This window comes from Mycobacterium shottsii (assembly GCF_010728525.1).
GTDB classification, from domain to species: Bacteria; Actinomycetota; Actinomycetes; order Mycobacteriales; family Mycobacteriaceae; genus Mycobacterium; species Mycobacterium marinum.
The window spans coordinates 4,382,417-4,497,759 of record NZ_AP022572.1 but is presented as its reverse complement, the minus strand read 5'-3'; the positions used below and the strand labels follow the sequence as shown (position 1 = coordinate 4,497,759).

Genomic DNA, 115,343 nt, shown 5'->3' with positions numbered 1-115,343 from the left:
GACAAGACGACGCAGACGATTTACATCGACGCGGAGCCGGGTGAGGTGATGAAAGCGATCGCTGACATCGAGGCCTACCCTGAATGGATCTCCGAGTACAAGGAAGTCGAAATCCTCGAGGCCGATGACGACGGCTATCCGATGTTGGCCCGGATGTTGATGGACGCCACCATCTTCAAGGACACCCTGATCATGGCCTATGAGTGGCCGGCCGACCGTCAATCGCTTAGCTGGACCCTGCAGTCCAGCTCGCTGCTGAAGGCCCTTGAAGGTTCGTATCACTTGGCGCCCAAAGGCTCTGGTACTGACGTTACCTACGAGTTGTCGGTTGATCTGGCCATTCCGATGATCGGAATGCTCAAGCGCAAGGCTGAGCGCAGGCTGATCGACGGAGCCCTAAAAGATCTGAAGAAACGAGTTGAGGGCTGAGTGATCCTGTTGCGCCCACCCCGGCTCGGATCAGTCTCTTCGTAGGCAAAGGCGGGGTAGGAAAATCCACTTTGGCGGCCGCCACCGCGGTTTGTGACGCCACTGCTGGTCAGCGGGTGTTGGTGGTATCCACCGATCAGGCGCACTCGCTGGGTGATGTGCTGGGCATTGCGGTTGCGCCGACGGGCTCCGGCGAGCCGGTTCGTGTTTTTGCCGATCTCGAGACCGGTCAGGTCGACACCGGCGGGGGGTTCTTGGATGCCCTAGCGCTGGACACCCTGGCGTTGCTCGAAGACCGCTGGCGAGACGTTGTCGATGCCCTCAACGGGCGATTTCCGGATTCGGAGCTGGGCAGCATTGCTCCCGAGGAGCTCTCCGCGCTGCCCGGAGTCCAGGAGGTGCTCGGTCTGCACGCGGTCGGTGAGCTCGCGGCCAGTGGACGTTGGGACCGCATCGTGGTCGACTGCGCCTCGACCGCGGACGCCCTGCGGATGTTGACCCTCCCCGCCACCTTCTCCCTGTACGTCGAGCGCGCGTGGCCGCGGCATCGCCGGCTCAGCCTCGCGATCGAAGATGCCCGCTCGGCAGCGCTGGTGGAGCTGCTGGAGCGAACCAGCGCCAGCGTCGATCGACTCAGTACTTTGCTGACGGATGGTTCTCTGGTCGGCGCGCATCTGGTGCTGACTCCTGAGCGGGTGGTCGCAGCGGAGGCGACGCGCACGCTGGGATCGTTGGCCCTGATGGGCGTCCGCGTCGAGGAATTACTCGTCAATCAGGTTCTGGTGCGGGACGAGGCATACGAGTACCGCAGTCTGCCCGACCACCCCGCCTTCTACTGGTATGCCGAACGCATCTCCGAGCAGCGTGCCGTTCTCGAGGAACTCGACGCCACCATTGGCGATGTGGCGCTGGTGCTGGTTGCGCATGCGGCCGGCGAGCCGATCGGACCCAAGGCCCTCGGTGGGCTGCTTGATGGCGCCCGCCGGCGCGGCGGAAGCGCGCCGCCGGGGCCGCTGCGTCCTATTGTTGACCTCGAGTCCGGGTCCGGCCTTGGGTCGGTATATCGTCTGCGGCTAGCGTTGCCCCAGCTCGATCCCGGTTCGTTGACACTGGGCCGAGCTGATGACGACCTGATCATCAGTGCCGGCGGCATGCGGCGCAGGGTGCGGTTGGCCTCCGTATTGCGGAGGTGCATCGTGCTGGACGCGCGCCTGTCTGGCGGTGAGCTGACCATTCGATTTCGACCAGATCCGGAGGTGTGGCCGACGTGACTGGGCCCCATACCGAAGTTGGTCCTGAACTGCGCAAACTCGCCCAGGCGATCCTTGATGGCGTGGATCCTGCACTGCGCGCCGCGGCCGCCATGGCATCGGGCGGAGCGACCGGCAAGTGCCAACAGGTGTGGTGCCCGCTGTGTGCACTCGCTGCGCTGGTCAATGGTGAGCAGCACCCGTTGACGACGGTTATCGCCGAACACAGTGTGGCGTTGCTCAACGTGATTCGCGCCATAGTCGACGACATCGACCGATCGGCGAAACCGCCGCCGGATGGTCCGCCCGGCGGGGGCCTCAGCAGTGAGAGCGCCCCCGAAAACGGGTCGGCGAACGCCGATGCGAAGACGCGCTACCAGGCGATCCCGATTACTCTGCAAGAGTAAGCGACCAACCTACGGAGGTGGTCGTACCTATCGCCGATGGGTACAGTTGGCGCAGAGATCATTCCGATGCGGGTGAGACGGAGGGCCATGTGGTACTACCTATTCAAGTACATCTTCATGGGCTGGCTCTTTACCCTGCTGGGGCGGCCGAAAGTCGAAGGGCTGGAACACATCCCGAGCTCCGGGCCGGCTATTCTCGCCAGTAATCACCTCGCTGTGGCCGACAGTTTCTACCTGCCGTTGGTCGTGCGTCGTCGGATCACCTTCCTGGCGAAGGCCGAATACTTCACCGGTACCGGCGTGAAAGGCTGGATCAACCGCTGGTTCTACAGCGTCTCCGGGCAGGTGCCGATCGACCGCACCAATTCCGACGCGGCACAGGCCGCACTGGAAACCGCCGCGGGACTGCTGCGCCAGGGCAAGCTGCTGGGCATGTACCCAGAAGGCACCCGCTCGCCCGACGGTCGCCTCTACAAAGGCAAGACGGGCCTGGCTCGGCTGGCGCTGCACACCGGAGTTCCGGTCATCCCGGTGGCGATGATCGGCACCAATGTCGTCAACCCGCCGGGACGCAAGATGTTGCGCTTCGGCCGCGTCATCGTTCGTTTAGGTAAGCCGATGGATTTCTCGCGGTTCGAGGGTCTGGCCGGCAACCGCTTCATCGAGCGGGCCGTCACCGACGAGGTGATGTACGAGCTGATGGGGCTCTCGGGCCAGGAGTACGTCGACATCTACGCCGCCAGCATCAAGAACGGCGGCAAGGGGGATGACGACGGGTCCGGCGACGCGGTTCGGATTCCCGAAACCGCCGCCGGATAATCAGCGCGCGGCCGGGGCCGGGGCCGGGGCCGGGGTTCGGTCCGGCTCCGCCGGACGCTGCATCGTCATCCGGGTGGTGACCGTCAGTCCGGCCACGACGATCACGGCCAACGCCCACCACACGTAGGACATGCCGGCCAGCTGACGCCACCAGGCCGCGGTGGCCTCGCGGTGTTTGGGCAGCAAATCGATCGGTGACCAGCGCATCAGCGCCAATCCGGCAATGGTGACCACCGCCAGCGCGACGTTGCACCGCCGCCAGGCCAGCACCCCGGTCACGACCACCGCCGGCAACATCCAAACCCAGTGATGCGACCACGAGACTGGGGAAACCACCAGGCCGAACAAGGCGACACAGATCACCGCAAGGCTCGGCTCTTCGGCCCGCAGGACGCGCCGCATCGCCCAGACGGTCACCGCGAGTACCGCTAAAGACAGCAGCACCCACAGCAGGTGGCTCGCATGCTCGCCGATCGGTAGGCGGGCGAGTGCGCCCGCAATGTTCTGGTCGGTGTTGAGCGCCGCGGAACCGATCCGGTCGGTGTGCAGCAAGGTGTCGGTCCAGTACTCCCATGAGTCGTGCCAGGCCAGCGCGAAACCGGCCAGCGTGGCGACCACGAAAGACGCCACCGCCGTCAGCGCCGCCCGGTTGTCGCGGCGCAGCAGGTAGTAGAGCAGGAACACGGCCGGAGTCAGCTTCAGGGCGATCCCCAAGCCGAGTAACAGCCCCCGGGGCCACGGTGTGCGACGCGGGAAGCAGTCGAGTATCACCAAGGTCATCAGCACGGCATTGATCTGGCCAAAAGCGAAGTTGGAACTGATCGGCTCCAGCCAGAGCGAGGCCGGGGCCACGATGATGACCGCCAACCACAACCGGCGCAGCCACGCGGGTCCGGGCAGCTGCTCGGAGTCGGGCCACACATCCAGAGCGGTAAGTACCACCACCGTCGACGCGATCAGCACCACCAACGTCAAGAATGTGATCGCCACACTGGCCGCCGGCATGTGTAACCAGGCAAACGGGCTGAACACCACCGCCGACAGCGGAGGGTAGGTGAACGGCAGGTCCAGTCCGATTGGTGTGTGGAACTTCACGTCGCCGCTGTAGAGCGGGCGCCCGTCCAACCAGGCCTGACCGCCCATCTGATAGATGTCGATGTCGATGCGGTACGGGATGTGCCCGAACAACCGCCAGACCACGTATCCCAGTGCCGCGGCCGCTACCAGCCAGAGCAGGCACCAAACCGAGACCCGCCCGAGTCGACTGCCCACGTCGGGCGACCTCCATGTACTCATTTCCCCGACAGCCTAATCGTTACCGGACGGCCGGACACCGCTGCAGCGAGGCTGCCGACCTGCATTCGTCGGTGGGCGTACCTTTTTTGAGGTGTTCTATTGGCTGCAGCATGACATTGTCGACCGCGGCCGATTGCCGCTTTTGTGCTGCCTGGTTGCCTTCATCCTGACGTTTTTTGTGACCCGCACCTTCGTGCGCGTCATCCGCGGGCGCCCAGACGATGGTCCGCCGCCCAGGTGGTGGCAGCCCCGCAATGTGCACCTCGGGTCGGTGCATGTCCACCATGTGACGTTCGGGGTGGTGCTGGTGATGATCTCCGGGCTGACCTTGGTGACGCTGGCTTTCAACGGACACGAGCCCGAACTCACGGTGGCGGCAACTTTTTTTGGGATCGGCGCGGCACTGGTGCTCGACGAGTATGCGTTGATCCTGCATCTGTCCGATGTCTATTGGGAGGAAGACGGCCGTACCTCGGTGGACGCGGTTTTTGCGGCGGTAGCGGTGGCGGGCCTGCTGACCCTGGGTTTGCATCCCCTGATGTTCTTCCCGACGATCTGGTCCGGTAGCGATTCGGTGCTCCCGCGTGCGGTGGTGGTCGGCGGATTGGTGCTCACGCTGCCGCTGGCAACGGTGGTGCTGATCAAGGGCAAGGTGTGGACCGGGTTGCTCGGCATGTTCATCGTGGTGTTGCTGGTCATCGGTGCAATCCGGCTGTCGCGGCCGCATGCCCCTTGGCCCGGTGGCGCTATACCGCGAAACCGGACAAGATGCGGCGAGCGTTGCAGCGCGAGCGCACCTTGCGCCGCCCGGTGGTGCGGGTCAAGCTCTGGTTGCAGTGCGCGATCGCCGGCACCCCTCGGCTGCCCGACGAGCGCGCCGTCGAGGCGCAGTTGGATCGCGACGTTCACCCCGCGCCGCCACCCGAGGGCACCGAGCCGTTATTGACTTCCGTATAGGCTGCGGCGATGCGGTACTTCTATGACACCGAGTTCATCGAGGATGGCCGCACCATCGAACTGGTCTCGATCGGCGTGGTCGCCGAGGACGGCCGTGAGTACTACGCCGTTTCCACAGAATTCGATCCGGAACGGGCTGGAAGTTGGGTTCGTGCCCATGTGCTGACCAAACTGCCGTCACCCGCCTCGCAGGTGTGGCGTTCGCGCCGCCAGATCCGCCTGGACCTGGAGGAGTTCCTCGGTGTGGACAGCGGCGAGCGGATCGAACTATGGGCCTGGTTCGGGGCCTACGATCACGTCGCGCTGTGTCAGTTGTGGGGTCCGATGCCGGGCCTGCCGAAGGCGATACCGCGTTTCACCCGGGAATTGCGGCAGCTGTGGGAGGATCGCGGCAGCCCGCGGCTACCCCCGCGGTCCCGAGATGCCCACGACGCGCTGGTCGATGCCCGTGATCAATTGCGAAGGTTTTTGATCATCACCGACCGCTAGCAACTTTCGGCCCATCAGCCCGCAACAATGCCCAGTTACCATGTACCGATGAACTGGACCGTCGATATTCCGATTGACCAGCTGCCGTCGTTGCCGCCGTTGTCTGATGAGTTGCGGGCGCGGTTGGATGCTGCGTTGGCTAAGCCGGCTGCTCAGCAGCCCAGCTGGCCGGTCGATCAGGCGACGGCGATGCGTAAGGTGCTCGAGAGTGTGCCGCCGGTGACGGTGCCTTCGGAGATCATCCGGTTGCAGGAGCAGCTGGCGCAGGTCGCTCGTGGTGAGGCGTTTTTGCTGCAGGGTGGGGATTGCGCGGAGACGTTTACCGATAACACCGAGCCGCATATCAGGGGCAATGTGCGCACGCTGTTGCAGATGGCGGTGGTGCTGACCTATGGCTCGAGCATGCCGGTGGTCAAGGTTGCTCGGATTGCGGGGCAGTACGCCAAGCCGCGCTCGGCCGATACTGATGCGTTGGGGTTGAAGTCCTACCGCGGTGACATGATCAATGGTTTTCCGCCCGATGCTGCTGCGCGCGAGCATGATCCGTCGCGGCTGGTGCGTGCCTACGCCAATGCCAGTGCGGCGATGAACTTGGTGCGGGCGTTGACGTCGTCGGGGTTGGCGTCGCTGCATTTGGTTCATGATTGGAACCGCGAGTTTGTGCGGACCTCGCCGGCGGGGGCGCGCTATGAGGCGCTGGCCAACGAGATCGATCGGGGCCTGCGGTTTATGAGTGCCTGTGGGGTGGCCGACCGTAATCTGCAGACCGCTGAGATCTACGCCAGTCATGAGGCTTTGGTGCTCGATTATGAGCGGGCGATGTTGCGGTTGGGTGAGGGGGGAAACGGTGAGCCGCAGTTGTATGACTTGTCCGCCCATACCGTGTGGATCGGTGAGCGGACCCGTCAACTCGATGGTGCCCACGTTGCTTTTGCGGAGGTGATCGCCAATCCGATCGGGGTCAAGATCGGCCCGACGATGACTCCGGAGCTGGCTGTCGAGTATGTCGAGCGGCTGGATCCGCATAACAAGGCGGGCCGGCTGACGCTGGTGAGTCGGTTGGGGAACAACAAGGTCCGTGATCTGCTGCCGCCGATCGTGGAGAAGGTCCAGGCCGCCGGTCACCAGGTGATCTGGCAGTGCGATCCGATGCACGGCAACACCCACGAGTCATCCACCGGCTACAAAACCCGCCACTTTGACCGCATCGTCGATGAGGTACAGGGATTCTTCGAGGTCCATCGCGGCCTGGGAACCCACCCGGGTGGTATCCACGTCGAGATCACCGGCGAGAACGTCACCGAATGCCTGGGCGGCGCGCAAGACATCTCCGACTCCGACCTATCCGGGCGCTACGAGACCGCCTGCGACCCACGACTGAACACCCAACAATCACTGGAACTGGCCTTCCTGGTCGCCGAAATGCTGCGCGACTAACCGCCGTTGGCGGTGGGCTTTCCGATGGGATGACCGCTGCTGACCGTCCGAATTTCGGACGGTCAGCCCGCGGCGCTGGGCTCGGCTACCCGGGTGCGGCGCGCGCCTGTTCGTGACCAGGCGTGCGCAGGATCGCGACGCTCCCGGATCGTCACCCCGGTCGGGGGCGGTCCGGTGGCGCAGCGCGCGCTACTTGTGAGCGCCCACATCACCCGCGCTGCCCGACACCGCGGCCAGCAGCGTGATACCGGCGGCCATCCCCCCTCCGAAACCGATGCACAGGATATTGCCGTGCAGCTCGGGGTAGGCGTGGTGCAGGGTGATGGGGATCGATGCCGAACCGGTGTTGCCGAATCGGTCGATGGTTTGGTGGCATGTGGCGTTACGCAGGTCCAGTAGCGAGTAGATCTCATCGAGCATGCGGCCATTGGCTTGGTGCATCACCAGGTGGTCGATGTCCTCGACAGCGAGGTGATGTCGCGCCAAGAATTTGCGGACTTGCTCCGGGACCGTGGTGGTGACGAAGTCGCGGACGCCTCGACCGTCCATGTGGAAGTAGTGCTGTCCCGCGTCGAGAGTAGCAGTGGTCAGGGGCTGGCGGCTGCCGCCGCCGGGCACCCCGATCAGGTTGATGTGCTGGGTGAATGTGTGCAGTTCGGTGTCGACGATGCGCAGGTGCCTCGAGCTGGCTGTGGTGGGTCCGACCACCACAGCACCGGCGCCGTCACCGAACAGGCAGACCGTTTTTCGATCGGTGGGGTCAAGGATGCGTGAGTAGACGTCTGCTCCGATGACCAGCACGTGGATGCTGTCACGTTGGGCCAGCGCGTGTGCGGTGTTGATGGCGAACAGGAACCCGCTACACACCGCATTGGTGTCGAAGGCGTATGCGCTGTTGGCGTGCAGCGCATTTTGGACAAAGGCGGCCGTGGGTGGCTGGGGTTGGTCGGGTGTGGAGGTCGAGACGATGACCGCTCCGAGCTGCCCGGCGTTGATTGCGGCGTTGGCGAGGGCCTGTTCGGCGGCCTGGACGGCCAGATCCGAGGTGGCCTGCTGCGGGTCGGCCCAGCGTCGGGTCCGGATCGCAGTTCGGGCGAATATCCAGGCATCGTCGATGCCGGCGCTGGCACCTGCCTGCTTGTTGGTGACGACGCGCGGCGGTACGAATGCGACGGTGCCTAGTATGCCCACTGTTGGCGGTAAGGGCACAGATTCCTCTGGGGGAGCAGGCATTTGTGCGAGCGCGCAACCACAGCAGCATTCGGGACGGTGCTCCATGATCTCCTCCAGGAAATTGTTGTGGAAGTTATTGCGAGATCAGTGTCGAATGGGTGACCGTTGACAGCGTGTGGATGGCGCTGGCCCGGTCACCGTGGATGCAGTTGTGGTCGAGTTGATTTGGGGTCTTGGATTTTGGTGTTGTCCTGCGGACGACCGCGGCCAAGACGCCGGCCGTGAACTACCCGGCTGAACCAACAGTCGCCAGTTTCTTTTCGCTCACGGCCGCGCCTTTTCGTGTGCTGATGTTCGCCGCAGCCCCTGGGAGTTAATGCGAGTCCTAGGTTCGCAAGTCCCCGAACACTTCCTTTTCGCGCTCCATGTCGATGGCGCGCGATGCGTAGCGTGCGGTCTCCAATGACCACGCCACGTTGCCGGTTATCCAGTTGCTGCAGGTATCCAGCATGGAGATCACGCCTTGTTGATCTTCGGTTGGCAGGCGTGGGATGAGGTGGGTGTGGATGAGCTGTTTGGTTTGATCGAAGCGCGCGATCTCCTCGTGCAGGTACTGACTGACCCGGTCGGCTGCTTGCGCAGTCGTGAGATCACCCTGAGACTGCAGGACGGCGACGTAGTTGCACAGGTCGCCCAGACTGAGCTCTTTGGGCGCGGAGTAGAGGTCGTTGCTCCAGGACACGATGTTGTTGGCGGCTTCGCGAGCGGCCCGTATGTATGGGTGCACCAACAGCGACTCCGATAGGGCACGTCTAGCGGCGGCTTCGCCGAGGTCGAGCGTGATGAATACTGCGCTGGAGATCAGCCGGTGGGCTCGATATGACTGTTCGTCGAGCGCAATGCGTGATGCGTTGATCAGGGCATGGCTTCGGTAGGAGTTGACGTAATCGACCATGTCGTTGGCCAGTCGTCTGCACCAGTACGCCGGCATGCCCTGGGTGGTCCGCTCCCAAAGATCCTCCAACGCCACCACATAGGGCCTGACTACTGGGCTCGGGGGTGCTGAGGGCAGCCCGGTGTAGACGGTGTTGGTGGCCGCCGCCGTCGCAATGGCAAAGTCCTGATCGCAGCCGTCTATCGATTCATCGAAAACGTCGTCGAAGGCAAAGAGCCAACCGATCCAGTCCGCCATCAGATCAAGCTCCGCACCGGTTGCCGCCGGATAGGTCCATGCCGCCAGGCGATGCTGCGCGAGTGCATCGAAGGCGTCACCGTTGGGGCCGTCGAGTGTCCGTGGCCATGAAAAAGTAGCCACTGGTGGCCAAGTCGAGGTATCCAGTTTTGGCCAGATAAAAGTATCCACCCCGTGTTCGTCGTGTCGATCAGGAACTGTGGGCCCCGATGGTGACGGTGAAGGCGCCAACCAATGGCCATCACCACCGGGGAGTTCCATTGAAGTCTGTGAAGGACCGCATGGACATCATTTCTGCCGATCAACAGCTCGGGTCGTACCGGGCCGCCGCCGACGCGTGCGGCACCACGCATCGCACCGTCAAGAAGATCATCGACAAATTCGAGGCCGACCAGGCCGGCATACCGCCGGCACGGCGGGCCGAACGAGGGCACAACTACGATTCGGTGGCCGAGCTGGTCGCCGAACGTGTCGAGAAATCTGGAGGCCGGATCTCGGCCAAGCGGCTGCTGCCGATCGCCCGCACCGCAGGCTACCAAGGCTCGGATCGCAACTTCCGGCGTCTTGTTGCCGAGGCGAAGACGTTGTGGCGCAGCGCCAATCACTGCGGGCGCCGTCCAGCGGTATGGTCACCAGGGCAGTACCTGGTGATCGACTGGGCCCAAGCGGCACCGGGATTGTTCCTGTTCTGCGCGGTGCTGGCATTCTCCCGGTGGCGATTCGTGCGTTTCGCCGCCGACCAGAAGGCCTCGACCACGCTGGCGTTGATCGCCGAAACCCTGTCGGCGATCGGCGGGGTCCCGGCGTGGGTGCTGGCTGATCGGATGGCCTGCCTCAAAGGCGGGTAGTCGCCAATGTGGTCGTCCCGACCCCGGATTACATCCGACTGGCCACCCATTACGGGTTCGCCCCGGACTTCTGTCACGCCAACGACCCACAATCCAAGGGCATCGTGGAGAACCTGTGCGGCTATGCCCAACGCGACCTGGCGGTGCCGCTGCTGACCCAGTCCGCTGTCGACGGCGTGCCGATCGACATCCGGGCCGCCAACGCCGCTGCGGCGGCGTGGTGCGACGAGGTCAATGCCCTGGCGCACTCGGAGATTCAGGCGATTCCCGACGAACGGTTGGTCTCCGAACGCCAAGTACTGCAACCACTTCCATCGTTGCGCTTACAGATCGGGCGCCCACGGTGCTGCGCAAGGTCGACCGACTCTCCTGTGTGCGCTACGGCTCGGCCCGCTACTCGGTACCCACCCGGCTGATCGGCACCACCGTGGCGGTGGTGGTCGATCACGGCGCGGTCTGCCTGGTCGAACCGGCTACCGGGATGATCGTGGCCGAACACGAACTGGTCGCCCCAGGCTCAGCGTCGATCCTCGATGAGCACTACGACGGGCCAAGGCTGGCACCGAGTCGGGGCCCGCGGCCCAAGACCAGCGTGGAGAAGCAGTTCTGCGCCCTCGGCGCGGACGCCGAGGCATTCCTCGTCGGCGCCGCGGCGATCGACAACACCCGACTAGGTCCTGTCTGCTAATTGCGGACGCGGTGGTAGGTGATGATGGCGGCCAGGGTGACACCGCCGAGGTAGGTCAGGGCGTATTTGTCGTAGCAGGTGGCGACCGCGCGCCAGTGTTTGAGCCGGTTGAAGCTTCGCTCGACGGTGTTGCGGTGCTTGTAGATTCGGCCTGAGAACCCCGGAGGCCGTCCTCTGTTGCGGCCTTTGGCTTTGCGGCGGGTGATCTGGTCGCTGCGCTCGGGGATGGTATGGGCGATCTTGAGCCGGCGCAGCTGTGCCCGCGTCGAGTCATGGGAGTTCGCCTTGTCCGCCAGCAGGCGATACGGGGCGTATGAGTTGCTGCACCGGGCGGCCAGCAGTGGCCAAAGCATCGGATTATCACTGGCTTGACCGGCCGACAGTGCCAGGGTGACCGGACTGCACAGCTGGTCGGTCAAGGCGTGGATCTTGGTAGTCAGCCCGCCGCGGGAATGCCCAATGGCGTGGTCATCGGGCTCATCGAGATATTTCTTGTAATTCGACAGATCCCCCTGTGCGGCGCCCGGGGCGCGCTCCGGCTGCGTGTCGGTGGGCGCGCACACTGGTCGAATCGACCGACAACAGTGCGCCCAGGTCGGCGTCCTCGGCGTCGAGGTCAGAGGCGATCGCCGCGAAGATCCGCGCGTAGATGCCATCGACCGACCAGCGTAGATGCCTCTCGGCCACCGATTGCCAGGGACCGAAGTGCTCGGGCAGGTCACACCACGGAGATCCCGTACGGTAACGCCAGATAATGCCCTCCAGAGTACGTCGATGATCGTTCCACGGCCGGCCACGCCGCCGCCCCGCAGGCAACACCGCCACGATCAGCGACCACAAATCATCAGAAATCGCATGCGTCCGCATCACCCAAACAGCATCAGCCAAAACACCATTCACATTAAGCAGACACGCCCTAGCCGCAGAGCTGGAGATCCTGCTCGCCCTGGGGGCCGCCCACGGCACCGACGCGCTGATCGCGGCGCTGCACCGGGCGGTGGCGTTTCGCCGGTTCCGGGCCGCCGACGTGCGCTCCATCCTGGCCGCGGGCACCGGAACCCCACAACCCCGCCCTGCCGGGGATGCGCTGATTCTGGACCTACCGGTCGCCCCGATGCGTTCCCTGGACGCCTACAAGATCGGACCCGTCGGAGCCGATGACGAGGTGATCTCATGACCACGACATCACCAACGACTGCCGTCGAACCCGTGGCGCCGCCGTCGTTGCCGCCGCTGGCCGCTGATCTGGATGCCGGGCTGCGGCGGTTGAAGTTGGCCGCGGTGCGGCGCAGCGCACCGAGGTCTTGCTGACCGCCAAGACCCAACGCTGGACTCCTGAGGAAGTGCTGCGCACGCTCGTCGAGACCGAACTGGCCGCCCGGGATGCCTCCAACATCGTCAACCGGCTCAAGGCCGCCGCGTTCCCCGTCTCGAAAACGTTGGAGTCCTTCGACGTGGCCGCCTCGTCGATCCCGCCGAAGGTTTTCGACTACCTGTCAAGTCTGGAATGGATACGGGCCCAACAGAACCTGGCGATCATCGGCCCGGCCGGCACCGGCAAATCCCACACCCTGATCGGGTTGGGGACCGCGGCGATCCACGCCGGGCTCAGGGTCCGCTACTTCACCGCCGCTGATCTCGTCGAGACCCTCTACCGCGGCCTGGCCGACAACACCGTCGGCAAGATCATCGAATCGCTGCTGCGGGTCGACCTGATCATCTTGGACGAACTCGGCTTCGCCCCACTCGATGACACCGGTACCCAACTGCTGTTCCGCTTGGTCGCCGGCGCCTACGAACGCCGCAGCCTGGCCATCGGGTCACACTGGCCCTTCGAACAATGGGGCCGGTTCCTGCCCGAGCAGACCACCGCAGTCAGCATCCTCAACCGCCTGCTACACCACGCCAGCCTCGTCATCACCGACGGCGACTCCTACCGCATGAAGGACGCCCAGCACCGGAAGGAGCAACCCACACCAACCTAGGAACTACCGCCCGGGGTGGATACTTCTATCTGGCCACCAGCGGATACTTCAACTTGGCCATTGACATCGAGGACGATGCCTGTGGCACGAGACCATGTCTTCAGGTGTTCCCCTGCGTTGTCGACATCGGGGCTGATTGTCGCCTCGGTACCCAAGTCGACCTGGGGGATGTCAATAACGTTCACTTGGAGTCCATTTCCGTTGCGCTACTGGGAAGTTCCGCCGCTGATTGAACAGGCCCGTCCTCAATGGATTCTCAACGGATCTTGAACCGTGGCGGAGTGTCTCGCCGCGAAAGGAGTGTGATCAAGCTGGGCAGCTTGATGTTTCGGCGTCGCAAGGTGTGATGTGAATGGCGAGCCCTTCGGGCGTGTGTGATCGAGGCCGGGCGAGCGGCTGAGCGGAGTTAAATCCCTGCAAGAGCGACATCTTCACGAAGTCTCGCACTCTCATCGCCGCCGGCGTCGCATCCTGAATATGGGTACCAAAACGCACCTGCCTGCGGGTTCCGCCCCGCGGCCGCGATGGCCGCATCTGGGGCGGCTGGCATGCGTCCCGGGGGGGGCGAGCGGCGCTGGGCGTCGGTCCCAATCGACTCACCCAGACATCTATTACGTACATGTTAAATCCAGATCGCACTTGGGTATTCGGCTGATCCCTACCGGATCGACATGCTTCTGCGGTCCAACGAGCGCCGCAGGTCAGCTCATTGAGAAGTTGTTGAGACCGGTACCGGACACTGCTCGTCACCGCTTGTGGTTCGCGGACAGGTTTCTTCTGATGTGAGGAGTTGGTCGATGTCGTTGGGCATGGTCAATGTTGCCAATGCGACCCCGAAAGCAGCTCGGGCGCTGCTGAAAAATGCTCGGCAAGAGTGCGATCCGGTCTTGCGGACAGCAGTGGGGTGGTTGAGTGAGCCGTTGGCCAAGATGGCCGGATATCACCTCGGCTGGTGGGACGTCAATGGGGTGCCGGTAGATGGTTCGTCTGGCAAGTCGATTCGGGCGGCGTTGGCGTTTGGGGCGGCGTCGGCGTGTGGTGATGCGCGTGCCGCAGCTCCTGTGGCGGCGGCGGTGGAGTTGATGCACAACTTCTCGTTGGTTCATGACGACGTGATGGATCGCGATGCCACTCGCCGGGGTAGGGCGACGGTATGGGCGGCGTGGGGTGAGACCAATGCGATTGTCCTCGGAGATGCGTTGCACGCGTTGGCTGGCCGTGTGTTGGTTGAGATGTTGGAGCCTGAGGTTGCGGCGAACGCCGTTATGAGGTTGGAATCCTCGTGTGTGACTTTGTGCGATGGCCAGTTCGAAGATTGTGACTTTGAGACACGCGAGTCGGTGAGCGTTGATGGCTATCTGGAAATGGCGGCCGGCAAGACGGCGGGATTGATGGGTTGTTCCTGTGCGTTAGGGGCGTTGGCCGCGAATGCGGATCCTGCCACGGTGACGGCGATGCATCAGTTCGGTTTCCAACTGGGCTTGGCGTTCCAGATCGTCGATGATGTGATGGGTCTCTGGGGAGATCCGAATGTCACCGGTAAGCCGGTCGGTAGTGATCTGGCCCGCCGCAAGAAGACTTTTCCGGTGGTCGCGGCCTTGGGCTCTGGTACGGAGGCGGCGGCTAGCTTGGCGCAGCTTTATGGGGCTGAAGAGCCGATGTCAGCCGATGAAGTGCGGCAGGCGATCGACTTGGTGGAGACCGCGGGGGGCCGCAAAGCCGCCGAGCGGCAGGCCGATGAATGCATCGGTGCCGCGCTGGCGGCACTACCTGACTCGGCGCGATCAGAAGATCTGATTGCGTTGACGCAATTGGTCATTGCCCGCGACCGGTGACTTCTTACACCGAGCCGAAATGAAATCAGAACGGCCCGAGAGGCCCCCTTGCTGCACTTCTTGGTTGTCGGGTAAGCGGCCAGCAGTTCAGTAGCGGTTGACGATTTGGTAGGCCGCGACGATGCGGCGATGGGGAACTGCTTCCGGGGATTTGCCGGACCACGCTGAAACGACTGCTTGAAATGCCGGAGATCATGTTGGAGTTGGTTGATGCCGGTGGCGTCACGCAGGGTGTGGCTGAGAAGATCGCTGCGCATGAAGCGCCGGGGCTGCTGCATCGCGCGTTCTCGGTGTTTCTATTTGATGAGTCCGGGCGAATGGCACTGCAGCGCCGTGCCGCGGGCAAGTATCACTGGCCAGGAGTCCTGTCGAACGCGTGTTGCGGACACCCGTTTCCTGGGGAGAGCCCGCGGGTGGCCGTGCAGCGCCGGGTGCGCGAAGAGCTCGGGCTCGACGTCGAACTCGTACCGGCAGGGACGGTGACGTATCGCCACGCCGATGCGCAGACAGGTCTGGTCGAGCATGAGTTCAACCACCTGTACGTGGGGCGAATCTCGGGTCCGCCACAACCGGACCCCGACGAGGTCTCGGAAGTGCGCATGGTGACCGCGGCCGAACTGGCCCAGCTGCTCGAAGCGGATGGTTTCTCCGGTTGGTTCCTCACCGTATTAGGCGCCGCCCGAGTCGCTTTCGCCCAGTTCACGCAAGAGATCTACTAGCGATAGGGCAACAAGTGAGTCATCCCGCGATGAAGGCACGTTCGAGATCGGGTGTGGGAACGGCGACCGGGAAAGCGATCGTCCTAGGCGAGCACCTGGTGGTGCATGGGGCGGCCGCACTGGCCATTCCGATTCCAATATTGGTCGAGACGGCGACCGCACACCGGGGCCCGGCACCAACCCCGGTCCGGCAGCCAACGGTGGGGTCGATGGGCCTAGACATGGCGTCGCTGTTCTCAGACTTCGCTGAACGGTTCGACGTGCCAGCCGCAGTCGCGTCAGGCGTGGTTGTCGAGGTGTCGCACGTCGTGCCATGCGGGCGTGGGTTGGGGTCGAGCGCGGCGGTGGTGCGAGCGGTGGTGCTGGCGCTTGCCGACCTTTTCGAGCGCAAGCTGACCGCCATGCAGATCTATGAGCTGGTTCAGTCCAGGGAGCGAACCGCGCACGGAACACCCAGTGGGGTGGATGCGGCCGCTACCGGCGCTGACGGGCCCATTGTGTTCCACCGGGGGGCTGTCCGGCCGGTGAGCCCGGCGCCGGTAGGGGTGTTTGTGGTGGCTGACAGCGGCGAGATCAGCGCGACCAAAGACTCCGTCGCTGAGGTCGCGGCAATCTTGACTGCCGACAGAGACGGCTTGGCTCGTCGGGACTGGCTCGTCGAGCAACTCGATGCTCTGGTCGGTCGCGCGGCCATCGACCTGCAGCAAGGCGATCTCACCGCACTCGGGGCAGCGATGGCTCGCAACCACGACCTGCTCCGCGGGCTGAACCTGTCCACGCCGCGGCTGGAGGGTCTCCATCGAGGCGGCCAACACCAGTGGCGCAATGGGCGCCAAACTCACTGGCAGCGGTCGCGGCGGATGCGCGCTCGCACTTGCCCGCGATTGGGTCCACGCGCAAGTCATCGGTGAGGCAATGCTCAAGGCCGGCGCGGTGGCTACCTGGGCTGTCGCGCTCGACTCCTTCGCCGGACGGCTCACCGCGAGCGCATCGGGTCGCGAGGTTGCGCCGTGAGCGCAGCAGCGGCGACCGCGGTCGCTCATCCCAACATCGCGCTGATCAAGTACTGGGGCAAGCGCGACGAAGAGTTCATGCTTCCGATGACCTCGAGCCTGTCGATGACCCTGGACATCTTCCCGACTACGACCACCGTCGAGGTCGGGCCCACCGGCGGTGGAGTTGGTCCGGATATCGTGATGATGGCCGGGAAGCCGGCGCCGGAGGCTTTTTCGACCCGAGTTACCGAATTCTTGGATCTGCTGCGAGTGCGGGTGAAGTCGCGGGCCCCGGCGATCGTTGATACCCACAATGCGGGGCCCACCGGAGCTGGGTTGGCCTCATCGGCGAGTGGCTTCGCCGCGCTGGCCGCCGCTGCGTGTGCGGCCTACGGGTTGGACACCGATGTCCGGGAACTGTCCCGGCTGGCGCGTCGTGGTTCAGGCTCGGCGAGTCGTTCGGTGTTCGGCGGGTTCTCGGTGTGGCACGCCGGTGCCGCGATTGGAGCCGACGGTGATGCCCAATCCTATGCCGAGCCAATCGATGTCGCGCTTGATCTAGCGTTGGTGGCCGTTGTGGTCGAGGCCGGGGACAAGCAGATCTCGAGCCGGGCGGCAATGAGCCAGACCGTCAAGACTTCTCCGCTGTATCGAGCCTGGGCTGACGCCAGCGGTGATGACCTGCACGCGATGCAGGCCGCGCTTGCCGCCGGCGACTTGCACGGCGCCGGTGCGATCGGCGAGGCCAACGCGATGGGCATGCACGCCACCATGCTGGCCGCCCGGCCCGCTGTTCGATACATCAGTGCGGCCTCGCTACAGGTAATCGACCGGGTCGTCGCGATGGGCGGCGACGGCATCGCGGCCTACCTGACGATGGACGCCGGTCCCAACGTGAAGGTGCTCTGCTCGCGCGATGATGCGCCACTCATCGCGGCCTCGCTGAAGGAGCTGAGTCAGGTCCAGACGGTGGTGGTGGCCCATCCGGGGCCCGGGGTGGCTCTTGTAGAGAAGGCCACGCGGTGAACAGCATCCGAAAAGCACCGGGCAAACTGGTCATTCTGGGCGAGTTCGCGGTCGTCGAGCCTGGCTGTGGCGCGCTGGTCGCTGCGATGGACCGCTATGTCACTGTCCAGGCCGCGGATCTGGGCATCGGTGGCGGGGTCGCCGTCAGTAGCGAGCTGATAGCTGGCACTGTGGATTTGGATTCTGACCGATCCGTCGCAGCCCGGCAGCTGCCGCATATCGCATCCGCGGTGGCCATCGCGCGCCAGTGGCTGGACTGCCCGGACCGCGGCGTCGGACTGACGATCACCTCGCAGCTGCATGAGCGTGGCGTGAAGCTGGGCCTAGGTTCCAGTGGGGCTGTCACCGTGGCGGTGATTGATGCGGTTACCGCCGCATGGGGCGCCCCGGTAGACCGGACGACCTTATTCCGGCTTGCGTTGATCGCGACCGCGCGCCTGACGACCTCTGGCTCCGGTGTTGACGTGGCTGCGGCGGTGTTCGGAGGCTGGCTGTCCTACCGCTCCCCGGATCGCCAAGCCATCGTCGAACTCGCCGCCGCGGGCCTGCATTCGGCGGTTCACGCCGAATGGCCGGGCCACGTCATCGCCGCGGTCGCGCCGCCGCCTGAACGTCTGCTCGTCGGGTGGACGGGCGCTCCCGCGGCCACCACGGCCCGGATCGGCAGGCTGGCATCCGGCGACCGAACCCGCGACGAGATTGTGCGCCGGTTCCGCGAGTCTTCCGAAGAATGTGTCGACGCCGCCATTGGCCTGCTGACACCTGCGACGGCCTCCTGCTGCGGGTCTGCGCCCGCTGGCGCGGGACTCGGCGAGCATGTGCGTCAGTTCCGGAATCTGCTGTGCGAGTTGGACCGCGCTACTGCAATGGGCATCTTTACTGAGCGGCTCAACGCGCTGTGCGCCGCAGCAGAAACCAGCGGCGCAGCCGCTAAACCCTCCGGTGCTGGAGGTGGCGACTGCGGGATTGCATTGGCAGGAAGTTCCGTCGATGTGGCCGGGCTTGGCCGTGGCTGGCTGCACGCGGGCATCCGCCCCCTCGACGTCGACATAGCCCCACCAACGGTGAACGCCGCCGATATTGCTCTTCCAACAACAACATCCTTCTAACAGCCCGAAAGAGGTAACCACAAATGACCACACAACAGGAGCAGCTCTCGGTGCATGTCCCCCTACGCTGGGTGGGGCCCATCAAGATCTCGGGCAGCGAAGGGCAATTCAGCGCCCATGCACCGTTGGCCACCTATGAATCACCGGTATGGCCGTCCGTTGGCCGCGGGGCCAAACTGTCCCGTCTGACCGAAAACGGCATTGTCACAACCCTGATCGACGAGAAGATGACCAGGTCGATCCTGCTGATCGCCCCCGATGCCGCCGTCGCAAAAAACACCGCGCGCCAACTGCAGACCGAATTCGCAGAGCTAGCAGCGGTTGTCGGACAAACAAGCCGCTTCGCCGAGTTGATCGGAATGCACCCGCAGATCACCGCGAACCTACTGTTCATTCGATTCGAGTTCCGCACCGGCGACGCCAGCGGCCACAACATGGCCACACTAGCGGCCGACCACCTGATCGCACATATCCTGACCCGCTATCCCCAGATGGAATACGGATCGATCTCGGGCAATATGTGCTGCGACAAAAAGCCGACCGCGATCAACGGCATCCTAGGCCGCGGAAAAAACGTGGTCACCGAGATCGTGATTCCCCGCGACCTCGTCGAACAGCACCTGCACACCAGCGCGGCAGCGATCACCGCGCTCAACATCCGCAAGAACCTCATCGGCACCCTGCAAGCCGGTACCATCCGATCGGCCAACGCGCACTACGCCAACATGCTGCTGGCCTTCTACCTCGCCACCGGCCAAGACGCCGCCAACATCACCGCAGGCTCCCAAGGCGTAACACACGCCGAGGACCGCGACGGCGATCTGTACTTCTCCTGCACCATTCCCAACCTGATCGTCGGCACCGTAGGCAACGGTAAAGACCTGGACTTCGTCACCGACAACCTCGCCCAGCTGGGATGCCGCGAACAACGGCCCCCCGGCGCCAACGCACGCCGGCTCGCCGTAATCTGCGCGGCCACCGTGCTGTGCGGCGAACTGTCACTCATGGCCGCCCAAACCAACCCAGGCGAACTCATGCGCGCGCACACCACATACGAACGCAAACCATCGACGGCCTAACAGCAGACAACCCCAAAACCGCAACACCGGAAAGGAACATCCATCATGGTCTCGATCGGAATTCACGACCTATCAATAGCCACCGCGCATTACGTACTCGACCACGCAACCCTGGTCGAACACCACGGCGTGGACGTGAACAAATACCTCGTCGGTCTGGGCCAACAGCAGATGAGCATCGTCGCACCAGATGAGGACATCGTCACTTTGGCCGCCGCGGCCGCCGACCCGATCATCAAACGGCATGGCAGCCAAAAGATCCGGACAATAGTCATCGGTACCGAGACCGGCGTCGATCAGTCCAAATCGGCGGGAATCTGGGTGAGCTCCCTGCTCGGCCTACCCTCGAGCGCCCGCGTACTCGAAGTCAAGCAAGCCTGCTACGGGGCGACAGGTGCTCTGCAACTCGCGCTGGCACTCGTACACCGCGACCCGACCCAGCAGGTATTGGTCATCGCAGCCGATGTGGCCCGCTACGACCTCGACAGCCGGGGCGAGCCCACCCAAGGTGCAGCGGCCGCGGCGATGCTGGTTTCGGCAGACCCCGCGCTGCTGCGGCTGGAGGAGCCCACCGGAATCTATACCGCCGACATCATGGACTTCTGGAGACCGAACTATCGCAGCACCGCGTTGGTCGACGGAAAGGCTTCGGTCACCGCATATATGGAGGCGGCATCGGGCGCGTGGAAAGACTACACCGAAAGCGGCGGTAGAGCCTTCGGCGAATTCGCGGCTTTCTGCTACCACCAACCGTTCACGAAAATGGCGTACAAGGCACACAAACAACTGGCCGCAGAAGCCGGTGAAGATGCCAGCGACGCCGCGGTCCAGGCGGCGGTCGGCAACACCGTCGAGTACAACCGGCGGATCGGCAACAGCTACACCGCATCGTTGTATCTGGCCCTCGCGGCGCTGCTGGATCAAGCGGACGACCTCTCAGATCAGCCGATAGCGATGCTGAGCTACGGATCAGGTTGTGTAGCCGAACTATTCGCCGGAACCGTCACTCCCGGATACCAACAACATCTACGCACCGATCAGCACCGCGCAGCGCTGGAAACGCGAATCCCGCTGAGCTATGAGCACTATCGCAGACTGCACAACCTCACGCTGCCCACCAACGGCAACCACCACAGCCTGCCGGTGGAAACCTCCCGCCCGTTCCGGCTGACAGCGATCTCCGAGCACAAACGGATGTACGGCGCAGTCTGATGTGAGGAGGTGGTCGATGTCGCTCGGCATGGCCGATGTTCCAGATGCGCCACCGGATGCGGGTCGGATACTGCTGTCGCGGGCTCGGCGCGAGTGCGATCCGGTAATGCGGGTAGCCGTGGGCTGGTTGGCTGAGCCGTTGGCAACCATGGCCGGGTATCACTTGGGCTGGTGGGATGTCAACGGATCCGGGACGGGTGGTTGGTCAGGGCGGGCGACGCGGGCCGCTTTGGTGGTCTGGGCAGCCGCCGCTTGCGGTGACGCGAGTGCGGCGGCTCCGGTGGCGGCGGCGGTGGAGTTGATGCACAATTTCTCGCTGGTTCACGACGACGTGATGGATCGCGATGTCACTCGCCGCGGCAGGGCGACGGTATGGACGGTCTGGGGAGAAACCAGCGCGATCATGCTCGGAGATGCGCTACACGTCTTGTGTAGTCGCGTATTGGCCGAGATGTTGGCGCCCGAGGTTGCCATGGCCGCGATCGCGACGTTGGAGTCGTCGTTTCTGGGTTTGCGTGTCGGCCAGGTCGATGATGGTGACTTCGAGACGCCCAAGCGGGTAACGGTCGACGGGTACTTGCGGATGGCAGCCGGGAAGACCGCGGGATTGATGGGGTGTGCCTGTGAGCCTGGGGGCGCTGACCGCGGGTGCGGATCCGTTGACGGTATCGGCGATGCGGGAGTTCGGCTACCACCTGGGGCTGGCCTTTCAGATCCTCGACGACATCGTCGGCATTTGGGGAGATCCATCTGTCACCGGCAAGCCGGTCGGCAGCGATCTGGCCCGCCGCAAGAAAACTCTGCCGGTGATTGCGGCGTTGGAGTGCGGCTCCTCGGCGGCGCTCAAACTGGCTGAGCTGTATCGGTCTACGGAGCCGATGACGGCCAATGATGTGGCGTGGGCGAGCGAACTGATCGAAGCCGCAGGGGGGCGCAAGGCAGCCTGGCGGCATGCCGATGAACTCATGGATGCCGCCCTTGCCGCGTTGCCTGACCAGCTAGGCTCGGCTGATCTGATCTGATCTGATCTGATCGGCGCAACTGGTGATCGGTCGCGATAGGTGATCAGGCGGTGTTGGGTGGTCAGCGGATCGCCGGCGTAGGAAACTCGCTCAGTGGTGTTGCGCGACTACAGCAGTCCGCTCAAGTTGCTGCCGATCGTCCACGCCGCGGCTGCAACCATCCCGGTGATTGCCAGCACCACCGCTACCCAGATCAGCACGGTGCGACGGGCATGCTGTCGTGCCCAGGCAAATTCGTTCATGGAGATTCCGGCGAACTGCCCTGACACAGGCTCGTATTCATACTCGTCGGATTCGTCATCGAAGTCGGAGCCGGGGGGCTCGTTGTGATTCTCGGGTTCTCGGGGGAGCTCGCGCGTCGGCTGGCGGCCGTGCGGAGAGGCCGAGACTTGCGCGGAGGCCTCGAAGGGCCGGTGTTGGTTGACTCGGCTGTGCTGCAGCGCCGCCGACCGGTGCTGTGCCGAGTTGCGCGGTGCCGGCACCCGGAATTCGGGCAGCGCCAGCTCCTCCACGATTGCGTCCAGATCGGCCGCCATCTCGATCGCGTCGGCGTACCGTTCACTCGGGTCACGGGCGGTAGCGCACGCCACAAATTCATCGAACTGTGTTGGAACGCCCGTGATCACAGCGCTGGCGGGCGGCACGTCATGATCGAGTCGTTGATACGCGATGGACAACGCCGTGTCACCGGTGAACGGCGTAGCGCCGGTGAGCAGTTCGTAGGTGAGGATGCCGGCGGAGTAGACGTCACTACGGGGGCCGGCGTTGCCGTCGCGGACCTGCTCCGGGGACAGATAGGCTGCGGTGCCCAAAATGACGCTGGTGGAGGTGATCCCAGCCGCTGCGACGGCACGGACCAGCCCGAAGTCCGCGATTTTCACGTCACCGTCATCGGAGATCAGGATGTTCTCCGGCTTGACGTCGCGGTGGACCAAGCCGGCTCGGTGCGCGGTCGCCAGTCCACCAAGCACCGGGCGCAGCACCGCCGCGACGGCATGGGGCGGCATCGGGCCACGTTCGCTCAGCAGCTCCCGCAGGGTGCCGCCTTCGATGAGCTCCATCACCAGAAATGGATGCCGCGCATCTAAGCCCTGGTCGTAGACGGCGACCAAGCCGGGGTTCTTCAGCCGGGCGACCGTGCGGGCCTCGAGCTGAAAGCGGGTGAGGAATTGCTGATCGCCCGCATAGCGGGAGTCCATCACCTTCAGCGCGACCGGGCGATCGAGGCGAACGTCCAGGCCGCGGTAGACCGTCGAGGTTCCGCCGCTGGCGATCCTGGCCCCGACCAGGTAACGGCCATCCAACAGCGCGCCGTCCAATTGGTCCCCAATCCCTGCTTCAATTCGGCCCCGATGCGGGCCGACACGGTCTGCGAAGGGGCCGGGGAATTCAGCTCGAGCCACTGAGCCATCCTAGGTTGCGCCGCGAATCGCAGGGCGCAACGTAGCCGCAACGCGCACACCCGCCAGCTTGCCAGGTTCTACACTGGCGCGGTGGGCAGTATTCCGGCCGGCGACGACGTCCTGGACCCCGACGAACCAACCTATGACCTGTCTCGGGTCGCCGAACTTCTCGGCGTTCCGGTCAGCAAGGTGCATCAGCAGTTGCGCGAAGGTCACCTTGTTGCGGTGCGGCGCGAGGGGGGTGTGGTCGTGCCGCAGGTCTTTTTCACCAGCTCAGGTCAGGTGGTCAAGAGCTTGCCAGGGTTGTTGACGATCCTGCATGACGGCGGATACCACGACACCGAGATCATCCGGTGGTTGTTTACGCCGGACCCGTCGTTGACCGTCACACGCGACGGCTCACGCGACGCGGTGAGCAACGCGCGCCCCGTCGACGCGCTCCATGCTCACCAGGCTCGTGAAGTCGTCCGCCGCGCGCAGGCCATGGCCTACTAAGAAGGCTCGATCCAGGCCTCCTGAGGCTCGCTGAGCCCTACTGAGGGTCCTTGGTGCCCATATCGAGGGGCGCCGCGGGCTCGTCGGCCGGTGTCTCGCCAGGCCGGGTGCGCAGGTCGGGCGCGTGGTAGAGCGCGTACCAGGCGGCAAGTGCGCAGCTTGTGGCGATCCAGAAGTGCAGCCAGGAGTACATCCCGTGTGATCCGTCGGGCTTAAAGATCACCATGATCCAGGTCGAAATCCCGGCGATGGCCGCCATCGATCGCCGGGACTGCGCCAGCGGCGCCGCGACGGCCAGCGGCCAGGAGTAATACCAAGGCAGGGCGGCTGGTACGAACAGCACCACGATGAGCATCGACCACGCGATGCCGGTTAATGCGGCCCGGTCGTCGCGCCGGAACCGCCACCACAGCAGCGGGAGCGATACGGCGATGATCGCGATTCCGATGAGTCGGGTGACGTGCAGCAAGGTGTAGAAGTCGAGCTTGAAGAAGTTCCTGCCCAGGGCATGGATCAGGTTGGCCGCCCCGGTCGGCAGGGTCAGCCAGTTGATGATCTTGACCGAACCGGCCAGCGCAGTGAGCCACCCGAGCCCCACCCGGGCCACCGCGGACAACACGGAGAACACGGCAAGAAAAACCAGTAGCGAGGCGGCGGCGGCCACCAGGAAAGCATGAGCCGGCCGATAACCCCGGCGCTCGTGTAGGTGGCGCATCCATACCCAGAACAGGAAGGGCAGTGCCAGCCCGGCCGTCGCCTTGACCGCGACGGCGACCGTGATCAGCGCGATACCCGCAACGTGGTGGCGCTGCAGGGTTAATGCGATACCGGCGGCCATCAGGCCCACCATCAGCATCTCGTTGTGCACCCCGCCCATCAGATGAATCAGGACCAATGGGTTGAGAACACAGATCCACATTGCGGTTGGGCTGTCGGCCCCGAGATGTTGAGCCAGGCGCGGGGTCGCCCAGATCAGTAGGGCCAACCCGGGCAGCATGCACAAACGCAGCAGCATGGTTCCTGCGACAACGTTGTTGCCGACGATCATGGTGACGACCTTTGCCACCAGGATGAATGCCGGACCGTACGGTGCGGTCGTGATCGTCCAGATCGGACTTACGTCGTTGAGCAGCGAATTCGCGTTGGCAACCGGGCCGACGGCGTAGGGGTCCAGGCCGTCGCGGAGCAGTGCCCCCTGGGCGAGGTAGGAGTAGGTGTCCCGGCTGAAGATGGGCACCGAAAGCAACAGGGGCGCCAACCAGAACGCCGTGGTGGCCCGCATGGTGAACTCGCTGGCTTGGCCGGCGAGGACCCCTCGCCCCAATCGCAGCCAGGCGATCAGCATGAGACCAACGCCCAGCCACAAAACGATCGATGACAGCACCAGCCCATGACCGAAGCGCAGCCAGGACATGTGGATGGATTCCAGCAGTGGATCGTGCTGGCGGATGCTGCCCGCTCCCAGCCCGCCGACGGTGATCAGCACCGCACCCAGCAGCCCCAGCCGCGCAGGCCCGGCCTGGGGGGAGGACGCAAACTCTCGAATCCGCGAAAGGCTTTGCCTAACAGACATTTTTGTCACAGAGAGGGCTTCCGGAGTGGGTGTTGGACTGGTCATTGGTTCAGGCCGACCGGTCCGTGGCCGTCCGGGCCAGCGCGGACAAGCCGGCTTTGGCGCTGGCATTGATGGGTATGGACTCGAGTGTGGCAAGTGCGCGCCGGGTGAGCCCGGCGATCCGGTTCTCGGCGGCCGCAAGGGCCCCGACCCGCACGATCACCTCGCGCAGCTCGCCCACCTGCGAGTCGGTGAGCTCACTGCCGACCGCGGACCGCAACAAGTTGGCGGCCTTCGGGTCCGACCTGTCCGCCAGCGCGGCCGCCTCGGCGATCAACACCGTGCGCTTTCCCGACCTCAGGTCGTCGCCGGATGGCTTTCCCGTCACTGCCGGGTCGCCGAACACCCCCAGCACGTCGTCGCGCAGCTGAAACGCGACTCCGAGATCGGTTCCGAACTGGTGGAACGCCTCCTGGACATCGGGCCGGTCGGCGGCTGCGGCCGCCCCCAGCTGTAACGGCCTCGAGACCGTGTAGCAGGCGGTTTTGAAGGTCGCGACAGTCATTGCCGACGTAATGGAATCGGCCGCGCTGGCTTCGGCCACGATGTCAAGGTATTGCCCGCCCAGCACCTCGGTGCGGATATCCGACCAGACGCGCTGGACCCGCCGTTGCGCGTCGGGTGACAGGCTTGACTGGGAAACCCGCGAAATGATGTCGTCGGCCCAGGCCTGTGCCACATCGCCGATCAGGATCGCTGCCGAGATCCCGAATTGCTGTGCTGGGCCGAGCCAGTTCCGGTCCCGGTGCAGCGCCGCGAAGTGCATGTGGGCCGTTGGCCGGCCGCGCCGCGTTGACGAGGTGTCGATGACGTCGTCATGTATCAACGCCCAGGCATGTAGCAGCTCCAGCGCAGAAAACAACAACAGTAGATCCGGGTCGGGATCCTCGGTTGTCACGGCCTGCCAGCCCCGATAAGCGAAAATCGGCCTTAGCCGCTTGCCCCCGGAGAGCACGAACTCTTCCAGCCATGCCGTCAAGGCGCCGTAGTCGTCACCGATGTAGGCCGCCTGGCTGCGACGATCACGCAAGTACAGTCGCAGTTGGTCGGTGATGGCGCCGCCCAGCTCTTCGGTTGCCGATGCGTCGACGCTCAGCGCGGCGCCCCTTTCTGCTCGGCTTGTCTCTGGCCCGACAGTGTATTAGGCCACAGCGCAGGCGGCGGGTGTTGGTCTTTTAGGGTTGCGGCGCGGGTTGACCCCACAAGTTGCTTCGCCTAACTGACTAACCCACACCTATGCTGTTGGAAGTGACCTGGGTTTTGCGGCTCCGCGCGACCCGGATCCCCTGTGCGCGGTGTGGCGCCGCCTGGCAACGGGCAGAGAATAATCGTCAAAACAAAGGGGAGCTGTGTGACCCTACGCACGATCGCGCTCGAGCTGGTGCCGCCCAATGTCGATGGCGGCAAGGAACGGGCATTGGAAGATGCGCGCAAAGTGGTGCAGTACTCGGCGGACTTCGGGCTGGACGGCCGTCTGCGGCACGTGATGATCCCCGGGATGATCGCCGAAGACGACGATCGGCCGTTGCCGATGCAGCAGAAGCTCGACGTGCTCGACTTCTGGCAGATCATCAAACCCGAAATGCCGGGGATCAACGGCTTGTGTACGCAAGTAACCGCGTTTACCGACGAAGCGGCCCTGCGTCGCCGGCTGGTGGATTTGTCTGACGCCGGTATGGAGGGCGTGGTCTTTGTCGGCGTGCCGCGCACCATGAACGACGGGGAAGGCTCCGGGGTTGCACCCACCGACGCGTTGTCGATTTATCGTGACTTGCTGCCCAACCGCGGTGTGATCGTGATTCCCACCCGCGACGGCGAACAAGGCCGGCTCAATTTCAAGTGCAACCAGGGCGCCACCTACGGCATGACCCAGCTGCTGTATTCGGACGCCATCGTCAAGTTCCTCACCGAATTTGCCGACAGCACCGACCACCGGCCCGAGCTGCTGCTCTCGTTTGGCTTCATCCCGAAAGTCGAAAGCCGCGTCGGCCTGATCAACTGGCTGATCCAGGATCCCGGCAACCCTGCGGTGGCCGCGGAACAGGAGTTCGTCAAGCGCCTGGCCGCGAGCGAACCTGCTCAGAAGCGCCAGCTCATGGTCGACCTGTACAAGCGGATAATGGACGGCGTCGTCGGTCTGGGCTTCCCGCTCAGCATCCATTTCGAGGCGACCTACGGGGTGTCTCCGGCAGCTTTCCAGACCTTCGCGGAAATGCTCGCCTACTGGGCGCCCGACACACACGGCTAGCCCGTTCTGCGGCACCGGGCCCCGGCGGCGTCGAGTCGAGCGCGCTTAGCTTGGCGGCTGATCGCCGGGGGCTGTGAAGCGCGGGGAGCGGTCCCGGCTGACCCAAGCCAGCGCCGCCACCACCCCGGCGGCGGCGAACGACGCGATGGCGAGCCAGATGCCTGCAGCGGTGAAGGACCGGGTGTTGGGATCGGTGTAGCGCGCCTGAGCGTTCATGGTGCTGACCACACCCGGCTTGAGTTTCCACTGCACCACTTCGGGCTCGATGCGATCGCCGTTGGTGGACGTCACGGTGCCAGGGAACGCAACGGTCAGCTCGACCTCGGCATCGGCATCGGTCACCGACGTCAGATCGACGCGGCCCTCGAGAATCACCATGTTGCCGTTGCGGCGCAGCGACAGGTTCACTCCGGCGGCGTCGGGATTCATGTTGGCCAGCTGAGGCAGTTCGGCGAAGGTGAGATCGGAGAACACCGCCTGCGATCCCACGTAGCCGTCGCTGTCGTAGTTGGAAACCGCGACCTTCTGGCTGAACGCGACGTTGTCGCTGTCCAGCTGGGGCCCGGTGTCCTTGTTGTTCTTCGGTTTTGCCGCCGCGATGATCTCCCCGGACACCAGGTCCTCGGGCGAGATGGTGATCGACGCTCGGACCCGCAGGCACCCGGTGGCAATTGGCACCAGCATCAACAGCATTGCGATTGCCAGCAACCGCCGTCGTCGGGCGCGCAACGCTGGGGCTGCTGGGGCTGAAAGTGGGGGAGAGCTGGCACGCACCTGGTCATCGTGCCAGACCCGGTGGGTTGGTACGGCAACCTGTCCGCCGGTTCGGGTGCCGCCGGGGCCTACAGGGGAAGCGCGCGGCCCAGGATCGCGAATGCGCGCGGATCGCCGGCGAAGTAATAGCCGCGGAGGATATCGGTGAATCCCAGCCGCCGATACAGCCGCCACGCTCGATTGTCCTCGCCATTGCTTTCCGGAGTGGAGAGCAAGACGCTCTCCTCGCCGCGGCCGGCCAGAAGCCGACGGGTGAGCGCCTCTCCGATGCCCCGGCCTTGGGCGTTCGGATGGATATGCAACTCCGTTAGCTCGAAGTAGCTGCTCATCACCCGAGCGATCGCGTGCATCGGAAAACCGCGGCGCTGCAGGCCCAAAACGACCTGCTGTTGCCACCATTGACCGGGTGCTCCGGGATAGCCGTAGGCCACCCCGACCATCGGAGCGTTGGCCAGATCTGCGGCAAGCAACTCGTGGTTGGGATCGGCGCCAATGATGTCGGGGAGCTGCGTTGATGGCTGTGTTTGCGGTACGTCAACCGCGGCCACCGCCTTCCAGCCGCTGCGTCGGACGTGTTCCAGCCACATGGCAGCGCGCTGGTTTTCGGTGCCTCTGGGGTAGCGCATCGCGTCGACGTAGACCGTCAAGGCCTCCCTGAGGCGGCGCTCCATCTCGTCCGGCGGCAGATCAATGACGAAGATCGTCAACGCGGGCTGCCCTCCTCGTGGTTATTTGGTGCGATGCTTCAGCACCAGTATCTGACCACGCGCCAGTAGCTCAGCGAGCGGTTGGATGGTGATCGACCCGGAGTCGACGGGGCAATTGTGATGGGTTGCATCGCAGCGGTACTCCCACCGATTCGTGCGCATTGATGACGCCAGGATAGAATCGCCGGCGAACCAGTGGTACCGCACGGATTCAGTTCGTATCATCTGAGTTAGTTGCCCGCACAACGGGCATCCGCGTTGCTATCGGTAGTTACGTGACGGCTGTCGGCAAGGAGGGACGAATGCCACTCTCCGATCATGAGCAGCGGATGCTCGAGCAGATCGAGAGCGCTCTCTACGCCGAAGACCCCAAATTCGCCTCGAGCGTCCGTGGCGGGGGTTTCCGTGCACCGACAGCGCGCCGGCGGTTACAGGGCGCGGCGTTGTTCGTCATCGGTCTGGCGATGCTGGTCTCCGGTGTGGCGTTCAAGGCCACGATGATCGGAAGCTTCCCGATTTTGAGTGTGTTCGGCTTCGTCGTCATGTTTGGCGGCGTGGTGTTCGCCATTTCTGGCCCGCGGTTGTCGGGTCGGGTGGATCACTCCCGGCCGGCGTCTGGCACATCGCGTCAGCGCCGCGGCAAGGGGTCGGGCGGCTCGTTCACCAGTCGTATGGAGGATCGGTTCCGCCGCCGTTTCGACGAGTAGGCGAAGATCTGAACAAGACGGGGCGGCCCACGGCCGCCCCCTTTTTTTGTGCCGCGGTGCGCTGGGCTGCCCGGTGCCGGTTTACCCATTGCCGCGTGCGCACCCACGAACTGGGCAATTACGGCGGGTAGTCCGTACCGATCCCCACCTGTGACCGATCGGCGTGTCGCATATGCCCCACTTGGCCCCACTTGGTGCCAATTTTGGCCTGCATGCCTCTGAAATGCGGCTTTGCCGCTCCGTAGACCCTCTGTATGGGGGGTGGTGGCGGTAGGACTTCATCCCGAAGTGGCAGATCAGTGGAAAAACATGGGTGCGACACCCTGGCAATGGGGCGAAGTGGGGGATTGTGGGGTATGGTGGCTGAAGTGTTCGGGTGAGCCGAGTGACTCTGGCTGGAGGTGGCCTAGTGTTTCTCGGCACCTACACGCCCAAACTCGATGACAAAGGGCGGCTAACGCTGCCGGCCAAGTTTCGCGACGCGTTGGCAGGGGGGTTGATGGTCACCAAGAGCCAAGATCACAGCCTTGCTGTCTATCCCCGGTCGGAGTTCGAGCAATTGGCTCGCCGGGCCAGCAAGGCGCCGCGCAGTAATCCCGAAGCGCGAGCATTCCTGCGTAATCTCGCCGCCGGCACCGATGAACAGCATCCCGACAGTCAGGGCCGCATCACGTTGTCGGCCGACCACCGCCGCTATGCGGGCCTCACCAAGGACTGCGTGGTGATCGGAGCGGTTGACTATCTCGAAATCTGGGATGCGCAAGCCTGGCACGACTACCAGCAACTCCATGAAGAGAACTTCTCCGCGGCCAGCGATGAAGCACTCGGCGACATTTTCTGAGGTGCATGTCCGTGCACCGTGGTCTCTGCCCGAACCGACCCTGGCGTACTTCCCCAACGCCAGGTTCGTGCCTTCGGACAGGGACCTCGGTGCAGGGGCATTGCGCCTGGTAGGCGAGGATTGCCCGGCCCCAACCAGGGGAGGTGTCGCGGTGGCTGATGGCCCGACGGAACCCGGCTTGAATGACTTTCACCATGTTCCCGTCCTGGCGCAACGCTGCGTCGAGCTGCTCAGGCCCGCGCTGACTCGCCACCACGCGGACGGGTCGGAGGCGGTTTTGGTCGACGCCACAATCGGCGCGGGTGGGCACGCGGAGCGGTTCTTGACGGAGCTGCCGGGTTTGCGACTGATCGGGCTCGACCGTGATCCCAGTGCCCTCGAGATCGTCCGGACTCGATTGGCGCGCTTTGCCGACCGGGTCACGCTGGTGCACACGCGCTACGACGGTCTGGCCTCGGCGTTGACCGAACTGGGTTATGGCGCAGCGCAATCGATCGGCGGCGCGCTATTCGACCTGGGCGTCTCGTCGATGCAGCTCGACCAGGCCGAGCGAGGCTTCGCCTATGCCAAGGACGCCCCGCTGGACATGCGAATGAATCCGCAGTCAGCGCTGTCGGCGGCCGACATCATCAATACCTACGACGAGGCGGCACTGGTCGATATCGTGCACCGCTACGGCGAGGAGCGGTTCGCGCGCCGCATCGCGGCCCGCATCATCCGCAGGCGCGCCGACAAGCCGTTCACCACCACCGCGGAACTCGTTGCTCTTCTCTACGAGGCGATTCCGGCTGCGGCGCGGCGTACCGGCGGACATCCGGCCAAGCGCACTTTCCAGGCGCTGCGAATTGCGGTCAACGACGAGCTGGGCTCCTTGCGTAGTGCCGTCCCCGCCGCAATGGACGCGCTTGCCGTTGGCGGGCGGATTGTCGTCATGGCCTATCAATCTCTGGAGGACCGGATCGTCAAGCGGGTGTTCGCCGACGCGGTCGCCTCGCGCACACCGATGGACCTTCCGGTTGAACTTCCCGGCCATGGGCCGCGATTCCGCTCGTTGACCCACGGCGCCGAACGCGCGGATGCGGCCGAGGTGGAACGCAACCCGCGCAGCGCGCCCGTGCGATTGCGGGCGTTGGAACGGCTTGAGCTCGAGGCACTACCGCGACAAGGAACCGGGAAGGGCGAGTCATGAAGGCGAAGCGCGAGGCTCGGGTGCCTGGAAAACGCCAGAGCGGTGATCGTGGCGGCGGACGCGACTGTTCGGTCGCCCGTACCACCAGGCGCACACCGGCTGACGCGTCGCGCCGTGGTCGGGCCGGAAAGAAGAAAGCGCCCAACCGGGAGGCCCGGATCCCGATGTCGGGACCGCAGACCACACCCATGCCGCGGCCCGCGGAGCGCCCGGCGCGGCCGAAGAACACCGGGCAAGCCAAAGCGCGGGCCAAGGCTCGGAAAGCCAAGACACCCAAGGTCGTCCGGCCCAAGCTGACGGAGCGAATGGCGGTCCGGCTGGCCTCGATGGACCTGCGTCCCCACGCACTGCTCAGCAGGGTTCCGTTTGTGGTGTTGGTGATCGGCTCGCTCGGGGTGGGGCTGGGGCTCACCTTGTGGCTGTCCACCGACGCGGCCGAGCGTTCGTATCAGCTCAGCCATGCTCGGGAGCGGACCCGGATGCTGCAGCAGCAGAAGGAATCGCTGGAACGCGATGTACGCGAAGCGGAATCCGCGCCCGCGTTGGCCGAAGCGGCCCGCAAACAGGGCATGATCCCCACCCGGGATACCGCCCATCTGGTTCAGGCTCCGGACGGAAACTGGGTGGTAGTGGGTACCCCGAAGCCGGCTGATGGTGTACCCCCGCCACCGCTGAACAGCAAGCTGCCCGAAGAAGGTCCTCCGGCGCCCCCGAAGCCGGCCGCGTTGCCGCCCGAGGTTCCGGTGCGGGTAATGCCGGGTCCCGACGATCCGGCGTTGCTCCCCAGAACGGGACCGCAACTGTTGCCGCGCACTCCAGACGGTTCGTCGACCCTTGGCGCCGGCACCAACCACCTACCGGGCCAGCCCCCGATCGAGATACCGGGTCAGGTACCCGGGGCGCCGGGGCCGGTGCCGCTTCCCGGCCAGTTGCCTGGCGTTGCGGGTCCGGTCACCGGGCCGGGCCAGTTGCCAGGACCACCGGCCGGGGCGGTCCAAGTTCCCCCGGCTCCGGTCGTGCTGCCCGCACCAGTGCCCGCTCAGGTGCCCGCTGAGGTGCCGGTACCGGTGCCAGCGGTCACGGCGCCGCCCGTCGCGGTCGTCCCCGTGGCCCCGCAGGCCTCACTGGCTGCGCCGGTGCCGGGGACGGCCGGGCTTCCGGTGGCTCCTCAGGCGGGGGTACCGGCGCCGGTGCCAGCGCTTCCGGCTCCGGCTAGCGGTGTACAGCCCGGTCCAGCCGCTGCTGCGGCGCCAGGGGTGTCACGGTGAGCCGCGGCGAATCGCGGCAGGCTCGTCCGTCGCAGTCCTCGCGGTCACGGCGGGTCTCGGGCAAGGCGCACAGCGCCCACGAACCGCGCCAGCCCAGGTCGTCCGGTAAGACGCGGGCCGACCGCTCGCCCAAGCAGGCTCGTGAACCGAAGCGACTGCCCCAAGCCAAACAGGCCAAGAAGACCCGTCCGGCGGCGCGCACTGAGGTCGCCCCGCCCGGCAGGTCGGCACGGGAGCGGCGCACCCGTCAGGCGGTGGAAGTCGCCAGCCGCGGCGCTTCATTCGTGTTTCGGCACCGAGCCGGAAACGCGGTGATCTTGGTGCTGATGCTGGTGGCGGCGACCCAGCTGTTCGTTCTGCAGGTATCAAATGCCGAGGACCTGCGCGCGCAGGCGGCTGGTCAGCTGAAGGTCACCGACGTCGAAGCCGCGTTGCGCGGCTCCATCGTCGACCGGCACAACGATCGGCTCGCCTTCACCATCGAGGCACGTGCGCTGACATTCCAGCCGAAGCGGATTCGCAAGCAGCTGGAGGAGGCCAAGCTGAAGTCTCCGGCCGCGCCCGACCCCCAGCAGCGGCTGAAGGACATCGCGAAGGACGTTGCGGGCAAGCTGAACAACAAGCCCGATGCACCCACCCTGCTCAAGAAGCTGCAGAGCAACGAGTCGTTCGTGTATTTGGCACGCGCCGTCGATCCGGTTATCGCCAGCGCGATCACCGACAAGTATCCCGAAGTCGGTTCGGAGCGCCAGGATCTGCGCCAATACCCGGGTGGATCGTTGGCGGCCAATATCGTCGGCGGCATCGACTGGGACGGCCATGGTCTGCTCGGCCTGGAGGACTCGCTTGACGCGGTGCTGGCCGGCACCGACGGGTCGGTGACCTACGACCGGGGATCGGACGGCGTCGTCATCCCCGGCAGCTATCGCAACCGGCACAAAGCGGTGCACGGGTCCACCGTCCAGCTGACCCTGGACAACGACATCCAGTTCTACGTGCAGCAACAGGTGCAGCAGGCGAAGAACTTGTCCGGAGCCCGCAACGCCTCGGCGGTGGTCCTGGACGCCCAGACCGGCGAAGTCCTTGCCATGGCCAACGACAACACCTTCGACCCGTCTCAAGACATCGGCCGCCAGGGCGACCGCCAACTCGGCAATCTGGTGGTGTCATCGCCTTTTGAGCCGGGTTCGGTAAACAAGATCATCGCGGCGGCCTCGGTCATCGAGTACGGGCTGAGCACCCCCGACGAAGTGCTACAGGTGCCCGGCACGATCCAAATGGGCGGCGTTACCGTGCACGACGCCTGGGGTCACGGTGTCATGCCCTACACCACGACCGGGGTGTTCGGGAAGTCTTCGAACGTGGGCACCTTGATGCTCGCGCAGCGGGTCGGCCCGGAACGTTTTTACGACATGGTCGGCAAGTTCGGTCTGGGCCAGCGCACCGGTGTCGGATTGCCCGGCGAAAGCGCCGGCCTGGTGCCGCCGCTCGACCAGTGGTCGGGCAGCACGTTCGCGAACCTGCCGATCGGCCAAGGGCTTTCGATGACACTGCTGCAAATGGCCGGCATGTACCAGGCGATTGCCAACGACGGGGTGCGGATACCGCCGCGGATCATCAAGGCGACCATCGCCGCCGACGGAACGCGTACCGAAGAGCCACGGCCCGAGGGCATCAGGGTGGTGTCGGCGCAGACCGCTCAAACCGTGCGCGAGATGCTGCGCGCGGTCGTCCAGCGCGACCCGATGGGCTATCAGCAGGGCACCGGAACCGCCGCCGCGGTGCCGGGCTACCAGATGGCGGGCAAGACCGGAACCGCGCAGCAGATCAACCCGGCATGTGGCTGCTATTTCGACAACGTGTACTGGATCACCTTCGCGGGACTGGCCACCGTCGACAATCCTCGCTACGTCATCGGCCTGATGCTGGACAACCCGGAACGCAACTCCGATGGAACCGCCGGTCACTCGTCGGCGCCGCTGTTCCACAACATCGCTGCGTGGCTGATGCAGCGCGAGAATGTGCCGCTGTCCGCGGACCCGGGGCCGCCCCTGCTGCTGCAGGCCACCTAGGAACCTGCTGCCGAGACCCACCACTGAACCAGCGCAACGCCTAGGTGCGCCGGCTCGTGTCGCGACCGCTAGGGAGAATGCTGGCCGCCATGCCTCACTGGAATCAGTCAAATATCTGAAACTGCGGTTTACATTTGGCATTGAATGTAACGTTCTGGCAATCGGGAATTGCGTGATGTCAGAACTCGATCGACCTGTCCATCCGGGTCGCCCGCTAACCGGCATCGGACTTGCGTGAGGGGATTTAGCGATGTCTTTCGTGTCGGTAACTCAGGAGGCACTGGCCGCGGCTGCGTCGGATGTTGGGGTGATCGGGTCGAGCCTGCAGGCGGCCAATATGTCGGTGGCGGCCCCGACGGCCGGGGTGTTGGCAGCGGGTGCTGATGAGGTGTCGGTGGCGATGGCGGCGTTGTTTTCCGGTCATGGCCAGGCTTATCAGACGCTCAGCGCTCAGGCGAATGCGTTTCATGCCCAGTTTTTGCAGGCGTTGACCAATGCGGGGGGGCGCGTATGCGGCCGCGGAGGTGGTCAACGTATCGCCGTTGCAGGGTGTTGAGCAGGGTGTGTTGGGGGCGGTCAATGCGCCCACGCAAGCGTTGTTGGGGCGCCCATTGATCGGTGATGGGACGGCGGGAACCGCGGCCAGCCCTAATGGTGGGGCTGGGGGGTTGTTGTACGGCAATGGTGGCGCCGGCTACAGCTACACCAGCGGCGCCACCGCTGCGGCAGGTGGTAACGGGGGCGCGGCGGGGCTGATCGGCAATGGCGGGGCGGGAGGCAGTGGCTTGGCCGGAGGGGCTGGGGGTGCCGGGGGCAACGGTGGATGGCTCTACGGCAACGGTGGGGCCGGCGGGCTAGGCGGGGCCGCCGCTGGGACTTACTACACGGCGGGCGGGGTTGGTGGTGCGGGTGGCAACGCTGGGCTGTGGGGTGACGGCGGAGCCGGCGGCGATGGCGGCGATACCTGGCGTCCCGGTTTCTTCACGGTGGGGTCTGTGGAGGGGGCCGGTGGTAACGGCGGACATGGTGGGCTGCTTTTCGGCAATGGCGGCGGCGGTGGTGACGCCGGGCTGAATAATCAGATTTTCGGCGCTAAAGGCACTCCGAATGGCGCTGCCGGAGGGTACGGGGGAAACGCCGGGTTGTGGGGCAATGGCGGGGCCGGCGGCCACGGTGGTACCGCTACCGCACCAGTTGGGGACGGCGGGGTCGGCGGAAATGGCTGGGCTGGCGGAAACGGCGGGTTGTTCTACGGCGACGGTGGGGCCGGTGGGGCCGGCGGTACCGGGGGAGGGCTCTTGCAAGGCTCCGGCATTCCCGGTGTCGGTGGGAACGGAGGGGCCGGCGGTACCAGTGGGCTGATCGGTAGCGGTGGGGCCGGTGGGGTCGGCGGTACCGGAGGCGCAAATCACGCCAGCACCAACAGCATCGGTGGTGTGGGTGGGGCCGGCGGAACCGGAGGCGCGGCGAAACTGTTCGGGAGTGGTGGCAGTGGTGGGACCGGTGGCGTCGGAGGTATAGGTAACACCATCGGCGGTACGGGCGGGGTTGGTGGCGGCGGCGGGGCAGCCGGGTTGATCGGCGATGGCGGGGCCGGCGGGGCGGGCGGCAACGGAGGGGACGGTACTGGCGCTGGCGGCTTGGGCGGCAACGGTGCCAGCGCCGATTGGATCGGTAACGGCGGGTCCGGCGGCGCCGGCGGGTCCGGCGGACTCGGTGCACATGCCGGGGCCGGCGGGAATGGCGGGTCGTTGTACGGCAATGGCGGGTCCGGAGGGGCTGGCGGAACCGGCGCTAGCGGTGCCGGCGGCAACGGTGGTGGCGGCGGAGCAGCTGTGATGATTGGTGATGGCGGGGCCGGCGGCGACGGTGGGGACGGCAGCGCGGCTGGCGGGCTGGGCGGCGACGGTGGCAACGCCGATTGGCTCGGTAACGGCGGGGCCGGCGGAACCGGCGGGTTCGGCCTACCGCCAGCGACCGGCGGTTTCGGCGGGCGAGGCGGTCGACTATTCGGCTCGCCCGGCGCCCAGGGCTGACGTGCGCTGATGTGCCTGTCGGCGCCTTGCCGGTGCTGATTACGCCCCCGCCGCCGTCTGCTGGTCGGTTTGTGATGTGGCCCAGTCGCTTGTTTATCGGGGTGTCGTGCGCCTCAGTAGGTAGCCCTCAGAAACCGGCGTGAGCGCGATTGTCGGCCCCGCCCCGCCGGGTTGCGGCCGATCACGAGCCGTTCGTCGCGGTGCTTGACCTAGGCTCGGGCTCCGGCGGTCGGGAACGGCGGGTTCAGATGTCCGCTGTGAGCTGGGCTGTCACTGCGGGTCAACCCAGAGTTGGGCAGCCGGCGCGGTGCCGTGTGGGTACGGCACCGCGTCGTTACCGGGCGCGACTGGGTAGGGTGTCATGGCCGGTCATGGCCGACCGGTTTCTCCCGGTGTCGGCCGTCGGACGGAGGTGGTGAGCGAGGTGGAGTCGGTGTTGCGCCCCAGCGCCGGCCCAGGTGTGCCGCTGGCTGAGCTGGCAGTTCAAGTCGGAGCGGTGCTCGCCGATGGCCCACATCGAGCCGCGGCCGTCCCGGACACGCTGATCACGGGCATGACGCTGCGCGCTCAGGCGGTGCAGCCAGGCGATCTGTTCGCGGCGCTGGCAGGATCTGCCACCCACGGGGCACGCCATGCCGCCGACGCGATCGAGCGCGGTGCCGTCGCGGTGCTCACCGACCCTGCCGGGGTGACGGCGATATCCGCGCTGGGTTGTGTGCCCGGCACCGTGCCGGTACTCGTCCATCCCGCGCCCCGCGGCGTACTGGGTGAGGCCGCCGCGCTGGTGTACGGACACCCGTCCGACCGGCTGACCGTTGTCGGTATCACCGGAACGTCGGGTAAGACCACCACGACCTATCTGGTGGAGGCTGGTTTGCGGGCCGCCGGGCGGGTCGCCGGCCTGATCGGCACCATCGGCATCCGCATCGATGGCGCCGACATACCCAGCACCCTGACCACCCCCGAAGCGCCCGCCCTGCAGGCAATGCTGGCGGCGATGGTCGAACGCGGGGTGGACACGGTGGTGATGGAGGTGTCCAGCCACGCGCTGACCCTGGGCCGGGTGGATGGCATCCGGTTCGCGGTCGGCGGCTTCACCAATCTGTCGCGCGATCATCTCGATTTTCACCCCACGATGGCTGACTACTTCGAAGCCAAGGCATTGCTGTTCGATCCTGCCTCGGCGCTGCGTGGCCACAGCGTGGTCGTCTGCATTGATGACGAGGCCGGTCGTGCGATGGCCGATAGAGCCGGTGCCGCCATCACCGTCAGCGCCACAGGTCAGCCGGCCCACTGGCGCGCAACCGATGTGGCCCCGGTGGGGGCCGGAGGGCAAGAATTCACCGCGCTCGATCCTGCCGGCGTGGGGCATCGGGTGCGCATTGGGTTGCCCGGACACTACAACGTGGCCAATTGCCTACTGGCGCTGGCGATTCTGGATGCTATCGGGGTCTCGCCGGAGCAGGCTGCGCCAGGGTTGCGGGAAACCCGGGTGCCTGGGCGCCTGGAACAGGTGGACCGCGGTCAGGACTTCCTGGCGCTGGTGGACTACGCGCACAAACCCGGCGCGCTGCGGGAGGTGCTGAGCACCCTGCGGGATCCGCAGCGCCGGCTGGCGGTGGTCTTCGGGGCAGGCGGTGATCGTGACCCTGGCAAGCGTGGACCGATGGGGCGCATCGCCGCGGAGCTCGCCGATTTGGTCGTTGTGACCGATGACAATCCTCGTGGTGAGGATCCCGGGGCAATTCGACGCACGATTGTGGCCGGGGCAGCCGAAAGCGGCGGGGCGGCGCAGGTGGTTGAGATTGCCGACCGAGGTGAGGCGATTGGCTACGCGGTCGACTGGGCGCGCACCGGTGACGTGGTGCTGATTGCGGGTAAAGGGCATGAAACCGGGCAGCGTGGCGGCGCAGAAGTGCGTCCGTTCGACGACCGGGTGGAACTGGCCCGAGCCTTAGAGGCGCTGGAGTCCTGCACATGATCGACTACACCGTCGCCGAGATCGCCGAGATTGTCGGGGGGACGCTGGTCGACATCTCGCCGCAAGAGGCTGAGCAACGGCGGGTCACCGGGACCGTTGAGTTCGATTCGCGGGCGGTCGGCCCGGGCGGATTGTTTCTGGCCCTGCCCGGCGCGCGTGCCGACGGACACGATCACGCGGCGTCGGCGGTCGCGGCCGGTGCCGTCGCCGTGCTCGCAGCCCGCCCCGTCGGGGTCCCGGCGATCGTGGTTTCACCCGAGCCGGACGTGACCGCCGACGCGTTGACCGGGGTGCTCGAGCACGACGCCGACGGGTCGGGTGCGGCCGTGCTGGCCGCCCTGGCCAAGTTGGCCAAGGCGGTGGCCGCGGAGCTGGTGGCCGGCGGACTGACCATCATCGGGATCACCGGGTCGTCGGGCAAGACATCGACCAAGGATCTGGTGGCCGCGGTGCTCAAACCTTTGGGCGAGGTCGTCGCACCACCCGGGTCCTTCAACAACGAACTCGGGCATCCCTGGACCGTGCTGCGTGCCACCCGCAGCACCGACTACCTGATTCTGGAGATGTCGGCACGCCATCCCGGAAATATCGCCGCGCTGGCACAGGTGGCACCACCGGCTATTGGGGTGGTGCTCAACGTCGGCACCGCACACCTGGGGGAGTTCGGTTCTCTCGAGATCATTGCCCAAACCAAATCTGAGCTGCCGCAAGCCGTCCCGGCATCCGGGGTGGTCATCCTCAACGCGGATGACCCGGCTGTGGCGGCCATGGCCGAGGTGACTGCCGCCCGGGTGGTTCGGGTGGGTAGAGCCACCGCCACCGGAGCCAGCTGGCCCGGTCCCGGTGATGTCTGGGCGGGACCGGTCTCGCTGGATCGGCTGGCCCGGCCGCAGTTCACCATGCACGCCGGTGACGCCGCGGCCCAGGTACGACTCGGGGTGTACGGAGACCACCAGGTCTCCAACGCGTTGTGCGCCGGCGCGGTGGCCCTCGAATGCGGCGCGAGCGTGTCGCAGGTGGCGGCCGCACTCGCCGAGGCGGGGCCCGTGTCGCGGCACCGGATGCAGGTGAGCACCCGGCCGGACGGGGTGACGGTGATCGATGACGCCTACAACGCCAACCCGGATTCCATGCGCGCCGGGCTGCAGGCGCTGGCGTGGATCGCCCGCGGTGAGGCGGAGTCGACCACCGCGAGTCAGCCCGGTGTCCGGCCTCAAAGTCGGCGCAGTTGGGCAGTGCTGGGCGAGATGGCCGAGCTCGGCGCGGACGCGATAACCGAGCACGATCACATCGGCAGGCTCGCCGTGCGCTTAGATGTGTCTCGACTCGTTGTCGTGGGAACTGGGAGGTCGATGAGCGCCATGTACCACGGAGCGGTCATGGAGGGTTCGTGGGGCACGGAGGCGGTCAGCGTCCCAGACCGCGACGCTGCCCTGGCATTGTTGCGCGCGGAGATCCAACCCGGAGATGTCGTCCTGATCAAGGCCTCGAACTCGGCCGGCCTGGGTGAGCTGGCCGACGCGCTGGCTTGCGCAGCCGCAGGCTGTCAAGACCGCGGGAGTGCGCACTCATGAGACAGATCATGATCGCCGTCGCCATCGCGGTGGCGGTTTCCATCCTGCTGACACCGGCCTTGATCCGGCTGTTCACCAAGCAGGGATTTGGTCACCAGATCCGTGAGGACGGCCCACCGAGCCACCACAGCAAACGCGGAACACCATCGATGGGTGGAGTCGCGATTCTGGCCGGCATCTGGGCGGGCTACTTCGGTACCCACCTCGCCGGCCTGGCTTTTGACGGCGAAGGAATCACCGCATCGGGTCTGCTGGTGCTGGGCCTGGCGACATCGCTGGGTGGCGTCGGATTCCTCGACGACTTGATCAAACTCCGCAGGTCGCGCAACCTGGGGCTGAACAAGACGGCCAAGACGGTGGGGCAGATCACCTCCGCCGTGCTGTTCGCGGTGCTGGTGTTGCAGTTCCGCAATCCGGCCGGCCTGGCGCCGGCCAGCGCCGAACTGTCCTATGTGCGCGAGATCGCCACCGTCACCTTGACGCCGGCGTTGTTCGTGCTGTTCTGTGTGCTCGTTGTCAGCGCCTGGTCGAACGCGGTCAACTTCACCGACGGGCTCGATGGGCTGGCGGCCGGGTGCATGGCGATGGTCACCGGCGCCTACGTGTTGATCACCTTCTGGCAAGACCACAACGCCTGTGTCACGGCACCCGGGCTGGGCTGCTACAACGTGCGTGATCCGCTGGACCTGGCGCTCATTGCCGTGGCGACCGCTGGTGCCTGCATCGGCTTTCTGTGGTGGAATGCCGCTCCCGCCAAGATCTTCATGGGCGATACCGGATCCCTCGCGCTGGGCGGCATCATCGCCGGACTCTCGGTAACCAGCCGCACGGAGATCCTGGCGGTGGTGTTGGGGGCGCTGTTCGTCGCGGAAATCACCTCGGTGGTCCTGCAGATCCTGACCTTCCGCACCACCGGGCGCCGAGTATTCCGAATGGCGCCGTTCCACCATCACTTCGAGCTGGTCGGGTGGGCCGAAACCACGGTGATCATTCGTTTCTGGCTGCTCACCGCCATCACCTGTGGTCTGGGCGTGGCCCTGTTCTACGGTGAATGGCTGGCCGCGATCGGTGCCTGAGATGCTGGACCCGCTGGTGCCGGGCGCACCGGTGCTGGTCGCCGGCGCCCGGGTGACCGGCCGCGCGGTGCTGGCCGCACTGACCCGCTTCGGTGCGATACCAACGATGTGTGATGACGATCCGGCGATGCTGCGTCCCTTCGCCGAGAGCGGGGTCGCCACCGTGGACCCGTCGGTCGCCGTGCAGCAGCTGGCGCAGCCCGAAGCCAGCCCGGAATCAAGATATGCCCTGGTAGTTACCAGTCCCGGTTTCCAGCCGAGCACGCCCGTGCTGGCCGCGGCCGCGGCCGCCGGCGTGCCCATCTGGGGCGATGTGGAGCTGGCCTGGAGATTGGATGCCGCGGGCTGCTATGGACCGCCGCGCCACTGGCTGGTGGTGACCGGGACAAACGGCAAGACCACTACGACCTCGATGCTGCACGCCATGCTGGTGGCCGGCCAACACCGCAGCGTTCTGTGCGGAAACATCGGCAGCCCGGTGCTGGACGTGCTCGAGGAGCCCGCGGACCTGTTGGCCGTGGAGTTGTCGAGCTTCCAGTTGCATTGGGCGCCATCGCTGCGGCCCGAGGCCGGCGTGGTCCTCAACATCGCCGAAGATCACCTCGACTGGCACGGCACGATGGCGGCCTACACCGAAGCCAAGGCGCGGGTGCTTACCGGTCGGGTGGCGGTGGTGGGGCTCGACGACAGCCGCGCGGCCGCGCTGCGCGACACCGCGCCGGCCCCGGTACGCGTCGGCTTCCGAATCGGTGCGCCGGCGGTCGGGGAGTTGGGCCTGCGCGACGGCCATCTCGTCGACCGGGCCTTCTCCGACGATCTGGTGCTGTTGCCGGCCTCCTCTATCCCGGTGCCGGGACCGGTGGGAGTCCTCGACACCCTGGCCGCGGCCGCATTGGCTCGCACGGTGGGGGTGTCGGCCGATGCGATCGCCGACGCGGTCGCCTCGTTTCAGGTTGGCCGGCACCGCAGCGAAGTTGTGGAGGTCGTTGACGGCATCACCTACGTCGACGACTCCAAGGCCACCAACCCGCACGCTGCCGAGGCATCGGTACTGGCCTATCCACGGGTGGTGTGGGTGGCTGGCGGACTGCTCAAGGGCGCATCCGTGGACGCGGAGGTGGCCCGGATGGCGTCGCGGCTGGTCGGAGCGGTGCTCATCGGCCAAGATCGCGCAGAGGTTGCCGAGGCGTTATCACGACACGCGCCCGATGTCCCCGTTGTCCAGGTTGTGACAAGCGAGGATGCTGATATGGGTGAGGCGTGTGGTGCTTCTGTTACAAAAGTTGACGATGTTGGGGGTTCCCTCGGCGCTCGCGTGATGCGTGCCGCGGTGGCGGCGGCTCGCAATATGGCCAGGTCTGGCGACACGGTGCTGCTGGCACCGGCCGGCGCCTCATTTGACCAGTTCACCAGCTATGGCGATCGCGGCGACGCCTTCGCGGCGGCCGTGCGCGCCGCGGTCCGGTAGGCGGGAGTGGCCAGCGCGCTGACCCGGCTGTTACGCCGGGGCAAGACCGATACCGAGAATGCCGACCTGCAGGCCGACACGGACCCGGATTTAGCGGATTCGGCTGACTCCGCTGCCGAGCAGCCGGTAGCCGCTGACGCGAGCGCCAAGGCCGCAAAGGGGCAAACCAACTCCGAGGAGCGGGGTCCGCGCACCCGTTTCGGTGCTTGGCTGGGTCGGCCCATGACGTCGTTTCACCTGATCATCGCGGTTGCTGCATTGCTGACCACCCTCGGACTGATCATGGTGCTGTCGGCCTCGGGCGTGCGGTCCTATGACGACGACGGATCGGCATGGGTGATCTTCGGCAAGCAGGTCCTGTGGACGGGGGTAGGCCTGGTCGGTTGCTACGTCGGTCTGCGCATGTCGGTGAGCTTTTTGCGGCGCATCGCGTTCTCCGGCTTTGCCTTCACCATCGTGCTGTTGGTGCTGGTGCTGATCCCGGGAATCGGCAAGGAAGCCAACGGCTCTCGGGGATGGTTCGTGGTGGCCGGCTTCTCGATGCAGCCCTCTGAGCTGACCAAGATGGCATTCGCCGTCTGGGGTGCGCACCTGCTGGCGACCCGCCGCATGGAGCGGGCATCCCTGCGCGAGATGCTGATTCCGCTGGTCCCGGCAGCGGTGATCGCGCTGGCCCTGATCGTGGCTCAGCCCGACCTCGGGCAGACGGTATCGATGGGCATCATCTTGCTGGGCCTGCTGTGGTACGCGGGCTTGCCGCTGCGCGTTTTCATGAGCTCATTTGCGGCCGTTGTTGTCTCGGCGGGGGTGCTGGCGATGACCGCGGGTTATCGGTCGGACCGAGTGCGCTCCTGGCTCGACCCCGACAACGATCCCCAAGACTCGGGCTACCAGGCGCGGCAGGCGAAGTTTGCGCTGGCCCACGGCGGCATCTTCGGTGACGGTCTGGGCCAGGGCGTGGCCAAATGGAACTACCTGCCCAACGCCCACAACGACTTCATCTTCGCGATCATCGGCGAGGAGCTGGGCCTGGTCGGAGCGCTGGGACTGCTCGGCCTGTTCGGGCTGTTCGCCTATACCGGAATGCGGATAGCACGCCGCTCGGCCGATCCGTTTCTGCGGTTGTTGACCGCCACCGTGACGCTGTGGGTGTTGGGTCAGGCGTTCATCAACATCGGCTACGTGATCGGCCTGTTGCCGGTCACCGGGTTGCAGCTGCCGCTGATTTCGGCCGGCGGGACATCGACGGCCACCACCCTTGCGATGATCGGCATCATCGCCAACGCGGCACGACACGAGCCGGAGGCGGTTGCCGCGTTGCGGGCGGGCCGCGACGATAGAGTGAATCGGATACTGCGGCTCCCGCTACCCAAGCCGTATGCGCCAACTCGCCTCGAGGTGTTCCGCGACCGTAAGCGCGTGCAGCCACCAGCTGCCCGGCCACCGGCCAAGCAGGCGGAGGCGCGGAAGGCTCCCAAGGCGGCGACTCGGCTCGCCGAGGAGCCGCTGCGGCCAGCGTTGCCCCGCAGACCAGATCGGCCGGGCGCTCGGTCCGGGCAGCAGGGGGCTGGGCAGCGCTACGCCGGTCAGCGTCATAGTGGGCGGGTTCGTGCATTGGAAGGTCAGCGTTACGGGTGAATGACACGGTCAGGGAGCCGACTGGCGGGCTCGGGGTAAATCACGGTCCTGCGTTGTCGGTTGTGCTCGCCGGTGGCGGCACCGCCGGCCATGTGGAGCCCGCGATGGCCGTGGCCGATGCGCTCAGCGTCCTGGAACCGAATGTCAGAATCACCGCTTTGGGAACATCGCGCGGTCTGGAAACCAGGTTGGTGCCCGCGCGCGGTTATCACCTCGAGCTGATTACGCCAGTGCCGCTGCCGCGCAAACCCAGCGGCGACCTGGCCCGGCTTCCACCCCGGGTGTGGCGAGCGGTCCGGGAGACCAGGGCGGTGCTCGACTTGGTCGATGCCGACGTCGTCATCGGATTCGGTGGCTACGTCGCGCTGCCCGCTTACCTGGCCGCCCGCGGCATCCCCGGGTTACGGCGCCGGATCCCGGTCGTGATTCATGAAGCCAACGCCAGGGCAGGGCTGGCCAACCGGGTCGGTCTACGGACCGCGGACCGGGTGTTCTCGGCGGTCCCGGATTCGGGGCTACGGGGTGCCGAGGTAGTCGGAGTGCCGGTCCGGGCAGCGATCACCGCCCTTGACCGCATGGCTCTGCGACGCATGGCTCTGCGAGCGGAAGCGCGGGCTCACTTCGGCTTCGCCGACGACGCCCGGGTGTTGCTGGTGTTCGGCGGATCGCAGGGCGCGGTGTCACTCAACAAGGCGGTTTCTGCCGCTGCCGCCGAGCTGGCCGCGTCGGGTGTTTCGGTGCTGCACGCGCACGGGCCAAAAAACGTCCTAGAGCTCCTAGAGCCACGTACCCCCGGCCAAGATGACCCGCCTTACGTCGCGGTGCCCTATCTGGACCGGATGGACCTCGCCTACGCCGCTGCTGACCTGGTGATATGCCGTTCCGGTGCGATGACGGTAGCCGAGGTATCGGCCGTCGGACTGCCGGCGATCTACGTTCCGCTGCCGATCGGCAACGGCGAGCAGCGGCTCAATGCGCTCCCGGTGGTCAACGCCGGCGGCGGCATGGTGGTTGCCGATGCCGATCTCACGCCGGCGCTGGTAGCTCGCGAAGTGACCGGCCTGCTCACCGACCCGCCGCGACTGGCGGCGATGACGGCGGCCGCCGCGCAGGTCGGACACCGCGACGCGGCGGCGCAGGTGGCTCAGGCGGCATTGGACATCGCGCGTCTGGCTCCGTCACGGCGACGAGCTGTCGGAGGGCGACGATGACCGCCGAGCAATTGCCGCCCGAACTGCAACGGGTGCACATGGTCGGCATCGGGGGAGCGGGATTGTCGGGCATCGCCCGCATCCTGCTCGACCGCGGTGGTTTGGTGTCGGGCTCTGACGCCAAGGAATCGCGGGGTGTGCACGCGTTGCGGGCACGCGGCGCGCTGATCCGGATCGGGCACGACGCGTCCGCACTGGACTTGCTGCCGGGTGGTGTTACGTCGGTCATCACCACCCACGCCGCCATCCCCAAGACCAATCCGGAGCTGGTCGAGGCCCGCCGCCGCGGCGTGCCGGTAATGCTGCGACCGGTTGTGTTGGCCAAGCTGATGGACGGGCGCACCACCGTGATGGTGACCGGCACACACGGCAAGACCACCACGACCTCGATGGTCATCGTTGCGTTGCAGCATTGTGGCCGCGACCCCTCCTTCGCGGTGGGCGGTGAACTCGGTGAGGCCGGCACCAACGCCCACCACGGCAGCGGCGACTACTTTGTCGCCGAAGCCGACGAAAGTGACGGCTCGCTGTTGGAATACACCCCCCACGTCGCCGTGGTGACCAACATCGAGGCCGATCACCTGGACTTCTATGGCAGCACCGAGGCTTATGTCGGGGTGTTCGACGCTTTCGTGGAGCGACTCGCCCCCGGCGGAGCGCTGGTGGTCTGTGCCGTTGACCCGGGCTCGGCGGCGCTGGCCGAACGCTCCGCCGAGCTGGGCATTCGGGTGCTGCGCTACGGATCGGCCGGACATGCCGGGGCCGCGTTGGCCGCGACGTTGGTGTCGTGGGAACAGCGGGGCACCGGAGCGGTTGCGCAGATCCAGCTGGCAGGCGAGGCGGACCCACGCTCGATGCGGCTTTCGGTGCCCGGGCGGCACATGGCGCTCAATGCCCTGGGTGCCCTGCTAGCAGCGATCGAGGTCGGCGCCCCGGTCGGCGAGGTGCTCGACGGCCTGGCCGGTTTCGAGGGGGTGCGTCGGCGATTCGAACTGGTCGGGACGGCGGAGTCGGTGCGGGTTTTCGACGACTACGCGCACCATCCGACCGAGGTCAGGGCGACCCTGGGCGCGGTCCGCTCGGTGGTTCGCCAAAGTGGCAGTGGTCGTCTACTGGTGGTATTTCAGCCACATCTATATTCCCGGACAAAGGCTTTCGCCGCCGAGTTCGGCAGCGCTCTGGATGCCGCTGACGAGGTGTTCGTGCTCGACGTCTACGCCGCGCGCGAGCAACCGCTGACTGGGATCAGCGGAGCCAGTGTCGCCGAGCATGTCACCGTGCCGGTCCGCTATCTGCGTGACTTTTCTGCGGTGGCGGAGGTGGTGGCCGCGGCCGCGGGACCGGGCGACGTCGTTGTCACCATGGGTGCCGGAGATGTCACCCTGCTCGGACCGGAGATCGTGGCCGCGCTGCGGATGCGAGCCGATCGCAGTGAACCCGGACGGCCAGGAGTGTTGCAGTGACCGAAGCTAGCGACGGCCGATCGACCGACGTGGTCGCCGACGACCTGGACGACGAGCGCGAACCGGCCACCGTACCGATCGCCATCGATTCTCAGGAGCCGCAGGAGGCCGCGGACCAAGCCGAGGATCAGGACGAATTCGAGGGACCACGCCGTCGCGCCCGTCGTGAACGCGCCGAACGCCGTGCCGCCGAGGCTCGCGCGATCGCGATCGAGGAGGCTCGCCGCGACGCCAAGCGGCGCGCTCGCGGCCACGTCGCCAAGGAACCTCAGCCGGTCGCTCGTGGCGTCGTTCGCGGCTTGAAAATGCTGCTGGCCACCGTGGCGTTGGTGGTGGTGGGTGTGGGGTTGGGGCTGGTGCTCTACTTCACCCCGGCGATGTCTGCTCGCGATGTCGTAGTCACGGGGGTCGGCACGGTGACCCGCGAGGAAGTGCTCGGCGCGGCGAGTGTGCCGACCGGGACCCCGTTACTGCAGATCAACACCAAAGATGTCGCCGACCGAGTAGCGACGATCCGTCGGGTGGCCAGTGCGCGGGTGCAGCGCCAATACCCATCGGCGCTCCGGATCACCATTGTGGAGCGGGTGCCGCTGGTGGTGAAGGATTTCCCGGACGGCCCGCACCTGTTCGACCGCGAAGGGGTGGATTTTGCGACCGGTCCGCCGCCACCCGCGCTGCCCTACCTCGACGTCGATGATCCGGGTCCGACCGATGCCGCCACGCTGGCTGCGTTGGAGGTATTGACCGCGCTGCGTCCCGAGGTCGCCGGCCAAGTGGGCCGGATCGCTGCTCCGTCTGTGTCATCGATCACTCTGACGCTCGCCGACGGGCGAGTGGTGATCTGGGGGACCACCGATCGTGCCGAGGAGAAGGCGGAGAAGCTAGCGGCGTTATTGACGCAGCCAGGGCGGACCTACGACGTGTCCAGCCCCGATCTGCCGACCGTGAAGTAGTCCGCAACCCGCCGCGAGAGCCCGACCCGATTCGCATTCGGCGCCCGACCTGACGCCGCGCTCAGCGGTAGGGCACAAAAAAATGCGCATGACGCGTCGGCGCGCCTGCACGGCTAGTTCCCGTCGTACCCATACGGTTCTGGTTACGCGGAACTACTTGACATAACTCTAACTCTATGGTTGAGGTTGAGGGTTTTGCAAGCAGACACACCGCAGGAGAACTGAGCCCGTCAGGGAGGAAGACGAATGATGACCCCCCCGCATAACTACTTGGCTGTCATCAAGGTCGTTGGTATCGGTGGTGGCGGCGTCAACGCTGTCAACCGCATGATCGAACAGGGCCTCAAAGGCGTGGAGTTCATCGCGATCAACACCGACGCGCAGGCGTTGTTGATGAGCGATGCCGATGTCAAGCTCGACGTCGGCCGTGACTCGACCCGGGGACTCGGCGCCGGTGCCGACCCAGAGGTCGGACGCCGAGCCGCCGAAGACGCCAAGGATGAAATCGAGGAGCTGCTACGCGGCGCCGACATGGTGTTCGTCACCGCCGGCGAAGGTGGTGGCACCGGCACCGGCGGTGCGCCCGTGGTGGCCAGCATCGCGCGCAAGCTTGGTGCGTTGACCGTAGGCGTGGTGACCCGGCCGTTCTCCTTCGAGGGCAAGCGCCGTAGCAACCAGGCGGAGAACGGTATAGCGGCTTTGCGGGAAAGCTGCGACACCCTCATCGTGATCCCCAATGACCGGCTGCTGCAGATGGGGGACGCCGCCGTATCCCTGATGGACGCGTTCCGTAGCGCCGACGAGGTGCTGCTCAACGGTGTGCAGGGCATCACCGACCTGATCACCACGCCAGGCCTGATCAACGTCGACTTCGCCGACGTCAAGGGCATCATGTCTGGTGCCGGTACCGCACTGATGGGCATCGGGTCGGCCCGGGGCGATGGTCGATCACTCAAAGCCGCCGAAATTGCCATCAATTCGCCGCTGTTGGAAGCGTCGATGGAGGGCGCCCAGGGCGTGCTGATGTCGATTGCCGGTGGCAGCGACCTGGGCCTGTTCGAGATCAACGAGGCGGCGTCATTGGTACAGGATGCCGCCCACCCAGACGCCAACATCATCTTCGGAACCGTCATCGACGATTCGCTGGGCGACGAGGTGCGGGTGACCGTGATCGCAGCGGGCTTCGACGCCAGTGGACCGGGCCGCAAGCCCGTGGCGGGCGCGACCGGCGCCGCACCCGGGGAGACCGGGGGCGCGCATCGGATCGAGTCGGCCAAGGCGGGCAAGCTCAGCTCGACGTTGTTCGAGCCGGTCGACGCGGTCAGCGTGCCGCTGCATACCAATGGCGCGACGTTGAGCATTGGCGGCGATGACGACGACGTCGATGTGCCACCCTTCATGCGCCGTTGAGGGTCTCAATTTGCTTGCCAGAACGCGACAAACCGGCCGCGGCCGGACCGCGCCGCAGCCTGGTCGGCAGTCGAATCCGGATACTGGTGGGGTGAGCGTTCGAATCCGCCGGGTGACTACCACTCGGAAGGGCGGTGTGTCCAAGCCGCCGTTCGACTCCTTCAACCTCGGTGACCACGTCGGTGATGACCCGGCCTCCGTGGCGGCCAACCGAGCCCGGCTGGCCGCCACCATCGGTATGCCCACCGAACGAGTGGTGTGGATGAACCAGGTCCACGGTGACCGGGTTGAGGTGGTCGACGCGCCGCGCGACAACGCTTTCGATGACACCGACGCGTTGGTGACCAAGGTTCCCGGCCTGGCGTTGGCGGTGCTGACTGCGGACTGCGTGCCGGTGTTGATGGCCGACGCGCGGGCGGGCGTCACCGCGGCCGTCCATGCCGGCCGGGTGGGCGCACAGCGCGGCATCTTGGCGCGCACGGTGGAGGCCATGCAGGCGCTGGGCGCGCAGCCCGGCGACATTTCGGCATTCCTGGGTCCGGCGGCCAGCGGGCGCAACTACGAAGTTCCCGCGGCAATGGCCGACGAGGTCGAGGCGGCGTTGCCGGGCAGCCGGACCACCAGTGCCGCCGGGACGGCCGCGCTGGACCTGCGCGCCGGAATTGCCCGCCAGCTGGGGGACTTGGGTGTGAAGTCCATCGATGTCGACCCCCGTTGCACGGTGGCGGACCCGACCCTTTTCAGCCATCGACGCGGTGCGCCCACGGGGCGGCTGGCGTCGCTGGTGTGGATGGAATGACCGCGATGGTCGTGGACATTTCAGCGCAAGGGGAGCGTCAGTCGGAACTGACGCACGCGTTGGCGGTGGTGCGGTCGCGACTCGCCGCGGCCGCCGAGGCGGCGGGGCGCAAGGTCAGTGAAATCGAGCTGCTGCCGATTACCAAGTTCTTCCCGGCGACCGATGTTGCCATCTTGGCGCGACTGGGTTGCCGAGCCGTGGGGGAGTCGAGGGACCAGGAGGCTTCGGCAAAGGTCGCCGAGCTGGCACGGATGTTTTCCGCTCCCATGCGGTCGGGATCGCGGGGGATTCACTGGCACATGGTGGGCCAGATTCAGCGGAACAAGGTGCGTTCGCTAGCAAACTGGGCACACACCGCTCACTCGATCGACACCCCCCAACTGGTGACAGCGCTGGACCGAGCGATAACCACGGCGATAGCCGATCGTCGGCGCGGCAATCCGTTGCGCGTGTATATCCAAGTGAGCCTTGACGGCGACGTCTCCCGCGGCGGTGTCGACATGACCGACCCCGGTGCGGTGGAACGGATCTGCGCCCAGGTCAGCGATTCGCAGAGCCTCGAGCTGATCGGTTTGATGGGTGTTCCGCCCCGCGATTGGGACCAGGAAAAGGCCTTTGAGCGGCTGCAATCCGAACACAGTCGAGTGCTCGAGTCGTTCCCTACGGCGGTGCGACTTTCCGCCGGTATGTCCGATGACCTCGAGATCGCCGTGAAACATGGATCGACGTGTGTGCGTGTCGGTACCGCGCTATTGGGTTCGCGGCGGTTACGGTCACCGTGAAAAGTCACTGTAGTCACACCTTCATCACAGACAACAAATATCCCAGGGCTAGAAGGGGTCAGCGATGAGCACTCTGCACAAGGTCAAGGCCTACTTCGGTATGGCTTCGATGGAGGATTACGACGACGAGTATTACGACGACCGCGGGCCTTCCCGCGGCTATTCGCGTCCTCGATTCGAGGATGATTACGGTCGTTATGAAGGGCGCGATTACGAAGACCCGCGCCGCGATCCTCGTGCCGATATGCGCGCCGATTTGCGCGGCGAGCCGGCCGACTATCCACCGCCGGGCGGCTATCGGGGTGGATACCCCGATGAAGCGCGATTCCAGCCGCGCGAGTTCGACCGGGCCGATATGGCCCGGCCGCGCTTCGGGTCGTGGTTGCGCAACCCCACCCGCGGCTCGCTGGCGATGGACCCGCGCCGGATGGCGATGATGTTCGAGGAAGGTCATCCGTTGTCGAAGATCACCACACTGCGCCCCAAGGATTACAGCGAGGCACGCACCATCGGTGAGCGGTTCCGCGACGGCACGCCGGTGATCATGGACTTGGTGTCGATGGACAACGCCGACGCCAAGCGGCTGGTCGACTTCGCGGCCGGTTTGGCCTTCGCGCTGCGCGGATCGTTCGACAAGGTTGCCACCAAGGTCTTCCTGCTCTCGCCCGCAGACGTGGACGTAACCCCGGAGGAGCGTCGTCGGATCGCCGAAACCGGCTTCTACGCTTACCAATAGACAAATCTGCTGCTGTTCAGCCCGGCAGGTCGAAGCTCGGCCTGACGGGCTGTCCGCTCGTCGGGGCCGGCTGCGGTGAACCTATGCGATGTGTGCCGTTGGGCTGGTCGGTAGGCTTGCGCTTGCCGACCGCACGGGCGGCGTCCTCGTATCCGAATCGGTAAGGTCAGGCTCTCGTTGGTGCTGTTTTTCCAGATTCTCGGGTTTGCGCTGTTCATCTTCTGGCTGCTGCTCATCGCTCGGGTTGTCGTCGAGTTCATTCGTTCGTTCAGTCGTGACTGGCGCCCCACCGGTTTCACGGTGGTGATCCTCGAGATCATCATGTCGATCACCGATCCTCCGGTGAAGCTGCTGCGCCGGCTGATCCCGCAACTGACCATCGGCGCGGTGCGCTTCGATCTCTCCATCATGGTGCTGCTGCTGGTGGCCTTCATCGGGATGCAGCTGGCATTCGGTGCCGCCGCCTGAGTGGCCCCTGCCGCCATTTGGACATAGTTGAGAGACGGTTCGGCCACGATTTGGCGACAAGTTTGGCCGGCATGATTTTCAAATCTAAGGAATGTGATTTATTTGCCTGAGAGTTTGAAATTGGTCCTTATTTATTAGTCCAATCGGCAACCGCCGAGTCTGGTGTGACAGGATGGACGGCAGTTGCGCGACTGCTGCCAGTTCGTTCTACACTTTACTTTCCAGATCGTTTGACCGTCCAGGAACTTGAGGGGACAAACAATGCCGCTTACACCTGCCGACGTCCACAATGTGGCGTTCAGTAAGCCGCCTATCGGCAAGCGCGGGTACAACGAAGATGAGGTCGACGCCTTCCTTGACCTGGTGGAGAACGAGCTCACTCGACTGATCGAAGATAATTCGGATCTGCGTCAACGGATCGCCGAGCTGGACCAGGAGCTGGCCGCGGGTGCTGGCGGCGGGGCTGCTGTGACCGCTCAGCCCACCCAAGCCATGCCCGTGTACGAGCCGGAGCCCGAGCCGGCAAAGCCCGCTGGGCCTGTGGCCTCGGCCGCAACCAACGAGGAACAGGCCATGAAGGCGGCCCGGGTGCTGAGCCTGGCGCAAGACACCGCCGACCGCCTCACCAGCACAGCTAAGGCCGAATCGGACAAGATGCTGTCCGACGCCCGCGCCAACGCCGACCAAATCCTCAGCGAGGCCCGGCACACGGCCGAGACAACGGTCACCGAAGCCCGGCAGCGCGCCGATGGGATGCTAGCGGATGCGCAGGCCCGGTCGGAGAGCCAGTTGCGGCAGGCCCAGGAGAAGGCGGACGCCCTGCAGGCCGATGCGGAGCGCAAGCATTCCGAGATCATGGGCACCATCAACCAGCAGCGCACCGTGCTGGAAGGCCGCCTCGAGCAACTGCGGACATTCGAACGCGAATACCGGACTCGTCTCAAGACCTACCTGGAGTCCCAGCTCGAGGAGCTCGGTCAGCGCGGATCGGCCGCGCCGGTCGATTCGAGCGCGGACGCCGGCGGGTTCGAGCAATTCAACCGGGGCAACAACTAGCCGGGACACGGGCCGGGCTGGCCGGCTGGCGCGCAAACCCTGGTAGGTTTTGGCAGTCGCTGCCCGCCGGCCGGAGGATGACCGATGCTGATCATTGCCCTCGTTTTAGCCCTCATTGGGCTCGTTGCGCTGGTGTTCGCGGTGGTAACCAGCAATCAGCTGGTGGCGTGGGTGTGCATCGGCGCCAGTGCACTGGGTGTGGTTTTGCTGATCGTTGACGCCCTCAGGGAGCGTCAGCAACGTGAGGCGGCCAGCAAAGACCAGGATGAGGCCGAACAACCAGCCGATTCCGACGGCGAGGCCGACTACGTCGAATACCCTGACGATGGCGCCGAGGCGGAACCGGCCGCCGAAGATGTCGAAGAGGGCTCAGAGGACGTCGAGGGGCCAGAGGACGCAGAGGGCACAGACGTGGGCTCCGATACTGCGGAAGAATCGACGGTGTCCGCCGACGCTAAGCGTGACGACAGCGTCGAATAGTGCGCCATGCCGTGGCTCGAGTCCGATCTTGTTGGCTAGTGCGGCTATTGGCTCGGATTGAGCCTGTCCGACTATCTCGAGAAGCTGACGCTGTGATGCTCACCGCGAATGCTGAGATTTGTTGGGTTCCGTTGTCGCGAACCTGAACTGTGACACGGGTTGTGACCTGGCGAATCGGTACCCGATCGTCGTCCGTGCTGGGGTTGACTCACTCCGATGTCGGGGTGGTGGGCTAGGGGTCGAGTCGGGCGGGGGGCTACTCGGCACCCGGCGGCTTGGGCTCCGGTGTGCAGGCGTCGGTCCCACGCGGCGATGATCAGGCCTGGGGCGCCGACTGCCAACGCGCTGGCCAGATGGACAGCCTCGGCTCCGCGTAACGCATGGGCGTGGGCCAGGTGGCCGGCGTGGTGTTCAACCGTCGTGGTGAGTTCGACGGGGCGGGTGGCGGCCCAGAAGTCCTCCCAGTCACGCTCGGCTTCGGCGAGCTCGGATTCGGTTAGGTCGTGATTGCGGGCTGCTGCGGCGAGTGCGGCGCGGACTTCGGGGTAGGCCAGGCGGCCGGACAATGCGGCGTCGCAGCCGTCCCATGGCGCGGACGCCAGCGAACTCCCCGTCTCGGTGGTGAGAAGTTTGACGAAGGCGCTCGCGTCGAAGTAGACGAGTGGCACCGGTCAGCGCCGCTGGTCGCTGACGTGGTCGGACACCGGCCGCCGCGGTCGGGGGCCGGACCGTCCCGCAGCGACGGGGCGTCGCGCGGTGGCCTTGCCGATCACGCCTTCGGCCGTGAGTCGCTCCAAGATGCCTGCGCTGTCCAGTGCAGTGAGTCGCGCGACCGGAATCCCGCGGTCGGTGATGACGACCTCACCACCAGCCCGAACTCGATCGAGCGGAGGTGGGGTGGCAGCGGGCCGATTCGCCGATTCGTCCGCGGCCAAGACGCCGTCGCCCATATGTGCGCGATCATCGTCATCCTGATGAGGGGGCCCGCACTGCACACAACGTCGCCGCTGTAACCGCCGACCTCGACCAACTACCGGATCGTGTGCGCCGACTGTGCATCAGCACGGCATTCACACAGCCTGACAACGCCGCCCCGACGACCAGCGATAACCCCGATCGGGCAGGGTCCCCCCGGCATGCTTAAACCGGTGCGGGACCGATGAATTCGACGCCCGCACGAATCGCGGGGCTGTGCCTCAGGATCCGGAAATGCGCCAGCCGGCCGAGTCCCCGTGTCGTCATCAAACTCGCGCCTGGCCAGGAGGCAACAATCTTTTCGCTCGTCGCATATGGAGTCTCGGGGTCATCGGGATCGTGGATGAGCAGCATCGGCGGATAGTCGGTCTGGGCGGCCACCCGGACCATGTTGGTGTCCTCTAAAGGCATGCCGATACGGCGTTCAAGACGGCGCTGCAGGCCGGCGCGTATCCGTCGGCCGAAGCCGTGGCGCGCGGCGAAGAGATCCAGATAGATCGGGAACTCTCCCATTGGCGCGAGAAACACCAAACGCCCGACCGTCGTGCCCCACGCCGCCGCGAATACGGTCGCGTTGGCCCCGAGTGAGTGGGCGACGACAGCGCGGGCCGGCCCGTGCTCTCGGATGATCGCGGCAACCGCTTCGGTGCACTCGATGGCGGTGGTGCGACCCGGTGCCAGTGCGCCCGGATCGGACTCGTTATGGCTGGGCAGATCGAACGCGATGACGCGATGACCGGACTTGACGAGAGGTTTGATGAACATGCCGAGGTGCGGGCGACGCCCGCCCCAGCCGTGCACGAGATAGACCGGTGGCCCCTCGCCCCAGGCTTCCCCGACGATGCGATGCCCGTTCCAGTGGGCTTCCAGTGGCTGGCCGGGCGGAACGCCGGGCGGCATGCGCAAACTTGATTCCAGGACCGGCGGGGTGCACCACAGCTCGGTCGCCCACCGCGACCCCAATGCGGGGGCGAAGCGCTCCAGCAGCCAGAACGCCCGGCGGACTCGAGTGGCCACCGGCGGTTGGACACCGGAACCTTGCACGTCGAGAACGGTCGGGCTCGAAGAATCGCTGCCGATCTCGTCCGTGCTCTCCCGATTGATCATCTATCGCCTGCCTTTCAGATCGTCGACTCACGGCTGCAAAGCAGCTGAGCCGCCGCTGGTGGTGCAAGGTACCAAGGGCGTCCTGGCCTGGCAACGCGCCGGTGTTGTCGAGAGGGGAAGCATGTGTCTGTGTGGAACGCCGAGTTCCTCGGACAGTTCGGAGATGGACGGTGCGTTCGTTGGCCTCCTGCAAGGTGGCGATCCACTATAGGAAGAGGCACCCTTCCGCCATTGTCGTCGCGCTGGCCGAAGGATTACAGACCAGTTGCTGGCGGTTGGAGCATGCGTTACCGCGGCCGCAGTTCCGTTGGCTGACAATCGAAGAAACCTCTCGGAGTCCGCACTGGACCACACCTGGACGGGCCAGGTGGACACCAGCGATGGTGTCTTCATCACCGCCGAGGGCCGCTCAATGTGTCTGCGGCTAGGCGAGGCAGCGGGACTGATAATCCGAAGAGCCACCAAACCGTGGACAATGTCCCAAGACACCTGTGCACGATGTCCCGAGACATCACAGATGTGTCCGAGGGGGGACTTGAACCCCCACGCCCATTAGTAGGGCACTAGCACCTCAAGCTAGCGCGTCTGCCATTCCGCCACTCGGACAAACCAACCGCATCGGTCGGCAGCTAAGGCTATCGGATGGGTGCGGCTGGACCCAACTTGGCCGGACGTCGGCCCGTTGGTGGGGTTGCGGCAACCTGAATGTGCGGGCGGCGTCAGCGGCTGAGCCGAGGGTGGTAGGAAAGGTGACTGTGACCCAAAAGAATGGGGAGATCGGGACTTCAACCGATTCGCGCGATGACGTTGCCGAGGTTGTCAGCAGATTGATTCAGTTCGACACCACCAATACCGGCGAACCTGAGACCACCAAGGGCGAGGCGGAGTGCGCCCGCTGGGTAGCCGAACAACTCGCAGAGGTCGGCTACCAGACCGAATACGTGGAGTCCGGTGCACCGGGCCGGGGCAACGTGTTCGCTCGCCTTCGGGGCGCGGACAGCTCCCGGGGCGCCTTGCTGATCCACGGCCATCTGGACGTGGTGCCGGCCGAGGCCGCCGATTGGAGCGTGCACCCGTTTTCCGGCGCGATCGAAGACGGTTATGTCTGGGGCCGCGGCGCGGTCGACATGAAGGACATGGTCGGCATGATGATCGTGGTTGCCCGGCATTTCCGCCGAGCCGGGATCGTGCCACCTCGCGACCTGGTTTTTGCCTTCCTCGCCGACGAGGAGCACGGTGGCCACTTCGGTGCGCACTGGCTCGTCGATAACCGCCCAGATCTATTCGACGGTGTCACCGAGGCGGTCGGCGAGGTTGGCGGCTTTTCCCTGACCGTCCCGCGCCGGGACGGGGGTGAACGCCGGCTGTACCTGGTCGAGACCGCCGAAAAGGGAATCCTGTGGATGCGCTTGACGGCCCAGGGGAGGGCGGGCCACGGCTCCATGGTGCACGACCACAACGCAGTCACCACGGTCGCCGAGGCGGTAGCCCGGCTGGGCCGTCACCAGTTTCCGCTCGTGATCACCGACACCGTCGCCCAGTTTCTCCACGCGGTGAGCGAGGAGACCGGGCTCGAACTCGACCCCGGCTCACCGGACCTGGAAGGGACTCTCGACAAACTCGGCCCGATCGCTCGCATGCTCAAGGCGGTGCTGCGCGATACCGCGAATCCGACCATGCTCAAAGCCGGGTACAAGGCGAACGTCATCCCGGCGACGGCGGAGGCGGTGGTGGACTGTCGCGTCCTGCCAGGCCGTCAGGCGGCATTCGAGGCCGAAGTCGATGAACTGATCGGCCCCGATGTGAGCCGGGAGTGGATAAGCGAGTTGGCGTCCTATGAGACCAGCTTTGACGGGGACCTTGTCGATGCCATGAATGCCGCGGTGCTGTCGGTCGATCCCGACGGCCGAACGGTTCCCTACATGCTGTCCGGTGGGACCGATGCGAAAGCCTTCGCTCGCTTGGGTATTCGCTGCTTTGGCTTCAGCCCGCTGCGGTTGCCGCCGGAACTGGATTTCGCCGCGCTGTTCCACGGTGTCGATGAGCGGGTGCCCATCGACGCGCTCAGGTTCGGCACCGAGGTACTGACACACTTCCTGACACACTGCTAGTCGGAAAGCACAGGAGAGGACTGACCATGACATCGCCAGACCCGTACGACGCGCTACCCAAACTGCCTTCATTCAGCCTGACCTCGGCTTCGATCACCGACGGGCAGCCGCTTGCCACACCACAAGTCAGCGGAATCATGGGAGCGGGCGGGGAGGATGTCAGCCCGCAACTGAGCTGGTCGGGATTCCCCGAAGGGACGCGCAGCTTCGCGGTGACCGTCTATGACCCCGATGCCCCCACCCTGTCCGGGTTCTGGCATTGGGCGGTGGCCAACCTGCCCGCCGACGTCACCGAATTGCCTGCCGGAGCCGGCGACGGCCGCGAACTGCCGGGGGGTGCGCTCGCCTTGGTCAACGACGCGGGCATGCGGCGCTACATCGGCGCCGCGCCGCCAGCCGGGCACGGTGTGCACCGCTACTACGTCGCGGTGCATGCGGTCGACGTCGACAAGCTCGAACTCAGCGAGGACGCCAGCCCTGCCTTCCTGGGATTCAACCTGTTCCAGCACGCAATCGCGCGCGCGGTCATCCACGGGACTTACGAACAGACGTAGCCGTCACGGCCCGCGCGGGCACGGCGGTTTCGGGTCGGGTAGACCACGCCGTCCTTGATCCGGCCGCCTGATCGGCATGAATGCCGGTGTGGCAGTTCTGTCGGTGTGCGCCGATAGTATTCGAACATGCATTCGAATAAATGTTCGGATCGGGAGTCGGTGGTCGCGACGCTGGACCGGCTCGATCGTGCGGTCGATGCGTTGGTTGAGGTGTCGTTCGAGGCGTCGACCACTCCGGAGCGGTTGCGGGTGTTGGAGCGGTTGGAGGTGGTGGCGCGTCGGTTGCCGGTGGCCCAGTATGCGTTGCTCAACCAGCTTGATGAGCAGGCTGGTGAGGCGGAGTTGGGTGGGCGGCTGGCGGCGGTGGTGGCCAGTCGGTTGCGGATCACCCGTAGCGAGGCGGGCCGGCGGGTGGCTTAGGCTGCCGATGTGGGCCCGCGGCGCGCGTTGAGCGGTCAGCCCGGTGGGGCCGGTGTTGACGGCCACGGCCGCGGCTTTGCGGCAGGGGGTCGTGGGGGAGGGGCACGTCCGGGTGATTCGTGACTTCTTTCGGCGGCTACCTGCTGGCGTCGACGTGGGGACCCGGGACAGGGCCGAGGCTCATCTGGCGAAGCTGGCCACCCAGTTTCGTCCTGATCAGTTGGCCAGGTTGGCGGGGAGGTTGATGGATTGTCTCAATCCTGATGGTCGACATAGCGATGAGGACTGGGCGCGGCGGCGTGGTCTGAGCCTGGGTAGGCAGGGGTTGGACGGGATGTCGCGCATTAGCGGGTGGCTGACCCCGGAGGCGCGCGCTGGATTGGAGGCGGTGTGGGCCAAGCTGGCCGCACCGGGGATGTGTAACCCCGAGGATGAGGCCGCGGTGGTGGATGGGCCGGTGTCGCCCGACGCCGCTGATCGTGACAGTCGCAGTGTGGGTCAACGTCAACATGACGGGTTCAATGCGGCGTTGCGGGCGGTGTTGGCGTCGGGAGAGCTGGGGCAGCACAACGGGTTGCCGGCGTCGATCATCGTGTCGACCACGCTGAAGGAGTTGGCGGCCGCCGCGGGCAGGGGGCTGACCGGTGGGGGCACGTTGCTGCCGATGTCGGATGTGATCCGGTTGGCTCGTCACGCGCATCACTATCTGGCGGTGTTTGATCGGGGTGAGGCGATCGGGCTCTATCACGCCAAGCGGTTGGCCACACCGGGGCAGCGGATCGTTCTTTACGCCAAAGATCGCGGTTGTACCCGCCCGGGCTGTGACGTGGCGGGCTATCAGTGCGAGGTCCATCATGTCGCCGCATGGGCCACCAGCGGGCGCACCGATATCAACCAACTCACCCTGGCCTGCGGCCCGGATCACAAATTGCTCGAGCAGGGCTGGCGCACCCGCAAAACCGCCCACGGCGACACCGAATGGCTCCCACCACCACACCTCGACCACGGACAGCCAAGAATCAACACCTACCACCACCCGGAAAAACTGCTCCGCGAGAGCGCCGACGATGACGACGAGGGTCACGGGGCGGCGTAAGCCCGTCGCTCCTAACTGGGCGGACGTCCCCGCTCGGCGGCGTTGGAGCCGACCGCTTCGTGCAGTGAGCCGAAACCGCCCTGGTGCAGCCGGCGGGCGATGCCGTCGTGAATGTGCTTGGACCACAGGCCCCCGCCGTAGATGAAGCCGGTATAGCCCTGCAGCAACGATGCACCGGCAGTAATCCGGTCCCAGGCATCCTCGGCGGTTTCGATGCCGCCCACGCTGATCAGGGTCAGTCGATCGCCTACGCGCTGATAGAGCCGGCGCAACACCTCGAGTGAGCGCTCTGCCACCGGCGGCCCGGAAATGCCGCCCGCGCCGAGTTGGTCGACGCCAGGGGTCAGCAACCCATCGCGCGACACGGTGGTGTTGGTCGCAACGATGCCGGCCAGGCCAAGCTCGACGGCCAAGTCGGCGACCTCGTCGACGTCGGAATCGGAGAGGTCGGGCGCAATCTTCACCAGCACCGGTGTCGACGTTTCGGCCAGCACGGCGGCCAGGATGGGCCGTAGTGACTCCACCGCCTGCAAATCCCGCAATCCCGGTGTGTTCGGGGAGCTGACGTTGACCACCAGGTAGGACGCCAGCGGGCCGACCAGTCTGGCGCTGGCCCGGTAATCGTCAACCGCCTGGTCGGCCGGGGTGGTCTTGGTCTTGCCGATGTTGACCCCGACGGGTACCTCGGGATGGTGGCGGGCCAGCCGGATTGCGAGTGCGCCCGCGCCGTGGTTGTTGAATCCCATCCGGTTGAGCAGCGCTCGGTCCTCGGGCAACCGGAACAGCCGTGGGGCCGGGTTGCCGGGCTGTGGGTGCGCGGTGACCGTGCCGACTTCGGCATAGCCGAAGCCCATCGCTGCCCAGGTGTCCAGTCCGGTGCCGTCCTTGTCGAACCCCGCGGCCAGTCCGAGCGGGCCGGGAAATCGCACCCCAAACACGGTAGAAGCCAGCACCGGGTCGCTCGGGCCCGGCCATCGTGTCAACATCCGCCGTACCGGTGTGGCCGCGGTGGCACCGCGCAGCACGGCAAAAACCAACTTGTGCACCCGCTCGGGCGGCAGCAGGAACAGCAGCCTACGCAGCAAGCCGTACATTCGAGACCCGTCCTGGTGCGGGTTGGCCACCGTCACAGTTCCGACTGGTCGGGCATCGGGCTATCCAGACGAGACTTCTTGCGACGCAACAACACACGTCTGCTGCCGTCGGTGTAGAGGCGCACCCGGGTCAGCTCCCAGCCGCGATACTCGGCCTCGATGGACAGCCGGGTGGATGCGCTGAGCCTGGTCACTTCCGGCGGCAGGCGCAGCGGCGCCCACTCATACTCGTCCGACATGTCGGTGGCCCAGCCGGCGGGCAACTGTCCCCGCCGCGACACGGAACTGCTGGTCAAGGGACACCTGCCGCATGCTCGATGACCTGTACCCCAGCGCCTGACCCGGACACGACGAATAAGGTGCCTGACGCTTCGTCAAAGGCCAACGAGTTGGGTTGCTGCACGGTTGGGTAACGCACCTTTTCCACAGGTATTCCGGTGCTGAGATCGTAACCAATAACGAGGTTCGCCGCGGTCTGGGACACCCAGGCCAGTTGATTCGACCCCGCTAGCCCGTACGGGTCCTGTGGTACCGGGTAGGCCTGGCGTAGGATCAGCGGGTCAACGCCATACACCAGCAATTGGCCGCCACGGGTATCTGCGACCAGCACTCGCCCCAGCGAGTCGGCGGCCATGGTGGTCGCCCCCTCACCGGCGCGTAGTGCCTGTTCGGCGCGCCCGTCGGCGTCGATCGTCGTCACCGAAGTCTGTCCGCGGTCCAACACAACGGCTGTGTTTCCTTGCGTCACGACCGCATCGACGCGGGCGAAGATCTTGATCCGGCTGAGGACCTGGGCGGTGCCGGCGGAGGCGGGGGTTTGCGGTGAGGCCAGGGTGTACAGGGCGCCGTCGGCGGTGCCCAAAACCAGCTTCCCGTCCATCCGGCGTGCGATCGCGGTGAATTCGGTGTCTGCCGAATCGGCCACGTTGACCTGCGATACGCCCCCACTGGGCAGGTCCACCACGAAGTAGCCGCCACGGGCAGACGCGTAGGCCTTGCCGTGGCCGTCACCGGTCAACCCGGTTGCGGGCCCGGGAAGTGTGATTGGTTGAGCTGGGGTTTGCTCCTGAGCGAACACGCTGATGCTGGCCGGCGCCGATGCGTCCGAACCCGGGCTCAGAACGGCCAACCTGCCGGAGTCGACGTCATACACCGCCGCCTGCGGATGCCCGCCCAGCGGCCGAACCGCACCTGCTGGAGGCTGAGAAATCGGCGGAGACACGGCCGGCCGCGCGGGCTCGATCGTGGGCGGCGCCGATTGCAGCGGGCCCGACGAACAGCCCGTCAACAGGGTCAGCAGGGTCAGCAAAATAACTGGTGCGTAAAAATAGCGCTGAAGTGGTTTTCTATGATTTCGCAGCAACGTCTACCCTCTGAATGTCGGCCATGGACTCGAAAATTTAAGGAACGTTGTCGCATCCAATCTCGTCATGTTGCCCACGGAAAGTATTTCTGACGAGGTATTGTCTGGGCATCACCGTCGCTGCTGACCGGCAGACCGCAGAAAAAGGGTTTGCGATCGAAGACATGTTGACGGGCATTTTCGCCAGTGGGTACGGGCAAGTCGGAGATGGCCACAGTTTCTCCTTCCGCATCGAACACCGCTCGCTCGTTGTCGAAATTTACCGACCCCGTCTGAACGGGCCGGTTCCGCAGGCCGAAGACGTCGTCGCACGGTCAGTCCGCGGCTTGGTCGATATCGACCCCACCGACGAGCGCAGCCTGGCGGCGGCGGTGCGTAATTCTGTCACGCATGCCCTGCCTGCGTCGCACTAGTCACATCCCATAACGGGCTCTCGCACCAGGTACGGTCGTCGTCGTGTCTGCAGTTGCGGCGATGTCCTGGTGGCAAGTCATCTCGTTGGCTGTCGTGCAGGGTCTGACCGAATTCTTGCCGGTTTCCTCATCGGGACACCTGGCTGTGGTGTCGCGGGTTTTCTTCAGCGACGATGCCGGTGCTTCTTTCACTGCGGTCACCCAGCTGGGCACCGAAGCCGCCGTACTTGTCTACTTCGCCCGCGACATCGTGCGCATCCTGCGGGCCTGGTTCGACGGTCTGGTGGTCAAGTCGCATCGCAACGCGGACTATCGCCTTGGCTGGTACGTCATCATCGGAACCATCCCAATCTGTGTGTTGGGGCTGCTGTTCAAGGACGAGATTCGGTCGGGCGTGCGAAACCTGTGGGTGGTGGCCACGGCGCTGGTGGTGTTCCCTGGGGTAATCGCGCTTGACGAATACCTGGGCCGCCAGAGCCGTCAGGTCGAACAGCTCACCTGGCGCGATGGCCTGGTGGTCGGGGTTGCCCAGACCCTGGCGCTGGTTCCTGGGGTTTCTCGGTCCGGCTCGACCATCAGCGCCGGCCTGTTTCTGGGGCTAGACCGTGAGTTGGCCGCCCGGTTCGGCTTCCTGCTCGCCATACCGGCGGTGTTCGCGTCCGGGTTGTTCTCCCTGCCCGATGCCTTCCACCCCGTGACCGAGGGCATGAGCGCTACCGGTCCGCAGCTATTGGTCGCCACTCTCATCGCTTTTGTGGTCGGCCTCGCCGCGGTGTCATGGTTCTTGCGGTTTCTGCTGCGCCACAGCATGTATTGGTTCGTTGGCTACCGGGTGGTGGTTGGCGTGGTGGTGCTGATTCTGCTGCCTACCGGTACGGTCGCGGCGACATGACCGTCATCCTGTTGCGCCACGGCCGGTCCACTTCGAACACCGCAGGCATTCTGGCCGGTCGTTCCGAAGGGGTCGACCTTGACGACAAAGGGCGCCAGCAGGCCTCGGGGCTGATCGACCGGATCGGTGATCTGCCGGTCCGTGCGGTGGTGTCCTCCCCGCTGCTGAGGTGCCGCACCACCGTCGAGCCGCTGGCCGATGCGCTGTGTCTGGAGCCGCTGGTCGAAGAGCGACTTGCCGAGGTGGACTACGGGGACTGGACCGGCCGCAAGATCGCTGAGCTGGTCAACGAGCCGCTGTGGCGAGTGGTCCAGGCGCACCCCAGTGCCGCGGTGTTCCCGGGCGGCGAGGGTTTGGCGCAGGTGCAGGCGCGGGCGGTGGCCGCCGTTCGCGAACACGATCGACGGCTGGCCGAGGAGTATGGGGGCGATGCGCTCTGGCTGGCGTGTACCCATGGCGACGTCATCAAAGCGGTGGTGGCCGATGCCTACGGTATGCACCTGGATAGCTTCCAGCGGGTGACCGCCGACCCCGCATCGGCGAGCGTGATCCGCTACACCCAGCTACGGCCGTTCGTGCTGCATGTCAACCACACCGGTGCGCGGCTGTCCGCAGGACTGCGCGCGGGCCTTCCCCCGAAGGCGGCGCCGGACAAGCCAGACGAAGAGCCCGACAAGGTTCAGACTGAGTCAGTCGGTGGCGTGCCGTCCGGAGACGCGGTGGTCGGCGGCTCGACCGACTAGGGGAGCGGTCCCACCGCTGTGGTTTAGCGGTGCGGACCCCCTGCGAATCCCACGACAACGCCATCTGCACGGTATTTTGGAGGTGCCATGGCCCGCGCAATTCACGTATTCCGTACACCCGACCGATTCGTGGCCGGGACTGTTGGTCAGCCCGGAAATCGCACGTTCTACATCCAGGCGGTGCACGACAAACGAGTCGTGTCGGTGGTCTTGGAGAAGCAGCAGGTCGCGGTCCTCGCCGAGCGCATCGGCGCGTTGTTGCTCGAGGTCAACCGCAGGTTCGGCACACCGGTTCCCCCGGAACCCGCCGAGGTTGACGATCTAAATCCGCTGATCATGCCGGTGGACGCCGAATTTCGGGTCGGGACCATGGGGTTGGGCTGGGACTCGGAAGCTCAGACCGTGGTCGTCGAATTGTTGGCGGTCACCGACGCGGAGTTCGACGCTTCGGTGGTGCTCGATGACACCGACGAGGGTCCCGACGCGGTGCGGGTCTTCCTGACGCCGGAGTCGGCGCGGCAGTTCGCCACCCGGTCCAACCGGGTCATCTCGGCGGGGCGCCCGCCGTGTCCGCTCTGCGACGAGCCGCTGGACCCCGAGGGACATATTTGTGCGCGCACCAATGGCTATCGGCGCGATGTGGTGTTCGGGTCCAGCGATGACCCCGAGGAATGATGAACGCGAGGTAGTGCGGGACGGCGAGCTGACGGTCCTCGGACGTATTCGTTCGGCCAGCAACGCCACTTTCCTGTGCGAATCCACCCTCGGCGACAACACCGTGCACTGCGTCTACAAGCCGGTTTCGGGTGAACAGCCGCTATGGGACTTTCCTGATGGCACCCTGGCCGGCCGAGAACTCAGTGCATATCACGTTTCGGCCCAGTTGGGCTGGAACATCGTGCCCTACACCGTGATTCGAGACGGACCGGCCGGGCCCGGGATGCTGCAGCTGTGGGTACAGCAACCCGGTGACGCGGTTGGCGCCGATCCCCGGCCCGGGCCCGACCTGGTCGACCTGTTTCCCTGCGGCAAGCCGCAACCGGGTTACCTGCCGGTCCTTCGCGCGTACGACTACTCCGGCGACGAGGTTATCCTGATGCACGCCGACGATGTCCGGTTGCGGCGGATGGCGGTGTTCGACGTCCTGATCAACAATGCCGACCGCAAAGGCGGGCACATCCTCTATGGCGTCGACGACCGGGTGTACGGGGTCGACCATGGCGTGAGCATGCATGTCCAGGACAAGCTACGGACAGTGTTGTGGGGCTGGGCGGGCAAGCCGATCGATGATCAGACCCTGCGGACGGTTGCCGGGTTCATCGATGATCTGCGTGGGAAGCTGGGCGAGACGCTGGCGGGCCTGATCACCCGTGCCGAGATTATCGCTCTGGGCAGGCGGGCGGAGATGTTGCTGGACAATCCCGTGATGCCTGGACCGGACCGCCACCGCCCAATACCGTGGCCGGCCTTCTAGAAGGTCGTCGGGAGTCCGATGCGGCGCGTTTGACCGTTCCTGATCGCCGTTGTGGTTGCGACGTGTTTGGTCCGGCATGAGCGCGCGTGCCAACTCGGCGATACTTGTGCGGTGAGCCACCCGCCCGCGCGCCACCTGACCGATGCTGAGCTGGCTGCCGACCTCGCGGTGGACGCTGGGAAATTGCTGCTGGCCGTGCGGGAAGAGGTTGGTTTCGACCATCCATGGGCGCTTGGTGACGCCGGTGACTTCCAGGCGAACTCCCTGCTGCTACGGCGGCTACGGGCGGAGCGGCCCGGTGACGCGGTGCTCAGTGAGGAAGCTCACGACGACCTGGTGCGGCTGAAGTCTGATCGGGTGTGGATCATCGATCCGCTGGACGGCACCCGCGAGTTCTCCACGCGTGGCCGGGACGACTGGGCGGTTCATGTCGCGTTGTGGCAGCGTCGCGCCAACGGCAGGCCCGAGATCACCGATGCTGCCGTGTCACTGCCGGCCCGCGGCAACATCGTTTTCCGCAGCGACACGGTGACCGCCGACGCCGCACCGGTCGGGGTGCCGGATGTCATTCGGGTGGCGGTCAGCACCACCCGTCCGCCGGCAGTCCTCTATCACGTCAGTCGGACGCTGGCCATCCAACCAGTCGCCATTGGTTCGGCCGGCGCCAAGGCGATGGCCCTCATCGAGGGCAAAGCCGATGCCTATCTGCACGCCGGAGGCCAATGGGAATGGGACTCGGCGGCGCCGGCCGGCGTGGTGATGGCCGCCGGCATGCACGCATCCCGATTGGATGGGTCGCCGCTTCGGTACAACCAGCTGGACCCCTACCTGCCCGATTTCGTGATGTGTCGCCCCGAGCTGGCGCCTGTGCTGCTCGATGCCATCCGACAGGTGTGGCGGTAAAACCGCTACCGGTTGGATCGGCCCCGTCCTACCGACCTAGTCGACGCCGCCAGTCTCTGGCCGACAGCATTCTGATCACCTTCTCCGCGAAGCTGCCTTTCTTGCGGCTATAGGGGTACCAGAGCGACTCCTTTTTCATCGCGACCCGCTCGGCGACGATGCTCTTGGGGTGGCAGTACTTGCGGATGCCTTCGGCGCCGCCGGAGCGGGTGCCCAACCCCGACTCTTTCCAGCCGGCCATCGGAACCCCAATTTGAAAGATGCCGGTGATCACATTGTTGATGTTCACGGTGCCGGTATTCAGGCGCCGGGCAATGTCAATTGCCTTTGCTTTGTCGCGTGTCCAGACGCTGCCGGACAACCCGAATCGGCAATCGTTGGCTTTCTCGATCGCCTCCGCAACGTCGCGCACCTTCATCACCGGCAAGGTCGGGCCGAATGTCTCCTCACGCATGCAGTCCGTGTCATGGTCGACATCGACCAGCACCGTCGGTTCGTAGAACAACCCGTCCCCGCCGGGATCACGCGTTTTGCCGCCGATGAGAACCTTCGCGCCCTTGCGGACCGCGTCGTCGACGTGTCGAGACACGATCTCGAGTTGTTGCGCGGTAGTCATCGAGCCTATTTCGCACGAATAGTCATGCCCGGCATCCATGCCCTGACGCAGCTGCGCTGTCCTGGCCACCAATTTGCTCACGAACGTGTCAAATACCGGGGCCTCGACATAGATCCGTTCCACCGAAATACAGACTTGGCCGGTGTAGGCGAATCCGCCCCAAACCGCGCCATCGACCGCCCTGTCGATGTCGGCGTCCGCGCAGACGATCATCGCGTCTTTGCCGCCAAGTTCCAGCCAGCACGGGATCAACCGTTCGGCCGCGGCGACGGCGATCCGGCGCCCGGTGCCCACCGAACCGGTGAACATCACGTAATCAACGACGTCGACGAGGGCCGCACCGGTTTCTCCGAAACCGAAGACCACATCGAGCACGTCCGGTGCACCGATCTGCTTCCACCCCTCCACCGCGTGCTGCCAGGCCAATGGCGTGAATTCCGAGGGCTTGGACAGCACGGCGCATCCGGCCAACAGGGCGGCGGGAACGTCGAGCAGCGGTACCGACAACGGACCGTTCCACGGGGTGATGACGCCGACCAGGGGATACGGCTCGTAGACAATGGTCAGCTTCTTGGCCGCGTTGGCTGCGCCGTATGGGCGCACCGGCTGGTCGGCCAAAAACTCTGCGGCGTTGTCGATCCAGTAGTTGATGACCTGCACGGTGGCGATCTCGATACCCGCGTCACCCCAGGACTTGCCCGTTTCCAGCTGCAGCGGCGTCAGCAGATCATCGCGGTGGTCGAGCATCCAATCGCGCCATCTGCCCAGCCAGTACGCGCGGCCGGACACACCCAATCGCTGCCACTCGGGTTGTGCGGCCCGTAGCCGTGCCGCCGCCGCCGCAACGCCATCGACCGTTGTGACTAGGACGGTTCCGACGATCTCGCCGGTGGCCGGACATTTGACCACCACTTCATCGCGGGTGTCGGCTTCGGCCGGGTTTGCCTGATTTGTCGTATCCATCATCACTGCCACCGCCTTTGCCGCCGGCGCCAACCGGAGCTGTTCGTACGGTACCCAGCAGACCACAAATTTCCGGGTTTGCAGAGCCCATTTTGAACAAGCGCGGAACCCCTCGGCAATGCCCAGCGGCCAGTATCTCCGCGTTTGCCCGGCTGCGCGTGATCGCCGGGCCGCGCTGGAACGTGGGTCGCCCAGCGTGAGCCCGATGGCCGGGCTCCTCCTCGGCCCGCACCGCGGGCCGCATCGTCGCCCCGCCTAGAGTCGAGGCATGCAATCTTGGTCGTCTGCACCGGTTCCCATCGTGCCGGGGCGTGGGCCGGAACTCCGGCTCTACGACACCGCTGACCGGCAAGTGCGTCCGGTGGCGCCGGGAAACACGGCCACCATGTACGTCTGCGGGATCACGCCCTATGACGCGACGCATCTGGGCCACGCCGCGACCTATCTGGCATTCGACTTGATTCATCGTCTGTGGCTGGATCTCGGCCATGAGGTGCGCTACGTGCAGAACGTCACCGACGTCGACGATCCGCTGTTCGAGCGAGCCGACCGTGACGGCGTCGACTGGCGTGACCTGGCCGCCCAGGAGGTAGCGCTGTTCCGCGAGGACATGGCGGCGCTGCGGGTCCTCTCGCCCCACGACTACGTCGGGGCTACCGAGGCGGTTGCCGAAATCATCGAGCTCGTCGAGAAACTGCTCGCTTCCGGCGCCGCCTACGTCCTGGACGGCGAACATCCCGACGTCTACTACCGCTCCGATGCCACACTGCAATTCGGCTACGAGTCCGGCTACGACCGCGACACCATGCTCGGCCTGTTCGAGCAGCGTGGCGGTGACCCGGGCAGACCAGGCAAGAACGATGCGCTCGACGCTCTGCTCTGGCGCGCGGCGAGACCCGGGGAGCCCAGTTGGCCGTCACCGTTCGGCCCCGGCCGGCCGGGCTGGCACATCGAATGCGCGGCCATCGCACTCAGCCGCGTGGGCAGCGGTCTGGACGTTCAGGGCGGCGGCAGCGACCTGATCTTCCCGCACCACGAATTCACCGCCGCGCACGCCGAATGCGTCACGGGCGAGCGGCGATTCGCGCGGCACTACGTACACGCCGGCATGATTGGCTGGGACGGACACAAGATGTCCAAGAGCCGCGGCAACCTGGTGCTGGTATCGGGGTTGCGTGCCGAGGGAGTCAACCCGGCGGCGGTCCGGCTGGGGCTGCTGGCCGGGCACTACCGGGCCGACCGGTTCTGGTCCCAGCAGGTGCTCGATGAGGCGGTCGGTCGGCTGCAGCGCTGGCGCGCCGCGACGACATTGCCGGCCGGTCCAGACGCGGCGGCGGTTGTGGCCCGGCTGCGCCAGTATCTGGCCGACGATCTGAACACCCCCAAAGCGATTGCGGCACTCGATGGTTGGGCCACCGATGCGCTCGACTACGGAGGCCATGACGAGGTAGCGCCAAGGTTGGTGGCCAGCACCATCGATGCGTTGCTGGGGGTAGACCTGTAGCCCACGGTGGTACGTTTTCGGCCATGACATCGGTGCAGGACAAAGTCGTCTTCATCACGGGCGGTGCTCGCGGCATTGGGGCAGAGGTCGCCCGTCGCCTCCACAACATGGGCGCCAAACTGGTGCTGACGGATCTGAGCGAGGCCGAGCTGGCGACGATTGCGGCCGAACTCGGCGGAGACGACCGAGTGCTCACCGTGGTTGCCGACGTACGCGATCTGCCCGCCATGGAGGCGGCCGCCAATCAGGCCGTCGAGAAATTCGGCGGCATCGACATCGTGATGGCCAACGCCGGCATCGCCAGCTACGGTTCGGTGCTGCAGGTGGATCCGGAGGCATTCAAGCGGGTGCTGGACGTCAACGTCATCGGTGTTTTTCACACCGTGCGTGCCACCTTGCCGGCGGTCATCGAACGCCGCGGCTACGTGCTGATCGTCTCTTCGCTGGCTGCCTACGCGGCATCTCCCGGGCTGGCGCCGTACAACGCGTCGAAGGCCGCGGTCGAGATCTTCGCCAACGCGCTTCGACTGGAAGTCGCAGACCGTGGCGTCAGCGTCGGGTCGGCGCACATGTCGTGGATCGACACCGCTTTGGTTCGTGACACCAAGGGCGACCTGCCCGCGTTTGCTGAGCTGCTGTCCAGGCTGCCCTGGCCGTTGAACAGGACCACCTCGGTGAACAAGTGCGCGGCCGCCTTCGTCAAGGGCATCGAAGGTCGCAAGACCCGTATCTACTGCCCGGATTGGGTGGGACTGTTCCGCTGGCTCAAACCTGTGCTCTCGACGTCGCTGGGTGAACTGCCCGTCCGCAAGGCCACAGCCGAGCTACTGCCCAGGCTGGACGCTGAGGTGGCGGTGCTCGGGCGCTCCACCAGTGCCAACAACCAGGGCTTGGAAAAGCCGTAGCCGCGGGCTGCGCAGAAGGAAGTCGGTGACGCCGAGAGGGTGGCTGTTTGCGGCGCCGGCATCGCGGGGCTGGCACTGGCGGAGCGGATGTCGGCGCTGGGTGCCGAGGTCGTGCTCGTGGAGCGCTCACCCGGTCCGCCGACTCAGGGCGCCATGATCGACCTGTTCGGAGCTGGATACGAGGCGGCCGATGCGATTGGCATCCTGGACGCGATTCGGGACGTCTCCTATTCCATCGGTGACACCGGCCTGGTCGATGAGCTGGGCCGACGTCGAGCCGGTCTGCCCTACGGGCGCATCGCCAAGGCACTCGAAGACAGGCTGTGCCGGATAACCCGAACCGATCTGCACAAGGTCCTGCTGGACAACCTTCCGACCAATGTCGACCTGCGGTTCGGTACCTCGGTGTCGGAGGTGACGCACGGCGACGATCGCGCGGTGGTGACCCTGGACGACGGTGCGCGCCTCGATGTCGATCTACTGGTCGGCGCCGACGGGATCCACTCCACGGTGCGGGCACTGGCGTTCGGCGCCGAAGCGCAGTATCTGCGCTACCTGGGATTTCATTTCGCGGCCTTCGTCTTCGACGCCTCTGGCATGGACGACACGGCCGGCGATCACGTCGTCATCACCGACACCGTCGACCGGCAACTGGGTCTCTACGCCCTGCGTAATGGCCAGACGGCGGTCTTTGCGGCCTATCGCGCTGCCGATCCCGAACGGCCTCCCGATGCCCGTGCGGCGCTGCGGGACCGATTTGCGGGCATGGGCTGGCTGGTGCCCGAGGTGCTCGAGAGATGCCCGCCATCGGGGGACATCTACTTCGGGCAGGTTGCACAGGTCGAGATGCCGCGCTGGAGCACCAACCGTGTGGTCCTGGTCGGCGACGCGTGCTCGGCGGTGTCGCCGCTGACCGGGCCGGGTGCCTCGCTGGCGCTGGCCGGCGCATACGTGCTGTCCGAGCAGCTGCGCAGAACGTCATCGGTGGAGCGCGCGCTGGACTTCTACGAGCGGCTTTGGCGTCCGACGGTCGAGCAGAAGCAGGAAAGCGCGCGCGGCCTCCGGCTGGATGCTGTCGCCGTCGTCCTCACAGCTCTCGATTCGCCGCGCCGGGCTGCGCTTCACCTGGTGCCCGCTGATCAACCGATTCGTTGAGACATCCTTGGCCGGTGAGCCCACCGCCGTCATAGCCATGCTGCGCCAGGGGATGTCAGACTCCGACAGCCCGATTGCGCCCAACTAGGTTTGCCGCAGCGGCGCTGACTGGGACAGACCGGCTAGAGCTCGGCGGGCTAGAGTCCAAAACCCGGCCGGCGGCGCCGCAGATAGCGCTCGAATTCGGCGGCCAGTGCGTCCCCGTCGATCTTGCCCAGCGCGTCGTTCATTTCGACCGCTTCATCGCCGTGCTTCTCCAGCGTCTGCACGTACTCGGCCAGCTCGTCGTCATCAGAGGTCATCTCGGTGATCTCTTGCTCCCACACCTCGGCTTGGGCGGGCAGGCTCGACAGCGGTACCTCGATGTCGAGCACGTCCTCGACGCGGCGTAACAGCGCCACCGTGGCCTTGGGGTTCGGCGGGTGCGATACGTAGTGCGGCACCGCCGCCCAGAACGTCACCGCCGGGATCCCGGCCGCCACACACGCGTACTGAAACACTCCCGCAATGCCGGTGGGGCCCTCGTAGCGCGTTTCTTCCAGACCGAAGACCCGCGCCGACTCGGCCGAGTAGGCCGCGCCCGATACCGGGACCGGGCGGGTATGCGGCGTATCGGCCAGCAAGGCCCCGAGGATCACGACGGTGTCGACGTTGAGTTTCTCGATGATCGCCAGCAGCTCCGCACAAAATGTGCGCCAGCGCATGTTGGGTTCCAACCCGCACATCAATACGACATCGCGGTCACTGTCGGGTGGGCGGCAGTGCGAGATCCGCATCGCTGGCCACTCCAGCTCCCGGGTAACCCCGTCGATCTGTCGGATGACCGGCCGATTCACCTGATAGTCGTAGTAGGCCTCGTCGTCGATCTCCACGATGGGAGTCGCGTTCCAGATGGCGGCAAGGTGTCCGACCGCGTCGCTGGCGGCGTCGCCCGCGTCGTTCCAGCCCTCAAACGCCGCCACAACCACGGTCTTGTGTAGTTCGGGCAGCTCTCGGCTGGCATCGGACGGGGTCATCTGGTCAGCCTAAGGCCTCGAGCGGGTTAGCTGAGCGCATGCCTCCTGACCGGCCGGATATCGCAGGCGCAATCGGTCGGTCGCTGTCAATGGCTGAGGGAATTGCATAGCGCCACTATTTTTGCTGTGTGACTGCCGCTGGCAGGCCCCCTTACGACACTGATCTCCTCGTGCTGCAGCGAGATCCTCAACGAAACCCGCCCTGACGTGCTGGAAACCATCCACCGGAACTATTTCGAGTCCGGTGCTGACGCGGTAGAGACCAACACCTTCGGCTGCAACCTGTCCAACCTCGGCGACTACGACATCGCCGACGAGATCAGGGACCTCTCGGAGAAAGGCACGGCGAGGACTACTTCAAGCTCGGCTATCGAGGTGCCCGCTTCGCCTTCGGCTACGGCACCTGCCCCGATCTGGAGGATCGCGCCAAGATGATGAAGCTGCTGGAGCCCGAACGCATCGGCGTGACCTTGTCCGAAGAACCGCAGCTGCACCCCGAGCAGTCGACGGACGCCTTTGTGCTGCACCACCCTGAGGCGAAGTACTCCAATGTCTAGCAGGGGTCGGCATCGGTCCAGGTGCGTGGCAGCATGGGTAGCGTTGTGGTTTCGGCGAATCTGGTTTCCCTGCCCACGGTGAGCCTATCCGGTTGTCCAGCAATTGTTTTGGAGATTTCTCGGGAAAATCCATACGCATTCGCGCCGTGTTCGCTGACGGCGCTTGGCTCCGCTGCTGGTGGGTCCACCGTGGTCGGGTATCCGTCGGCGTCAAGGAATTCATAGCGGTACTGGCGTAGGCGTTTTGTGCCGTCCGGGCTCTGCGGGAGGCGGCTCGGGCCTGGTCGCCGGGCAGTCTGGCGGCCGGTGCCACGGCGTCGGCGGCGGCACCGGCAAGCGCTTTGCCTTTTGTCGTCGGAGTGCGCCCGCCGCCGTCGGGGCCGAGGACGGCGTAAAAGCTCTGGGCGGCAACGGGTCCAGCGGAGGAGGGGCCCGATGGCGCGGCGGCCGCGTGCGCAGTGGGAGTCGACCCGGCAACGGTAGCGCCGGTGCTAACGCTGGCAACGGCGACGCCGGTGGTCGCGGGTGAGATCTGATGGTTCGGCGGTCCGGACTGCGCACCGCCGGGCAGGGGTGGCGCCGTTTGTGGTGGGGTGCTGATGCCGGCAAGCCCGGCCAGCCCTACAGTCACGGCCGGTAGCCCGAGCGGACTGATTGCCGGGGTGAAAGGGCCGAAGTAGATCGTCGGGTCTAGCACCGCGTATGCGACGAACTTGAACACCGACCCGGATGCGAATGAGATGAATGAGTCCAGAACGTCGACAACAAATTTTTCCAACGGCCCCGAGAGCGTCTCGGCTGCCAGGTTGCGCAGGAAATTCAGGAAGCCCTGAAGCGCTTGGAGGATGATTTTCACTGGGTCGGGCATGGAGCTGGTCGCGGCGGGGGCGGCGTCGGCCGTCATGATCTGGGGTGACGGCGAAGTCCGGGGCGTCGCCGTCACGCTGTGTTGGCTGACAGCCTGATAGCCGGCCATGGTGATGGCGGCCTGGACCCACATCCGCATGTAGTCGGATTCGTTGAACGCGATCGGGATGGTTTTGATCCCGAAGAAGTTGGTGGCCATCAATGCGCCGTGCACAGCGTGGTTGGTGGCCAGCTCGGCGAGGGTGGGCATGGCCGCCAAGGCCGAGGTATATCCGGCGGCCGCGGATTCGTGGGCGGTGGCCGCCGCGTTGGCTACCGCGGCGGCCTGGGCCAGCCAATCGAGAAACGGTTGGTGCGCCGCGACAAATCGCTCGGCCGTCGACCCGTCCCAGGAACCGGTCCGCACGGCCGCGAGCAGCTGGGTGAGCTCGTCCGAAATGTCGGTGTATTGCGCGGCGAGGGCGCGCCATGCTGCTGCCGCCGCCAACAGTGCGCTGGGGCCCGGACCGGTGGAGAGCAGGTCGAATGCACCTCGGGGGGAAGCGCGAACCAGATCGGGAAGGTCATGAGCCGCCTCCTCCATCGCAGAATAAAGTAAGGCTAACCTATCTTAGGTTGGCCTAATGTAGCGAGGGGGCGGGCGCAGGTTGGGGTGTGGTCGGCGTCGGCGCGGCCCGGTCGAGGGGTGGGTCAGTCGGCTTGCCCGGTTTGGGCGGGGTCGCCGCGCGCCTCGGGTCGGGTTAGCTGAAGTCCCCCCCTCCAAAGGGGTGGTGCCTGGGTATTTGATCGCGGTTGAATATTGCCGCTTGCGGAAATATTTGTGCGACATATTTGAAAGTCCTATGAACGCTAGGGAATGCTCCAAAAGTTGCCGATGGAAATGGTAGTCGTAGACGACCGTGTCAGTGGTTAGTTTGCCGAGCGCTCGACATATGTTGCGCGATGAGTGGGTGACGTAGCGATGTGGTACTTATCGGTGGCGCCGTACGAGTTGGCGGCGGCGGCAACGGAACTGCGCGGCGTCGGCTCGATTGTCAGCACGGTCAATGCGGCAGCCGCGGTTCCGACCACCGCGCTTTGGCCCGCCGCTGCCGATGAGGTCTCGGCCGCCATAGCGGCGCTGTTTTCCAGCCACGCCCAGCAATATCAATCGCTTAGTGTCCAGTTGTCGGCGTATCACGACCAATTCGTTCGAGCCCTCGGCGCCGGTGGCGCTTCTTATTCGCTCGCCGAGGCCGCCAGCGCGTCACCGCTGCAGCAGCTGCTTGACCTGTTCAACCTGCCCAGCCAGACGCTGCTCGGCGGCCCGCTGATCGGCGACGGCGCTGACGGCACCGCATCGGCCCCCAACGGAGGTGCCGGGGGTTTGCTCTACGGCAACGGGGGCAACGGCTACGACAACAGCGCAAGCGCCGGGGTTGCCGGCGGTGCCGGCGGATCTGCCGGATTGATCGGTAACGGTGGCATCGATGGTGCCGGTGGGGCACTCGCGGCGGGAGGTGCAGGCGGGACCGGCGGGCTGCTGTTCGGCAACGGCCGGTCCGGTGGGGCCGGTGGACTGGGTGCAGTGGGCGGCCAGGGGGGTGGCGCAGGGGCGCTGTCACTGGTCGGAAGCGGTGGCGACGGTGGGCACGGCGGCGAGGGAACGCCAGGCGGATCCGGCGGCACCGGCGGCGGCGGCGGCAGTGCGGGACTGTTCGGGCGCGGTGGTTTCGGTGGGAGCGGCGGGACGGGCGGCGATGGTGTCGTGGGTAGCCCGGCCGCGCTGGACGGCGGCGCCGGTGGGGCCGGGGGATCGGGTGGCCGCGGCGGACTGTTCGCGGTGGGCGGCGATGGCGGCCACGGCGGGATCGGCGGCAACGGAGCTCGTGGCGCCGACGGGGTCGGCGATGGTGAGTCGGGCACCGCGGGCGGCAACGGCGGTGCAGGTGGTGCTGGTGGCGTGGGCGGCACCGGGATCTTGTCGGGTTCTGATGGCGTTGGCGGCGGTGGCGGTAACGGTGGTCGTGGCGGTGATGGTATTCGGGGTGCGGATGGGGTGCTCGATGGTGAGTCGGGTTACTTGGGCGGCAGCGGCGGGGCTGGCGGTGCCGGTGGTGCGGGTGGCGGCGGGAGCCAGGTGGGTTCTGATGGTGTCGGCGGCGCCGGCGGCACCGGGGGCGCCGGTGGTCACGGGGCCCGGGGCGCCGACGGCCTTCTCGATGGTGAGGCGGACAAGGGGGTGCCGGCGGCCAGGGCATCACCGGCGGCGCCAGCTCGACCAGCACGGGCGGCGCCCCAGGCGGCGTCGGCGGCGACGGTGACGACGGCGATCCCCCGACCGGCCAGACCGGCGGCGGCGGCGGTACCGGCGGTGGTGGCGGCGCGCCGGGTGTTGTCTGAGCAATCCGGCGGCTGGGCTGCGGCAGCACCAGGTGGTCAAAGTGGCCGACGGTGGGCATGCCACTGATGGGGTAACTCGGCCGCCAGGTGAAACCGCCGTGACTTTGCCTGGTGAGGCATGAAACAATCGCTGGCCGTGAAGACCTTCGAGGATCTGTTCGCCGAACTCGGTGACCGCGCCCGCACGCGGCCGCCCGGCAGCGCCACGGTGGCGGCGCTGGATGCGGGGGTGCATACCTTGGGTAAGAAGGTTCTGGAGGAAGCCGGCGAAGTCTGGCTGGCCGCCGAGCATGAATCCAACGAGGCGCTGGCCGAGGAGATCAGCCAGTTGCTGTACTGGACCCAGGTGTTGATGATTTCGCGCGGAGTGTCTCTCGACGAGGTGTACCGGAAGCTGTGAGCATGTTGCGGGTGGCGGTTCCCAACAAGGGCGCCCTGAGTGAACCGGCCACGGAGATTCTGGCGGAAGCCGGCTACCGGCGGCGCACCGATCCAAAAGACCTGACGGTCATCGACCCGGCAAATAACGTCGAGTTCTTCTTCCTGCGGCCCAAAGACATCGCCATCTACGTCGGCTCGGGACAGCTCGACTTCGGCATCACCGGACGTGATCTGGTCCACGATTCCGATGCGCAGGTGCGCGAGCGCTTGGCGCTGGGATTCGGGTCGTCCAGTTTCCGCTACGCCGGCCCCGCCCAGCGAGATTGGACGATGGCCGATCTCGCTGGCAAGCGGATCGCCACCGCGTATCCGAATCTGGTCAGAAAGGATCTGGCCGCCAAGGGTATTGAAGCAACGGTGATCAGACTCGACGGGGCGGTGGAAATCTCCGTGCAGCTGGGTGTGGCCGATGCCATTGCCGATGTGGTGGGCTCGGGCCGCACCCTGCGGTTGCACAATCTCGTCGCATTCGGTGAGCCGCTGTGTGACTCGGAGGCGGTGCTGATCGAGGGGAACGGCCGCGACGGCGCGGCCCAGGTCGAGGCCCGCGATCAGCTGGTCGCCAGGGTGCAAGGTGTGGTCTTGGGCCAGCAATACCTGATGCTGGACTACGACTGCCCGCGTGCGGTGCTGGACAAGGCCACCTTGATCACCCCTGGCCTGGAGTCGCCGACCATCGCCCCACTCGCCGACCCGGAATGGGTTGCAGTGCGGGCATTGGTGCCGCGCCGCGATGTCAACGGCACCATGGACGAACTTGCCGCCATCGGGGCCAAAGCCATTCTGGCTTCCGATATCAGGTTCTGTCGGTTCTGAGCATGTGCTATGGGGCGTTGCTGTGTTAGCGTCCCGCTAGGGCCGATTGCCCGCTAGTTGCATGGGCATTCCCCTTCACGTCGCCAGGCTGTTCGTCTGTCCCAGGAGGGATCGTTGTGACGCACTTTGTTGTTCTGCTGCTGGCTCTGCTCATCGGCGTTGTCGCTGGCCTGAGGTCGATGACGGCTCCAGCCGTGGTCTCCTGGGCCGCGTTCTTGAGCTGGATCAATCTTCATGGAACATGGGCGTCCTGGGTGGGCAACCTCATCACGGTCGTCATCCTGTCGGTCCTCGCGGTTGGCGAGCTGGTCAACGACAAGCTCCCCAAGACCCCGCCGCGCACTGCGCCACCGGTGTTCGCGGTTCGAATCATCTTGGGTGCCTTCGCCGGTGCAGTCATCGGCACGGCGTGGGGTTATCGGTGGGGCGGGCTCGGGGGCAGGAATCATCGGCGCCGTCCTGGGCACCCTGGGTGGCTACCAGGCGCGCACCAAGTTGGTGGCCGCGCGCGGCGGCCACGATCTGCCCGTCGCACTGCTGGAGGACTCGATCGCTGTCCTGGGTGGTTTTGCCATCGTTGCGACAGTGGCCGCCCTGTGACACAGCATTACGACGCGATAGTCGTCGGTGCCGGCCAGGCCGGCCCGCCATTAGTGGGTCGGCTGACCGCCGCGGGCGAGTGCGTTGCGATCGTGGAGCGCAAACATGTCGGCTGTACCTGCGTGAACTCCGGGTGTATCCCGACCAAGACGCTGGTCGCCAGTGCGCACGCCGCGCAATTGGCCCGTCGTGGCGCCGAATACGGTGTCGGTACCGGCCCCATCAGTGTGGACATGGCCAAAGTCAAGGCACGCAAAGACGGCATCATGCTCGCCGACCGTAAGGGTGTCGAGGATTGGCTGGACGGCATAAACGGCTGCACCGTGTTCCGCGGGCACGCCAGATTCGAGGATCCGCACACCCTGCGGGTCGGTGACGACCTGTTGAGTGCGGACCGGATATTCCTCAACGTCGGTGGCCGCGCGGTGGCTCCGAACATCCCGGGGCTTGCCGACATCGATTTCCTGACCAACGTTTCCATCCTCGAACTCGACACGCTGCCAGAGCATTTGGTCATCGTCGGCGGCAGCTACATCGCGCTGGAGTTCGCCCAGATGTACCGTCGTTTCGGTGCTCCGGTCACCGTCGTCGAGCGGGGACCGAGGCTGGCTTCCCGCGAGGACGAGGACGTCTCGGCCACCATCCGAGAGATCCTGGAGGCCGAAGGCATCAACGTTGTCGTTGGTGCCGACGACGTGCGAATCACTAAGCGCGACGGTAGCGTTGGCGGCTTCGAGCTGACTCCCTGCGCGGGCGCGGCCCCCATTGCGGGCAGCCATCTATTGCTGGCGGTGGGGCGTCGGCCCAACACCGATGACCTGGGGCTGGAGGCCGCCGGGGTGCAGACCGACGCCCGCGGCTACGTGGTGGTGGACGACCAGCTCAAGACCAGTGTCGACCACATCTGGGCGATGGGCGATGGGCGACTGCAACGGCAAGGGCGCCTTCACTCACACGTCGTACAACGATTTCGAGATCGTTGCGGCCAATCTGCTCGATGACGACCCACGCCGGGTCAGCGATCGCATCACCACCTACGCCCTCTACATCGATCCGCCGCTGGGGCGGGCCGGGATGAGTGTTGCTCAGGCCCAGGCGACCGGCCGCAAGCTGCTGGTCGGCAAGCGGCCGATGACCAGGGTCGGTAGGGCAGTGGAAAAGGGTGAGACGCAAGGCTTCATGAAGGTGGTCGTCGACGCGGACACCGACGAGATCCTGGGAGCGACGATCTTTGGCGTGGGCGGTGACGAAGCCATTCACGCGATCCTCGACGTGATGTCGGCCAAAGCGCCCTACACCACGTTGTCACGAACGATGCATATCCACCCCACGGTCAGCGAACTCGTTCCCACGATGTTGCAGGAGATGGCGCCGCTGGTCTAGTGGCGATCATCAGCGCAGCGGGATGGGGCACAGCGGGTTTCACCCCGGGACATCGACTTCTCCTGGCGCAATCGTTGTTGGCTTTGTCGGTAGGAACGCCGCGGGAAAATACGCCAGCGCCCCGAGGACGGCGGCCACCGCGAACGTCAGCGTGTAGGCATGCGAAAGGTCATGCTGCAAGTCGACCAAAAAATCGGGGCCAACCGCTCGCGCCGGTACCGCCGAGGGGGCAATCGGCACGACGTGGCGCTCGGCGTTCTCGCGCAACACCGCCATGTTGTTTGCTGTCGAGATGGTGTGGCTCCGGCAGAACTGGTTGGTCAGGATCATCGACATCAGTGCCGCACCTATCGAGCCGGATATCTGCTGATTGACGCTGATCAGCGCCGATCCGCGGGCGATCTGATGCGGGGCCAGGACTCGCATTACCGACGCGGCGAGCAGCAGTCCGGTGCAGCCCAAGCCCATACCGGCGACGGTCAGGCCGGCCAGCAGCGTGGGCAGATAATCTGCCTCGTTGGCGACTCCGAATACGAATGTGCCCGTTCCGGTGGCAATCAGAGCGAGTCCGATCAGCACCACCTTGCGTGGACCGCGGCTGTCCATGAAGGCGCCGGTAAGCGGCATGGTCAGCATGGCTCCGAATCCAATAGGGACCATCATCAGCCCGGACCGCATTGGAGTCTGGTGTAGCAGTTGCTGAAAGTAGCTCGGCAGTAACAGGCTGGCACCCGCCGCCCCGGCGACGTACAACAGCAGCGCCAGGTTGGCCAGCCGGACCACTCGGTCGGTAAACAACCGCAGATCGATTAGCGGGTGATCCGTTCGATACCAGGCGTGCAGGGCGAACGCGGTAATCAACACCGCACCGCTGATCGCCGGTACCCACACGCGGTGATCGGTTACCGTGCCCGACCCTGGGATTGCTGATACTCCCAACAATAGCATCGCGATGCCGGGCAACAGCAGTAGCATGCCGATGAAGTCGAAGCGTTCGGACGGTTTCGGTGGATCCTCCGGGACGAGGATCGCGGCAAGGCCGAATGCCAACAGGCCGGCCGGCAAGTTGATCAGAAAAATCCATTGCCAGCCGTACGAGTCGATCAGCCAACCACCCAGAATCGGTCCCAACATCGGGGCAGTCAGCATGGGAATGGCCCCTACCGCGAGCAGGCGGCCGAGCCGCTTTGGGCCCGCCTGGTGGGTCACGATGGCGAGGACCAGCGGCCCCAGCACGCCCCCACCGATACCCTGCACCACGCGAAATGTGATCAGTAGCCCAATGTTCGGGGCGCTCGCACACAGCATTGAGCCGAGCGTGAACGTCGCAACCGCGCCCATGAACAGCCGTTTGGCGCCCAATCGGTCGGCTGCCCACCCTGTCATTGGCGTAGCGGTGGCCATTCCAAGCATGTAGCCGGCCACGGTCCAGGCGACAGTGGCCTGGGTGGAATGGAATGCCACGGTGAAGGTGCGTTGCGCGACGGTGACGATGCTGATGTCGAGGTTCGCCATGATCGCGGCTATCAGGCACACGCCCGCAATTCGGATGGTTGGCCAGTCGAGCCGGTCTGGATAGTTGTCTGGAGTCGGGCCCAGCTGCGTCGCAGTGGCGCGTGCATCGGCCCCGCAGGGCTCCATCGCGAGACACCTTGTACGGCACGGGTTGCTTTCGCAGCCCCGATCAGTTCGAAAATTGTTATTCATGCTCTGGTGAATTCACTGAGAGTTGTCTTATCCGCGATAATACTTCTCAAAAGGAAACGATTTCTCACGCCCTGGCTGCATCCGGTTCGCGCGGTTCGCGCGTGAAATCGATGACGATCCGCCAGCCAGTCGACAGTATCAAAACGGCGTCAAAGACGCAGCCCAAATCTGAAGTGTCCCACGGATTAATTAACCCGTTGATGAATTTCTTGCTGGGGTGACCGTTTCGTTGGAAAGGTAGAAATTCATCCTTTGTTTATTTATTCCTCGAGTGGAGATGCGGGCGAATTTGTCCGATAGTTGGTGATAGATTGTCGGCTTGGTCGACCGGGTTTTTCACGCCACTGTAGGGGGCGATCATGTCATTGATATTGGACCGGGTTCGGGAACTGGGAACGCAAATCCCAGACGCCGCTGCCCTCTCTTTTGTGAATGATCGAGGCCTGGTCACCGAATCGATGAGTCGCGCCGATGTGGTGACCGAAATGAATAAGGTTGCCCAGTTCGTGCGGCAGGATCGCGGCTTGGCGCCCGGAGATCGGGCGGTCTTGGTGTATCCGCCTGGTCTGGACTTCGTGTGTGGATTGCTGGGGTGCATGGCGGCCGGGGTAATCGCGGTGCCGGTGTTCCCCCCGGACCCGATCAACCCACAAAAGTCCGGCGAAGCCTTCCGGCGGGTGGCACTCGACTGCGGCGCAACAGCGGTCCTGACCAGCCACCACTATGCCGACGCTCGGCAGCTAGACGTGCCCGCTTCGGTGGGGACGGCCTTCGATGAGGACTGGCGGAATGCCCTTCCCTGGCACGTGACATCGCGGGGGGCCAGTGGGCGCGGAACGGGCGCCCCGCGGGCCGTGAGTGAGGCGACTTCAGAGTGGGCCCCCAGCCCGCAGACGCCTGCCCTACTGCAGTACACCTCGGGTTCAACATCGGACCCCAAGGGTGTGGTCATCACCCATGGCAACGTGGTGCATCAGGCCGAGTTCAACCGCCGCTTCATCGGACTCGGCCCGGGCCATCGGGCTGTCTTCTGGGTGCCGCCGTACCACGACTTCGGCCTCATCAGCGGCATTCTGAGCGCGTTGGCCGGCAATTTCGACCTCACCATGATGTCGCCGATGAGCTTTATCCAGCGCCCTGCCTTGTGGTTTGAGGTCATGGACCGGGTTCGCGCCACCGTCACTGTCGCACCCAACTTCGGATTCGAGCTGGCGATGCGCAAGACCACTGCCGAGCAGCGCGCTGGCTGGGATCTGAGCCCGTTGCAGGTGATAGTGAGTGCCGCGGAACCGGTGCGCGAGGACACCACCCGCCGCTTCTTTGAAGCCTTTGCCGCCTCAGGGATCCGCCGGGAAGCCTTCTGTCCGTGCTACGGGCTTGCGGAACACACCGTCGGCATCACTGTGTCCGGGCGCTCGAGCCTGCGGGGGGATCGCTCCCAGCTGGAAACGCGGCAGTTAGCGGTTCCTAGCGAGGATCCCGATGCCCAGGTCCTGATGGGCTGCGGGCAGCCAACCGATGACGTGGATGTGCGCATCGTGGACCCCGAGCTGTGTGTTCCACTCGGCGAGGGACAGGTGGGGGAGATCTGGGCGGACTCGCCGAGCAAAGCCGCCGGCTACTGGGGATTGTCAGCGAAAAGCCGTGCCACGTTTCAGGCTGCGTTAGCCGGGGTCGAGGGTGGCCGCGGCTACCTGCGAACGGGGGATCTGGGCTTTCAGCACGACGGTGAGCTGTATGTGTGTGGGCGCATCAAGGATCTGCTGATCCTGGCGGGGCGCAACATCTATCCGCAAGATATCGAGGACAGCCTGCGAGATTGCCACCACGCGATCAGGCCGGGCGGGTTCGCGGCTTTCGCCGTAGCGGACGGCAACAGCGAGACGCTGGCGGTGCTGGCTGAGGTGCGCACCGACGGGTCGCCCGACCTGCTCGCAGGGGTAGTGGCGGCGATCCGGGCGGCGGTGTTGAAAGACCACCAGCTGCGCTGTGGGGTGGTAGTGCTGGGGCCGCCGGGGAGCGTGAGCAAGACGACCAGCGGCAAGGTGCAGCGCTCGCGGTGCCGCGCCCGCTTTCTCGACGGCACCTTGCAAGCCCAAGCGCTGCTGGTGGACCGCCGCACAGACGATGAACCCGTTGGCGCCGCGCCCACGACCGAGCAGCTGCTATCGGTGGTGTGCGGCCAGGCGGCCGAGGTCTTGGGGATCGGCGCGGCCAGTGTGGACATCGATCGATCGCTGGGGGATCAGGGCCTCAACTCGATCGGAGTCACCGAGTTGGCGTCGCGGCTAAGTCAGGTGCTGGGCCAAGACGTGCAACCCGTAGACATCTTCAACCATCCCACGGTTGGAGATCTGGTCCAGATCCTGAGCCTAGGTGAAAAGACACGTCACCAGCGTCGAGTGCGAGAACGGTAGGGGCATCATGCGGCGAGTGACGCTGGTGCAGTGGCACTTCCGGCAGACCCGGTAGCCATTGTCGGTATCGGGTGCCGGTTTCCGGGTGGGGTGGATTCGGCGGACTCGTTGTGGGACATGGTGGTGTCGGCCCGGGATGTGATTTCGGATTTTCCGGGTGATCGGGGCTGGGATGCGGGGAGGTTGTTTGATCCGGATCCGGATCCGGATGCACTGGGTAAGACGTATTGCCAGGTGGGCGGGTGCTTAGAGGATGCGGCCGGCTTTGATGCCGGGTTCTTCGGGATCGCCCCGCGCGAGGCGCTGGCGATGGATCCCCAACAGCGGGTCTTGCTAGAGGTGTCGTGGGAGGCGTTGGAGGGCGCCGGGATTGACCCAAAGGCGCTGCGGGGAAGCGCTACCGGGGTATTCGTGGGAACCTGGGTGCAGCCCTATGGGGATGGCGGTTCAGACAGCGCGGATGGATATGCCATGACTGGCACCGCCACCAGTGTGGCTTCGGGGCGGGTGGCGTATGTGTTGGGGTTGGAGGGGCCGGCGGTGTCGGTGGATACCGCGTGTTCTTCGTCGTTGGTGGCGGTGCATCAGGCTGTGCAGTCGTTGCGGTTGGGGGAGTGTGATCTGGCGTTGGTTGGTGGGGTGACGGTGATGGCGACGCCGTCGGTGTTTGTGGGGTTTTCTCGGCAGCGGGGGTTGGCTCCGGATGGGCGGTGTAAGGCGTTTGCGGAGGCTGCGGATGGGGTGGGGTGGGGTGTGGGTGCGGGAGTGCTTGTCTTGCAGCGGCTCTCGGCTGCGCGTCGGCAGGGTCGTGTGGTGTTGGGGGTGGTGCGTGGGTCTGCGGTGAATCAGGATGGGGCTTCTCATGGGTTGACGGCTCCGAATGGGCCGGCGCAGCAGCGGGTGATTCGGGCGGCGTTGGCTGGTGCGGGGTTGGGGCCTGCGGATGTGGATGTGGTTGAGGCTCATGGGACGGGTACCAGGTTGGGGGATCCGATTGAGGCTCAGGCGTTGTTGGCGGTTTATGGGCAAGATTGTGAGCCGGGTCGGCCGTTGTGGGTGGGGTCGATCAAGTCGAATATGGGTCATGCTCAGGCGGCGGCGGGGGTGGCCGGGGTGATCAAGATGGTGCAGGCGATGCGTCATGGGTTGCTGCCGCAGACGTTGCATGTTGATGAGCCCTCGGGGCAGGTGGATTGGTCGGCGGGGGTGGTTGAGGTGTTGAGTCGGGCGAGGTCGTGGCCGGGTGTGCCGGGGCGTCCGCGTCGGGCTGGGGTGTCTTCGTTTGGGATTAGTGGCACTAATGCGCATGTGATTGTTGAGCAGGCGTTGCCTGAGGTGGCCGAAAGTGGCGGTGTGTCAGGGGTTTGCGGGCAGGGTGTGGGCTCGGTCGAGTCGGTGGTGCGGGCGTCTGTGGTGCCGTGGGTGTTGTCGGCTCAGTCGAGGCAGGCGTTGGTGGCTCAGGCGAGTCGGTTGTTGGGTCGTGTCGGTGGTGATGATGGCCTCGATCCCGTTGATGTGGGGTTGTCGCTGGCGCAGCGTTGCGTCTTTGAGCATCGCGCGGTGGTCGTTGGTCGGGATCGGGAGGCGTTGCTGGCGGGGTTGACCGGGCTGGCGCGCGGTGAGCCGGGTGCTGGTGTGGTGGTGGGTCAGGCCGCGGCGGTGGGCAAAACGGTGCTGGTGTTCCCCGGCCAAGGCGCCCAGTGGACCGGGATGGGCCGCCAGTTATTTGACGAATCAACGGTGTTCGCCGAGCGGATGCGCCGCTGCGGTGAGGCGCTAGCGGAGTTTGTCTCGTGGTCGCTATTGGATGTGGTAACCGGGGTAGCGGGGGCGCCGGGGCTGGATCGAGTCGATGTGGTGCAGCCGCTGTCGTGGGCGATCATGGTGTCACTGGCCGAGTTGTGGCGTTCGGTGGGGGTGACACCGGATGCGGTGATCGGTCATTCGCAGGGGGAGATCGCGGCGGCATGTGTGGCCGGCGCGTCGTCGCTGCGAGATGGCGCGGCGGTGGTGGCACTGCGTAGCCGGCTGTTGGTGGATTTGGCCGGTGCCGGGGCGATGGCGTCGCTGGCCTGTGGGGTGGCGCGGGCAGCGCAGTTGCTGGCCGGCTTCGGTGATCGGCTCGACCTTGCCGCCATCAATGGAGTTTCTGCGGTGGTGATCTCGGGTCGGGTCGATGCCGTGTTGGAGCTGATGGACCTCGCTGAGACCCAGGGTGTTCGGGCTCGCCGCATCGAGGTCGACTATGCGTCGCATTCGGCTCAGGTCGATGCGATCGCTGGGCCTTTGATGGAGGCATTGGCAGGCATCGAGCCGCGGCCGAGTTCGACGTCGTTCTTCTCGACGGTCACCGGCGGGTTGATGGATACCGCGGAACTGGATGGCGGGTATTGGTTTCGCAGCATTCGCCAGACGGTGCAGTTTGCGGAGGCAGTACGGGCCGCGGGCGCGCAGGGCTACGGGGTGTTTGTGGAGTCCAGTGCGCATCCGTTGTTGCTCAATGCAATTGAGGAGACCTTGGCAGACGAGACGGGAGACGCCGCGAAGAACGTGGTGGTGGTGCCCACGCTGGGACGCGAGGATGGCGGGTTGGGGCGGTTTTGGATGTCTGCCGGCCAGGCCCATGTCGCTGGGGCGGGGATGGACTGGCGGGCGGTGTACGCCGGCTGGGGTGCGCGGTTGGTGGAACTGCCAACCTATGCGTTCCAGCGGCAGCGGTTCTGGTTGCCGCCGGCCCCAACAGGATCGGTCGATCCTGCGGGCTTGGGGTTGGGTGAGGCTGGGCACGGTTTGTTGTGCGCCGCAGTCGAGCATCCCGATTCGGGGGAGGTGATTCTCACCGGACGCCTATCGCTGAGCGCTCAACCTTGGCTGGCCGACCATGCGGTGCTGGGGGTGATGTTGTTCCCAGGCACAGGGTTTTTGGAGTTGGTTATCCGTGCCGGTGACGTGGTGGGCTGCACGTTGGTGCGGGAGTTGACGATGGTTGCTCCGTTGGTGTTGAGCCACGACGTACCGGTACAGGTGCAGGTGGTGGTCGCCCCCGACGGGGGTGACGGGAGCCGCTCGGTGACGGTGTATTCGCATGCCGATCGCCCCGATTCCGGGTGGCTGCTCAATGCCCAGGGTGTGCTGGACGTTGACGTCCTGCAGCCGCCGGCGGAGGTGTCGGAGTGGCCTCCGGCCGGTGCCGTGAGGGTGGAAATCTCCGATGCATATGAGCAGCTCGCGGCGCGTGGCTTTGAGTATGGTCAGGCGTTTCGCGGGTGCACCGCGTTGTGGCGGCGCGACCAGGAGCTGTTCGCGGAAGTCGCCCTACCCGAGCAAGTCAGCGCTCAAGCGGGCCGGTTCGGGATTCATCCGGCTTTGTTGGATGCGGCGCTGCACGCGGGGTTGTACGGCGCCTTGGATTTCGGCGGGTCGCGCGCCGGTAACGCTGAAGCGGTGTTGCCGTATTCCTGGCAGCGGGTGTCTTTGTATGCGGGTGGTGCCGAGCGGTTGCGGGTGCGGATCACTCCCAGTGCCTCTGGGACGGTCTCGATAGAGCTTGCCGATAGCGCGGGAGGCCCGGTGCTATCGGCAGCCTCGTTGGCAGTGCGCCCGGTCGGCACCGCCGAACTACGTGCCGCGTTGAGCGCGGCAGCGCGCGAGACCGATCAAGGGGTGTTGGAGCTGGCGTGGTCACCGATCACGGTGGAGTCCACGAGCGGTGGTCATCGACCCGTGGTGTTGGAGTGGGCGGACCATGTGGCGGCCGATGATGATCACGCCGCCGGTCAAGCCGATGTGGTGCTGTGGCGTTGCGAGCCGGCCGGTGGAAGGGTGCCCGATCAGGCTTATCGCGCCACCCACGCCGCGCTCGAGGTGTTACAGCGCTGGCTGGCCCGCGATCGGTCGGCGATGCTGGTGATCGCGACTCATGGCGCCGTGGGATCGGCGGAACACGACATCACCGATCTGGCCGGAGCGGCCGTCTGGGGTTTGGTCCGTTCAGCACAAACCGAACACCCCGGCCGGATCGTCCTGATCGACACCGATACTGCCGTGGTCGACCTGGCGGGGTTGCTGGCCACCAAAGAACCCCAACTCATGGTGCGTGCCGGAAGGGTGCACGCGGCGCGTCTTGCCGCGGTGGAGGAAACCCTCGTCCTCACCGCCCACCAGCAGTGGCGGCTGGCCGCAGGCGGCGAAGGCACGCTCGCCGGCGTGGTGATGGAGCCGAACCCACAGGCGCAGGCGCCGCTCGGGCCGGGGCAGGTGCGGGTAGCGGTGGCCGCGGCGGGGGTCAATTTCCGGGATGTACTCGTGGTGTTGGGGATGTACCCCGGGCAGGCCCCGCCGCTGGGCGGGGAGGGCGCGGGCGTGGTGGTCGAGGTCGGCCACCACGTGCGCAGGTTGAGTGTTGGTGACCAGGTGATGGGACTGGTAGGGGTGGCCGGGCCTGAGGCCGTCGTCGATCAGCGCTTACTGGTCAAGTTGCCGAGCGGGTGGTCGTTGGCGCAAGCCGCAGGAGTGCCGGTGGCGTTCTTGACGGCTTGGTACGGGTTGTCGGATCTGGCGGGTGTGCGGTCTGGGGAGTCGGTGTTGGTGCATGCCGCGACCGGCGGGGTGGGCATGGCCGCGGTGCAGCTGGCCCGGCATTGGGGACTGGAAGTGTTTGTCACGGCCAGCCGCGGTAAGTGGGACATCCTGCGGCGCATGGGGTTTGACGATGACCACATCGGTGATTCGCGCACGGTGGACTTCGCAGACAAGTTCTTGGCGGTCACCGACGGCCGCGGCGTCGACGTGGTGCTCAACTCGCTGGCCGGGGAGTTCATCGATGCCTCGCTGCGGTTGCTGGCCCGTGGTGGCCGCTTTGTCGAGATGGGCAAAACTGATATCCGGGACCCACGCACGATTGCCCAGAACCATCCCCGTGTGACCTATCGCGCGTTTGACTTGCTGGAGTCTGGCCCGGCGCGCATCCAGGCGATGTTAGGTGCGCTGCAGGAGTTGTTTCAGGCTCGGGCGTTGCATCCGCTGCCGATCAAGACCTGGGATGCGCGCTGCACTCCGGCCGCGTACCGGTTTGTCAGCCAGGCGCGTCATATCGGCAAGGTGATATTGACCATGCCCACCTTGTTGCCCGATGCGCTGGCGGCGGGCACGGTTTTGATCACCGGGGGGACTGGGATGGTCGCAGCGGTTTTGGCTCGCCATCTAGGGCGTGTCTGCTTAATGTGAATGGTGTTTTGGCTGATGCTGTTTGGGTGATGCGGACGCATGCGATTTCTGATGATTTGTGGTCGCTGATCGTGGCGGTGTTGCCTGCGGGGCGGCGGCGTGGCCGGCCGTGGAACGATCATCGACGTACTCTGGAGGGCATTATCTGGCGTTACCGTACGGGATCTCCGTGGTGTGACCTGCCCGAGCACTTCGGTCCCTGGCAATCGGTGGCCGAGAGGCATCTACGCTGGTCGGTCGATGGCATCTACGCGCGGATCTTCGCGGCGATCGCCTCTGACCTCGACGCCGAGGACGCCGACCTGGGCGCACTGTTGTCGGTCGATTCGACCAGTGTGCGCGCCCACCAACACGCAGCCGGAGCGCGCTCCGGGCGCCGCACAGGGGGATCTGTCGAATTACAAGAAATATCTCGATGAGCCCGATGACCACGCCATTGGGCGTTCCCGCGGCGGGCTGACTACCAAGATCCACGCCTTGACCGACCAGCTGTGCAGTCTGGTCACCCTGGCACTGTCGGCCGGTCAAGCCGGTGATAATCCGATGCTTTGGCCATTGCTGGCCGCCCGGTGCAGCAACTCATACGCCCCGTTTCGCCTGCTGGCGGACAAGGCGTACTCCCATGACTCGACGCGGGCACAGCTGCGCCGGCTCAAGATCGCCCATACCATCCCCGAGCGCAGCGACCAGATCACCCGCCGCAAAGCTAAAGGCCGCAACGGAGGACGGCCTCCGGGGTTCTCAGGCCGAATCTACAAGCACCGTAACACCGTCGAGCGAAGCTTCAACCGGCTCAAACACTGGCGCGCGGTCGCCACCTGCTACGACAAATACGCCCTGACCTACCTCGGCGGTGTCACCCTGGCCGCCATCATCACCTACCACCGCGTCCGCAGTTAGCAGACAGGACCTAGTCAGCAGCCATGGGGTGAGGCATGTGGTGTTGGTGAGCTGGCGCGGTGATGCGGCCGCGGGGGCCCGCGAGTTGGTCGACGAACTGACCGCGGTGGGGGCCGCGGTGCGGGTGGCCGCTTGTGATGTCGCAGATCCAGCCGCGGTGTCACGGCTGATGAATCAGCTACCCGAGCAGTGTCCGCCGCTGAGCGCGGTGATTCACGCCGCAGGGACACTCGACGACGCGTCGATCACTTCGCTGACGCCGCAGCGGGTGGATGCGGTGTTGCGGGCCAAGGTGGACGGCGCTTGGAATCTGCACGAGGCCACCCGGGATTTGGGGCTGTCGGCTTTTGTGTTGTGTTCGTCGATCGCGGCGGCCGTGGGGGCCCCAGGACAGGCCAACTATGCCGCTGGCAACGCATTCCTCGATGCGTTGGCAGCGCATCGGCGCGCTACCGGGCTGGCCGGCATCTCGCTGGCATGGGGGTTGTGGGAACAATCCAGCACGATGACCGCGCATTTGCGTGGTCGCGATGTGGACCGGATGACCCGTATCGGGATGCGGGCAATCTCGGCGGAGCAGGCCATCGAACTCTTCGATGCCGCGCTAGTTCTTGATCACCCCACCGTGGTGACCTCCCGACTCGACGAGGCCGCGTTGGCCAACCCCACCATCAGTTCCCAGCTGCCGCCGCTGTTCAACGATCTGATTCGCCGTCCAGTGCGGCGCCGCGTCGACAACGACACTATGGCCGCCAAATCGATTTTGGCCCAACGCCTCAACGACCTGGCCCCGGAGCGCCAGAGAGTTGCATTCATCGAGATGGTCTGTGAGCAGGCGGCCGCGGTGTTGGGTCGCCCCAACGGGGACGACGTCGACCCCAAGCACACGTTCCGGGACCTGGGACTGGACTCACTGAAGGATCTGGAGTTGCGCAACAGACTCAAGATCATCTCTGGGCTGGCGTTGCCACCCACCTTGATCGTCGACCATCCCACTCCCCAGCTACTAGCGGGGTATCTGAGCCAGCGACTGGGCGAAAACAATGGTGCCCCAACAGATGGCGGATCGAGGCCGTCACCTGCTGATCCCGACGACGAACTGCGAAATGCTCTAGAAACCATTCCGATCGCTGATCTTCGAGAAGCGGGCCTGTCTTGCCCGCCGATGGGTATGTCGGGGTTGCCGGCAGCCGAATTAGCCGAGCTATCGGACATTCTGGCGAGAACCGGTGATCAGCGCGATAGAGACCAGGCAGCCGGTGGGCTGGTCGGCGTCGAGGACGTGATGGCGCTGACTCCGCTGCAGCAGGGGCTGTTCGCGCTGGCCATGTTCAGCGAGTCCCCGGTCGATGACCCGTACACGATCGCGACAACCTTTGATGTGCTCGGGCAGCTGGACACCGTATTGCTTCGCAACTGCGCTACAGCGATGTTGTATCGCCATCCGAATCTGCGAGCCCGATTCATCTACGGTGACTTGCCTCATCCGGTGCAGGTTGTGCCCAGTGACGTGGATCTGTCGTGGCGGCAGGTGGTCGCGACGCCGGAAGAGGTGGCCTCGCTGGAGGCCGATGAGCAACGGTCGGGATTCGATCTCGAACGTGGCCTGACGATGCGGTTTCTGCTTGTCGAGTTGCCTAACGAGCGTTGGCGATTCGTCATCACCGCCCATCACATTGTGATCGATGGTTGGTCGCTGGCGGTGTTTGTCAACGAGCTCTTCGCTTTGTATCGGGCGGGTGGGGCCATCGATGTGCTTGCGGCGCCGCCGCGGCCATTTCGCGACTACCTCGGCTGGCTGGGCGGCTGGGATTCGCAGTCCGGTGAACAGTTTTGGCGTGACTACCTGGCTGGACTGTCGGCGCCCACCATGTTGTCGCGGGCGCTGGCCGGTGGCCAGGGTGGGCAGGTGGCCGAGGAGCCCCAGCGTATTGAGTTATGTCTGGGCGCGGAAGTGACGGCTCGGCTGGTTGATGGTGCTCGCAGTCGTGGCGTCACCCTGAATTCGCTGGTGCAGGTGGCGTGGGCGTTGGTGTTAGGGGCGCTGACCGGTCGTGACGATGTGGTTTTCGGGATTGCGGTGTCGGGACGGCCTTCTGAGCTGGCCGGCATGCAGTCAATGGTCGGTCTGTTTATCAACACCGTGCCGCTGCGCGTCCGACTCGATCCGCAAGCAGTCATCGCCGACCTATGCGCTGCGGTGCAGCGAGACACCGCACTGGTGCGTGAATATGCCTACTTCAGTCATGCGTGGCTGCGTCAGGCGGCCGGTGTCGGTGAGATGTTCGACACGTTGCTGGTATTCGAAAACTTCCCGACCGGTGGCTTGGCCGTTGGCAAGGATGTTCCCGTCGGGGCGGCGACGTTCCGCCGGGTGGCTGCGCACAGTCCGACGCATTTCCCGGTGACCGTGACCGCCGAATTTACCGGGGACCAGCTGACGCTGATGATCGCGGCGACGGGCGACGCGCTCAGCGTGCTCACTCCCGAGACGGGTCTTGGGGTCGCCGACCTCGTGCAGCGGTTGGGGCGGGTGTTGGTGGCGATGACTGGTGATGTGGGGGTGCGGGTTTCGTCGTTGGATGTGTTGGATTCGGTGGAGCGTGTTCGGTTGGATGGGTGGGGTAATCGGGCGGTGTTGGGTGCGTCGGTGCCGGTGGGGGTGTCGATTCCGGCGTTGTTTGGTGCTCAGGTTGTCCGTGATCGGGATGCGGTGGCGCTCAGTTTTGAGGGTCAGAGCCTGAGTTATGGCGAGCTTGATGAGGCCTCGAATCGGTTGGCGCGTTTTTTGGTGGGTTTGGGTGCGGGTCCTGGGCAGCGGGTGGCGTTGGTGTTTGGTCGTTGTGCTCAGGCGGTGACCGCGATTTTGGCGGTGTTAAAGACTGGGGCGGCGTATGTGCCGATTGATCCGGGGTTGCCGGCGGCGCGGGTGCAGTTCATGGTTGCTGATGCTGGGCCGGTGGCGGTGGTGACTACCGGTGGGTGGGCTGCGGGGTTGGGTGGGTGCGGTTGTGTGGTCGTCGATGTTGCTGATGCGGGTGTTGAGGCTTGTGCGGGTACGGGTTTGGTGGCACCGGCTGCTGATGACATCGCGTATCTGATTTACACCTCCGGGACCACCGGCATTCCTAAGGGTGTGGCGGTTAGTCATCGCAATGTGGTCGCGTTGGTGGAGTCGTTGGCCTCGAGTGTGCCGGTGGCGGGGGTGTGGTCACAGTGGCATTCGTATGCCTTTGATGTTTCGGTGTGTGAGATTTGGGGGGCGTTGTTAAGTGGTGGGCGGTTGGTGGTGGTGCCCGAGCAGGTGGTGGGTTCGCCTGAGGATTTCCTCGCGTTGTTGGTGGCTGAGCGGGTCAGTGTTTTGAGTCAGACGCCGTCGGCGTTTTATGCGTTGCAGGGTGTTGTTGCGGTCCGGTCTGGTTTGGGGCGTGAGTTACGGGTTGAGGCGGTGCTTTTGGCGGGGGAGGCGTTTGAGCCTCAGCGTGCGGGGGTGTGGTTGGCGCGGCGTCCGGGGGTGGCGCGGTTGATCAATTTGTATGGCACGACTGAGACGACGGTGCATGCATCGGTGCGTGAAATTGTTGGCGCTGACGCTGAGAGTGCGGTGAGTCCGATTGGGGTGCCGTTGGGGCATCTGGGCTTTTTTGTGCTCGATGGGTGGTTGCGGCCGGTGCCGGTGGGTGTGGTGGGGGAGTTGTATGTGGCTGGTGTTGGGGTGGGTGTGGGGTATTGGGGGCGGGGGTCGTTGACGGGGTCGCGGTTTGTGGCGTGTCCGTTTGGGGGTGTTGGTGAGCGGATGTATCGGACGGGGGATTTGGTGTGTTGGGGCCGGGATGGGCAGTTGCAGTATCGGGGGCGTGTTGATGATCAGGTGAAGGTTCGTGGGTATCGGATTGAGTTGGGTGAGGTTCAGGCGGCGTTGGGTGCTGTTGATGGGGTGGGTCAGGCGGTGGTGGTTGTTCGTGAGGATCGTGGTGGTGATCGGCGGTTGGTGGGGTATGTGACGGGGGCGGTGGATCCGGTGGTGGTGCGTGGGGTGTTGGGGCAGCGGTTGCCGGGGTATATGGTGCCGGCCGCGGTGGTGGTGGTGGTGGTGGCGGCGGGGTTGCCGTTGACGGTTAATGGGAAGTTGGATAGGCGGGCTTTGCCGGCGCCGGAGTATGGCGATGGTGATCGTTATCGGGCTCCGGTGGGTCCGGTGCAGGAGATTTTGGCGGGTATTTATGCCGAGGTGTTGGGGTTGGAGCGGGTGGGGGTTGAGGACTCGTTTTCTGAACTGGGTGGAGACTCACTCTCTGCGCTGCGGGTGATCGCCAAGGTCAACAAAGCCCTCGGTCTTGAACTTCCGGCGCGCACCTTGCGCGACGCGCCCTCAGTGAGAATCTTGAGTCAGCGACTGCACACAAGTGACAACGGAATGGAAGTAGTCCCGTTCGAGATCCTCAAGGAGGACACGGGTGTTCCGTTGTGCTGTATTCATGATGGCCTCGGGCTCAGCTGGTCTTATCGGGCTTTGGGAAAATATTTGGACTGCCCGATAATCGGCATTAACCAAATCGCGGAAAATGGCGAAGCTGAACCCGAATCGATTCGCAGCATGGCGGCAAACTATGCGGACAGGCTTCAAGCGGCCTACCCTGCCGGACCCTATAACCTCCTCGGCTGGTCTTTTGGTGGCGTCGTGGCTCACGAGCTTGCCATCGAACTTCACCGACGCGGATGTGTGGTGCAACGGTTGATCCTGTTGGATCCGCCGCAACTGCCCGGCAGTACATTGAGAAACCTTGGGGTTGAAGATGATCAGATCGTGGACGGCAGCTCGCGGCCTAACCACGCGGCTGTTCGAGAGCAAGCGGAGCAGCTGATTAACCAACTGCGAGAAGTGGTGGACTTTACCGCTCTGCCCAGCGGAATCTTTGACTTCGCAGCCCGAAATGCCAAAGCGGTCCAGTCGTATCTCCTGGAACACAAGCCCGACGTGTTCGACGGCGATATGACCATATTTCTCGCTGGGCGTAGTGGACAAATGAGTGATTCGTCGCAACTGCAAAATTGGCGAAATTATATTGCCGGCGACATTACAACGTACTCCGTCGACTGCACACACCATGAGATGCTGACCGCCGAATCGCTCAGCATGTACGGCGAACAACTCAAGAAACTATTAGAAGCTTGAGCCGACGTTGCGCCGCCGGACTACCGGCGCCGCACCAGCAGCGTCTGCGCCGAGGTCCCCACAAATCCGGTCTTATCGAAAATCTCAGCCGTCGTCACTCCCAGGCCATCTGGCCCGACGGAGGCGCGAGCGCGCAACGCGGAATCGGTGCCGGTCGGAAGTCGGTGCAGATGAACGACCGTATCGGTGTTCATGAAGAGAAACCGGTTGGGATCCAGGATCGCTCCGACGCCGTTGGCGCAGTCGACCACGGCGGCCAGCTGTTGCAGCGGTGACGCCGGATCGGTGTCGACGATGTGAGCCGTCGGCCTGAACCAGGACACCGCGGCGGGTTGTCCTTCAGTGTCCTGCGGGCGCCAGCTGAGCGCGTCGAAGTAGCCACCGACCCCGGCAAAGGCGGCCGGACGGGGTTGCGCCGGTCCCTCCACCAGCGGGGGATACCGGTCGGATGCGACGTCGGTGGTGTCGCTGACCGCCAGTAGCCACGCGGTCACCCGGGCCAGCACGCGATCGGCCACCATCTCCGCAACCATCATGGCGACCCGCGACCCCGGGCGCTGCACCCAAGCCCGGGCCCGGACCGGAGCCACCGGAATCGCCCCGAGGATGTCCAGGCTGAGCCGGCCGATCCGCAAACCCGATCCCGCCGACAGTTCTTCGATCAGTTTGGTCAGCAGCGCCAACGGGGGAGAGCCGTGCTGAATGTCGGGATCCCAATTGCTGCGGGTGAAGTCGGTCGAGTCGAACATCTGGTAATCGCCGTCGGCCCCGGGCAGGCGGCGGTAGTAGCAACCGTTCATGGCGTGGGCTCGATTGCGGAGCACGAAACCGCTTCGGCGGGCAGGCGATCCGGCCACCCGGGATACGGCGGTGGTGTCCCGCCATAAGCGGGACAGTGTTGCTGGTGCGGGCACCAATTGCATAGCCGCGACGCATTGGGGCGGAAGTCGCCCGACTGTCCCGCCGATTGGATGGCACGCCGGATGGCCATCAGGGTCTTCTCAAAGCGAAGCAGCTCATCACGATCCGGCGAATAGTCCAGCACCTGCCCGTCAGCCAGATAGATCAACCGCAGTCGGGAGGGCAACACGCCCCGCGACCGAAACAGCGCTACTCCGTAGAACTTCATCTGGAACATGGCTTTGAACTCCGCCAGCGCCCGGGCGGCAGGCGGGGCCTTGCCCGTCTTGTAGTCGACCACCCGCAACTCACCGGTAGCGGCGACGTCGATCCGGTCGATATAGCCGCGCAACAGCGTGCCGTCTGCCAGCTCCACCTCGACGCGCTGCTCGCAGCTCTGCGGGTCGAATCGCCTCGGATCTTCCAGCCGGTAGTAGCCCGACAACAGTGCACGGGCATCCTCGAGCAATTGGGCTTGCTGGTCGGGTGCCAGCTCTCCGGCCAGGTCTAGCTCACCGGCGATCACCTGCTCCCAGGCGGATTCCACCAGTGACCGGGCGGTGTCCGGGCCGCGTTGCACCGCGGGTAGAGCGTAGAGCTGCTCGAGGGCGGCATGTACCACAGAGCCTCGCAGCTGCGCCGTTGACGGTTTCTCGGGCAATCGGTCGATCGCTCGAAACCGGTACAGCAGCGGGCACTGTTTGAAATCGGCGGCCCGTGACGGCGACAGCGCCGGTCGGATGTACACGCTCGCCACGGAGCCCGGCTGGTCCGTCATATTCGCAGCCTATGACTGGGCACCGACAACCCCGGACACCGGCTACGGCGCGTCAGCTGGCACCCTAGACGACGTGTCAGCGACCGGTCCGTTTCACGTCGGCGAACGTGTTCAGCTCACCGACGCCAAGGGGCGTCACTACACCATCACCCTCACTCCGGGCGCGGAGTTCCATACCCATCGTGGCCGGATCGCGCACGACGTGATCATCGGCCTGGAGCAAGGCAGCGTGGTCAAGTCCAGCAATGGCGCGCTGTTTCTGGTGCTGCGCCCGTTGCTGGTCGACTATGTGATGTCGATGCCCCGCGGGCCCCAGGTGATCTACCCCAAGGACGCCGCGCAGATCGTGCACGAGGGCGACATCTTTCCCGGTGCCCGGGTGCTCGAGGCGGGCGCCGGATCCGGGGCACTCACCCTGTCACTACTGCGAGCGGTCGGGCCGCAGGGGCAGGTGATCTCCTATGAGCAGCGCGCCGATCATGCCGAGCATGGTCGTCGCAACGTGACCAACTTCTACGGCGAGGCGCCCGACAACTGGCAATTGATCATCAGCGATATCGCCGACTCGGAGCTGCCCGACGGCTCGATCGACCGGGTAGTGCTGGACATGTTGGCGCCGTGGGAGGTGCTCGACTCGGTCTCCAGGCTGGTGGTCGCCGGTGGCGTGTTGATGATCTACGTGGCCACGGTGACCCAGCTGTCCAAGGTTGTCGAGGCCGTGCGGACCCAGCAGTGCTGGACAGAGCCGAGATCGTGGGAGACCCTGCAGCGGGGCTGGAACGTTGTCGGGCTGGCCGTACGGCCGCAGCATTCCATGCGCGGACACACCGCGTTTCTGGTCGCCGCACGTCGGCTGGCGCCGGGTGCGGTAGCCCCCGCGCCACTGGGGCGCAAACGCGAGGGGCGCGATGGCTAGCCGGGAACAGGCCTAACCGAGCCAGTCCTCGCTGCGGTGCAGGACGCGGTGCGCCGACAACAGTTCGAACTCGGGGTGCGCGGCTACCAGGCGTTCGGCCGCGTCGAGGACATCAACGGCATGGCTGCGATCACTGGACACCACGGCGACCCCAATTCCGGCCCGTCGGTGCAGCTCGAGTGATCCGGTCTCGGCGGCCGACACGGCGAACTTGCGCCTGAGCTCCGCGACAACCGGGCGGACCACCGACCGCTTTTGTTTGAGTGATCGCACGTCGCCCAGCAACACATCGAACTCCAGCCAGCCGATCCACATCCGCAGACTCAGCCGGGAGGACTCGAAGACGGGGCGACAGACCCAGTCGCTGGTGGGCTTTCTTCGGGGGCCGGCTCGACCGGGGCAGGTTCTGGGTTGGGGGCAGTGCCAGGACTAGATGTCTGGGATGTCCGGGAATTGCCGAGAGCCAACAGCATCTCCGAGGTTCGCTGGGATAGCTGCCACCCGCCGTGGATCGGCGTGAACTCCATCGGGAACGTGAACTCGCGATTCTCCGGTTGGGCGGTGGTGACGACGACGGTTGCCACCACATCGGACGGATTGGTCGCCGACCATGCGAGGTCGTTGGCAGCGAAGTTCATCGGCAGGTACCCGCCATCTCGGGCGGCGGTGGTGAACCGGTCCAGGGCCGCAGCGGTGTCCGGGGTTGAACCCTCAACCAGGTCCAGTTTCTTGTCTCCCGGAATGTTCGGATCGGCGAGCCGGGACAACACATCGACTAGGGCTTCGGGGGGTGGCAGCGGAGCGGATGGTGGGACCGGCAGGGCACTGGGTGCGGCCGGTGGCGGTGGTGCCACGGTCGACGTCGAGTTCTCGGCGTTGTCCGGTGACGGTGAACACCCCGCGACCCCCAACGTCGCCACGGCGGTGATGGCGGTGATGGCGGTGACGGCCAAGCGGCGGTTTCGGTGCATCCAGCGGCGGGGTCGGCTATCGGCGTTTCAGGGAAGTTCGCGAAGACGACACTCGCGAAGATGGAGTGCAAATCACACCCTCGGGCGCGGCGCCCATCGGCATCAGGACCGCAGCGGCTGTGGCTAGGGATTTCACGTCGCGGCGCTCCTTTCTGTCGGCCCAAGTGGTAGCCGAGATTACCAGTGGACTTCAACTTGTAACTTTTAAACGGCATTTGGTTCCGCACATGAAGCCGCGATCGCCGGTAGCGTTGGGGTATCCGCTGCACCATTCCTGGTGTGGGAAAGGAGCGCAACATGGCTGATTCAGAGCGTTCTGAAGCATTCGCGACACCCGATGACACCCCCTTGTCCAGCAATGATGCTGCCGAATTGGAACAGCTGCGGCGTGAAGCCGCGGTGCTGCGTGAGCAACTCGAGAGCGCGGTTGGGCCGCAAGGCACGGCGCGGTCTGCCCGCGATGTGCATCAGCTCGAAGCCCGCATCGACTCGCTCGCCGCCCGCAACTCCAAATTAATGGAAACTCTTAAAGAAGCCCGACAGCAGTTGCTGGCGCTGCGCGAAGAGGTCGACCGGTTGGGGCAACCGCCCAGCGGTTATGGCGTTCTGCTGTCGACGCACGACGACGACACGGTCGACGTGTTCACCTCCGGCCGCAAGATGCGCCTGACCTGCTCGCCCAACATCGAAGTTTCGTCGCTGCGGAAGGGCCAGACGGTTCGGCTCAATGAGGCCCTGACCGTCGTAGAGGCCGGCACGTTCGAATCGGTCGGCGAGATCTCCACCTTGCGGGAGGTGCTCGCTGATGGCCATCGGGCACTGGTCGTCGGCCACGCGGACGAGGAACGCATCGTCTGGTTGGCTGAGCCGCTGGTTGCCGAGGACCTGCCGGATGGTTTTCCCGACGCGCTCAACGACGACACGAAGCCGCGCAAGCTGCGTCCGGGTGACTCGCTTCTCGTCGACACCAAGGCTGGCTACGCCTTTGAGCGCATCCCCAAGGCCGAGGTCGAGGATCTGGTGCTCGAAGAGGTGCCCGATGTCAGCTACGAGGACATCGGTGGCCTGACACGCCAGATCGAACAGATTCGTGACGCGGTCGAGCTGCCGTTCCTGCACAAGGAGCTGTACCGGGAGTACGCGCTGCGCCCGCCGAAAGGCGTGCTGCTCTACGGCCCGCCTGGTTGCGGCAAGACACTGATCGCCAAGGCCGTGGCCAACTCGTTGGCCAAGAAGATGGCCGAGGTCCGCGGTGATGACTCTCGCGAGGCGAAGTCGTACTTCCTCAACATCAAAGGCCCCGAGCTGCTGAACAAGTTCGTCGGTGAAACCGAGCGTCACATCCGGCTGATCTTCCAGCGGGCCAGGGAGAAGGCCTCCGAGGGCACACCGGTGATCGTGTTCTTCGACGAGATGGACTCGATCTTCCGTACTCGCGGCACCGGGGTTTCCTCCGATGTCGAGACCACGGTGGTTCCGCAGCTACTCAGCGAGATCGACGGGGTGGAGGGACTCGAGAACGTCATCGTCATCGGTGCTTCCAACCGCGAGGACATGATCGATCCGGCCATTCTGCGGCCAGGGCGACTGGACGTGAAGATCAAGATCGAGCGGCCCGACGCCGAAGCGGCACAGGACATCTACTCGAAGTACCTCACCGAGACGCTGCCGGTGCATGCCGACGACCTTGCCGAGTTCGAGGGCGACCGCCCGGCATGCATCAAGGCGATGATCGAAAAGGTCGTCGATCGGATGTACGCCGAGATCGACGACAACCGGTTCCTGGAGGTCACCTACGCCAACGGTGACAAGGAAGTCATGTACTTCAAGGACTTCAACTCCGGGGCGATGATCCAGAACGTTGTCGACCGAGCCAAGAAGAATGCGATCAAGTCGGTGCTCGAGACCGGCCAGCCAGGCCTGCGTATTCAGCACCTGCTGGACTCGATCGTCGACGAGTTCGCCGAGAACGAGGACCTGCCCAACACCACCAACCCCGATGACTGGGCACGGATCTCGGGTAAGAAGGGCGAGCGGATCGTCTACATCCGCACCCTGGTGACCGGCAAGTCGTCGAGCGCCAGCCGCGCGATCGACACCGAGTCCAACCTCGGCCAGTACCTGTAAGGGGGGGGCTACCCGTAAGAGGCTCAGTCGACCTCGAGCGAGTAGCTGTTGGACAGGTCGTCCTGCGTCACGTGCGCGGGGCGGTCGGTGGTGTCCACCCGCATTATCTCGGCCAGCACGCGCGGCTCATAGGACCATCCTTCTGGTAGGTCCAGTCGTGTGGCCAGGCCGGGTAGGTCGGCGCGGGCAAGGTTGGGGTCCACCACCTGGCTCCAGGTCTGCATTACCCAGCGTTGTCCACCCGGGTCGATGAGTTCGTAGATCTCTTCGCCGGCGTTGAAGACAAACACCGTGTGACGGTTCACCCGATTGACGGTGTAGGGGGCGGGGCTCATCGACGACATCTGCACGGTTGCCTGCTTGAGCATTTCGATTCCGCCGAATGTCTTGGTCTCCGGCAGCCCCTGGGGCTCCTTCTCGATGCTGTTCATCAGCCAGTAGCGGGGCCCGTTGAGCAGGGCTGCGGCCACCCCGTTTTCGGCGGCCAGGGCTTGCGCGTCCAGGGCGGACCACAGTTCAGCGGGGCAATCGTTGAGCGGAAAGCTGTTGTAGACGGTGGCTTGTGGACCGGATTCACCGATTTCGACGAGAAGCACCTCGCCGTAGCGTTTCCCGGATAAGTCTTCTACCTGCTCGGGTACGGACACCAGCGTGAAGTTAATCACCGCCGGGACTGGCGTCAACATCGGTGCCATCGTTGTTGGCGCGGTAGCGGCTGCGTGCGATCAAGGTGATGTGCAGGTTCTCGATGAGCGGGTCGACGAATGTCGCACGGTATTCGGCGTCACCAACTGCGCGGGCGCTGATGTACATGAACGTCAACGCGCCAATGAACAGACAGAGATGGATCAACGAATCCGGCACCGGCACGGTCAGGCCCAGCACGGTCGCATTGCTGGACACGTTGTGGCTCCATTCCTGGAGCAGGGCTGGGCTGAGCACGATCAGCCCGAGGATCACGTAGATGGTGGCGGTCAGCATCGCCACCACCATGATCTGCACCAACTGGTGGGCGGTGAGCACGAAGACCACATTGGCCCGCTCGGCTCGGGTCAGTGGCAGGCTGGTCGGCGGATCCGGCATCGCCGCAAACGGGGTGTCGGCCAGTTCCTGGCAGTTCTTGGGCTGCACGGTCGGTGCCTGCAGCATGGGTTTGATCCGCTCCGCGGTGGTGGAGATGACGAATACGCTCGCGATGCCGACCAGAAATGCGATGGCCACGGCCAGCCGCTCCGCGCTGATTGTGGAGGCCATCAGCCAGATGTTGCTGTTGAAGAAGACCAACGTGGTCAGCAGAACGATCGGCAAGGCCCGAACCGCCAGGGCGCCGATCGTCGCCAGGTGCGACAGCGTCATTCGGACCGACCATCCGGTGACCGATCCGACACCGCTACCGGTGAGCAACAGCACCATCACCGCAGCCAGGGCCGCGTCCGGCAGATGAGACACCGAGGTTTCAACGATCAGGACGATTGCCACCAGGCTGACCGCCACGGTCGCCGCCACCGAACGCTTCCGGCTGTCGGACAGTCGCGACACCAGCCAGCCGACCAACGTGATCAAGACCGGTGCGATCGCGACCAGGGTCACCAGCACCCACTCGCGGGGGCGGTTGCCCATCGATGACGACCTCGTCGCCGTGGGTGATCAGCAGAATCGGGAGCGTCCAGCAGTGCAGTGTCGCGTACGCGGCCAGTACCGGGGCAGACCGTGACCACAGCCGCCGCCAGCGGGCCCGCCGGGTCAGCACCGCGGGCAAGCCCCGTTCCAGAAACCAGCTTTCCGCCGCGGCACTCGACGGGTCTCGGCGTGCCGGAGCGCGGTGCGGGGAAGGGTTCATGCCGGCTCAACCCTAGCGGCGGCCAACCGTTGCTGCTGTGCTAGTTCAACGTGCTGATGATGTGCTTTTCGGTTTCATTCCCGTCGATCGTGCCGTCACTGCGTTTGTGCTTGTAGTCAAAGACGGTGGACTGCGCGACCACTACTACCTGCCCGGGGTGCAGACCGGCGATGTTGAACGGTTTGTTGGCCAGCGGTCCCGTGATCTCGTCGCCGTTCCACGTAACTACGTCCACCCACATGTACTCCCGGGTGCCGTCCGGGCCCTCAAAATGAGCCTTGACTTGCATAAACTCGCCGGGCGGCAGCCCTTCGTTGAACGCGGCGCGCAGCGCGGGCAGCTTTGCTCGCGCGGATCGGCTGGCGGCTGCCAATGCGTCGTTGTGCGTAGCGGGAACGATCGAAGCTCCGGAGTCGAACGCGGCGCAGAGAATCGCGTGCCGACGGGCCGGAGCGTCCTGGCCCGGCCCTCGGTCGAAGGTGATCTCGAGTAGCCGGTTCACCGGGTCGCCGTCGTGGTGCTCGCCCATTCTCACCGTGAGCGGCGCGGCCCCGGTCGCGTTGGGCCTCAAACGCCGGTAATCCAGATCGAATTCTCCGGGACGTTCGACAAGGGGCCGATCAGCGATCGCCTGGCAGAACGCGCTCACGAGCTGTCCGACGTTGCTGCATACCGACCGCGGCACCTGGTTTACCACTACGTCGGGCAGCCCAAACTTCGCCATTCCCAGCGTGACGACTCGCATCTGGCCATTGATCTCGTAGGCGTGAATGATCGTATGGTCGTCAACATCTGGGGTTGGTCTGGTCCATCGATCGACCCTGATTTCCTGCCAGGCGGCCGGCGTGAATATCTGTCTAGTTTCGGCATCCCAAATCAGGCCGCCGGTGGCGGCCGCGAGGCTACCCGTTAGCTGCTGTGCGGCACGAAGACAATCCCGAGCCTGCTCAATCGGGCAGCTGAAGTTGAGGATGAACGCGGCCTGGGTGGACTGTAGAGCGATGGCCAGCTGCGGGCCGACTCCGTAGTTGAAGAGTTCAACAAATTCCGGATCCGTCGGGGGATAGTCGTTACGCGGATCGATATTGACGAAGGCACATACCGTCGGCTCCGTCTCGTCACCGCTGATGGACTCCACCTGGTGAAATCCGGCGGATATGTTCGCCAGCAGTTCATCCAAGGTGTCGAAGGGGTCTGCGGCAGGCATGGGCAGGTCATAGATGGCGAATGTGAAGGCAATCCCACCGTCGAGCAGCGGCACGGCCGGAATCAGGTCGGTGACGTCCTGTCCTTGCTGAAAAGGGTTCGGGCTCACCGTTGGCCGCCTGGGGTAGCCGCGCCGGCGGTGCGCGGAGAAGTTGGCAAACTCATCGGAAATAGCAACGGCTGCAAGACTTTTAACGTCAACGTAGATTCTCCGAGGGACTCGATGCGACGGTCAGCCGAGACCGTATCAACCCCGCGCGGCCCGCACCACTAGGCGTGCGGGCAACTGGTATCACGAATTGCGGAGGTTGCTGTCTCAGCGCGGCTTGCCGGCCCGGGGACGCCCACCTCGCCCGCGGCACGGGCCGCCGAGATGGTCTGGGTCGGCGGGCCTAGGCTCTAGGCATGCAACGGATTATCGGAACGGAGGTCGAGTACGGCATCTCGTCGCCGTCGGACCCGACCGCCAACCCGATCCTCACTTCGACGCAGGCGGTGCTGGCCTATGCCGCGGCCGCCGGCATCCAGCGCGCCAAACGGACCCGCTGGGATTACGAGGTGGAATCACCGCTGCGCGACGCTCGGGGTTTCGACCTGAGCCGCTCCGCGGGTCCACCGCCGGTGGTGGATGCTGACGAGGTCAGCGCGGCAAACATGATCCTGACCAACGGGGCGCGGCTGTACGTCGACCACGCACACCCCGAGTACTCCGCGCCCGAATGCACCGATCCGCTCGACGCGGTGATCTGGGACAAAGCCGGTGAGCGGGTGATGGAGGCCGCGGCCCGCCATGTCGCCAGCGTCCCCGGTGCCGCGAAGCTGCAGCTGTACAAGAACAACGTCGACGGCAAGGGCGCGTCCTACGGATCGCACGAGAACTACCTGATGAGCCGGCAGACCCCGTTTTCGGCCATCATTGCCGGTCTGACGACCTTTCTGGCGTCTCGACAGGTGGTCACGGGCTCCGGCCGGGTCGGCATCGGGCCCTCCGGTGATGAGCCGGGCTTCCAGCTGTCCCAGCGATCCGACTACATCGAGGTCGAGGTTGGCTTGGAGACCACGCTCAAGCGCGGCATCATCAACACCCGCGACGAACCGCACGCTGACGCCGACAGGTACCGCCGGCTGCACGTCATCATCGGCGACGCCAACCTGTCTGAGACGTCGACCTACCTGAAGCTCGGCACCACTGCGCTGGTGCTCGATCTGATCGAGGATGGTCCGGCGCACGGCATCGACTTGACCGACTTGGCGCTGGCCCGCCCGGTACACGCGGTGCACGCCATCAGCCGTGATCCCTCGCTGCGGACGGCAGTGGCGCTTTTCGACGGCCGTGAACTGACTGCTCTTGCATTACAACGGATTTACCTCGAACGGGTGGCGAAACTGGTCGATAGTCGCGACCCTGATCCCCGGGCTTCCCACGTCGTGGAAACCTGGGCGGGCGTGCTCGACCAGCTCGAGCGCGACCCGATGGATTGTGCCGAGATTTTGGACTGGCCGGCCAAACTGCGATTGCTCGAAGGTTTTCGTCAGCGGGAGAACTTGAACTGGTCGGCACCCCGCCTACACCTGGTCGATCTGCAGTACTCCGACGTCCGGCTGGACAAGGGGCTCTACAACCGCCTGGTGGCGCGCGGATCGATGAAGCGCTTGGTCAGCGAACACCAGGTGCTCGAGGCCGTGGAGAACCCGCCCACAGACACTCGCGCGTACTTCCGCGGTGAATGCTTGCGCCGGTTTGGTGCCGATATTGCCGCGGCGAGCTGGGATTCGGTGATCTTCGATCTGGGTGGGGATTCGCTGGTGCGTATCCCTACGCTGGAACCGCTGCGCGGGAGCAAGGCGCATGTCGGAGCGCTGCTGGATTCGGTGGACAGCGCCGTCGAGCTGGTGGAACAACTCACCAGGTGAGGGCTCTCGATGCGGCAGTCACGTGATGCGAGATGCTGACGGCATAGCCCGACATATAGGGCTTCAACCCGGAAAGGTCGGGGCGGCCGGTACTGTTAGGGAAAGGGTCGGCGGGGGCGTGTGTCACGTCCCCCGCGGCATCTAATCGGCCATGACGAAGCAGGAGGCGGCGATGGCTCAGGAACAGACCAAACGTGGCGGTGGTGGCGGCGATGACGAAGACGTCACCGGCACCACGGCCGCGGGCCAGGAGCGCCGCGAGAAGTTAGCTCAAGACACCGACGATCTGCTTGACGAGATCGACGACGTGCTCGAGGAGAATGCCGAGGACTTCGTTCGTGCGTACGTCCAAAAGGGCGGCCAGTGACCTGGCCGTTGCCTGATCGCCTGTCCATAAATTCGGCCGTTTCCGGATCAGCTGTAGACATATCATCTTTCGCTGATTTCCTCCGCCGCCAGGCGCCGGAATTATTGCCTGCGAGCGTCAAGAGCGGTGTGGGTGCCGTCGGTGACCAGTTGCCGCACGCCACCACCATCGTCGCCTTGAAGTACCCCGGTGGTGTCCTGATCGCCGGGGACCGGCGCTCGACGCAGGGCAACATGATCGCCGGGCGCGATGTGCGCAAGGTGTACATCACCGACGACTACACCGCCACCGGCATCGCCGGCACGGCCGCGATCGCCGTTGAGTTCGCGCGTCTTTACGCCGTGGAACTCGAACACTACGAAAAGCTCGAGGGCGTGCCGCTGAAGTTCGCCGGCAAGGTCAACCGGCTGGCCATCATGGTGCGTGGCAACCTGGCTGCCGCGATGCAGGGATTAGTGGCCCTGCCGCTGCTGGCAAGCTATGACATCCACGCGTCCGACCCGAGGTCCGCTGGTCGCATCGTCTCGTTCGATGCGGCCGGCGGCTGGAACATCGAGGAAGAGGGCTATCAAGCGGTGGGTTCGGGTTCGATCTTTGCCAAGTCGTCGATCAAGAAGTTGTACGCGCAAGTCACCGACGCCGATTCCGCGCTGCGGGTGGCCGTCGAGGCGCTCTATGACGCCGCCGACGACGATTCGGCCACCGGTGGACCGGACCTGGTCCGCGGGATTTACCCGACTGCGGTCACCATTGACGTCGATGGAGCGGTTGACGTCGCCGAGCGCCGTATCGCCGAACTGGCCCGAGAGGTCATCGGAAGTCGTTCACGCGCTGATACTTTCGGCCCCGACGGCGGTGAGAAGTGAGTTTCCCGTACTTCATCTCGCCTGAACAGGCGATGCGCGAGCGCAGCGAGCTCGCGCGAAAGGGTATTGCGCGCGGCAAGAGCGTGGTGGCGCTGGCCTTCGCCGGCGGTGTGCTGTTCGTTGCGGAGAATCCGTCGCGATCGCTGCAGAAGATCAGCGAACTCTACGACCGGGTGGGTTTTGCGGCCGCCGGCAAGTTCAACGAATTCGACAACTTGCGCCGGGGCGGGATTCAGTTCGCCGATACCCGCGGTTACGCCTACGACCGTCGCGACGTCACAGGACGCCAGCTGGCCAACGTGTATGCACAGACGCTGGGCACCATCTTCACCGAGCAGGCCAAGCCGTACGAGGTCGAACTGTGTGTCGCTGAGGTGGCGCACTACGGGGAAACGAGGGCCCCCGAGCTCTACCGGATCACCTACGACGGATCGATCGCCGATGAGCCGCATTTTGTGGTGATGGGCGGCACCACCGAGCCGATCACCACGGCGCTCAAAAACACCTTTACCGAAAACGCCGATTTGCCGGACGCGCTGGGTATCGCGGTGGAGGCGCTACGCGCCGGTAGCGCCGAGAATTCCAGCAATGACCAGCCCGTACTCGCGGTATCCAGCCTCGAAGCCGCCATCCTGGATGCCACCAGGCCGCGGCGTGCGTTTCGCCGGCTGACTCGCTCGACCCTCGAAACACTGCTGCAGGAGCGGGATTCCAAGGAATCTGCCGAGTCAGACGAGCCCAAAGAGTCCGAAGACGACAAGAAAACGGACAAAAAATCCGACGCCGATTCGGCTGATTAGCGCCCCGCCGGTGCGGCTGCGCACCGCTGCGGTGCGACAACCAGTACCCTCGATTACGTGCAGCGACGAATCATGGGCATCGAGACAGAGTTCGGTGTCACCTGCACCTTCCACGGTCATCGCCGGCTGAGCCCTGACGAGGTCGCCCGGTACCTGTTTCGGAGGGTGGTGTCCTGGGGGCGCAGCTCCAACGTATTCCTGCGCAACGGCGCGCGTCTCTACCTCGACGTGGGCAGCCATCCGGAATACGCCACCGCCGAATGCGACAGCCTGGTGCAGCTGGTTACCCACGACCGGGCCGGTGAATGGGTGCTCGAAGACCTGCTGGTCGACGCCGAGCAGCGGTTGGCCGACGAGGGCATCGGCGGCGACATCTACCTGTTCAAGAACAACACCGACTCGGCCGGCAACTCCTACGGTTGCCACGAGAACTACCTGATCGTGCGGGCCGGCGAGTTTTCCCGGATCTCCGACGTGTTGCTGCCGTTCCTGGTCACTCGTCAGCTGATCTGTGGGGCAGGAAAGGTGTTGCAGACCCCCAAGGCCGCAACATTTTGTCTGTCCCAACGCGCCGAACATATCTGGGAGGGCGTCTCGAGCGCGACCACCCGCTCACGTCCGATCATCAACACCCGCGACGAGCCGCACGCCGACGCGGAGAAGTACCGGCGTCTGCACGTGATCGTCGGCGACTCCAACATGTGCGAGACGACCACCATGCTCAAGGTGGGCACCGCGTCGGTGGTGCTGGAGATGATCGAAGCGGGAGTGCCGTTCCGCGACTTCTCGCTGGACAACCCCATCCGTGCGATCCGTGAAGTCAGCCACGACGTCACCGGTCGGCGTCCGGTTCGGCTGGCCGGCGGGCGTCAGGCCAGTGCGCTCGACATTCAGCGGGAGTACTACTCCCGCGCCGTCGAGCATCTGCAAACCCGGGAGCCCAACGCACAGGTCGAGCAGGTCGTTGATCTGTGGGGCCGCCAGCTTGACGCCGTCGAAAGCCAGGATTTCGCGAAGGTTGACACCGAGATCGACTGGGTGATCAAGCGCAAGCTGTTCCAGCGCTACCAGGACCGCTACAATATGGAGCTGTCGGACCCCAAGATCGCCCAGCTTGATCTGGCCTACCACGACATCAAGCGCGGGCGCGGCGTCTTCGATCTGCTACAGCGCAAGGGCCTGGCGACACGCGTCACCACCGACGAGGAAATCGCCGACGCCGTCGACAACCCACCACAAACCACCCGCGCCAGGCTGCGCGGTGAGTTCATCAGCGCCGCACAGGCGGCTGGTCGTGATTTCACCGTCGACTGGGTGCACCTCAAGCTCAATGACCAGGCGCAGCGCACGGTGCTATGCAAGGACCCATTCCGGGCGGTCGACGAGCGGGTCAAGCGGATGATCGCGAGCATGTAACCGCACCCGCGCGCGGGTGATCGGTGAAGCTGGGCAAAGCTAGGTTGGTGTAAATGGCGACTTCCAAAGTCGAGCGGATGGTGAATCTGGTCATCGCTTTGCTGTCCACTCGTGGCTACATCACCGCGGAGAAGGTCAGGTCTAGCGTGGCGGGCTATTCGGACAGCCCGACCGCTGAGGCGTTTTCGCGGATGTTCGAGCGCGACAAGAACGAGCTGCGTGACCTGGGTATCCCGCTCGAGGTTGGCAGGGTATCGAGCACCGATCCCACCGAGGGCTACCGGATCAACCGCGACGCGTACGCGCTGCTGCCGGTCGAGTTGACTCCCGATGAAACGGCGGCTGTCGCGGTGGCCACCCAACTGTGGGAGTCCCCTGAGCTGATCACCGCCACCCAGGGCGCGCTGCTCAAGCTGCGGGCCGCCGGGGTCGACGTCGATCCCGACGCGCCGGTGGCCATTGCCTCGCCGGCCGGGGTGCCGGGTTTGCGCGGCTCCGAGGACGTCCTCGGAATTTTGTTGGCGGCCATTGACTCCGGTCAGGCGGTGCGGTTCCCGCACCGGGCGTCCCGCCACGAGCCCTACGTCACCCGCACCGTCGAGCCCTGGGGGGTAGTGACCGAGAAGGGGCGCTGGTATCTCGTGGGCCACGACCGCGACCGGGGAGCCACCCGCACCTTCCGGCTGTCGCGGATCGGCGCCGATGTCGCACCGGTCGGTGCGCCAGGGGAGGCAAAGGTGCCCGAGGACGTGGATCTGCGACAGATTGTCGCCCGGACCGTCGCTGAGTCACCGACCGGCATGCAGGCCACGGTATGGGTCGCCGACGGGCGTGCCACCGCACTGCGGCGTGCCGGACGGTCGATGGGGCCACGGCGACTGGCCGGCCGTGACGGCGAAGTCATAGAACTCGAAATCGGATCCAGCGATCGGCTGGCCCGCGACATCACCGGTCACGGTGCCGACGCCATCGTGCTCGAGCCGCCCGCGCTGCGCGAGGATGTGCTGGCCCGGCTGCGGGCGCTGGCCGGGGTCGAAGAGGCGCTTGCGTGAACCCCGCCGACGAGGATGCGCGGCGAAGCGATGAGAAGGAGCGGCGCTGATGAGTCCCGTATCCACTCGGCTGGTGCGGCTGCTCAACATGGTGCCGTACTTCCAAGCCAACCCGCGGATCACCCGCGTTGAGGCCGCCGCCGAGCTAGGCGTGTCGGCCAAACAGCTGGAGGAGGACCTCAACCAGCTGTGGATGTGTGGCCTGCCCGGCTATTTCCCTGGAGATCTGATCGATTTCGAGTTCTCCGGCGACACCATCGAGGTGACGTTCTCGGCCGGCATCGACCGTCCACTCAAACTCACCTCACCGGAGGCCACCGGCCTGCTCGTGGCGCTGCGGGCGCTGGCGGACATCCCAGGCGTGGTCGACCCGCAGGCCGCGCGCAGCGCGATCGCCAAGATCGCGGCGGCGGCCGGCGCGGCCGGGCATAGCAGCACCCTGTCGGCGGTCGACGAGCCCGCTCCGTTGGAGAGCCCCGCCGCTGCCGCGGTGCGCTCCGCCGTGCTCGACAAGCGCGCGTTGACCATCGACTACTACTCCGCATCGCACGACACGCTGACCACCCGGACCGTCGATCCCATCCGGGTGTTGTTGGTCGGCGGCCACAGCTATCTGGAGGCCTGGTCACGCGAGTCCGAAGGGGTCAGACTGTTTCGCTTCGACCGGATCGTGGACGCCGTCGAACTCGGTGAACCCGCGATGCCGCCGGAGCCCGCGGTGCAGGCGCCCCCCGACACGTCGCTGTTCGACGGCGACCCGGCACTGCCGTCGGCGACGCTGCGGGTGGCGCCCTCGGCGTCGTGGATGTTCGAGTACTACCCGATCCGGGAGCTGCGCCAGCTTGCCGATGGATCCTGCGAGGTAGCCATGACCTACGTCTCTGAGGATTGGATGACCCGTCTGATGCTGGGCTTCGGGTCGACGGTGCAAGTGCTGGAGCCCGAGTCGCTAGCGCAGCGTGTGCGGGCCGCCGCGGCGACTGCCCTAAACGCGTATCAGGCCGCCGAGCTGGCCTAAGGGCGAATTCAAGCCGTCGATGTGCGGCCCGTACCCGCGGCGCGCGGCACGGAGTGTTGTTTGCCTAGCCGGGCGAGCAGCCCCTACTGCGGTAGCATCGGGGGTTGACGTCTGGAGGTAATCAAAGTGGGCAGTCTTAGTCCGTGGCATTGGGCGATCCTCGCTGTGGTGGTGATCGTGCTGTTCGGTGCCAAGAAGCTTCCCGATGCGGCGCGCTCGCTGGGCAAGTCGATGCGAATCTTCAAGTCGGAGATGCGGGAAATGCAGAGCGAGACCAAACCGGAACCCTCTGCTATCGAGACCAACACGGCAAACCCCACGCCGGTGCAGTCGCAGCGGATCGACCCTGCAGCGGCCACAGGTCAGGATCAGACCGAGGCGCGGCCTGCCTAGGCCGGCAGCACCGTCGGGTTGCCTGAGCTTTACTGACCTACCGTGGTGAACGGTTTTCGGGCCTCAGCACGCGCCGGGGCTCTCTTCAAACGACTCAATCCTCGGATGCGGCGTAGCCGCGTCAATCCTGACGGCACGATGTCGCTGGTCGATCATCTGACCGAGCTGCGTACCCGGTTGCTGATCTCGTTGGCCGCGATCCTGCTCACGACGATTTTCGGGTACATCTGGTACTCACATCCGGTCTTCGGACTAGAAAGTCTGGGCGAGTGGCTGCGTCAGCCTTACTGCTCGTTGCCGCAGTCGGCGCGAGCGGATATCAGCGCGGACGGGCAGTGCCGGTTGTTGGCCACCGCACCGTTCGACCAGTTCATGTTGCGGCTCAAGGTCGGGATGGCGGCCGGGATCGTGCTGGCGTGCCCGATCTGGTTCTACGAGCTGTGGGCGTTCATCACCCCTGGGCTCTACCAGAAGGAACGCCGGTTCGCGGTGGCGTTCGTCATCCCCGCGGCGCTGCTGTTTGTGGCCGGCGCCGTGCTGGCCTACCTGGTGCTCTCCAAAGCGTTGAGCTTCCTGCTGACCGTCGGCAGCGACGTGCAGGTGACGGCGCTGTCTGGCGACCGATATTTCGGCTTCTTGATCAATCTGCTGGTGGTGTTCGGGGTCAGCTTCGAATTCCCCCTGCTGATCGTCATGCTCAACATGGCTGGTCTGTTGACCTACCAGCGGCTCAAGTCCTGGCGGCGCGGTCTGATCTTTGCCATGTTCGTGTTCGCGGCGGTGTTCACGCCCGGATCGGATCCGTTCTCGATGACGGCACTGGGCGTGGCCCTGACGGTGCTGCTCGAGTTCGCCATTCAGATCGCCCGGCTGCACGACAAGCGCAAAGCCAAGCGCGAGGTGTTGCTTGCCGATGACGAAGCATCGTCAATCGAGGAGCCCGAGCCGATACCGACGCCGTCGGCCCCCGGCGGATCCCATGACGACATCACCTAGGCCACCTCGCCGCGAGCGTGCGTGTCGCGACAGCGACACGCCGCACTGGCCGTGCAACTGCGCACCCTCGCGCCCTCGGGCGGCCGCGTGACAGAGCTGGTCGAGCTAGCCCGGTTCACCGCCGACTTACCCTTCGCGCTCGATGACTTCCAACGGCGCGCCTGTGCTGCCCTGGAAGGTGGGCACGGCGTGCTGGTGTGCGCCCCGACGGGCGCGGGAAAGACGGTGGTCGGCGAATTCGCGGTGCACCTGGCGCTGGCTTCGGGCGGCAAGTGCTTTTACACCACGCCGCTCAAGGCGCTGAGCAACCAGAAACACACCGATCTGACGGCGCGCTACGGCCGCGACAAGATCGGGTTGTTGACCGGTGATCTGGCGGTCAACGCAAACGCGCCCGTGGTCGTGATGACCACCGAGGTGCTGCGCAACATGCTTTACGCGGATTCTCCCGCGCTACCGGGGCTGTCGTACGTGGTGATGGACGAGGTGCATTTTCTCGCCGACCGGATGAGGGGCCCGGTGTGGGAGGAGGTGATCCTGCATCTGCCCGACGAGGTGCGGGTGGTCAGTCTGTCCGCGACCGTGAGCAACGCCGAGGAGTTCGGCGGCTGGATCCAAGCCGTCCGGGGCGACACGACCGTGGTGGTCGACGAGCATCGGCCGGTACCGCTGTGGCAGCACGTCTTGGTGGGCAAGCGCCTGTTCGACCTGTTCGACTACCAGGCCGACAAACCGGCGGGTTCGAGTCGTCAGGCGCGCGTCAACCCGGACCTGTTGCGCCACATCGCGCATCGCCGCGAGGCGGATCGGATGTCGGACTGGGAGCCGCGTCGGTCTGGACGCGGCGGATACGGCAGAGGGGGCCGGCCGCGCTTTTACCGCCCGCCGCCCCGCCCGGACGTCATCGCGACCCTGGATTCGGCGGGTCTGTTGCCGGCGATCACATTCGTGTTCTCCCGGGCTGGTTGTGATGCGGCGGTCCAGCAGTGCCTGCGTTCACCGCTGCGGCTGACCAGCGAGGAGGAACGCGCCCAAATCGCCGAGGTGACCGATCACCGGTGCGGCGATCTGGAGGACGACGACCTAGCGGTACTGGGCTACTACGAGTGGCGCGAGGGGCTGCTGCGCGGCCTGGCCGCCCACCACGCCGGGATGCTGCCGGCGTTTCGGCACACCGTTGAGGAACTGTTCACCGCCGGCTTGGTCAAAGCCGTTTTCGCCACCGAGACCTTGGCGCTGGGCATCAACATGCCCGCGCGCACCGTGGTGCTGGAACGGTTGGTGAAGTTCAACGGTGAGCAGCACGTCCCGCTGACGCCGGGGGAGTACACGCAGCTGACCGGGCGCGCCGGTCGTCGCGGTATCGATGTCGAGGGCCACGCCGTCGTGCTCTGGCATCCCACCGACGAAAACGCCGATCCGTCGGCGGTGGCCGGGCTGGCCTCGACCCGCACCTTCCCGCTGCGCAGTTCGTTTGCCCCGTCGTACAACATGACGATCAACCTGGTGCAGCACATGGGCCCGGAGCAGGCGCATCGGCTGTTGGAACAATCGTTCGCCCAGTACCAGGCCGACCGATCCGTGGTGGGC

At 65.3% G+C, this 115,343-nt stretch carries 87 protein-coding genes, 1 tRNA gene and 17 pseudogenes (2 of these 105 running past the window's edge); 78 read left to right on the top strand and 27 right to left on the bottom strand.

The window, feature by feature from the left end; genetic code table 11:
• The 4 genes from G6N41_RS20765 to G6N41_RS20750 all read left to right on the top strand — a co-directional run.
• Positions 1-429, top strand: the 3' portion of a protein-coding gene (locus G6N41_RS20765) for an SRPBCC family protein (RefSeq protein ID WP_011741295.1). The gene continues 6 nt to the left of window position 1, outside the view; the window shows 429 of its 435 coding nt (coding positions 7-435); the start codon falls outside the window, past its left edge; its stop codon occupies positions 427-429.
• The gene (locus G6N41_RS20760; protein ID WP_198967951.1) at positions 426-1,700 is read left to right on the top strand and encodes an ArsA family ATPase; all 1,275 of its coding nucleotides are present in this window, start codon (positions 426-428) and stop codon (positions 1,698-1,700) included. The genes G6N41_RS20765 and G6N41_RS20760 overlap by 4 nt, the downstream gene beginning before the upstream one ends.
• Positions 1,697-2,086, top strand: coding sequence for a hypothetical protein (locus tag G6N41_RS20755; protein ID WP_015356162.1), 390 nt, complete (start codon positions 1,697-1,699; stop codon positions 2,084-2,086). Before G6N41_RS20760 ends, G6N41_RS20755 begins: the two co-directional genes overlap by 4 nt.
• An 87-nt stretch (positions 2,087-2,173) precedes the next feature.
• Entirely contained in the window at positions 2,174-2,905 is a 732-nt protein-coding gene (locus G6N41_RS20750) for a lysophospholipid acyltransferase family protein (protein WP_198965535.1), read from the top strand.
• Here the strand turns inward: G6N41_RS20750 and G6N41_RS20745 are convergent, their stop codons facing one another.
• Positions 2,906-4,201, bottom strand: coding sequence for a glycosyltransferase 87 family protein (locus G6N41_RS20745; protein ID WP_198965534.1), 1,296 nt, complete (start codon positions 4,199-4,201; stop codon positions 2,906-2,908).
• A gap of 40 nt (positions 4,202-4,241) precedes the next feature.
• On the opposite strand from G6N41_RS20745, the pseudogene G6N41_RS20740 reads away from it, so the two are divergent.
• The 3 genes and pseudogenes from G6N41_RS20740 to G6N41_RS20730 all read left to right on the top strand — a co-directional run bounded on the left by G6N41_RS20740 (position 4,242) and on the right by G6N41_RS20730 (position 7,084).
• Positions 4,242-5,158: pseudogene (locus G6N41_RS20740) on the top strand (hypothetical protein).
• 9 nt (positions 5,159-5,167) lie between these two features.
• Positions 5,168-5,647: a polyadenylate-specific 3'-exoribonuclease AS gene (locus tag G6N41_RS20735; protein WP_198965533.1), complete on the top strand. Its 480-nt coding sequence runs from the start codon at positions 5,168-5,170 to the stop codon at positions 5,645-5,647.
• 48 nt (positions 5,648-5,695) lie between these two features.
• A complete protein-coding gene (locus G6N41_RS20730) occupies positions 5,696-7,084 on the top strand; it encodes a class II 3-deoxy-7-phosphoheptulonate synthase (RefSeq protein WP_198965532.1) in 1,389 nt (462 codons plus the stop codon).
• Positions 7,085-7,273: 189 nt separating this feature from the next.
• Here the strand turns inward: G6N41_RS20730 and G6N41_RS20725 are convergent, their stop codons facing one another.
• Positions 7,274-8,275 carry a 3-oxoacyl-ACP synthase III family protein gene (locus G6N41_RS20725; protein ID WP_198965531.1) on the bottom strand — a complete coding sequence of 334 codons (1,002 nt, stop codon included), beginning with the start codon at positions 8,273-8,275 and terminating at the stop codon, positions 7,274-7,276.
• A gap of 367 nt (positions 8,276-8,642) precedes the next feature.
• Positions 8,643-9,572 (bottom strand): terpene synthase family protein, encoded by a 930-nt coding sequence (locus G6N41_RS20720; RefSeq protein WP_231608624.1) that lies wholly within the window; start codon positions 9,570-9,572, stop codon positions 8,643-8,645.
• A gap of 137 nt (positions 9,573-9,709) precedes the next feature.
• On the opposite strand from G6N41_RS20720, the pseudogene istA reads away from it, so the two are divergent.
• A pseudogene (gene istA, locus G6N41_RS20715) lies at positions 9,710-10,970 on the top strand (IS21 family transposase); the annotation flags it as partial.
• 11 nt (positions 10,971-10,981) lie between these two features.
• Here istA and G6N41_RS20710 read toward each other — a convergent pair.
• Positions 10,982-11,855 (bottom strand): annotated as a pseudogene (locus G6N41_RS20710) (IS5 family transposase).
• A 46-nt stretch (positions 11,856-11,901) separates the two neighbouring features.
• Between G6N41_RS20710 and G6N41_RS20705 the strand changes: the two are divergent.
• The 11 genes and pseudogenes from G6N41_RS20705 to idsB (G6N41_RS20660) form a co-directional block, all read left to right on the top strand.
• Positions 11,902-12,162, top strand: a pseudogene (locus tag G6N41_RS20705) (IS21 family transposase); the annotation flags it as partial.
• Positions 12,159-12,970, top strand: a pseudogene (gene istB, locus G6N41_RS20700) (IS21-like element helper ATPase IstB). The pseudogenes G6N41_RS20705 and istB, both read left to right, overlap by 4 nt.
• Before the next feature lie 797 nt (positions 12,971-13,767).
• The gene (idsB, locus tag G6N41_RS20695; RefSeq protein WP_198965530.1) at positions 13,768-14,805 is read left to right on the top strand and encodes a geranylgeranyl diphosphate synthase IdsB; all 1,038 of its coding nucleotides are present in this window, start codon (positions 13,768-13,770) and stop codon (positions 14,803-14,805) included.
• Positions 14,806-14,987: 182 nt separating this feature from the next.
• Entirely contained in the window at positions 14,988-15,524 is a 537-nt protein-coding gene (idi, locus tag G6N41_RS20690; protein WP_198965529.1) for an isopentenyl-diphosphate Delta-isomerase, read from the top strand.
• A gap of 209 nt (positions 15,525-15,733) precedes the next feature.
• Positions 15,734-16,435, top strand: a complete 702-nt coding sequence (locus tag G6N41_RS20685) for a mevalonate kinase family protein (RefSeq protein ID WP_231608623.1) — start codon at positions 15,734-15,736, stop codon at positions 16,433-16,435.
• Entirely contained in the window at positions 16,350-16,538 is a 189-nt protein-coding gene (locus tag G6N41_RS28975) for a hypothetical protein (protein ID WP_231608622.1), read from the top strand. Before G6N41_RS20685 ends, G6N41_RS28975 begins: the two co-directional genes overlap by 86 nt.
• Positions 16,535-17,545 (top strand): diphosphomevalonate decarboxylase, encoded by a 1,011-nt coding sequence (mvaD, locus tag G6N41_RS20680; RefSeq protein ID WP_198965528.1) that lies wholly within the window; start codon positions 16,535-16,537, stop codon positions 17,543-17,545. The genes G6N41_RS28975 and mvaD overlap by 4 nt, the downstream gene beginning before the upstream one ends.
• Positions 17,542-18,654, top strand: coding sequence for a phosphomevalonate kinase (locus tag G6N41_RS20675; RefSeq protein WP_198965527.1), 1,113 nt, complete (start codon positions 17,542-17,544; stop codon positions 18,652-18,654). Before mvaD ends, G6N41_RS20675 begins: the two co-directional genes overlap by 4 nt.
• A 23-nt stretch (positions 18,655-18,677) precedes the next feature.
• Complete coding sequence (locus G6N41_RS20670) at positions 18,678-19,733, top strand: hydroxymethylglutaryl-CoA reductase (RefSeq protein ID WP_198965526.1); 1,056 nt, start codon at positions 18,678-18,680, stop codon at positions 19,731-19,733.
• A gap of 45 nt (positions 19,734-19,778) precedes the next feature.
• The gene (locus G6N41_RS20665) at positions 19,779-20,945 is read left to right on the top strand and encodes a hydroxymethylglutaryl-CoA synthase (RefSeq protein ID WP_198965525.1); all 1,167 of its coding nucleotides are present in this window, start codon (positions 19,779-19,781) and stop codon (positions 20,943-20,945) included.
• Positions 20,946-20,961: 16 nt separating this feature from the next.
• Positions 20,962-21,967: pseudogene (idsB, locus tag G6N41_RS20660) on the top strand (geranylgeranyl diphosphate synthase IdsB).
• 107 nt (positions 21,968-22,074) lie between these two features.
• On the opposite strand, the gene G6N41_RS20655 reads toward idsB (G6N41_RS20660), so the two are convergent.
• Complete coding sequence (locus tag G6N41_RS20655) at positions 22,075-23,310, bottom strand: protein kinase domain-containing protein (RefSeq protein WP_172607283.1); 1,236 nt, start codon at positions 23,308-23,310, stop codon at positions 22,075-22,077.
• A 150-nt stretch (positions 23,311-23,460) separates the two neighbouring features.
• Here G6N41_RS20655 and G6N41_RS20650 point away from each other — a divergent pair, with 150 nt between their 5' ends.
• Complete coding sequence (locus tag G6N41_RS20650; RefSeq protein ID WP_011741279.1) at positions 23,461-23,865, top strand: Rv2175c family DNA-binding protein; 405 nt, start codon at positions 23,461-23,463, stop codon at positions 23,863-23,865.
• Positions 23,866-23,902: 37 nt separating this feature from the next.
• On the opposite strand, the gene G6N41_RS20645 is transcribed toward G6N41_RS20650, so the two are convergent.
• Both G6N41_RS20645 and idsA2 read right to left on the bottom strand, forming a co-directional pair.
• The gene (locus tag G6N41_RS20645) at positions 23,903-25,483 is read right to left on the bottom strand and encodes an alpha-(1->6)-mannopyranosyltransferase A (protein ID WP_198965524.1); all 1,581 of its coding nucleotides are present in this window, start codon (positions 25,481-25,483) and stop codon (positions 23,903-23,905) included.
• A 4-nt stretch (positions 25,484-25,487) separates the two neighbouring features.
• Positions 25,488-26,546, bottom strand: coding sequence for a bifunctional (2E,6E)-farnesyl/geranyl diphosphate synthase (gene idsA2 / locus G6N41_RS20640; RefSeq protein ID WP_198967950.1), 1,059 nt, complete (start codon positions 26,544-26,546; stop codon positions 25,488-25,490).
• 285 nt (positions 26,547-26,831) lie between these two features.
• Here idsA2 and G6N41_RS20635 point away from each other — a divergent pair, with 285 nt between their 5' ends.
• Positions 26,832-27,728, top strand: coding sequence for a mycobacterial-type methylenetetrahydrofolate reductase (locus G6N41_RS20635; RefSeq protein ID WP_198967949.1), 897 nt, complete (start codon positions 26,832-26,834; stop codon positions 27,726-27,728).
• Between the two features lie 45 nt (positions 27,729-27,773).
• Here the strand turns inward: G6N41_RS20635 and lppM are convergent, their stop codons facing one another.
• Complete coding sequence (lppM, locus tag G6N41_RS20630; protein WP_198965523.1) at positions 27,774-28,421, bottom strand: lipoprotein LppM; 648 nt, start codon at positions 28,419-28,421, stop codon at positions 27,774-27,776.
• Between the two features lie 149 nt (positions 28,422-28,570).
• Positions 28,571-29,209, bottom strand: coding sequence for a GNAT family N-acetyltransferase (locus G6N41_RS20625; protein ID WP_198965522.1), 639 nt, complete (start codon positions 29,207-29,209; stop codon positions 28,571-28,573).
• A 302-nt stretch (positions 29,210-29,511) separates the two neighbouring features.
• Here G6N41_RS20625 and G6N41_RS20620 point away from each other — a divergent pair, with 302 nt between their 5' ends.
• The 21 genes and pseudogenes from G6N41_RS20620 to G6N41_RS20520 all read left to right on the top strand — a co-directional run bounded on the left by G6N41_RS20620 (position 29,512) and on the right by G6N41_RS20520 (position 54,417).
• Positions 29,512-29,916: a DUF3040 domain-containing protein gene (locus tag G6N41_RS20620; protein WP_011741273.1), complete on the top strand. Its 405-nt coding sequence runs from the start codon at positions 29,512-29,514 to the stop codon at positions 29,914-29,916.
• Positions 29,917-30,325: 409 nt separating this feature from the next.
• A complete protein-coding gene (gene mraZ / locus G6N41_RS20615) occupies positions 30,326-30,757 on the top strand; it encodes a division/cell wall cluster transcriptional repressor MraZ (RefSeq protein ID WP_020729392.1) in 432 nt (143 codons plus the stop codon).
• 1 nt (position 30,758) lies between these two features.
• Positions 30,759-31,946, top strand: a complete 1,188-nt coding sequence (rsmH, locus tag G6N41_RS20610; protein WP_198967948.1) for a 16S rRNA (cytosine(1402)-N(4))-methyltransferase RsmH — start codon at positions 30,759-30,761, stop codon at positions 31,944-31,946.
• On the top strand, positions 31,943-33,214 hold the full coding sequence (locus tag G6N41_RS20605) for a hypothetical protein (protein ID WP_198965521.1): 1,272 nt from the start codon (positions 31,943-31,945) through the stop codon (positions 33,212-33,214). Before rsmH ends, G6N41_RS20605 begins: the two co-directional genes overlap by 4 nt.
• Positions 33,211-35,286 (top strand): peptidoglycan D,D-transpeptidase FtsI family protein, encoded by a 2,076-nt coding sequence (locus G6N41_RS20600; RefSeq protein ID WP_020729389.1) that lies wholly within the window; start codon positions 33,211-33,213, stop codon positions 35,284-35,286. The genes G6N41_RS20605 and G6N41_RS20600 overlap by 4 nt, the downstream gene beginning before the upstream one ends.
• Positions 35,287-35,536: 250 nt before the next feature.
• Positions 35,537-37,322: pseudogene (locus tag G6N41_RS20595) on the top strand (PE family protein).
• A 361-nt stretch (positions 37,323-37,683) separates the two neighbouring features.
• Entirely contained in the window at positions 37,684-39,303 is a 1,620-nt protein-coding gene (locus G6N41_RS20590; RefSeq protein WP_198965520.1) for a UDP-N-acetylmuramoyl-L-alanyl-D-glutamate--2,6-diaminopimelate ligase, read from the top strand.
• A complete protein-coding gene (locus G6N41_RS20585; RefSeq protein ID WP_198965519.1) occupies positions 39,300-40,877 on the top strand; it encodes a UDP-N-acetylmuramoyl-tripeptide--D-alanyl-D-alanine ligase in 1,578 nt (525 codons plus the stop codon). Before G6N41_RS20590 ends, G6N41_RS20585 begins: the two co-directional genes overlap by 4 nt.
• Entirely contained in the window at positions 40,874-41,953 is a 1,080-nt protein-coding gene (mraY, locus tag G6N41_RS20580) for a phospho-N-acetylmuramoyl-pentapeptide-transferase (protein ID WP_198965518.1), read from the top strand. The genes G6N41_RS20585 and mraY overlap by 4 nt, the downstream gene beginning before the upstream one ends.
• A 1-nt stretch (position 41,954) precedes the next feature.
• Complete coding sequence (gene murD / locus G6N41_RS20575) at positions 41,955-43,421, top strand: UDP-N-acetylmuramoyl-L-alanine--D-glutamate ligase (protein ID WP_198965517.1); 1,467 nt, start codon at positions 41,955-41,957, stop codon at positions 43,419-43,421.
• A gap of 6 nt (positions 43,422-43,427) precedes the next feature.
• The gene (gene ftsW / locus G6N41_RS20570; RefSeq protein ID WP_198965516.1) at positions 43,428-45,059 is read left to right on the top strand and encodes a putative lipid II flippase FtsW; all 1,632 of its coding nucleotides are present in this window, start codon (positions 43,428-43,430) and stop codon (positions 45,057-45,059) included.
• Positions 45,056-46,270, top strand: coding sequence for an undecaprenyldiphospho-muramoylpentapeptide beta-N-acetylglucosaminyltransferase (gene murG, locus G6N41_RS20565; protein ID WP_198965515.1), 1,215 nt, complete (start codon positions 45,056-45,058; stop codon positions 46,268-46,270). Before ftsW ends, murG begins: the two co-directional genes overlap by 4 nt.
• On the top strand, positions 46,267-47,733 hold the full coding sequence (gene murC, locus G6N41_RS20560) for a UDP-N-acetylmuramate--L-alanine ligase (RefSeq protein WP_198965514.1): 1,467 nt from the start codon (positions 46,267-46,269) through the stop codon (positions 47,731-47,733). Before murG ends, murC begins: the two co-directional genes overlap by 4 nt.
• Entirely contained in the window at positions 47,730-48,686 is a 957-nt protein-coding gene (locus G6N41_RS20555; RefSeq protein WP_198965513.1) for a cell division protein FtsQ/DivIB, read from the top strand. The genes murC and G6N41_RS20555 overlap by 4 nt, the downstream gene beginning before the upstream one ends.
• Before the next feature lie 249 nt (positions 48,687-48,935).
• A complete protein-coding gene (ftsZ, locus tag G6N41_RS20550; protein WP_012394856.1) occupies positions 48,936-50,096 on the top strand; it encodes a cell division protein FtsZ in 1,161 nt (386 codons plus the stop codon).
• A 91-nt stretch (positions 50,097-50,187) separates the two neighbouring features.
• Positions 50,188-50,895: a peptidoglycan editing factor PgeF gene (gene pgeF, locus G6N41_RS20545; RefSeq protein ID WP_198965512.1), complete on the top strand. Its 708-nt coding sequence runs from the start codon at positions 50,188-50,190 to the stop codon at positions 50,893-50,895.
• Positions 50,892-51,677 carry a YggS family pyridoxal phosphate-dependent enzyme gene (locus tag G6N41_RS20540; RefSeq protein ID WP_231609033.1) on the top strand — a complete coding sequence of 262 codons (786 nt, stop codon included), beginning with the start codon at positions 50,892-50,894 and terminating at the stop codon, positions 51,675-51,677. The genes pgeF and G6N41_RS20540 overlap by 4 nt, the downstream gene beginning before the upstream one ends.
• A gap of 64 nt (positions 51,678-51,741) precedes the next feature.
• A complete protein-coding gene (locus tag G6N41_RS20535) occupies positions 51,742-52,413 on the top strand; it encodes a cell division protein SepF (protein ID WP_198965511.1) in 672 nt (223 codons plus the stop codon).
• Between the two features lie 177 nt (positions 52,414-52,590).
• Positions 52,591-52,881: a YggT family protein gene (locus tag G6N41_RS20530; protein WP_020725593.1), complete on the top strand. Its 291-nt coding sequence runs from the start codon at positions 52,591-52,593 to the stop codon at positions 52,879-52,881.
• A gap of 261 nt (positions 52,882-53,142) precedes the next feature.
• Positions 53,143-53,937, top strand: coding sequence for a DivIVA-like cell division protein Wag31 (wag31, locus tag G6N41_RS20525; RefSeq protein WP_198965510.1), 795 nt, complete (start codon positions 53,143-53,145; stop codon positions 53,935-53,937).
• 84 nt (positions 53,938-54,021) lie between these two features.
• A complete protein-coding gene (locus tag G6N41_RS20520; protein ID WP_198965509.1) occupies positions 54,022-54,417 on the top strand; it encodes a hypothetical protein in 396 nt (131 codons plus the stop codon).
• 236 nt (positions 54,418-54,653) lie between these two features.
• Here the strand turns inward: G6N41_RS20520 and G6N41_RS20515 are convergent.
• The 4 genes and pseudogenes from G6N41_RS20515 to G6N41_RS20500 all read right to left on the bottom strand — a co-directional run.
• A pseudogene (locus tag G6N41_RS20515) lies at positions 54,654-55,085 on the bottom strand (type II toxin-antitoxin system VapC family toxin); the annotation flags it as partial.
• A 3-nt stretch (positions 55,086-55,088) separates the two neighbouring features.
• A pseudogene (locus G6N41_RS20510) lies at positions 55,089-55,304 on the bottom strand (type II toxin-antitoxin system Phd/YefM family antitoxin); the annotation flags it as partial.
• Positions 55,305-55,557: 253 nt separating this feature from the next.
• Positions 55,558-56,499 (bottom strand): alpha/beta fold hydrolase, encoded by a 942-nt coding sequence (locus G6N41_RS20505; protein WP_198965508.1) that lies wholly within the window; start codon positions 56,497-56,499, stop codon positions 55,558-55,560.
• Between the two features lie 520 nt (positions 56,500-57,019).
• A tRNA-Leu gene (locus G6N41_RS20500) sits at positions 57,020-57,105 on the bottom strand.
• A gap of 149 nt (positions 57,106-57,254) precedes the next feature.
• Here G6N41_RS20500 and G6N41_RS20495 point away from each other — a divergent pair.
• The 3 genes and pseudogenes from G6N41_RS20495 (at position 57,255) to G6N41_RS20485 (ending at position 60,680) form a co-directional block, all read left to right on the top strand.
• Entirely contained in the window at positions 57,255-58,610 is a 1,356-nt protein-coding gene (locus tag G6N41_RS20495) for a M20/M25/M40 family metallo-hydrolase (RefSeq protein WP_407663655.1), read from the top strand.
• A gap of 26 nt (positions 58,611-58,636) precedes the next feature.
• The gene (locus G6N41_RS20490; protein WP_011740352.1) at positions 58,637-59,164 is read left to right on the top strand and encodes a YbhB/YbcL family Raf kinase inhibitor-like protein; all 528 of its coding nucleotides are present in this window, start codon (positions 58,637-58,639) and stop codon (positions 59,162-59,164) included.
• 126 nt (positions 59,165-59,290) lie between these two features.
• Positions 59,291-60,680, top strand: a pseudogene (locus G6N41_RS20485) (HNH endonuclease signature motif containing protein).
• 11 nt (positions 60,681-60,691) lie between these two features.
• On the opposite strand, the gene G6N41_RS20480 reads toward G6N41_RS20485, so the two are convergent.
• From G6N41_RS20480 to G6N41_RS20470, 3 genes are read right to left on the bottom strand one after another with little or no spacing between them, the layout of a single operon-like run.
• Complete coding sequence (locus G6N41_RS20480) at positions 60,692-61,774, bottom strand: quinone-dependent dihydroorotate dehydrogenase (protein WP_198967944.1); 1,083 nt, start codon at positions 61,772-61,774, stop codon at positions 60,692-60,694.
• A gap of 32 nt (positions 61,775-61,806) precedes the next feature.
• Positions 61,807-62,013, bottom strand: coding sequence for a DUF5703 family protein (locus G6N41_RS20475; RefSeq protein WP_049785300.1), 207 nt, complete (start codon positions 62,011-62,013; stop codon positions 61,807-61,809).
• A 53-nt stretch (positions 62,014-62,066) separates the two neighbouring features.
• Entirely contained in the window at positions 62,067-63,137 is a 1,071-nt protein-coding gene (locus G6N41_RS20470; protein WP_198965507.1) for a YncE family protein, read from the bottom strand.
• A gap of 110 nt (positions 63,138-63,247) precedes the next feature.
• Here G6N41_RS20470 and G6N41_RS20465 point away from each other — a divergent pair, with 110 nt between their 5' ends.
• From G6N41_RS20465 to G6N41_RS20440, 6 genes are all read left to right on the top strand, one after another.
• Complete coding sequence (locus G6N41_RS20465) at positions 63,248-63,550, top strand: hypothetical protein (RefSeq protein WP_198967943.1); 303 nt, start codon at positions 63,248-63,250, stop codon at positions 63,548-63,550.
• 61 nt (positions 63,551-63,611) lie between these two features.
• Positions 63,612-64,442 carry an undecaprenyl-diphosphate phosphatase gene (locus G6N41_RS20460; protein WP_198967942.1) on the top strand — a complete coding sequence of 277 codons (831 nt, stop codon included), beginning with the start codon at positions 63,612-63,614 and terminating at the stop codon, positions 64,440-64,442.
• Complete coding sequence (locus G6N41_RS20455) at positions 64,439-65,185, top strand: histidine phosphatase family protein (protein ID WP_020725561.1); 747 nt, start codon at positions 64,439-64,441, stop codon at positions 65,183-65,185. The genes G6N41_RS20460 and G6N41_RS20455 overlap by 4 nt, the downstream gene beginning before the upstream one ends.
• Positions 65,186-65,272: 87 nt before the next feature.
• Positions 65,273-65,860 (top strand): DUF3090 domain-containing protein, encoded by a 588-nt coding sequence (locus G6N41_RS20450; protein WP_198965506.1) that lies wholly within the window; start codon positions 65,273-65,275, stop codon positions 65,858-65,860.
• Positions 65,844-66,659 carry an SCO1664 family protein gene (locus G6N41_RS20445; RefSeq protein ID WP_198965505.1) on the top strand — a complete coding sequence of 272 codons (816 nt, stop codon included), beginning with the start codon at positions 65,844-65,846 and terminating at the stop codon, positions 66,657-66,659. The genes G6N41_RS20450 and G6N41_RS20445 overlap by 17 nt, the downstream gene beginning before the upstream one ends.
• Before the next feature lie 111 nt (positions 66,660-66,770).
• Positions 66,771-67,562, top strand: a complete 792-nt coding sequence (locus G6N41_RS20440) for a 3'(2'),5'-bisphosphate nucleotidase CysQ (protein WP_020729332.1) — start codon at positions 66,771-66,773, stop codon at positions 67,560-67,562.
• 28 nt (positions 67,563-67,590) lie between these two features.
• Here G6N41_RS20440 and G6N41_RS20435 read toward each other — a convergent pair whose 3' ends face one another.
• Entirely contained in the window at positions 67,591-69,207 is a 1,617-nt protein-coding gene (locus tag G6N41_RS20435; protein WP_198965504.1) for an aldehyde dehydrogenase family protein, read from the bottom strand.
• Between the two features lie 202 nt (positions 69,208-69,409).
• Between G6N41_RS20435 and mshC the strand changes: the two genes are divergently transcribed.
• The 3 genes from mshC to G6N41_RS20420 are packed head-to-tail and all read left to right on the top strand — an operon-like array spanning position 69,410 to position 72,705.
• Positions 69,410-70,645 carry a cysteine--1-D-myo-inosityl 2-amino-2-deoxy-alpha-D-glucopyranoside ligase gene (gene mshC / locus G6N41_RS20430; protein ID WP_020729330.1) on the top strand — a complete coding sequence of 412 codons (1,236 nt, stop codon included), beginning with the start codon at positions 69,410-69,412 and terminating at the stop codon, positions 70,643-70,645.
• Between the two features lie 23 nt (positions 70,646-70,668).
• Positions 70,669-71,550, top strand: a complete 882-nt coding sequence (locus tag G6N41_RS20425; protein WP_198965503.1) for an SDR family oxidoreductase — start codon at positions 70,669-70,671, stop codon at positions 71,548-71,550.
• A gap of 39 nt (positions 71,551-71,589) precedes the next feature.
• Positions 71,590-72,705, top strand: a complete 1,116-nt coding sequence (locus G6N41_RS20420; RefSeq protein WP_231608621.1) for an FAD-dependent monooxygenase — start codon at positions 71,590-71,592, stop codon at positions 72,703-72,705.
• A gap of 137 nt (positions 72,706-72,842) precedes the next feature.
• On the opposite strand, the gene G6N41_RS20415 is transcribed toward G6N41_RS20420, so the two are convergent.
• Positions 72,843-73,721 carry a PAC2 family protein gene (locus G6N41_RS20415; protein WP_011740337.1) on the bottom strand — a complete coding sequence of 293 codons (879 nt, stop codon included), beginning with the start codon at positions 73,719-73,721 and terminating at the stop codon, positions 72,843-72,845.
• A 207-nt stretch (positions 73,722-73,928) separates the two neighbouring features.
• On the opposite strand from G6N41_RS20415, the gene G6N41_RS20410 reads away from it, so the two are divergent.
• Together G6N41_RS20410 and G6N41_RS20405 are read left to right on the top strand one after the other, a co-directional pair.
• Positions 73,929-74,156, top strand: a complete 228-nt coding sequence (locus tag G6N41_RS20410; protein ID WP_038579880.1) for a homocysteine S-methyltransferase family protein — start codon at positions 73,929-73,931, stop codon at positions 74,154-74,156.
• Positions 74,069-74,278: pseudogene (locus G6N41_RS20405) on the top strand (vitamin B12 dependent-methionine synthase activation domain-containing protein); the annotation flags it as partial. The gene G6N41_RS20410 and the pseudogene G6N41_RS20405, both read left to right, overlap by 88 nt.
• Here G6N41_RS20405 and G6N41_RS30135 read toward each other — a convergent pair.
• Positions 74,275-75,712, bottom strand: a pseudogene (locus tag G6N41_RS30135) (PPE domain-containing protein). The pseudogenes G6N41_RS20405 and G6N41_RS30135 overlap by 4 nt on opposite strands.
• Before the next feature lie 394 nt (positions 75,713-76,106).
• Between G6N41_RS30135 and G6N41_RS29810 the strand changes: the two are divergent.
• The 5 genes and pseudogenes from G6N41_RS29810 (at position 76,107) to G6N41_RS20375 (ending at position 80,767) form a co-directional block, all read left to right on the top strand.
• Positions 76,107-77,594 (top strand): PE family protein, encoded by a 1,488-nt coding sequence (locus tag G6N41_RS29810; RefSeq protein ID WP_198965502.1) that lies wholly within the window; start codon positions 76,107-76,109, stop codon positions 77,592-77,594.
• Between the two features lie 51 nt (positions 77,595-77,645).
• Complete coding sequence (locus tag G6N41_RS20390) at positions 77,646-77,927, top strand: phosphoribosyl-ATP diphosphatase (RefSeq protein WP_011740335.1); 282 nt, start codon at positions 77,646-77,648, stop codon at positions 77,925-77,927.
• Between the two features lie 2 nt (positions 77,928-77,929).
• A complete protein-coding gene (gene hisG / locus G6N41_RS20385; RefSeq protein ID WP_198965501.1) occupies positions 77,930-78,784 on the top strand; it encodes an ATP phosphoribosyltransferase in 855 nt (284 codons plus the stop codon).
• Positions 78,785-78,900: 116 nt separating this feature from the next.
• Positions 78,901-79,384 (top strand): annotated as a pseudogene (locus tag G6N41_RS20380) (glycine zipper 2TM domain-containing protein).
• Positions 79,381-80,767 (top strand): annotated as a pseudogene (locus G6N41_RS20375) (FAD-containing oxidoreductase). The pseudogenes G6N41_RS20380 and G6N41_RS20375 overlap by 4 nt, the downstream one beginning before the upstream one ends.
• 39 nt (positions 80,768-80,806) lie before the next feature.
• On the opposite strand, the gene G6N41_RS20370 reads toward G6N41_RS20375, so the two are convergent.
• Positions 80,807-82,408, bottom strand: coding sequence for a DHA2 family efflux MFS transporter permease subunit (locus tag G6N41_RS20370; protein WP_198965500.1), 1,602 nt, complete (start codon positions 82,406-82,408; stop codon positions 80,807-80,809).
• A 425-nt stretch (positions 82,409-82,833) separates the two neighbouring features.
• Between G6N41_RS20370 and G6N41_RS30130 the strand changes: the two genes are divergently transcribed.
• The 5 genes and pseudogenes from G6N41_RS30130 to G6N41_RS20355 all read left to right on the top strand — a co-directional run bounded on the left by G6N41_RS30130 (position 82,834) and on the right by G6N41_RS20355 (position 96,193).
• On the top strand, positions 82,834-84,891 hold the full coding sequence (locus G6N41_RS30130; protein WP_407663654.1) for an AMP-binding protein: 2,058 nt from the start codon (positions 82,834-82,836) through the stop codon (positions 84,889-84,891).
• Between the two features lie 30 nt (positions 84,892-84,921).
• Positions 84,922-90,117, top strand: coding sequence for a beta-ketoacyl synthase N-terminal-like domain-containing protein (locus G6N41_RS20365; RefSeq protein WP_407663653.1), 5,196 nt, complete (start codon positions 84,922-84,924; stop codon positions 90,115-90,117).
• Between the two features lie 26 nt (positions 90,118-90,143).
• Positions 90,144-91,017, top strand: a pseudogene (locus G6N41_RS20360) (IS5 family transposase).
• A pseudogene (locus G6N41_RS30125) lies at positions 90,971-92,026 on the top strand (type I polyketide synthase); the annotation flags it as partial. The pseudogenes G6N41_RS20360 and G6N41_RS30125, both read left to right, overlap by 47 nt.
• A 156-nt stretch (positions 92,027-92,182) precedes the next feature.
• Positions 92,183-96,193, top strand: a complete 4,011-nt coding sequence (locus G6N41_RS20355; RefSeq protein WP_407663836.1) for a non-ribosomal peptide synthetase — start codon at positions 92,183-92,185, stop codon at positions 96,191-96,193.
• Between the two features lie 20 nt (positions 96,194-96,213).
• Here G6N41_RS20355 and G6N41_RS20350 read toward each other — a convergent pair whose 3' ends face one another.
• On the bottom strand, positions 96,214-96,993 hold the full coding sequence (locus G6N41_RS20350; protein WP_198965498.1) for a thioesterase family protein: 780 nt from the start codon (positions 96,991-96,993) through the stop codon (positions 96,214-96,216).
• Positions 96,990-97,871, bottom strand: coding sequence for a RecB family exonuclease (locus tag G6N41_RS20345; protein ID WP_198965497.1), 882 nt, complete (start codon positions 97,869-97,871; stop codon positions 96,990-96,992). The genes G6N41_RS20350 and G6N41_RS20345 overlap by 4 nt, the downstream gene beginning before the upstream one ends.
• Positions 97,872-97,944: 73 nt before the next feature.
• Between G6N41_RS20345 and trmI the strand changes: the two genes are divergently transcribed.
• Entirely contained in the window at positions 97,945-98,787 is an 843-nt protein-coding gene (trmI, locus tag G6N41_RS20340) for a tRNA (adenine(58)-N(1))-methyltransferase TrmI (RefSeq protein WP_198965496.1), read from the top strand.
• Positions 98,788-98,799: 12 nt separating this feature from the next.
• On the opposite strand, the gene G6N41_RS20335 is transcribed toward trmI, so the two are convergent.
• Positions 98,800-99,102, bottom strand: coding sequence for a DUF503 domain-containing protein (locus tag G6N41_RS20335; protein WP_198965495.1), 303 nt, complete (start codon positions 99,100-99,102; stop codon positions 98,800-98,802).
• 8 nt (positions 99,103-99,110) lie between these two features.
• Complete coding sequence (locus G6N41_RS20330; protein WP_020729314.1) at positions 99,111-99,758, bottom strand: hypothetical protein; 648 nt, start codon at positions 99,756-99,758, stop codon at positions 99,111-99,113.
• Between the two features lie 297 nt (positions 99,759-100,055).
• Here G6N41_RS20330 and arc point away from each other — a divergent pair, with 297 nt between their 5' ends.
• A complete protein-coding gene (arc, locus tag G6N41_RS20325) occupies positions 100,056-101,885 on the top strand; it encodes a proteasome ATPase (RefSeq protein ID WP_198965494.1) in 1,830 nt (609 codons plus the stop codon).
• Between the two features lie 23 nt (positions 101,886-101,908).
• On the opposite strand, the gene G6N41_RS20320 is transcribed toward arc, so the two are convergent.
• The 3 genes and pseudogenes from G6N41_RS20320 to G6N41_RS20310 all read right to left on the bottom strand — a co-directional run bounded on the left by G6N41_RS20320 (position 101,909) and on the right by G6N41_RS20310 (position 105,040).
• Positions 101,909-102,532, bottom strand: a complete 624-nt coding sequence (locus tag G6N41_RS20320; RefSeq protein ID WP_020729312.1) for a hypothetical protein — start codon at positions 102,530-102,532, stop codon at positions 101,909-101,911.
• 10 nt (positions 102,533-102,542) lie between these two features.
• Positions 102,543-103,725, bottom strand: a pseudogene (locus G6N41_RS20315) (hypothetical protein).
• A gap of 40 nt (positions 103,726-103,765) precedes the next feature.
• The gene (locus G6N41_RS20310) at positions 103,766-105,040 is read right to left on the bottom strand and encodes a DUF2314 domain-containing protein (protein WP_198965493.1); all 1,275 of its coding nucleotides are present in this window, start codon (positions 105,038-105,040) and stop codon (positions 103,766-103,768) included.
• Positions 105,041-105,336: 296 nt separating this feature from the next.
• Here G6N41_RS20310 and dop point away from each other — a divergent pair, with 296 nt between their 5' ends.
• From dop to G6N41_RS20260, 10 genes are all read left to right on the top strand, one after another.
• Positions 105,337-106,845 carry a pup deamidase/depupylase gene (dop, locus tag G6N41_RS20305; RefSeq protein WP_198965492.1) on the top strand — a complete coding sequence of 503 codons (1,509 nt, stop codon included), beginning with the start codon at positions 105,337-105,339 and terminating at the stop codon, positions 106,843-106,845.
• 172 nt (positions 106,846-107,017) lie between these two features.
• Positions 107,018-107,212 (top strand): ubiquitin-like protein Pup, encoded by a 195-nt coding sequence (locus G6N41_RS20300; protein ID WP_012394770.1) that lies wholly within the window; start codon positions 107,018-107,020, stop codon positions 107,210-107,212.
• Positions 107,209-108,078 (top strand): proteasome subunit beta, encoded by an 870-nt coding sequence (gene prcB / locus G6N41_RS20295; RefSeq protein ID WP_198965491.1) that lies wholly within the window; start codon positions 107,209-107,211, stop codon positions 108,076-108,078. Before G6N41_RS20300 ends, prcB begins: the two co-directional genes overlap by 4 nt.
• On the top strand, positions 108,075-108,878 hold the full coding sequence (gene prcA / locus G6N41_RS20290; protein WP_198965490.1) for a proteasome subunit alpha: 804 nt from the start codon (positions 108,075-108,077) through the stop codon (positions 108,876-108,878). The genes prcB and prcA overlap by 4 nt, the downstream gene beginning before the upstream one ends.
• A gap of 57 nt (positions 108,879-108,935) precedes the next feature.
• On the top strand, positions 108,936-110,294 hold the full coding sequence (pafA, locus tag G6N41_RS20285; protein ID WP_198965489.1) for a Pup--protein ligase: 1,359 nt from the start codon (positions 108,936-108,938) through the stop codon (positions 110,292-110,294).
• A gap of 53 nt (positions 110,295-110,347) precedes the next feature.
• Positions 110,348-111,346 carry a helix-turn-helix transcriptional regulator gene (locus G6N41_RS20280; RefSeq protein WP_198965488.1) on the top strand — a complete coding sequence of 333 codons (999 nt, stop codon included), beginning with the start codon at positions 110,348-110,350 and terminating at the stop codon, positions 111,344-111,346.
• Between the two features lie 49 nt (positions 111,347-111,395).
• Complete coding sequence (locus tag G6N41_RS20275; protein WP_198965487.1) at positions 111,396-112,364, top strand: helix-turn-helix transcriptional regulator; 969 nt, start codon at positions 111,396-111,398, stop codon at positions 112,362-112,364.
• A 126-nt stretch (positions 112,365-112,490) separates the two neighbouring features.
• Positions 112,491-112,757 carry a Sec-independent protein translocase subunit TatA gene (gene tatA, locus G6N41_RS20270; protein ID WP_036455719.1) on the top strand — a complete coding sequence of 89 codons (267 nt, stop codon included), beginning with the start codon at positions 112,491-112,493 and terminating at the stop codon, positions 112,755-112,757.
• A 105-nt stretch (positions 112,758-112,862) separates the two neighbouring features.
• A complete protein-coding gene (gene tatC / locus G6N41_RS20265) occupies positions 112,863-113,753 on the top strand; it encodes a twin-arginine translocase subunit TatC (protein ID WP_085979824.1) in 891 nt (296 codons plus the stop codon).
• 87 nt (positions 113,754-113,840) lie between these two features.
• Positions 113,841-115,343: the 5' portion of a DEAD/DEAH box helicase gene (locus G6N41_RS20260; protein WP_198967941.1), read on the top strand. It continues 1,254 nt past the right edge of the window; 1,503 of the gene's 2,757 nt are visible here — the first part of the coding sequence; its start codon is at positions 113,841-113,843; the stop codon falls past the right edge of the window.

Coding starts and splice junctions, on each gene's coding strand:
- G6N41_RS20750 (WP_198965535.1), top strand. CDS start 2,174: ATGTGGTACTACCTATTCAAGTACATCTTCATGGGCTGGCTCTTTACC.
- G6N41_RS20745 (WP_198965534.1), bottom strand. CDS start 4,201: ATGAGTACATGGAGGTCGCCCGACGTGGGCAGTCGACTCGGGCGGGTC.
- G6N41_RS20735 (WP_198965533.1), top strand. CDS start 5,168: ATGCGGTACTTCTATGACACCGAGTTCATCGAGGATGGCCGCACCATC.
- G6N41_RS20730 (WP_198965532.1), top strand. CDS start 5,696: ATGAACTGGACCGTCGATATTCCGATTGACCAGCTGCCGTCGTTGCCG.
- idsB (WP_198965530.1), top strand. CDS start 13,768: ATGTCGTTGGGCATGGTCAATGTTGCCAATGCGACCCCGAAAGCAGCT.
- idi (WP_198965529.1), top strand. CDS start 14,988: ATGCCGGAGATCATGTTGGAGTTGGTTGATGCCGGTGGCGTCACGCAG.
- G6N41_RS20685 (WP_231608623.1), top strand. CDS start 15,734: ATGGGCCTAGACATGGCGTCGCTGTTCTCAGACTTCGCTGAACGGTTC.
- G6N41_RS28975 (WP_231608622.1), top strand. CDS start 16,350: ATGGGCGCCAAACTCACTGGCAGCGGTCGCGGCGGATGCGCGCTCGCA.
- G6N41_RS20670 (WP_198965526.1), top strand. CDS start 18,678: ATGACCACACAACAGGAGCAGCTCTCGGTGCATGTCCCCCTACGCTGG.
- G6N41_RS20665 (WP_198965525.1), top strand. CDS start 19,779: ATGGTCTCGATCGGAATTCACGACCTATCAATAGCCACCGCGCATTAC.
- G6N41_RS20645 (WP_198965524.1), bottom strand. CDS start 25,483: ATGACCAGTCCAACACCCACTCCGGAAGCCCTCTCTGTGACAAAAATG.
- lppM (WP_198965523.1), bottom strand. CDS start 28,421: ATGCTGTTGATGCTGGTGCCAATTGCCACCGGGTGCCTGCGGGTCCGA.
- G6N41_RS20620 (WP_011741273.1), top strand. CDS start 29,512: ATGCCACTCTCCGATCATGAGCAGCGGATGCTCGAGCAGATCGAGAGC.
- G6N41_RS20605 (WP_198965521.1), top strand. CDS start 31,943: ATGAAGGCGAAGCGCGAGGCTCGGGTGCCTGGAAAACGCCAGAGCGGT.
- G6N41_RS20590 (WP_198965520.1), top strand. CDS start 37,684: ATGGCCGGTCATGGCCGACCGGTTTCTCCCGGTGTCGGCCGTCGGACG.
- G6N41_RS20585 (WP_198965519.1), top strand. CDS start 39,300: ATGATCGACTACACCGTCGCCGAGATCGCCGAGATTGTCGGGGGGACG.
- mraY (WP_198965518.1), top strand. CDS start 40,874: ATGAGACAGATCATGATCGCCGTCGCCATCGCGGTGGCGGTTTCCATC.
- murD (WP_198965517.1), top strand. CDS start 41,955: ATGCTGGACCCGCTGGTGCCGGGCGCACCGGTGCTGGTCGCCGGCGCC.
- murC (WP_198965514.1), top strand. CDS start 46,267: ATGACCGCCGAGCAATTGCCGCCCGAACTGCAACGGGTGCACATGGTC.
- ftsZ (WP_012394856.1), top strand. CDS start 48,936: ATGACCCCCCCGCATAACTACTTGGCTGTCATCAAGGTCGTTGGTATC.
- G6N41_RS20540 (WP_231609033.1), top strand. CDS start 50,892: ATGACCGCGATGGTCGTGGACATTTCAGCGCAAGGGGAGCGTCAGTCG.
- G6N41_RS20535 (WP_198965511.1), top strand. CDS start 51,742: ATGAGCACTCTGCACAAGGTCAAGGCCTACTTCGGTATGGCTTCGATG.
- wag31 (WP_198965510.1), top strand. CDS start 53,143: ATGCCGCTTACACCTGCCGACGTCCACAATGTGGCGTTCAGTAAGCCG.
- G6N41_RS20520 (WP_198965509.1), top strand. CDS start 54,022: ATGCTGATCATTGCCCTCGTTTTAGCCCTCATTGGGCTCGTTGCGCTG.
- G6N41_RS20505 (WP_198965508.1), bottom strand. CDS start 56,499: ATGATCAATCGGGAGAGCACGGACGAGATCGGCAGCGATTCTTCGAGC.
- G6N41_RS20490 (WP_011740352.1), top strand. CDS start 58,637: ATGACATCGCCAGACCCGTACGACGCGCTACCCAAACTGCCTTCATTC.
- G6N41_RS20480 (WP_198967944.1), bottom strand. CDS start 61,774: ATGTACGGCTTGCTGCGTAGGCTGCTGTTCCTGCTGCCGCCCGAGCGG.
- G6N41_RS20475 (WP_049785300.1), bottom strand. CDS start 62,013: ATGTCGGACGAGTATGAGTGGGCGCCGCTGCGCCTGCCGCCGGAAGTG.
- G6N41_RS20460 (WP_198967942.1), top strand. CDS start 63,612: ATGTCCTGGTGGCAAGTCATCTCGTTGGCTGTCGTGCAGGGTCTGACC.
- G6N41_RS20455 (WP_020725561.1), top strand. CDS start 64,439: ATGACCGTCATCCTGTTGCGCCACGGCCGGTCCACTTCGAACACCGCA.
- G6N41_RS20450 (WP_198965506.1), top strand. CDS start 65,273: ATGGCCCGCGCAATTCACGTATTCCGTACACCCGACCGATTCGTGGCC.
- G6N41_RS20445 (WP_198965505.1), top strand. CDS start 65,844: ATGACCCCGAGGAATGATGAACGCGAGGTAGTGCGGGACGGCGAGCTG.
- mshC (WP_020729330.1), top strand. CDS start 69,410: ATGCAATCTTGGTCGTCTGCACCGGTTCCCATCGTGCCGGGGCGTGGG.
- G6N41_RS20425 (WP_198965503.1), top strand. CDS start 70,669: ATGACATCGGTGCAGGACAAAGTCGTCTTCATCACGGGCGGTGCTCGC.
- G6N41_RS20415 (WP_011740337.1), bottom strand. CDS start 73,721: ATGACCCCGTCCGATGCCAGCCGAGAGCTGCCCGAACTACACAAGACC.
- G6N41_RS29810 (WP_198965502.1), top strand. CDS start 76,107: ATGTGGTACTTATCGGTGGCGCCGTACGAGTTGGCGGCGGCGGCAACG.
- G6N41_RS20390 (WP_011740335.1), top strand. CDS start 77,646: ATGAAACAATCGCTGGCCGTGAAGACCTTCGAGGATCTGTTCGCCGAA.
- hisG (WP_198965501.1), top strand. CDS start 77,930: ATGTTGCGGGTGGCGGTTCCCAACAAGGGCGCCCTGAGTGAACCGGCC.
- G6N41_RS20370 (WP_198965500.1), bottom strand. CDS start 82,408: ATGGAGCCCTGCGGGGCCGATGCACGCGCCACTGCGACGCAGCTGGGC.
- G6N41_RS30130 (WP_407663654.1), top strand. CDS start 82,834: ATGTCATTGATATTGGACCGGGTTCGGGAACTGGGAACGCAAATCCCA.
- G6N41_RS20355 (WP_407663836.1), top strand. CDS start 92,183: ATGGGTATGTCGGGGTTGCCGGCAGCCGAATTAGCCGAGCTATCGGAC.
- G6N41_RS20350 (WP_198965498.1), bottom strand. CDS start 96,993: ATGAACGGTTGCTACTACCGCCGCCTGCCCGGGGCCGACGGCGATTAC.
- G6N41_RS20345 (WP_198965497.1), bottom strand. CDS start 97,871: ATGACGGACCAGCCGGGCTCCGTGGCGAGCGTGTACATCCGACCGGCG.
- G6N41_RS20335 (WP_198965495.1), bottom strand. CDS start 99,102: ATGTGGATCGGCTGGCTGGAGTTCGATGTGTTGCTGGGCGACGTGCGA.
- G6N41_RS20330 (WP_020729314.1), bottom strand. CDS start 99,758: ATGCACCGAAACCGCCGCTTGGCCGTCACCGCCATCACCGCCATCACC.
- arc (WP_198965494.1), top strand. CDS start 100,056: ATGGCTGATTCAGAGCGTTCTGAAGCATTCGCGACACCCGATGACACC.
- dop (WP_198965492.1), top strand. CDS start 105,337: ATGCAACGGATTATCGGAACGGAGGTCGAGTACGGCATCTCGTCGCCG.
- G6N41_RS20300 (WP_012394770.1), top strand. CDS start 107,018: ATGGCTCAGGAACAGACCAAACGTGGCGGTGGTGGCGGCGATGACGAA.
- G6N41_RS20280 (WP_198965488.1), top strand. CDS start 110,348: ATGGCGACTTCCAAAGTCGAGCGGATGGTGAATCTGGTCATCGCTTTG.
- G6N41_RS20275 (WP_198965487.1), top strand. CDS start 111,396: ATGAGTCCCGTATCCACTCGGCTGGTGCGGCTGCTCAACATGGTGCCG.
- tatC (WP_085979824.1), top strand. CDS start 112,863: ATGCGGCGTAGCCGCGTCAATCCTGACGGCACGATGTCGCTGGTCGAT.